Raw genomic sequence first — 101,172 nt, 5'->3', positions numbered from 1 at the left:
TCCCAGCACAGCAGACCCCACCGACCGGCGGTAACGCTACAAATCCATACGATCACATAGCGACATCACAGGCATATGCTCGCGGAACGCACTCTCAGGCGCGAGCCTGCCCAAAACGCGACCATCGAGAGAAGCAGAAACCATGGCCGTCGCACTCATCACCGGAAGCTCACGCGGCATCGGCCGCGCCATCGCCCGCAGGCTCGCCTCCGACGGCTTCGACATCGTCATCAACTACCGCGACGACGCCCAGGCCGCGGCCGAAGTCGTCGCACACATCGAAGAAACAGCGGGCCGCAGCGCCGTCGCCGTCCATGCTGACGTGAGCGACCCCCACGAACTGCGCAAGCTCTTCCAGGTGACCGAGGAACGCTTCGGTGGCCTCGACGCCTTCGTCGGTAATGCGGCGACCGTCCGGTACGCCGCCGTGGCCCGCATCAATCGCCAACGAGGTGGAGTTCGAGTACGGCGTCTTCCCTGCAGATGGCGGCCAAGCGGGCCACGTTCGCCAGGACGTCATGTTCGCCGGCGGTCTCTGCCAGCCCAGCGAGGTAGTCCAGCTCTGCGAGAAACTGCGGCATCTCCTCACTGGTCAGGATCAGATCGCCATATGGATCTACGCGCTCCAGCATGGACACCCTGCTGCGCCCGCGTGCCCGCTCCACCAAGCGCACAAAAACGTCGTCCCTGTCACCCACGACAGGGCCGGCCGGAACGACGGCGATGTCCGTAGATGGCTGAGGTGAAGCCTGATCATCCCGCCCGCCATCGACCCGGGACAAGCCGAGCAGACCAGGGCCACGGGTACCAGATCGTTCGTCCGCCGGGCGCTCCATCTGACACCCGTGGCCCTGGCCCGCTTCCCCTTCGGGCGGGTCGACGGCAGACGGGATGATCAGGACGGGGGATGTGCGCGTCGCGCGAAAGTGCCGAGGTGGCGTGCGTGATCGTCGTGCCATTAGCGTGCCATTTAGGGCGGTCGGCAGCGGTCAATCACGGTCACTCGCGGATTGTCCTCCGCCCAGGTGGCGGTCCTCGCTCCGCTCGGGCTGCCCCGCCGTTGCGCGCCTCTGGCGCGCGAGGGCGCAGGGTACGTCTGCGCCTCGGAGCAACCAAAGCGGCTGTCCCGTCGTTCCCGACCCCGCCCTACCACCTGAAGATCAACTCTGCGGCGATCACGACGTCGATGACGCCGCACCATTCGGCGAAGGACCGGGCCACCACCTTGTCCCGCCGGAGGTGGACGAAGTCCCAGACGCCATGGAAGAACCAGCCGGCCGCCACCAGGTAACGGCCCAGATCCGGATGCACGGCCAGCCCGATCAGCCCGAGCGCACCGAAGGCGAGCATCCCCAGCGCCTGCACCCGGAACGTCCCGGACCGGAACACATGCCCGTCCACGACGCTCCAGAGCAGGACGATCAGCGCGACGGCGGAGAACACGGCGGCCGGTTCGATCACGTCCAGCCCGCGCAGCGCGACGACGCCGGCCAGCCCGACCACGAGCAGCGGCCACGTCGCCCGGCGCGCTTCCAGCTTGGCGACCACCAGGTACAGCAACGGCAGGAGCACGAGGATCGACGCGAACGACGCCACCGCCTCGTCCGACTCGGTGCCGCCGAAGGTCACCGCGGACAGTGCCAGCGCCAGCGCCGTGGGCCAGCGGTCGAGCAGCCGGCGGACCCGGTGCCGGCGTCCATGGGGCACGCTCGCCATGGAGGCCTCCTGGTGGGGTGATGGGGTGACGAATGACGGATCGGGGTGCGCGGGCGGGCCGTCCATGCGGTTCCTCCCTACGGGGGCCGGGTATCTACCGCGCTCAGCCTGGCCGCTGGAGGCAGCGGCCAGTAGTGCCGAAACCGCAGGCGTGCGCGTGGCTTTGTCACTCGATCTCGTGACAACTGTCATGAATTGACCGCGGCGGAAATCGCGACCGGCCCGCGGCGCGGCGTGCTGTCACAATGACTGCGTGCGCGACCACGGGACCGACGGCGGGACGGCGGCACTCCGGAGCTTCCGCCGCTACACCTGGTGGAGCCTCACCGGCAGCACCGCGTTCTTCTTGGTCGCCGTGGCCGGCGCGGGGCTCCTGGCCTCCGGTGTACCGGTCTGGGCCAGAGGTGCGGGCGCCGCCGCGCTGGCCGTGACAGCCGTGTGCTGCGCGGTGCTGCTGCACCGCCGGCTGGCGTTCGACCCCGCCGCCGCACCCGGCGAGAGCCCCGGCCGCCCACTCCTGGCGTGGATTGCCGCGGGTGCCGCCGGTACGGCCACGCTCGGCGGCGTTCTGCTGGCCGTACGGGACGACGCGCTGTGGGCGCTGGCCCCGGCGATGACGGTGTCGGTCGTCGCGACGTTCCTGCCGCGGCCGCGCCGGTGGGCGCTGATCGCCGTGGCGATGGCCGCCGCGGCCGTGCCGGGCGCGGTCGCGGGAGGCGACGACCCGGTGCGCGCGGTGCTGTTCCCGCCGGGACTGGTCGCGTTCAGCGCCTGGGTCACGCTCGGCTCGTTGTGGGCGTGGGACATCGCGGAACGGCTGAACGCGGCGCGGCGCCTCGACGGGGAGCTGGCCGTCACCCGGGAACGGCTGCGGTTCGCCGCCGACCTGCACGACATCCAGGGCCACCATCTCCAGGTGATCGCGCGCAAGAGCGAACTGGCCGCGCGGCTGGCGGCGGCCGACCCGCCCCGCGCGACCGCGGAGATGCTGGAGGTGCAGCGGCTCGCCACCAACGCGCTCTCGGACACGCGGGCCGTCGTGCAGGGCTACCGCCGTACGACGCTGGAGGCGGAGCTGGCCAACGCGGGCCGGGTGCTCGCCGCGGCCGACATCCGGGTCCAGATGAACGTCGAGCCCGCCGCGGCCACCGGGCCGCTCCCCGACGCCTGCCGGCACCTGCTCGGGCTGGTCGTGCGTGAGGCCACCACCAACGTGCTGCGCCACAGCCGGGCGCGCGCCGCCGAGGTCGACTACCGCCTCACCAACGGCCTGGCCCGGTTGCGGGTACGCAACGACGGCGCGACCAGCCCGCCCGGCTCGGGGGCGGGCACCGGGCTGCGCACCCTGGCCGACCGGCTGCGGGCCGCCGGAGGCGAGCTGACCTGGGAGCACGAACACGAAAACTTCGTCGTGGCCGCCTGCCTGCCGGTCGACGCGAGCGCGGAGGCGCGATGATCCGGCTGCTGATCGCCGACGACGAGGACCTGCTGCGCAGCGCCCTGGCCGCGCTGCTGGCGCTGGAACCCGACCTCACCGTGGTGGCCGAGGCCGCCACGTCCACCGACGCGGTACGGCTGGCCCGCGAGCACCGCCCCGACATCGCCGTGCTCGACCTGGAGATGCCGCCGGCCGACGGGTTGGATGCCGCCGCACGGATCATGGCCGCGCTGCCCGGTGTCCGTATCGTGCTGGTCACCCGGCACGCGCGGCCGGGGGTGCTGCGCCGCGCCCTGGCGGCCGGCGTCAGCGGGTTCGTGCCCAAGACCACGCCGGCGTCCCGGCTCGCCGAGATCATCCGCGATGTCGCCGCGGGCCGGCGATACATCGACACCGACATCGCCGCATCCGCCCTGACGGAAGGCCCCTGCCCGCTCACCGACCGGGAACTCGACGTGCTGCGTGCCTGCCGTACGGGGGCGTCGGTCGTCGAGATCGCCACCCAGGTGCACCTTGCGCCCGGCACGGTGCGCAACTACCTGTCGGCGGCCATGGCCAAACTGGGCGTCGGCTCCCGTCACGCCGCCGCCCGCCGCGCCTGGGAGGAAGGCTGGATCTGATCCGCGGAACGAGCCGCCACATCGTCATGGCGCTCTGTTGAACGCCTGGCCCGCCGCCCGCCAGATACCGCCGTCATTCGACCGGCAGCTCTGGACGCCCGTTCCGTCCGCTTGGATTCAGACCCAGCAGATCCTCATGCAGCCCTACAAGGGTTCGGCCGGTCGGTACCAGATCGTCTCCGGCGACCTCGACCAGAAGCCAGCTTGGGAGCTGCTCCTGGAGCGTCTCCGGCACATCGTCCTCGGCGAGATCAGGCTCATCAAGGCGATACAGCACCCCGAAGACGGTCTCGAAGGCGACCCATCGAACCAACGCGGGGCGGCCGAATCATTCCGGTTCTGACAATCGCTGCCGAGCTATCCTCCAGGGCCTTGGTTCCTGCGCGTCATCGCATTCGGCATCTTCTTCGTACCAGCCCGTCCCTGAGAGCCACGTCTCCAACCAGTCGGTCAGACTCTCGGCGTCGACGTACCACGCGCTGTGCCAGTCAGCGCAGATGCCGTTCGGCTCGAAGAGCAACACGGTGCCCTCAGGACTGCGACAGTCCACGGCGGCGTACATGCCGCATCCCCAATCCAGGATCGGCAGAACCTCTGCCGGCCAGGATGCCTCACCGGACCTCCGCGTCGCACGTTCCTCGCGATAGTCGCTTACCGCGGTACGCCCATCGCCTGTGAGCGGCAAGAGGTGATAGTCGGGGCCGAAACCGCCGTTGGCCACTTCACCGTAGAGCCGCGCCAGCACCGGAGGGAGTTTGAAGCCCAGAATGCGCTCCGCATTTTCGACTTCCTCCGCTGTCGCGGGGGGAGCAGCCGTTCCGTGGTCGCGTCTGCCTTCACGAGCACTCGCCGTAAAAGGTCATCGATCCCGGTCATGGAGATGATCCTGCCAGGCCTATCTGATCGAGAACTCCCGTCTTGGGCCGACGGCTTGGGAGGAGGATGGAGTCCAGGCCGGTTCGCAAGCAGGAGCCGCCCTTCGCGATGGGACGCTTTCGCGCACGAAGCTCAGCTGCTGCTTCCAGTCGAGCCGAGTCGCTTTCGTCAGGCAGGCTCGGGAATGATCCGCTCGCCGAACGCCGCCTCCGTGACAGGTGCCCACTCCCGCCACACACGAAGCCGCTCGGCGTAGATGTCCTCGATCTCGGGAAGTGTGTGCCCGAGGACGATCCGCCGGGGAGGATTCTCGGCGTCGGCGATCGTGAGGATCGCGTCCGCGGTCGCTGCCGGGTCGCCGAGGATCCACTCCTTGGCGGTAGCTTCGTGGACGCCGGCGTAATCGGGGTGACGGTCGGTGGTTCGCATGCTCGTACTGGCGCCGAAATCCGTGGCATAGGGGCCCGGCTCGACCGCGGTCACGTGGACGCCGAACGAGGCGACCTCCTGGGCGAGCGATTCGGACAGGCCCTCCACCGCCCACTTGGAGGCGTGGTATCCGCCGATCCCGGGATAGGCGCGTACGCCGCCCTCGCTCGTGACCTGCATGATCCGGCCGGAACGCTGGGCCCGGAGCACGGGCAGGACCGCCTGAGTGACCCAGACGGTGCCGAAGAAGTTCGTCTCCATCTGGGCGCGCAGCTCGGCCTCGGTGAGTTCCTCGACCATGCCGAAAAGTCCGTAGCCGGCGTTGTTGACGACGACGTCGAGACCTCCGAACCGTTCGACGGCTCGCTCGACTGAGTCGAACACCGCCTTCCGGTCGGTGACGTCGAGTGGCAGCGGCAGGACGGCGTCCCCGAACCGACGTGCGAGCGGCTCCAGTGTGGTGATGTCCCGGGCTGTGGCCGCGACCCGGTCACCTCGGTTCAGTGCGGCTTCCGTCCACAGGCGGCCGAAGCCCCGAGAGGCGCCGGTGATAAACCAGATCTTGGACATCAGGATCGTTCCCTTCCAGAGGCGTTCGCTCTTGGTTCCAGCATCCCGATGCCCAAGGCATTCCACAAACGAGTCTTTCGCATATTAGACATGCGGAGTACGCATGGATTAGGTTGCTCGCATGGCGGAGTTCACCGTTCCCGCGCTGCGCGTCGTGCACGCCGTCGTCGGAACCGGATCCTTCACCGCGGCGGCCGACCTCCTCGGATACACCCAGTCGGCGATCTCCCGGCAGGTGGCGGCCGCGGAGGCGGCTGCCGGGATGCCCCTGTTCGTACGTATGGCCCGTGGAGTGGCGGCCACCCGGGCCGGCGAGGCGGTCGCGCGCCGGGCGGTTGTCGTGCTGGCCGAGCTCGACGCGATGAACCGTGATCTGGCCCTGCTCTCCGACACGCTCGCCGAACAGGTGAGGCTCGGGGCCTTTCCGACCGCGACCTGGTCGCTCATCCCGCGTACGGTGGCCGCGCTCGCCGGCGAGCACCCCGCGCTGGCCGTGGAGCTGCACGAGGCCTCCAGCCCGGCGCTCCTGCGTCAGGTGCGGGCCGGCGGAGTCGACGTCGCCGTGATCGCCGTCGGCCAGGGGCTGCCCGAGTACGACCTGCACGACCTGAGAACCGAGCGCCTGACGGACAGCGGCATGGGCGTCGTCGCCGTACCACTGGGGCACCGCCTGGCCGGACGGTCGCGCGTCACGGTGGACGACGTGGCCGGCGAGCCCTGGATCGTCGGCGCGGGTTTGCGGGGCGATCCGCAGTTCGGCGCGTGGCCGACGTTGCCGCAGCCCCGGATCGCCCACCGGATCCGCGACTGGAACGCCAGGCTCGGCTTCGTCGCCGCCGGACTCGGCATCACCACCGTTGCCCGGATGGCCGTTCCCGGCCTGCCTGCCGGGATCGCCATCGTCGAGGTCGACGACCCCGCGTGGTCCGGGCGCACCACCCTGACCGTGACCAGGCCCGAACCGTCGCAAGGACAGCGAGTCGTCGCCGCGGCTCTGCGCGCCGCGGCCACCGGCGATGGATGAGTCCATGGAACTGGACCAGGCCGCCAACGCGGCACGCGCCGCCAAGGCAGCCGGACTCAAGCACGTCATCTGGTCGACGTTGGAGGACACCCGCCCGCACTTCACGATCCTCGGCAGCGAGCCACCCACCATCGGCGACGGCTACAAGGTCCCGCACCCGGACGCCAAGAACGAGGCGAACGCCTACTTCACCGCCCTGGGCGTACCCACGACATTCCTGAAAACCTCGTTCTTCTACGAGATGTTCATCCACGCCGGCCTGAGCCCGCGCCGCGGCCCGGACGGCGCGGCGACCCTCACCCTGCCGATGGGCGACAGCGTCATGGCCCTGGTCGCCGCCGAGGACATCGGCCGCACGGCCTACGGCATCTTCCAGGCAGGAGCCCGCTTCATCAACCGCACCATCGGCCTGGCCGGCACCCACGCCACCGGCAGGCAGCTGGCCGCCCTCTTCACCAAGGTCCTCGGGGAACCGGTCGCCTACCGCCCGATGACCCACGACCAGCTACGCGCCGCCGGCTTCCCGGACGCCGAAGAGCTGGGAAACATGTTCCAATTCTTCACCGATGCAGCAGCCACGTTCGTCGGCAACCGCGACCTCAACCTGATCCGCACCCTCAACCCCGCCTCCAGCCTCTCGAAGACTGGCTACTCAAGCACCGCGCCCAATTGCAATCCGCCCTCTGAACCTGAACCGACCCGGGGTACGGTTGACCGAAGGCAAAAGCGGGCATACGGGGCAGTCTCGACCACAACGCCGTCACGCACGACCAGTCCAACGGTGGCGCGGTCAGTGGACCACCAGATGAGCCCATCCTTCAGATCGTCATCCACGACCGGACTGTAGCGACGGCGAACGACAATCTCGGGCAAGGATCGTTCTGTACACCCGCGCGCGCCCCCACCAGACGCGATGCCACCACCTACCACGCATTTACGCATTTCCAAGATCCAGTAGACCTCTTGAGCATCTTCACCTGCGGGTCCTACCGTCATGGCCATGCGACAAATCGATGACCCGGACCTGCTCAAAGTCTTGGCCAACGGGTTTCGGATGAAACTCTTCAGCCTCCTTTTCCAGATCGGCCCCGTCACGGTGAGCGAGCTCGCCAGACAGATGGACGCCGACCCCGGCCAGGTGAGCTATCACCTGCGGCAGCTGCAGAAACATGGCTTCATCGAAGACGTCCCGGAACTCGCCCGGGACAGCCGGGAACGCTGGGTGCGTGCGGCCATGGTCGGCTGGATATTGACGAGAGACTTCGAAGACCCAGAGGCCAAAGCCGCAATGCAAGCATGGACGTCACAATGGGTGATCGACCAGTTCGAGCGGCTGCGCGATTTCGAACGCACTCGCACGACCCTCCCCGAGGAATGGCGCAACGCGGCCTTCGGCGGCAGCCACCACCTGAGACTCACCAAGGACGAACTCGCGCAACTCGCCGACCAACTCTGTGCCGTCTTGCAGCCATGGCGAGAGCTGACCAGATCGCGCGTCGAATCGAGCGAAGCGCCGCCGGGCACTCGCCCGATCTTCACCTTCTACCACGTCTTCCCCGAAGAACCCTGAGGACCTTCCCATGTACGCCATGCATGAGGAGTTGGCCCGCGCCCGCCTCACCGAGCAACGAGCCGAAGCCGCACGCTTACGCATGATCCCGCCGCACTCACGCCGACCAGTTCTCCTACGCCTCCGCGGCCGTTTCGCGCTCACCCTCCGCCGCCTCGCCGACCACCTCGAACCCGCCTGACGACAATTCATACGGTTATCCGCCGACGCAGACTCCAGGTCACGTTCCGCACTTCACGGACCCGCACCTTCGTCCGCGGACTCACCCCCCACGAGGCGCTGGCCCGCCTCGGCATTGAGGTGTTCGACGGAGATGACGAGGAAGGCGATTTCGAGGAAGGCCTCATCTGCGCCCGCCCCGCCGAGGGCGGAACCATTCTGAGCGAATGGAACGGCTTCGCCGGCACGCTACCCGAGGTGCTGCGGTCCTTATCCGCGGGGACGGTCACGGCCAGTGTCTTCGTCAACGTGAACTTGGTCGCATCCTTCGACCATTACGCCGGCGGTCGCGAAGTCCTGTCTTTCGATCCACTGTACGGCGGCAATGAAGACGGCCTCCCACAGGACTACCTGGCCGACCGGATCGAACTCGGCTTGACCGGCGACAAGACAGACGGCGGCCTCCCCGCTGCACTCCTACTCGCCGAACGCATCACCCAGGTCCGACCAAACGCCTCAAGCACCGCAGTAGCCGCCCACGCCGTCCTCGAATACTGACCCACCTCGCTGTCACCCGCCAAAGTCCGGGCACACCAACCCCGCAACCCCAGAAGATGCACCCGCCACGGACCGGGCCCTCAAGCCATGAACCGATGACTCCCGAAACGTAGGAGGCCGCTGAACCCGAGGAGGCCGGCCGCCCGGACCCCAGACCCGGCTCACAACTTAGCTTCCAACCAATGCCGCATAGGGCGAAGCCTCTGGCCTTCGCCGAAGAAGGCCAGGGCTTGCGTGTTGAAATCCCACACATCGGTGATCAGGCTTGTGCAGCCGGCCTCCAGACCTGCCACACGAACCGCCTCGACCAACACCGAACCCACCCGAGTACGAGCCACCTGCGGATTTACAGCGATGTGTTCGACGAATACGAAGCTCCGCGCATGCATGAGGGCATCAGCAGGGCGATCGTGGATGGTCGCGGTGATGTAGCCGACAGGAGTACCATCTCCCAATTCAGCGATGAAGGCGATGGCACCCTCACGCGCCAGAAATCCGGAGAAGATCGGCGTCAGCTCTTCAACAGCCGGAGCCGGCCGAAAGACGTCCGGCCTGGCAGCACCATGTAGCCCATGAACGAACTGGTTCAACTGAGCCAAGACCCCGGCGTCCTCACGTCCGGCAAGCCGGACCTGAGCCGACGGTGTCGTCATGGAAGGCATGATGCCCCAAGATCGGTCCCGAAGACCAAGAGTTTCTGGCCCGATGGGAACCGCGGTCACCCACTTCAGACACGCAGAAGCCCCGTGAATGATCTCACGGGGCTTCGTAGCTGGAGCCGCCTTGGGGATTCGAACCCCAGACCCCCTTCATTACGAGCAAAATCGAACGCATGATCTATCACTGGGAGTTGTCAGACGGGCCGTGTCGGACCGTCCGCCAGCGTCCACCTACGTCCGTGATCGCCATCCGTCGTTGTCACCCAGATAGACACCCAAAGATGTCAGGTCAATCGTGCGAAGCACGCAGGAGACGCGCGAAGCGCCTTCACGCTGTTGCGTTCGCCGCGCTCACCGGGAACGGGGGCAGGAGGGCTGCCTACCTCATCACGCCGGGCGACCAGGCGTATTCCCGACGTATTCCACGCTGCCGCCGACGCGTGCAACGATCACTCCGGTGAACCTCGGGCCGCCGGGATCACTCATGTCAGAAGCCTCGTCGGAGGCCGTATTCCATCCCCTGGCACCAGGCGCTCCGGCGGGCTGATCTCCGTCCGAGAGAAGGAAGAACGATGAACCCGCTCAAAACGGTCACCGTCGGCGTCGCTGTCGCGGTGGCGAGCGTCATTCTCGCGCAACCGGCCTTGGCGGCGAGTTTCCAACGGGATGTCGGAGACGGGATCGTCCGCTACGCCGACCCCGCCAACGAGCTGTGCGTCCGGGCCGATGACACCACAGGGACCGCCTGGGTGAAGGTGACCCTGACCCGCCCGGGTGTGATCGGAAAGCCCATCGTCATCAGAGACGACAACATCCGCCACCCCGGCGCCACCTGCGCAGTGCTCCCCGCCTTCGACAACGTCACCTACCGGGCCGTCCACGAGAGCTACTGGAGCGGGCGAGACACCGTCCTGCGCGGGACGTTCACCTTCCAGACCTGACCCTCAGACAGGGCCCCGCACCATCGATCGCCATTCTTCGTCGCGATCCGCCACGAGGCGATACCTCGCACATCTCCCCCCGCCGGCCACGCGGAAACGCTGAAGCGCACGCCCCAAGGCCAACCGAACCAACCGAAACATCTCTTGCTGGAGGACTGTTGAAGACACGCATGCTGGCCGCCGCGCTGGCAATCGCAGCATTGAGCGGGCTGCTGGTGGCAAGCCCGGCGCAGGCGGCCGACGGAGTGTCCTCCATCCGCATAGACCCCTCTCGCGGCGACGGTGGCGCGTCCGTCCGGACGACCGTCGACTTCGTCAGCCGGACGAAGGTCGTCTTTCGGAACACCACGGTGCGCGACCTCTGTCCCGGCGACAACATGCCGGTGCGGGCCCGGATCATATGGAGATACACCGACGGAACCAACGGGTACGGCGCCTGGAAGTCGGACACCAACGGCTGCGGCGACGACGGCACCAACTTCGGAACCAGCATCCGCACCGGCCGCAAGTCCATACAGCGGATCTTCCTGGAGGTGTCCTTCGTCACCCGATCAGGCCAGAGGCTTAACGCCTACAGCCAGTCCCGATACAACCAGTACACCTGAGCCGCTGACGCTCAGGCTTTCAGCTGGTCGGCGTACCAGGACTTGATGACGTTGCCGATGATGGCCAGGCGTTCGCCTTCCAGACCTGACGCTCAAACAGGGCCCCCGCACCCTCGATCGCCGTTCTTCGTCGCGATCCGCCACGAGGCGATACCTCGCACATCTCCCCCCGCCGGCCACGCGGAAGCGCTGAAGCGCACGCCCCACGGCCAACCGAAACATCTCTTGCTGGAGGACTGTTGAAGACACGCATGCTGGCCGCCGCGCTGGGAATAGCAGCATTGAGCGGGCTGCTGGTGCCAAGCCCGGCGCAGGCGGCCGACGAAGTGGCCTACGCCTACATACCCCCCATCCGCGAAGACATCGGTGGCGGGTCCGTCCGGGCGACCATCGGCTTCGCCAGCCAGAAGAAGATCGTCGTTCGGAACTTCACGGTGCGCGACATCTGTCCCGGCGACAACGCTCCGGTGAAGGCCCAGGTTGTCTGGGTTCACAGGGACGGAACCAGGGGGCGCAGCCACTGGAGGACGGACAGCAACGGCTGCGGCACCCACGGCACCAACTTCGGAACCATCACCCGCACCAGCCACAAGCGCATAAAGTATGCCTACCTATCGCTGCGTGTCTACGACCGAGAAGGCAGGATCGCGGGTGCCCAAATCAGCTACAAGGTAGACAACGGGTGGGACGGCCGCTGACGCTCAGGCTTTCAGCTGGTCGGCGTACCAGGACTTGCTGACGTTGCCGATGATGGCCAGGCGTTCGTCGAAGGGGATGAAGGCGGACTTCATCGCGTTGATGGCGAACTAGCGGAAGTGGGGCAGGCCGTAGCCGAAAGCGTCGGCGGGCAGGGCGAGTTCGCGGGTCATCGAGGTGCCGCTCATCAGGCGATTGCAGGTACTCGAAGGCGTCCAGGTGCCGGGTGGGCGGGTAGCCCGCCTCGGCGCCGGCGATGTCGAAGCCGGCCACCCCGGCGTCGCGGTCGGAGATCGCCAGCTCGGCGATCTCCATCGACCGGGCCCGGTGCCGTATCGCGGTCAGCTGCGACGTCCTGTGCGCCATGCTCCGCACCAACACCCCCTACCAACCACCCACGCTCCGCGCGGCTTGACCAACCCCATAGGGGCACCCCCGGACACCTCCACTCAACCGCCGACGTAGTGGAAGCCTGGCTTCGGGTGCATCAGGAAGTCGTGGTGTGAGATGTTCCATGCGTAGGCACCGGCCATGAGGAACTCCACCACATCGCCCGTCTTCAGGCCCACCGGCACGTGCCGCGCCATGGTGTCCTTCGGTGTGCAGAGCTGGCCGACAATCGTGGCCGGCTCCCCCGGCTCGTCAATGACCATGGGCTGGCTGTGCCCCTTGGTCGCCGGGGTCCTGATGTGGTGCGTCCCGCCCGCCACCACGGCGAACAGCTCTCCGTGGACGCGCTTCACGTCCATGACTCGCGTGACGTACCGCCCGCAATAGACAGAAATGGACCGGCCCGGCTCGATGCGCAGCGTCTCGCCGGGGCGTCGGAGAGCGGCCAAGCCAGCACCGTACGCCTCCCAGTCGAACCGTGACTCCGGGTCGGCGTAGGAAACGGCCATGCCGCCGCCGACGTTCACCTCCATGACGCCAATGCCACGGGCATGGTCGAGAATCGCGCCGGCCAACTCAAGCATGGCCGGCGCGTCCAAGCCGCTGGCCAGGTGGGCGTGAATACCGCGAAGCCGTACGGCGTCCTGGCCCGGCGACAGGCCCGGCTCGATCGCCGTCCCACCGGCGCACCCGCGCCCACTGACCTGCGAGACATCTTCAACGCGATCTTGTATCTGAACCGGACCGGCGTCGCCTGGGCCTACCTCCCGCACGACTTCCCACCCCACGGCGCCGTCTACTCCTCCTACGCCGCCTGGCGCGATGAGGGCATCTTCGCCCAGCTCAACTACGACCTCACGGGCCTGGCCCGTGCCAAGAAAGGACGCGACCCCGAACCCACCGCTGCCGTCATCGACACCCAGACGATCAAAACCTCCACCAACCCGCCGACCGCCACACAGGGCACGGACGCCGCGAAGAAGATCGTCGGACGCAAGCGGAGCGTAGCCACCGATGCCCTCGGCCTACTCCTCGCCGTGGTCGTCTGCGCCGCCTCCGCCTCGGAGAACCAGGCCGGCATCCAGGTCCTCGACCAGGCCAAGGCCGCCCACCCAGCTCTGGCTGTGACCTGGGTCGACACCGGTTCCAAGAACCAGTTCGCCGAACACGCCGCCACCCTCGGAGTCAACGCCGAGGTCGTCCATCGCGACCCCGAAACCCGTGGCTTCCACGTCCTCAAGCGACGCTGGGTGATCGCGCGAACCTTCGGCTGGCTCATGCTTCACCGCCGCCTCGCCCGCGACTACGAGACCCTGCCCGCCAGCTCCGAGGCCATGATCCAATAGCGATGATCGACAATGCCAGCAAGCGCATCACCGACGAATCCACCCCAACCTGGCGAGGAACGTACTAGGACGAACACCTACAAATCAAACGCCCTCTGAGAGCGCTGACGTGGGATCATGTAGACCTGGAAGGCGCCCCCAACGCTGAACCCGTCGTGCCGCCGTATGTAGCCGTGTGGCGGTCGGTCCGCACCGGAGGGGATACCAAGACCCGGAAGTCCCGGCGCACGCTCGCGCTTCCTCAGCGCTGTGTGGAAGCCCTCAGGGTGCAGAAGGCTCAGCAGGAGAAGGACAAGGAAGCAGCGGGCAAGCGGTGGGAGGAACACGGGCTCGTGTTCGCCTCCACCGTGGGCACGCCCCTCGACTCCCACAACGTACGGCGCGCCTTCCGAGTGGTCATCGCTAAAACCGACCTCGATCCCGACGAGTGGACGCCCCGAGAGCTGCGGCACAGCTTCGTGTCCCTGCTCTCAGACCAGGGCATCCCACTGGAGGAGATTTCCCGGCTGGTCGGTCACAGCAGTACGGCGGTTACCGAACTGGTCTACCGCAAGCAGATCCGTCCGTTCTACAGGATGGTGCGGTGGCCATGGATCGGATCTTCAAGGCGTGAGATCGGAAGCTTAGTCACTCACTTAGACACTCAGAAGCCCCTCAAGATCCCTTGAGGGGCTTCTGACCTGGAGCCGCCTTGGGGATTCGAACCCCAGACCCCTTCATTACGAGTGAGAACATGATCGTCCAAGACCGTCCAAATGAGGCGCCGATGCCTGCCTGGACCAGGACGAGGCCGGGTCGCCGTCCATCAGCGTCCATGATCATCCAAAGCCGTTGTTAGCACCTCCGTTAGCAAGAGCGGACCGCACTCCCATCTAAGTGGCGAGCTCCGGAGCAGAGAGCCGCCGGGCTCAGAGATATCCGACCGACGGTGGTGTCGCACGCTCGGTCCGTGGTAGCCGTCGACGCTTGCGGCGGGCTGCGATCACTGAATCTTGGGCGTCGACGGCTACCACGGCTCGCGGGGGTCTGGGGGCGGTGGAGCCCCCAGGGCAATGACGGGAAGCATGGGCCCATGGCGGCTGATGTTGTGGTCAACGCCGTCAGGACCTTCCAATGGCCTCGCCTCCCGCGCCGGGGTGCGACCTCAAGTTGCGCATGTAGGTTATGTATGGAAATATTTCCAGGGTGAATCTCTATCCTCGTGATCTCGTGTTGAAGCTGCTCCACGAGTACGCCGCCGACCTGAGTATGGTTCGGGGGCTCATTGATCACGGCATTCAGGTCTGTGCCGCGAACTGGGAAGATCAGATCCCGCATCTCCGCGACCTGAACGGCGGGGTGCGGGCGGGCGACATTCGCTCGTCGGTCGCGGCGGGCTGGCAGCGAATCCCCCAGCCCGCGACCCGGCTGTCGCTGGAGGTCCGCTCCTATGTTGGCCTCCACTTCTACACGCAGGACGCCACGCGCCTGAGAGTCAAGACCCGGCCCCGCAACCCGAAGAACGGGCACCCCCTTGAGATCACCGAGCTGGACTTCGATGAGGACCTGTTCGGCACCAAGACCTTCGCCGGACCGTTCGAGTTCGCGATCCTCTACACGATCGACTTTGGGACCGCTTCGCTCGACACCGCGACCTTGGCTGCTGTTGACTTCGGGCGAGATGACAACGGGCCAGTGATCATCTACGCGGAAGAGGAGATCCCCGCCATCCCGGCATCTGGCAGTGGGAGCACTGGCGCTCCGACGCCACCTTCACCCCCCTCCCCGGGTCCCACAAGCACCGGCCACGTCGAAGATGACTTCGACGAGTACCTTGATGAGAAGGATTTCGGTCCCGATCCGGCCTGACAAACTGAGGGGCGTGCGCATACAGCGCACGCCCACACGGATACGGGGAGTAACATAGAATGACTGCCATGGTTTACGGAGATCGACTCCGCCAAGCGCGGACTCTAAGGCACGAGAAGCTCGGAGATATCGCGGCCGCACTAGAGTGCGTACCTTCCACGCTGTCCAAGTGGGAGCACAGCGAAAAGGTTGATCTTCCAACGGAACATCTGGACCTACTTTCAAAGCGGCTACGCTTTCCAGTCGATTTCTTTCTAAACGAGCCAACAGAGAAGCTCATGGACAGCGATCTCCTATTCAAGGCGCCCAAGAGTACTCTGAAGCGCGAAAAGGACTTCCTCAAGGAGTTCATGCGCTTCACGGCAGAGTTGATTGACTGGCTAGACAGTCGTAGACGATTGCCACCCGTGGCAATACGGCCAAACGTGACCGGCGTCGCCACGATAGCGGAAGCCGCAAGTTCAGCCAGAGAAAACCTTGGCCTAGAAAGAGGCCGACCCATCGACTATTTGACACATCCCATCGAACGCGCGGGAATTGTAGTCGTAGTTCGGCGTCGCCGCATCGATGAAATAGTTGACGATGATGGCCCTTCAATGCCCCTGGAGCGCCACGAAGGCTGTTCAACCTGGATCGGGGAGTTTCGCGAACGCCCTCTCATCCTGATGCGTTCGGTGAGCTCCTGGGAGAAGACCAGGTGGGTCCTAGGTCATGAACTGGGCCATCTGGTCCTTCACTCCAGCGGAATGCGCCTTACAGAAACGGCAGAAGAAGAAGCCAGCCAGTTCGCAAATGAACTGCTCGCACCAATAGAAGCCGTGTCAGAAGAGCTACCACGAGCGATTACTCTAACTACACTCGTCGAAACTAAGATGAGATGGGGGATCTCTCTTGCCGCACTTATTAGGCATCTTCACTACAATAAAGTAATCAGCGATCAGCGCAAACAAACACTCTACGCTCAGCTATACACGCGCCGAAATCCTGAAACAGGCCGATCTTACGGCGTCACAGAGCCAGGGTGGAATGATCGCCCCCTAGAAAGGCCGCGCCTGATAGCCGCATGGCTGAATCATACGATTGGAAGCGTTGTACCTGAGGCCATCTCTAATGCCGCAGGACTATGGCCATCAGATCTAATATCTGAAATCGTCACGGAACAGAGGGAAGCGCCTAGAAATACTCGCGCAAATCCAAAGATGGATAATCTTCCTTCTGAGCCAGGACGAGTAATTCCAATGCTCGCTCGAAACCGGGATGCCCATAGTAGGTCCAGGTAGCGACTATATTTCGTTCACTATGCGTCAGGGGAATCGGACGTGGATCGCGAGCAGTCTACAAGACCGAAACGCTGGCCTCACAGCGTAGAGGCGATGGATCGTGATGCAGCGTCGAGAGTGTTCGTTCGGTTGCCGCCGTTCCGCGAACACGCCAGTCTGCATGCATACCCACGTAGGCTGCTTGGGGCGATGTGATCAGTTGCTCACCCGTGTAACCGGAACGGTTGGGCTCTGTGCATCGTCGCCCCGCCTTCGCATTGTGCGGCGGGGTGGCCGGGCGGGACCGGCCCGAAGAGGCCGCATGCCCGCCCGGACCGCCCGGCCGCCCGCCGCCCATCGGGCGGCGGCTTGATGACGAGGAGAGAAGTTGCTTTCTGGTCTGTCCGTAGCTGTGTCTGCTGGGGTTTGAGCTACTTGCTGTGGGGCTGGGCCGTGGCCCAGATGCGGTTGAAGCTGGTGAGGTAGGTGCTGGCTGGCCCCTGGTCATCAGTGTGCACAAGGTGCATGACGGGGGCGTTGGCGGCGGGAGTCCCGTAGGCGTGGGTGTTAACCAAGAGCTGATCGTCTGCGCGGTAGAGCGAGTTGTAGAGCACTGTGCGATGGAGCCGGATCTCGACCCCAGGGGCGCCGATCGCTGTTCGGTACAGGGTGAGGGCGTTCTTGATCCGGGCTGCCATGACTTCGGCGCCGATGCCTTCGTCGGTTCCGCGTGCGGCGACTTCGGGGCTGTCGGGGTCGCCGAGGAGGATGCGGACGTTGACGCCGGCCGTGGCGCGCTGGTTGAGGATGTGCAGGGTGGCGTGGTCTTCGGCGAGGAACAGGGCGCTGTAGGCGAGGATGTCGATCTGCTTCGTGGCCTTGGTGAAGTGGCTGCGCCAGACGGTCTGCAGTACTTCCCAGCGGTGCGCGTAGATCGCTTGTACGCCGTCAGTGAGTGTCTGGTGTCGTGGGGTGGTGTCGGGCCAGAGGTCGGCTTCGTCGGTGTTGAGGAGGTCGGCGATGGCCCAGCGGTGGCGCGGGTAGGGGGTGCGGCCGTTGAGCCATCGGCTGACGGTTTTGGGGTCAACGGCCAGGGCTGCGGCGACGTCGGCGGTGTTGAGCCGGGCTGCGGATAGGGCGTAGCGGAGGTTGTTGTTCATGGCCCGCTTGCTCCTCTCGGGGAACGACCCTGTGCTGCGACGTTAACATCAGACGTCCCTAGACGTCCCCAAGTTACGGTGTTCTGGCCCTCGGGTGCGGGGCGAAGCTCAACGCACGGAAACCGCACGGACGTCGAGGAGGGCGAGGGTGCAGATGAGCCAGAGCATCAAGGAGCAGCAGCGGGCATACGCGCAGCGACTGCTAACCGCGCTGGGCGAGCAGCTCGGCGGGCGGGGCATCACGCACACACTGGTGGTCACCGAGGACGGACGGCCCGCGCTGGAGGTGACCGATGGCCGGGGCCGGGTGCGGCGGGTGTTCGTGCACCTGCCGTTCTGCTGGTTCTACTGGGGGGATGAGCAGGACGAGCGGGTGTCGTTCCTGGCGATGGCCGGCGCGGTGGACCGGATCGAGGAGGCCGCCCGGGACGGGTGGGCGGAGGGTGAGCAGGGGGACTTGCGGGTCGATCTGAACAAGATCCTCGATGCCTACCGCGGCTGAGCCGGTGGCGGCGCCGGGTGGGTGGCTGACCGGGGGGCGGGTCTACACCCAGGTCGCGAATCGGCTGCGGGAGCGGATCCGCTCGGGTGAGTTCGCCCCGGGTCAGGTGCTGCCCTCGGAGGCGGAGTTGTGCCGGGAGTTCGGGGTGGCCCGGAACACGGTGCGGCGGGGGCTGGCGATCCTGGAGGAGGAGGGGTTGCTGGTCACGGTCCCGTCCAAAGGCCGCGTGGTCGCTGGGCAGGAGGAGGTGGCCGTCCCGTACCGCTACCAGGTGATCGCCGCGTGGCTGCGCGAGCAGATCGAACGGGGTGAGTTGGCGTCGGGTGCCGCGCTGCCGAGTGAGGCCGAGCTCCGGCGGCAATTCGCGGCCTCGCGGAACACGGTGCGGCAGGCGTTGTCGGTCCTGGAGCGTGAGGACCTGGTCGTGGCCGAGCATGGGCGGGGACGCTTCGTCCGCGGATGAACCCGCCCTCGGGGAAGACGTCCCAGGACGTCTAGCCTTTCCGGCCCGTTCCGCCTTGGTGCTTTCCGGGCTTTCATGCCTATCGTGGGGCACGTGGGATATACCGAATGGGCATACGGGCTGGCCAAGAACCTGCTGGCGGCGGAGTTGCCCCGGCGGTGGGCGCACACGCAGGGCGTTGCCGAGCAGGCCGATTCCCTGACCGGGGTGCTCGGCGCGGACACCGACACGCTGATCGCCGCCTGTCTGCTGCATGACATCGGCTACGCCCCCGACCTCATCGATACCGGCATGCACCAGCTCGACGGCGCACGCTTCCTGCGGGATGTGGCCGGGGCGGATGACCGGTTGTGCCGTCTGGTGGCCTACCACTCGTGCGCGGACAACGAGGCCCGGCAGCGCGACCTGTTCGACGTGCTGGCCGACGAGTTCGACCAGGAGCGGCCGGACCTGGCGCGGGCGCTTACTTACTGCGACATGACCACCGGCCCGGATGGCCGGCATGTGGACGTGCGCGACCGGCTGGCCGAGATCCACTCCCGGTACGGTCCCGACCATGTGGTGAGCCGGTCGATCGCGGATGCCACGCCGTGCATCGTGGCCTCGGTGCGGTCGGTGCAGGCGGCGCTATCCGATGTGCGGCAGGCCGACGCCGGTTAGGTAGTGCTCGATCCGCATCCGCATCGACCGATCCATCGGCAACCCGGCGACCTCGTCCCTCGGTATCCAGCGGACTTCCCGGGACTCGTCGCTCGGGGTTGGCTCGCCCCGGAGGGGTCGGCCGGTCAGGACGATGGAGAACTCTTGGCGGGCTTCGCCGTCAGAGGTGTAGAGGATCACGTGGCGGGGGTCGCTGTAGGTGCCGACCAGGCCGGTGATCTCACAGGTGATGCCGGTCTCTTCCACTGTCTCCCGGATGGCCGCCGCTGGGATGGACTCCCCCAGGTCGATGGCGCCTCCGGGGACGGCCCAGTTGTCGTTGTCGGTGCGGCGGATCATCAGTATGTCCCCGGCCGGGTTGGTGACGATGACGTTCACGGACGGCACCAGGCTGTTCGGGGCGGGCGCGCCGGGGTCGTCGTAGAAGTCGATGCGCTTGGCCATCAGGATTCCACCGGGGCGGCGTCGGCCCAGACCCTTTCGAAGCTGTCGGCGTAGGTGGTGACCATCTCGCCGCCGGCCACCCGGCGCAGATGCAAGACGGGGGAGTTCGCGGCGCGGGTGCCGTACACGTGCATGTTGACGAGGTAGTCGTCGTCGGCCTGGTAGATCGAGTTGTACAGGATCGTCTGGTGCAGCCGTAGCTCGAAGTTCTCGTGCCCGAGAACCGGCCGATACAGCACCAGGGCCGTGCGGATCTGCGCGGCCATGCCCTCCCCGACGCCCTCGTCCACGCCGCGCTGCGCGACCTGGGCGCAGTCAGGGTCGCCGAGCAGGATGCGCACGCGTACGCCTGCCCGGGCTTTGTCGCCGAGCAGGCGCACCATCGCGGTGTCGTCGGCGAGGAACAGGCCGCTGTAGACCAGGACGCCGATCTGCTGGGACGCGGCGGTGAACAGACGTCCCCACGCGTCCCGGGGCACGGCCCATCGGTGCGGGTAGATCGTCAGGACTTCGCTCTCGGACGCGGCGACCACCTGTTCCCGGGACAGGGCCGCCGGCCACAGGTAGGTCTCGTCCACGCCGAGGTAGGAAGCCGTGGCAAAGCGGTGCTTTCGGTACGGCTCGCGGCTCTTGGTGATCCACCGTTCGACGGTCTTGGGGTCGACTTCGATCGCCTCGGCCAGATCCGCGATGCTCGCGCCCTTCTGCAACAGCGCCGCGCGTAGCCGTTCGTTCGCCATTTCACCTGCTCCCAAGGACGTCCGGGGACCTGGCCATCGTAGGCCGGACGTCTTGAACATGTCCCGTCGTGTAGTGATCTCGTCCTAACTCTGCGTCGCATTCTCGGTTACACAAGGCCACAACAGCCCGGCAACCGAAGGAGGAGATGCACTCATGACCCACATGATCACCATCCCCGGCGAGACCCCCTGCGAGTGCGGCAACGCCCTCACCCAGGGGCAGACCCGATGCGCCAAGTGCGTGGCGCGCAGCCGGTGGGCGCGTAAGGAGCGGGCCCGCAACCGGCGCAACCGGGGCTCGGAGATCCGGCGTCCCCGGCGCGGCCCGCGCTCGGCGGCGGCGATGGGGGTGAGCTGGACGTGAACTGGCTTCCCCTGATCATCGCCGCCCTGCTCAGCACCACGGTGCTGACCGGCTACGTCATGGTCCTGGTCGGCATCCGCCGAGAGGACAAGGCCCTGAACCTGCGCCGTCAGACCGGCGGCGCGTCGGCCGCGCTGGCCCGGAAGGTTACCGGCTGCTACGTCCGGGACGGCGTGACGTGGACGTAGACAACTGCTCCTCGACCTTCGCCAGCCGGACGGCGAGGTCCTGCACGGTGGCGCGCAGCTCGGCCAGGTCGGCCGGGTCGGGCTGCTCGTCGCCGGCGGGGCGCTGGTCGGCGTCGCGGACGAAGACGCCCTTGCCCTGCTGGCCGATCACCAAGCCCTCGTTGCGCAGGATGCCGACGGCCATCTTCACCACGCTCAACGAGGCGTCGTATCGCGCGGACAGCTGGGCGGTGGACGGGAGCGGGGTTCCGGGCGCGAGAGAGCCGCCGTGGATCTGCGCTCGGAGATCGTCGGCGATCTGGAGGTAGCCGGGCCGGCCGGTGTTCTGGACCATCGCTGTCCCATCACATCACGAAACAACGACCAAGCCAACCGAGAACACGTTGACAACCAAGCCAACTAGGTTAACTATGTTGGGTAACGACGAAAGAGGAGGTCACAGCCCATGCGTTCCGTCCCGATCCCTGTGGATGTCAGCAAGCTCGCCATCACCTGCGTCAAGGGCCCGCGCCCGCGCGTGCTCAACAAGGACACCGGCGAGATCAAGACCGACAAGAACGGCAACACCGTCTACGAGGTCACCGTCTCCGTCGAAGACGAGTTCGGCCGGATCGAACTCGTCAAGATCGGCATCACCGGCGAACCGCCCATAAAGACCGGCGACATCGTCAACGCCGTCGGCCTGCTCGGCTACGTCTGGGAGATCGCCGGACGGTGGGGCATCGCCTACCGCGCCTCGGCTCTCCTGCCCGTCAAGGAGGCCGCCGATGCGTGACGCGCTGCTGGTGCTCGCAGTCCTGGCCGCGTCGGCGGCCGGGCTGTGGGCCTGGCGCCGCTACCACTACCCATCCTTCTGGCTCGCCCTCGGCTTTCCCCTCGTGGCCCTGTCGGTCCGCGCCTCCTGGCGGCGGGTCGCCCTCGGCTGCGGCCTGACCAAGAAGCGGCAGCGCTTCTGGTTCACCACCGTCCCCGGCCTGGTCGCCTCGACCGGCGTAGTCCGCGTGCGGCGCAAGTGGCAGCGCATCGCCGTGGACACCAAACCGTTTATGTGGCTGCCCAAGCCCACCCGGCACGGCTGGCGCGTCACCCTGCACACCCTGGAAGGACAGGCCCCCGGCGACTACGCCGACGTCGCCGAACAACTCGCGCACTCCTGGGGCGTCCACGCCATACGCGTCTCCTCACCCGGACCGGGACGGGTCGTCCTCATGGCGACCATGCGCGACCCGCTCGTCCACGTCACACAGCTCCCGGCTTCGGATGAGCTGCTCAAGGTGACCGTGGGACGGCTGGAGACCGGCCAGCCATGGGTGATCGACTTCCGCACCGTGCCGCACTGGATCAACGCAGGAGCCACCCAATCCGGCAAATCCAACCTCGCCAACGCACTCATCATCGGCCTCGCCCCGCAACCGGTCGCGCTGGTCGGCTTCGACCTCAAGGGCGGGGTCGAGTTCACGCCGTACGAGCCTCGGCTGTCGGCGCTGGCCACCTCCCGCGCCGAGTCCGTCGGCCTGCTGGATGACCTGGTCGCGCTGATGACCGACCGGATGGGGCTGTGCCGCCAAGCCGGTGCCCGCAACATCTGGCAGCTCCCGCCCGCCCTCCGACCCGTCCCCGTCGTGGTCCTCGTCGATGAGCTGGCCGAGCTCTACCTGATGGCAGACAAGTCCGAGAAAGAAGAGATCGCCAAAACCTCAACGAACCTGCTCCGGGTCGCCCAGCTCGGCCGGGCGTTCGGCATCTACCTGTTCTGCTGCGGCCAACGGATCGGCTCCGACCTCGGCCCCGGCGTCACCGCCCTGCGCTCCCAGTGCTCGGGACGGATCTGCCACCGGGTCAACGACCCGGAGACCGCCACCATGACCCTGGGCGACCTCGACCCCGCCGCCCTCGTCTCGGCCCGCGCCATCGCCGCCGAGACACCCGGCGTGGCCATCGTCGCCGGCCAGGACGGCCAGTGGTATCGCGCCCGCTCCTTCTACGTCACCGAGCAGAGCGCCGAACACGCCGCCCACACCCACGCCCACCTCACCCCGGCCTGGGGCGAGATCACCGCCCACCTGCCCGAACCCATCACCGCCTGACCCACGAACGGAGGAACGATGCGACGCTTGGCCTGCCGACTGCTCGACACCGGCCCGGTCCTCATCCTGGCCGCCATCGCGGGTGCCGGATCGTTCACCCACATCCGCGACACCGCCAGCCAGCACGGCCAGACCGGCTGGATGTCCTGGGCCATCGCCGTCTGCATCGACCTGACCTGCGTCATGGCCGCCCGCGAACGCCAGCACGACAAGAAGACCGGCCGCACCCGGCCCGGCCGCCTCACCTGGCCCGTCCTCGTCCTGACCGGCGGCGTCATCCTGTCCCTGGCCGCTAACCTCGCCCAAGCCGACCCGACCGTCTGGGGCTGGATCACCGCCGCCACCCCGGCCGCCGCCTTCCTCATCGCCATCTCCATGCTCGAACGCCGCGCCGCCCATCCTGCGCCATCCGCTCCGGAGCCCGCTCCGGTCCTGGTCGAGTCCCCGGAACCGGAACTCGCCCCGAACCACGTCCAGGACGAGAACGAGCGGGAGGCCGACCTCGCACCCGCCCTCGTCGACTACGCCCGCCGCGTCGCCGACGACCACCACACCCGGCACGGCAAACCCATCACCGCCGACGCCCTACGTACTCACCTGGGCGTCTCCAGCCAACTCGCCACCGACCTGTTGCGCACCCTGCGCACCGCCTGAAAGGAGCACCACACCATGACCTGCGACCGCCGCACCGACCTCATCAACGGACTGCTCGACCTGGCCGCCTTCCTCGACGCCCACCCCGACGTGCCCGTCCCGTTCAGCGTCACCGTCCACCACTTCCCCGACCGCACCAGCGACACCGACCAATGCACCGAGATCGACCAGATCGCCGCCCTCGTCGGCTCTGACATCGACTACGAGGACTCCCCGTACGGCCACTACGCCACCTCGCGCATGTTCGGCCCGGTCGAATACCGCGCCGTCGCCATCCTGTCCGCCGCCCGCGCCCGCCACGACGCCTATGCCAGCTATCGCGGCTGTGTCCAGCCCGACCCGGCACCCATCGCCAGCAAGGAGGGTCAGCTCCGATGAACGAGGTCATCCACTACATCTGCTGCACCTGCCACGGCACCGGCATCGACTCCGACAACACCCGCTGCCGCGACTGCGAGGGCACCGGCATCGACAACCACGGCGCCTAACAGCGCGGCGCCCTCGGCCTGGCCGCACATCCGCCAAGACGACTGCCAGGTCGAGGGCCATCCCTTCACCCGAACGAGCGAAAGGAGACCACCATCATGCCCACAACCCATGCCACCGCGCACGCCAAAGCAGGCATGATCGCCCGACTCAACCACCCCGACTACGACCGCTGGGCAAGCCAGATCCGCGCCACCGGCGGCTGCCGCCAGCCCATCCACCTACGCGGCCGAGTCGACCACTACGACCAGGCCACCGGCCAGCTCCTGCACCGCTACACCACCCGCACCGAACCCGACGGCATCCTGCGCGTCCCCTGCAAGACCCGCCGCGCCTCCCGCTGCCCCGCCTGCGCCGAGACCTACCGCGCCGACACCTACCACCTCATCCGCGCCGGCCTCATCGGCGGCAAAGGCGTCCCGGAGACGGTCACCGCCCACCCGACCCTGTTCGTCACCCTCACCGCACCCAGCTTTGGAGCGGTCCACGCACGGCGTGAGAAGAACGGCAAGACCCTGCCCTGCCACACCCGCCGCGACACCCCGACCTGCCCGCACGGGCGTGTGATGGCCTGCACCGACCGCCACCACAAAGACGACCCCCGCCTCGGCGAACCACTCTGCCCGGACTGCTACGACTACACCGGCTCCGTCCTGTTCAACGCCCTCGCGCCGCTGCTGTGGAAGCGCTTCGCCGACTCCGTACGCCGCCACCTGGCCAAACTCGGCGGCCTGTTCCTCAAAGATCTCCGCTACCACCTGACGCTCTCCTTCGCCAAGGTCGCCGAATACCAGCGCCGTGGCGTCGTCCACTTCCACGCCGTCATCCGCCTGGACGGCCCCGGCGGCCCTGACGCACCCCCACCACCCTGGGCCACCGCCGACGTCCTAACCCACGCCATCCAACACGCCACCAAAGCCGTCTCCGCCAAAGCACCCGCCTACGCCGACCAGCCCGAACGGCCCCTGCGCTGGGGCAACCAGCTCGACATCCGCCCCATCACCCTGGACGGCGACCTCACCGACCAAGCCGTCGCCGGCTACATCGCCAAGTACGCCACCAAAGCCGCCGAATGCGTCGGCACCCTCGACCACCGCATCAACCCCCTCGACAACCTCGACGCCTACCACCTCCGCGACCACGCCCGCCGCCTCATCACCACCTGCATGGCTCTCGGCGCACAACCCGGCCTCGCCGAACTCCGCCTCACCCACTGGGCCCACATGCTCGGCTTCCGCGGCCACTTCTCCACCCGCTCCCGCCGCTACTCCACCACCCTCGGCCAACTCCGCGCCGCCCGCGAACACCACGCCCGCGACCACGACATCACCACCGGCCGCCTCCCCCTCTTCGATGAGGACACCGTCCTGGTCATCAGCCACTGGGAGTACGCAGGCAAGGGCCACTCCCTCGGAGACGCCCTCCTCGCCGCCGCCATCACCGGCACGCCACGACCCGAGATCCCAGAAGGCCGCCAATGACCCGGCTCCTTCTCACTGTCCCGGAAGCCGCCGAGGCGCTGGCCATCTCCCGCAGCAAGCTCTATCAACTGCTCGCCACCGGTGCGGTCGCCTCGATCCGCATCGACGGCTCCCGCCGCATCCCCGTCTCCGCCCTCACCGACTACATCACCCACCTGACCAGGAAGGAGGCCGTCCTATGACGAAGACCCTCGTCGGCACGCCGGACGAACAGCCGCGCAGGAAGAAGGCACCCAAGCTGCGCGACGGCGTCATGAAGCGCGGCACCACCTGGTCCTACGTCATCAGAGTCCGCGATCCGGAAACGGGCGAGAGCAAGCCGCGATGGGTGGGCGGCTTCGCTACCGAAGATGACGCAAAGGCCGCACGCGATGAGGCCCGCGTGAACGCCCGCCGTGGCGAGTATGTCGATCGGAACGAGATCACTGTCTCGGACTACCTCGACATGTGGATTGAAGATCACGCTATGGAGATCAAGCCTGGCACCCTAGAGGACTACCGCACCGGCATCCGCCTCTACATCAAGCCGTACATCGGCAAGATGCGCCTTCAGGCGATCCGCCCGTCCACGATCACCAAGCTCTACCGCGATCTCCTTACCAAGGGCAGCAAGGACGGCCGGCCACTCAAGGTCTCTACCGTCACCCACACCCATGCGATTCTCCGCCGGGCCTTCCGCGACGCCGTAGTGGTCCATGAGTACATCAGCAGTTCGCCCGTAGAGAAGGCCAAGCGTCCACGAGCGGACCTCGACAGCCCCGGCACAATCTGGACCGCCGCCCAGCTCCGCACGTTCCTCACCCTGGCCCGTACACACCGACTTCACGCCTTCTTCCATCTGGCCGCGTACACCGGCGCCCGTCGTGGCGAAATGCTCAACCTCCACTGGAAAGACATCGACCTCGACGGCAAGCGCATCACCATCAAGGGCTCCGTGGGCGTTGTGGAAGGCCAGCGCGTCGAGGGCACCACGAAGAGCGGTAGAACGCGCGTCGTGAGCATCGCCGATGCCACCGTGAACGTCCTACGCGAGCACCAGAAAGCCCAGGAGGCCGAGAAAGCCCGCGTCGGAGACTCCTGGAAGGGCACCGACGACAGCGTGTTCACGACTGCTTGGGGCGGCCCTATCTACCCCACCACCGTCACTGGCCTGCCACGCAAGCTCATCGAGGCCCACAACAAAACCGCTACAGACCCGCTACCAGTGATCCGCCTGCACGACCTGCGCCACGTCCACGCGACCCTGCTGCTCCTGGCCGGAGTCCCCGTACATGTCGTTGCAGCCCGCCTCGGTCACGCCGACCCTGCCATCACTCTCCGGGTCTACGCGCACGTGATTCGCTCCGCCGAAACTGCTGCGGCCGACATCTTTGCAGGAACTGTTACTGATGACGATCACGACTGAGATGTCCCGCCACCCTGTCCCTTCGGGAGACGAGCCTTGAACTGAGCGTACTTGGCATCAAGCTCAGCCTCTTGAGCAGGGAAGACATATACGCGATCAAGAATGGCCTCGGCAAGGGTCAGTGCGTCACGGACGTCCTGACCCTTAATTGCATGCCCGTCGTAGTGCGCACCACCGTTGAGGAAGTCTCGGAGGTGGTCCGCCCACTCCCAAAGGCGGCCATCAATCACACCAAGATCGCGCAACTCTCGGAGCTGTGCAGCAAGAGGGTTCTTCTTGCCCCCTGAAACACCGTTGCGTCGGCATACAGCTTCAAGGCCTCGCCTGACGGCGACAGCGGCCGCTTTCGACCATCCTGCTCGAAGATGCTCCTCGGCTTCCTCCAACTGCCCGCGGATGTCGACCGGGATGGCTGGGTGGAGTCTGCGGTTCTCTTCCTTGGGCCAGGCCAGCTCTGGATCACCCCACCTGGAGCCATCCGGCACCTGCATGGTTAGGAAGGGAGCGTCACACTCGGGACAGAGAAACAGCGTCACCTGATACGGTTCGCCATCTTCGTCCTGGTACCAGACGGAACGCTCCTCTGGAGCCGACACCGGCCTGGCACAACTCGGACACAGAGCCAAAAGAGATGACTGACCACCCATGGTCACCTCCACGGTGGGGAGCCGCCAAGAACCGAAGCGTTGCCTCGGCCTCGGCTGTTAGCAAAGGTGTTAGCAAAAGGCCCCCTGTGATCATCACAGAGGGCCTCTGAACTGGGAGCCGCCTTGGGGATTCGAACCCCAGACCCCTTCATTACGAGTGAAGTGCTCTGGCCGACTGAGCTAAGGCGGCATCTGCCGTGCAGCTTGAAAGAGTCTACAGGAGCCTGAGGGTTCTCGCTCCCACCGATCATCAGATGCCGGGACGGACCGTCCGTCCTCTCCGTGCCACCAGCGCCCCGCAACAACCGCCCATCTGCCACATCCTTCGAGAACGCGAACCCGACCAGCCAGCGCCACCAGGGAGCGCCACGCTCTGTCCGCCGCCCCGAACGGCCACCCTTACGCCTCACCCTTCGGGAACACGATCCCGAAGGGCGGGCGTCACCAGGGCCCGGCGTCAGGGGGCCTCCTCCGCCAAGCGCCATCGCCGTGCCAAGGCACCACTGACGTACGGACGAGGCCCCGCCCGTCAGACCGGTTCCCCGTCCCCGTACGTCGAGTCATAAGCCTTCCGCGGCCCGCAGACACTCGCCTTCGAACAGGCGCACCGCCGCCCCCCGTCGTTCAGCCGCACCACCACCGAGTCCGACGGCACGTTGTGCCCCACCACGGTGCCCGCGCCCTCCGGCGTCTCCACGCTCACGCCCACCCGCGGAGCCGAGGCTCGGAACTCCTGGTAGAGCGGGTGCTCGTACTTCAGGCAGCACATGAGCCGCCCGCACGCCCCCGCGATCCGGAGCGGGTTGACCGGGAGGTCCTGGTCTTTGGCCATGCGGACGGAGACCGGCTCGAAGTCCTTCAGGAACGTGGCGCAGCACAGGTCGCGGCCGCAGGGGCCGATGCCGCCCTGGAGGCGGGCCTCGTCTCTCGGGCCGATCTGGCGTAGCTCGACTCTGGCCCGTAGGTTGCGGGCCAGGTCACGGACCAGAGCGCGGAAATCGACCCGGTGGGGGGCCGAGAAGTAGACCGTGTAGACGTTGTCGGCGTCGAGATAGTCGATGCCGACGACCTTCATCGGCAGGCCGTGCCGTTTGATCAGGCGCTTGGACACGCTGCGGGCCTCGGCTCTGCGGCGTTTGTTGGATTCGTCGCGGGCCAGGTGTTCCTCGCCGGCCGGCCCCGCGCAGAGCGGGAGGCCGTCGACGTCTTCGCTGGTGTATTGGGGCGCCCACACGCACTCCGCCACCTCCGGGCCCGAGTCCGTCGGCACGAGCACCTTGTCGCCCACCTTCGGGCTGTGCTGGCCGGGATCGAGGTAGTAGAGCCTCCCGTAACGGGTGAAGCTCACAGCCATCATCATGCCCATGGACTCGAGCTCGCCTCCTGACGGCCTGGGGGATCGCTTACGGCCTTCGTTGCCACATTACGTGGGTCCATGCGCCGGTGGTCAGAGGTGGTGGCGAGGTTATTGGTCGGGTCAGCCGCCCCGGAGGGCGCTGCGTCGCGTCAGCCGCTCGCCGGGCAGATCGTGCTCTCCGGCAGGGTGACTCCGAACTCGTACTGCAGAGCGGATTTATCGGCCGGACACGGCAGGTACGTGGCCTGAGCCACCCCGGGCTGCTCCCGCAGCTCGGAGAGCACGTCCTGCCAGGATGAGTCCGGCTTCAGCCTGAGGCGGAAGGCTTGCGGCATGTCTTCCACTCTGGTCGCGTCGAGCAGGGTCTTGTTGCTCTTGTACGTCTTCCGGAAGTCCTCGTACGCCGCCTTCTCATCGATGTACTCATATTTCTCGACCTCGGGCATCTTCCCGATCAGCACCTCGAGCGCCTTCTTCTCGGCAGGTGTCGCCCCCTTCCCCGCCTTCGTGACCTTGAAGTCGCCGTTTTCGCCGTCCACGCGCACCGCACCGCACGTGGGCAGAGCCGTGCCCTTCTTGCACAGGAAGACGCTGATCGGCCACTTGCGCAGCTCCGCGGCCTGCGGCCAAGGCGGCCCGGAGGGATTGACGACCTCCTGGATGCCGGTCACCTGCCGGAGTCTGTCCTGCACCTCGCGCACGTCGGCGCCCTCGCTCAGCCGCAGGGTGAACGAGGCGGGCAGGTCGGTGATCTTCACCTCTTTCAGCACCGACCTGTTGTGAACGAAGTCCTTCTTGAGGCTCTCGTAGGCTGACGCCCTGCTCGTGTAGACCACGCTCTCCACTTGCGGAAGCGCTCTCAGCGTGGTCTCGATCTCCCGGATCCGGTCAGGTGGGACGTCGCCCGTGCCGCACCGCGCATGCTTCGACGACGCCGAGCAGAGGAAGGCCACCAGCTCGCTCTCCTTGCCCTGGGCGGCCGGCGGGTTCATCGCCGCCACGCTGCCCTGGTCGCCGCCGTCCACGCCGAACGCCGTGAACGCTGTGAAGGCCGCCGTGCACATGAGCACCACCACCGTCGCCGCGCTCACCATCCGCAGATCCACCCGGAACCACCGCCGCTCCGGCGGCCGCAACGGCCGCAGCGTGCCGGTGTCGACCGTCGCCCCGGCGTCGGCGAGGGCCTGCCGCAGTCGGTCTTCCACAGGGCTGTTCATGATTCCTCCCTAAGCACCCGCCCGAGGGCGGCCAGCCCTCGCGTGATCGTGGACCTCACCGTGCTGGCGTTGACCCGCATCGTCTCGGCGATCTCCTGGTCGGTGAGATCGAAGTAGTAGCGCAGCGTCAACGCCTCCCGCTGCCTGCGCGGCAGCCCGTGCAGCGCCAGCAGCACCTCCCGCCGCTCCTCGCCCAGCATCGCGGCGCTCTCCGCCGACCAGACGGGCGGCTCGTACGGCACCGCCCGTCTGAACACCGTCGCCCGCCTGCGCAGCACCGACCGGCAGCCGTTGAGCACCGCGGAGCGCACGTAGGCGAGCGCCCGGTCGGCGTCACGCAGCCGGGCCCGGCCCGCGTGAGTGCGCGCGAACGCCTCCTGCACGACGTCTTCGGCGGTGGCCTGATCACCGACCATGATGAGCGCCAGGCGCACGAGACCGACGTGTTGCTCGGCGAAGATCGCCGCCACATCGACCTGACGCGCGGTTCGAGCGTCCTGCTGGATGAGTAGTTCGGCTTCCACGTAACAGAGACGTCTGAGGGCCTCGTCTGCTGCTTGGGTCACCGGAGTATCTTGCGGCCGCCGCCACGGCTCTCAACCGCCCGCCGGCCGCCCTGTGGACAACTTCAGCGCAGCGAAAGCATCATCGCCTCGACGGCCATCTGCGGGTTGACGTTGGCCGCCAGCCGTTCCCTGCACTGCATGATCGCGTCGATCCGCCGCAGCGTCTCCTCAGGCGTCGAAGACCGGGCGAGCTGGTCGAGATCGAACCGGATGTCGTCATTCGCCAGCTCGACCCCGGCCGCCCCGAACTGCAGCGTCAGCACATCACGATAAAAGGCCACGAGCTCCAGTAGCGCCGAGTCGAGCGAGTCGCGCTTGATCCGGGTGGCCCGCGACTTCTGCCGGTCCTCCAGCTCCTTCAGCGCCCCGGCCCCGCCGCGCACGAGCCCTCGGTTGAGCCCCTTGCCGGTGGACCCCTCCCCGTACAGCTTGCGCAGCTCCGCCGTCTCGTTCTCGTTGAGCGCGGCCGTGGCGGCGGCGGCCTCCTCCTCGGCCGTCTTCACCAGCCGTTCGGCGGCGGAGACGCACTCGCCGACCCCGGTCAGCGTGCGCGGGATGCTCAGTACCGCCTCCCTGCGGCTCCTGACGCCCTCGTCGAGCGCCAGGGAGCGGGCTCTGGCGATGTGGCCCTGGGATGCCCTGGCGGCGAACCTGGCGGTCTCCCAGGGCACGCTGTCGCGGGTGGCCAGCACGTGGGCGACGGCCTCCGTCGCGGGGGTGGTGAGGTTGACGACGCGACACCGGGACCTGATGGTGATCATCAGGTCGTCGGGGGCGGGCGCGCAAAGCAGCCATACCGTACGGGGCGGCGGCTCCTCCACGGCCTTGAGCAGGGCGTTCGCGGCGGACTCCGTGGCCCGGTCGGCGTCCTCGAACAGGATGACCCGCCACCGCCCCTGCGTCGGCGCCCCGGCCGCGCGCAGGATCAGCTCCCTGGTCTGCTTGACGCTGTAGGACAGCCCCTGCGGGCGTACGGCTTCCAGGTCGGGATGCGAGCCGATGAACACCTGGTGGCACTGGTCGCAGTGGCCACAGCCGCCCTGGGGGCACATCAGGGACGCGGCGAAGGCGCGGGCGGCCTCTTCCCGGCCCGAGCCAGGCGGGCCGGTGAACAGCCACGCGTGCGTCATGCCGGCGCCCCGACCGCCCGCGACGACCTCACCGGCCGCCGCCGCGGCCCGCGACAGCACGGCCGCCGCCTGCTCCTGCCCTACGAGGTCATCGAAAACGGTCACGGGGTAAGGCTAGTCGCGGATGGCGGGCATCGTCCCCGTGATGTCTTCCGACTCCCTCGGCACCGGGTCGGGCAGGATCTCCCTGATCCGGTCCTGGATCCGGCGGGTGATCGCCTCCTGCGGCATCGTGCCGTCGATCACGAGGTAGCGCTCGGGCGCCGCCGCCGCGAGCGCCCTGAACTCCTTGCGCACCCGCTCGTGGAACTCCAGCGGCTCGGACTCGATCCGGTCGGCCGCCCCGCCCAGCCGGGCCAGCCCGACCTCGGGCGGCGTGTCGATGAGCACGGTCAGGTGCGGCACCAGCCCGCCGGTCGCCCAGGCGTTGATCTTGGAGACGTCGGCCGGGTCGAGCGAACGGCCCGCGCCCTGGTAGGCCAGCGACGAGTCCACGTAGCGGTCGGTGACCACCAGCGAGCCCCGGTAGAGGGCCGGCCTGATCACCTTCTCCACGTGCTCGGCCCGGTCGGCGGCGTACAGCAGCGCCTCGGCCCGCGCGGACAGCCCGCGCTCGGCCGCGTCGAGCAGGATCGCGCGCAGCCGCATGCCGACCTTGGTCGAGCCGGGCTCACGCGTCTGCACGACGTCGTAGCCCTGGTCGCGCAGCCAGATCGCGACCAGCCGCGACTGCGTGGTCTTGCCCGAGCCCTCGCCGCCCTCGAACGCCACGAACAGCCCGGGCACGTGCTCGGCCGACTCGGCAGGGAAGCGCTCGCCGCGCACCGCCGCGATGAGGTCGGCCGCCAGGGAGACGCCCTTCCTGTCGTCCATGTGCCGCAGGGCCAGGATGCCGACGCCCATCGCGAGCGCCCCGCCGACCACCAGCACCAGGTTGGTGCCGTCGAAGCGGTAGCTGAGCGTGCCGAACTCCAGCACGTGCAGGCCGAAGAGCGCGGCCAGCGGGTTGGCCAGGGACACCACCAGCAGCAGCGTCACCCGCGCCGTCGACTGCAGGAACGAGAACGTACGGCCGCGCAGCCCGTCTTCGACCTCCAGCCCGATCAGCGTGTAGCCGATGATCCAGGCGATGCCCGCGCACGCCCCCAGCACCACGGTCAGCATGACCACGATCACCAGGTTGTGCACCAGCGCGATGGCGAGCAGCACCAGCCCGGCGACGGTGATGGACAGCCCGAACAGCCGCCGCCTGGACAGCTCGCGCAGCAGCCGCAGCCCGAAGAACATGCCCAGTGCCATGCCGACGAAGACGGCGCCGAACACCACGCCGTAGGCCGCGTCGCCGCCGCCGAGGGTCGCCACGTAGACCTTGGCCACGCCGACGACCGCCCCGCCCGCGGCGAAAGCGCCCAGCATGCCGATGACCAGGCCGCGCACCATCCGGTTGCCACCGACGAAGCGCCAGCCCTCGACGACCTGCTTGAGCACCGAGGGCGTCGAGATCGTGCCGTCACGCCTGGGGATGTCGCGAAGCGTGAAGATGAGGAAGGCCGACACGAGATAGGCGCACGCGTTGACGATCAGCGCGAGCCCGGTGGCGTCGCGCCCCTCGACGAACGGCACCACTCCGCCGATCAGGTCGCCCGCCACCGACAGCGCGGCGAACAGCATCGCCGCGACCGGCGCGGTGCCGTACGTGACCAGCAGGTTGAGCTGGTTGGCCGACTCGAGCTGCGCCTTCGGCACCAGGTTGGGCACCGTCGCGTCCTTGGCCGGGACCCAGAACAGGTTGACGCACTCGACCAGGACAGTCGCGGCGATGACCCACTGGTAGCTGCCCACGAACGGGATCGACAGCACGATCGCGAACCTGGCCAGGTCGGCCGAGAACATCGTCAGCCGCCGGTCGAACCGGTCGGCGAAGACGCCGGCCAGCGGCCCGAGCAGCACGGCCGGCAACATCTTGGCGACGAACACGCCGCCGACGGCGAGCGACTGCACCCGGTAGTCGCCCTGGGTGAGGTTGGCCGCGAGGGCCGTCAGCGCCAGCAGGTTGAGCCAGTCGCCCAGACTGCACACCGACATGGCCGTCCACAGCCGTCGAAACGGCGCATTGGCCAGCACATGGGTCGAGCGGCTACGGCCAAGGGCAGTCATGATTTCAGCGTATCCAGGTGTCGACCGGAAGGGAGGGAACAAGACGAGCCGGATATTCCCGGCTGCTCGTGGCTGAGAGTATTACGTGATCGGGCTCGGGCGCAGGTTTCGCCACTCGAATAGGCCCCCGAAAACCTTCTCAATTCATAACTCCGGCCTCATGTCGCGCCTCTTCCACCAATGGCCGCCACTCGGCCCTGACGTCGTCGGGCAGAGCGAGCTCGTCCCACAGGTCGATCAGCAGCACGCCGTCGACGTGAGCGAGCAGCTCTCCGGGCTCGCCCTCGCACAGCAACGCCATGTAGGCCGCCCGGCGCTCGTCCCGGTCGGACAGATCGTAGTCGCGCCCGCCGACCCGCACGGACCCCAGCGCCGCCGCCACCGGCAGCCGGCCCAGCCGGGTGGGCACGTGGACGGTCCGCCCCTCGCCGGTCACCCGGGGCACGCACTCGACCTTGGCCTCCAGCACCAGCCGGAACCCGGCGGCGTCGAGGATGCGCCCCGCGGTCTCCAGCGTCGGCGACTTCCTGCCGTGCTCGTACGCCGACAGCGTCGTGCGCGAGGTGCCGCTCACGCTGGCCAGCGCCTTCTGGTTGAGGCTGGCCGCATGCCTGGCCTGCTTGAACAGCAGCCCGCCGCGTCTGGCCCAGAAGGCCACGTCCTGCCGCAGCGCTCGCTCCAACGGCGAGGAGACCATGACCACACCTCCGAAAGTATCCGCTCGGATACTGTACGCCATCATGGCATGGCGTGACCACCGGATTACAAAAGGTCAGCCGCGCAGTTCGAGAATCGTGATCTCGGGCGGCGCCCCGACGCGCACAGGCGGGCCCCAGAAGCCCGCTCCCCTGGTGACGTACACCTGCACCCCGTCCACGGTCGCCAGCCCAGACACGACCGGCTGCTGCAGCCCCACCACCAGGTTGAACGGCGCGATCTGCCCGCCGTGCGTGTGACCGGAGAGCTGCAGGTCGACGCCGTGCCGCGCGGCCTCCTTCACCTGGACCGGCTGGTGCGCCAGCAGCACCGTGGACCGGCCGGGCTCGCGCCCGCCGAGCGCCTTGGCGAAGTCGGGCGACTCACCGGCCGGGGCGCCCCCGATGTCGTTGACGCCGGCCAGGTCGAGCACGGCGCCCTGGTGCCTGATCTCCACCCGCTCGTTTCGCAAGGAGCGTACGCCGAGCTCGGCCAGCTCCTCGATCCACTCCCCCGGCCCCTCGGCCGTGAAGTACTCGTGGTTACCGGTAACGAAATAAGCGCCATATCGGGATTCGAGACTCTTGAGCGGCCGAGCCAGCGCCCCGAGCTGCGCCACCGACCCGTCCACCAGGTCACCCACGATCGCGACCACGTCGGCCTCGAGCCCGTTGATCATCCGGACGATCCGCTCGGTGTGCCCGATGCCCGTGAGCGGCCCGAGATGGATGTCGCTCACCACGGCGAACCGCAGGCCGGCGAGCCGCGAATCCAGCTTCGGCAGCGTGACCTTGACCGGCTCGATCACGGGATCGCCCAGGGCGCTGACCATCCCGTACCCGACCGTGCCCAGCGCGCCCACCCCGGCGACCGCGGCGGTGGCCCGGTCGAGGAAGAGCCGCCTGCTCATCGAAGACGCGACGGGAACGTCCACGGCGACGTCAGCGGGCACCCCGGCCCCAGCACCGCCCCCAGCACCCGCCCCGGCCGACACCGCGACAGGCGGCGCCGCCACACTCTGCGGCTCCCGCCGCCCCGCACGCCGTACGAGGGCCGCCACGACCGCCCGCGGCACCTCCAGCACGACGAGGATCACGACCAGGTAGAACATCACCGCCAGCCAGATGAACCCGGGCCAGAGCGCCCAGCCCTCCAGCCCCATCCTGCTGCCCACGAGCGTGGTCACGAGGATCGCGAACAGCGCGACGACGCTCCAGGTCAGCGCCTTACGCAGCCTCCCGGGACCGGTCGTGCGGCGCACCAGCCGAAACCACAGGTATGCGTGCGCGAGCAGCACCAAGGCCAAGAAGAACAGGACGAACACATGAACGATGCTACTTCCGGCGGCCGACATTCCGGCGGCCCCGGCCAGGCGGCCGCCGGAATGTGATCTACGACTTGGCCGCGGGCTTCTTGGCCGGAGCCTTCTTCGCCGGCGCCTTCCGCGTGGTCGTCTTCTTGGGTGCGGGCGCCCGCTCACGCCGTTCGGCCAGCAGCTCGGCCGCCCGCTCGATCGTGATGTCCTCGACCGTGTCGCCCTTACGCAGGGACGCGTTGGTCTCGCCGTCGGTCACGTAGGGCCCGAAGCGCCCCTCCTTGACCACGACCGGCTTCTTCGAGTTGGGGTCGTCGCCCAGCTCGCGCAGCGGCGCCGCGGCTGCCGCCCGGCCCCTGCCCCGCTGCTTGGGCTGCGCGAACAGCTCCTTCGCCTTGTCGATGGTGACCGTCAGCAGCTCGTCCTCGGAGGCCAGCGAGCGGGAGTCGGTGCCCTTCTTCAGGTAGGGGCCGAACTTCCCGTTGTGCGCCACGACCTCCTCGCCCTCCAGCTCGCCGACGACCCTCGGGATCGTCAGCAGCTTGAGCGCGTCGTCCAGCGTGATCGTGTCCAGCGACATCGTCTTGAACAGCGAGCTCGTACGCGGTTTGACCGCGTCCGCCTTCTTCGTCCGCCGCTTGGGCGCCTCTTCGTCGGCGGCCGGCTCGGGCAGGACCTCCGTCACATAAGGCCCGTAACGCCCGTCCTTGGCCACGATCATGTGACCCGTCACCGGGTCGGCGCCCAGTTGCCGATCACCCGTCGGCCGCGAGAACAGCTCCTCGGCCTTCTCCGCGGTCAGCTCGTCGGGCGTCATGTCCTCGGGCACGTTGACCCGCGCGCCGTCGCGGTCGAGGTAGGGGCCGTAACGTCCGACCCGCAGGACGATGTCGCTGCCCTTGACCGGGAACGAGCTGATCTCCTTGGCGTCGATGTCGCCGAGGTCGGTGACCATCTCCTTCAGGCCCTCGTCGCCGTCATCGCCGCTGCCGTAGTAGAAGCGCTGCAGCTCGGGAACGCGCTCCGCCCGGTCGTTGGCGATGTCGTCGAGCACCTTCTCCATGTCGGCGGTGAAGTCGTAGTCGACCAGGTTGCCGAAATGCTGCTCCAGCAGGTTGACCACGGCGAACGCCAGGAACGACGGCACCAGCGCCGTGCCCTTCTTGAACACGTAACCGCGGTCGAGGATGGTGCCGATGATCGAGGCGTACGTCGACGGCCGCCCGATCTCCCGATCTTCCAGCTCCTTGACCAGCGAGGCCTCGGTGTAGCGGGCCGGCGGCTTGGTCGAGTGGCCGGCCACGTCGAGGCGCGTCACGCTGAGCGCGTCGCCCTCCACCAGGTTCGGCAGCCGCTTCTCCGAGTCGTCGCGGTCGGTCGAGGGGTCGTCGGCGCCTTCGACGTACGCCTTCAGGAAGCCGTAGAACGTGATCGTCCGCCCGGACGCGCTGAACTCGACGTCCTCTCCGGCCGACGACCTGCCGCCCACCTTCACGGTGACCGACTCGCCGACCGCGTCCTTCATCTGGGAGGAGACGGTGCGCTGCCAGATCAGCTCGTACAGGCGGAACATGTCGCCCGACAGCCCGGTCTCGCCCGGCGTGCGGAACTCCTCGCCCGACGGCCGGATCGCCTCGTGTGCCTCCTGCGCGCTCTTCACCTTGCTGGAGTAGACGCGCGGTTTGTCCGGAACGTACGCGGCGCCGTACAGCTTGACGGCCTGCGACCGCGCCGCCGCGACCGCCGTCTCCGACAGCGTGATGCTGTCGGTACGCATGTAGGTGATGAAGCCGTTCTCGTAGAGCCGCTGCGCCACCTGCATCGTGTATTTCGCGGAGAAGCCCAGCTTCCTGCTGGCCTCCTGCTGCAGCGTGGTCGTCCGGAACGGCGCGTAGGGCTTGCGCGTGTACGGCTTGCGCTCGACCGACTTGACGGCGAACGACGCCCCCTGCAACCGGCCGGCCAGCTCGCCCGCGGCGGCCTCCGACAGGTGCAGCACGTCGGCGTTGCCCTTGAGCTGGCCGGTGCTGGCGAAGTCGCGCCCCTGCGCCACCCGCCTGCCGTCGACCCCGGTCAGCGTGCCGGTGAAGTCGCGCGGCCGCTCGTCGGCCTTGCCCGTGTCGAACAGCGCCTGAAGGTCCCAGTAGTGGGCGACCGTGAACGCTATGCGCTCCCGTTCGCGCTCCACCACCAGCCGCGTCGCCACCGACTGCACCCGGCCGGCGGACAGCTTGGGCTTGACCTTCTTCCACAGGACGGGGCTGACCTCGTAACCGTAGAGGCGGTCGAGGATGCGCCGGGTCTCCTGGGCGTCCACCAGGCGGAGGTTGAGGTCGCGCGGGTTGGCCACGGCGTCGCGGATCGCCTGCGGGGTGATCTCGTGGAACACCATGCGGTGCACGGGCACCTTGGGCTTGAGCACCTCGCGCAGGTGCCAGGCGATGGCCTCGCCCTCGCGGTCCTCGTCAGTGGCCAGATAGAGCTCGTCGGCGTCCTTGAGCAGCTGCCGCAGCTTGTTGACCTGCGACCTCTTGTCGGGGTTGACGACGTACAGCGGTTCGAACTCGTGCTCGACGTTCACTCCGAGACGCGCCCACGGCGCCCCCTTGTACTTCTCGGGGATGTCGTCGGCCTTCTCCGGCAGGTCGCGGATGTGACCGATGCTCGATTCGACGATGTAGCCGCGCCCGAGGTACCCCGCGATCGTCTTCGCCTTGGCGGGCGACTCGACGATCACCAGGCGTGTTCCGCCGGCGCTGCCGTTCTTGGCTGGCACGCTGCTTCCTACCTCGCTGTTCGCTTGCAAATCCCCCTGCCGGGAGTCGGCACAGATCTGAAAGGTAACCCGACTCGCGGAAATTTCCTTCCCCCGGGCTACCCACTAGCTTCCGGGTCCACCCGCAAGCACGCAGAATAAGGCCCATCGAGCGGCCTGGCGCCCTGACTCACCCTGGAGACTAATCGTTGTGCTCGACTACTCCTACATGGATATCTTCATTCCACGCGATCTCACTCGCGAAGCAGCACGTCAACTGCTGACCGAACACGCAGAGTACGGTCAGTGGGAGCTCGCGCGCGTCCGGGTCTACCCCGACGGCAGCCGACGCGTCCGCCTGCGGCGCAAGATCATGAAGGTACGCAGCACGCTTTGAACGCGAACATGGCTTTGCCCGCCCCGGGCCGCGCCCCCGGAACGGGCAAAGCGTCTACCGCCGCCTACTCACAGACTGTGAGCGGAAGCCGTCCTGTGTTACGTACTTCCTGATCCCTTACTTACGGCCGATCCGGAACCGGCGGGTGGCGCCGAAGAGCGTCGCCGAGGCGGCGAGCATGGCGCCGGCCAGCAGCGCGAGCAGGGAGCCCGAGTTCATCCCGGTCACGCCCGCGGGCTGCTCGGCGCTCATCAGGCCGAGCTGGGGCACCGGCAGGGCGCGGGTGGTGGAGTTGACGGCCCCGCCGATCGGGGTGGAGGCGACCAGGTCGGTGGCCGGGGCGAGCGGGGAGCTCGACCGGGGCGCGACCGAGCGGCCCTTGCTGTCGACCGGCGCGGAGACCGCGGTGCGCTTCGGCTTGGCCGGGGCGGCGGGCATGCCGGGCAGCTCGGGGAGCTGGGGCAGGCCGAACGTCCTGGCGGCGTCGTCGACGACGGGGAGCTGGTGGGTGACGCCGCCGACGCTCTCCAACTGCTTGGTCACGTCGGGGAGCTGCTTGGTCAGGTCGTTCGCGCCGCCGAGCCCCTGAGTGAGGCCGCCGACCTTGCCGCCGACCTCCTGCACCCCGCCGAGGACCGGCAGGGACGGCGTGATCGGCAGCATGCCGCCCTTGGCGCCCGACACCTTGCTGTTGAACCGGGCGAAGCGCTCGAACCCGTCGGGACGCTGGAAGCCGGGCCGGCCGACGTTCGAACCGCCGAGGCACCCGGCGGCGGCGTCGCCCAGGACGGCCGCGGCGTTGCCGCAGACGTTGATCGGCGCGCTGATCGGGGCCACGACCTGGTTGCCCGACAGCACCCCGCCGGCGCCGGACGTACGGTTGCCGCCGCCCCCGACCCCGTGGTGCGGCCAGACGCCCGCGCCACCCTTGCAGTGGGCCCGCGACGCGCCGAGCACGGCGGCCGCGTTGCCGCAGACGTTGATCGGGGCGGTGATCGGCGCGATCACCTGGTTGCCCGACAGCACGCCGCCCGCGCCGGACGTACGGTTGCCGCCGGCGCCCTTGCCGCCGTTCTTCACCACGGCTCCGCCCTTGCAGCCGGCGAACGCGTGGCCGAGCACGGCCACGGCGTTGCCGCAGACGTCGATCGGCGCGCTGATCGGCGCGACCGCCTGGTTGCCGCTCAGCACGCCCCCGGTGCCCAAGGTACGGTTGCCGCCCGCCCCTGAGCCGCCGCGGGTGTTGTGCACCTCGGCGCCGCCCTTGCACCCGGCGACCGCGTTGCCCACGGCGTTGCCACAGGCCTCGACCGGCAGGCTGATCGGGGCGATGACCTGGTTGCCGCTGCCGACCCCGAAGCGCCCGTCGGTGTCGTTGCCGGTGGAGCCGTGAGCGTGGTGGGGGGCGCGGTAGTGGTGGCCGGGCCCGCCGTTGTTGGTGACGGACGACCCGCCGGCGCAGCCGGAGAACGCCCGGCCGACCGCCGCGACCGAGTTGCCGCAGATGTTGATCGGCGCGCTGATCGGCGCGACGACCTGGTTGCCGCCCAGCACCGACCCCTTGCCCGAGGTACGGTTGCCGCCCGCCCCCACGCCGGTGTTGTGGACCGCCGATCCGCCCTTGCAGCCCGCCGTCGCGTCGCCGAAGATCGCCACCGCGTTGCCGCAGGCGTTGATCGGCGCGCTGATCGGCGCGGTGATCTGGTTGCCGCCGAGCACGCTGCCGTCGCCGGAGGTACGGTTGCCGCCGGCCCCGCCCTTGCCCTGGTTGCGAACGGTGGCCCCGCCCTTGCAGCCCGCGTCGGACTTGCCGATCAGCGAGACCGCGTTGCCGCAGGCGTTGATCGGGACGCTGATCGGCGCGTTGACCTGGTTACCGCCGCCGACGGACCCGTTGCCCGACGTCTCGTTGGGGATGCCGGGCCGGCCTGAGTTGACGACCTCGGCGCCACCCTGGGAGGTGGCCTCCGACTTGCCGACCGCGGCGATGGCGTTGCCGCTGATGTCGATCGGGATGGAGACCGGCAGGTCGACCTGGTTGCCGCCCGCGACGGACCCGTCGCCGGAGGTGTCGGCCAGGGCGGTGCCGCCGCCGAACGACATGACGGCCACGGCCAGGAGAGCCGCAGGGCTCGTTGCCTTCGCCCACGTACGCATGATGGATGCTCCTAGTGGTTTTGGGGGGATACCTGAACGGTTCGCGGGCAGCCCGAAGCCGTGCGAGGTATCGCGCACAGCGGAGACCTCGGATTCGCGAACCAGTCGAACGTGATGTCCTTCACCTGCGGGCGGAGGGGATTCATGCCACGCTCCGCCGCTCTGCCCTGATTCCGGCCTGCCGGCTCGACCTCTATTACGGTCGGCCACGTACCGGCCGGGCCCTCTCGAACTCGACCGCGGCCCTCGACGGGGGGATCAGCTGAATCGCACGAGGACCAGCCGAGGACCGGGCGGGAGAACAGACTGGGACCGGCCTGGGATCAGGCGGGGAATCAGTGCGGGTGAGTCAGCCAGGCGACTGAGTCGGGTGCCCCAGCCTGAGTGACTCAGCTTGAGTGCCCCAGCCTGAGTGACTCAGGCTGGTGACCCAGTCGGGTGACCCAGTCGGGTGACCCAGTCGGGTGACCCAGTCGGGTGACTCAGTCGGGTGAGAAGGAAGGGTCGTCCGCCGCTGTGCGGACGACGGGGGGAAGCAGGCGCGCCAGGGGGGCGCGCCCAGCCTGGAGCCGCGGGTCGAACCCTGACCGCGCGACATCCCCGGTCGCGGCCCCGAAGGGACCGCTGCCACCGCCGTTGGGCACCAGACCATTGGTGTCCAGGATCTCTCCGGCGGAAGAAGGTACAGGCAGGCCAGGATCCTGCTGGCTGTTGAGGCCGTCGACCGTACGTCCGGCCATGGCTTCGGCGTTCTCCGACGCCGAGGCGTGGCCGGGATCGAGGAGGGACTGCTGCGCGACCCCGGACAGAGCCGCTCTCGCCGCCGCTGTGGTGGCCGCTGCCGCTCCCGTCTCCGCACTCGCGTCCGCCGCCCTCCCTGTCGCCGCGGTGGAATCCGCGGCCGCCGGGGCGGCGGTGAACGTGCCGAACAGGACAGCGAGCAGCCAGCCGGTGGCCACCAGGGCGCCGACAGCGGCTGCCCGCACGACGACCCGACGAGCGCCGGCCGCGAACCGCGCCATCCGGTCAGCCCGATCGGTGGTCACGTCCTGCGCCGGGGTGATCACACGAGGGCGGCGGACAGCCAGGGCCTGAGCCCTCTGCCGCCACACCGCCTCACGCGCCACAATTCCTCCCGAGTATCCAGAACCGGCCTCACACCGTGAGGCCGGTCCGTGGACTCACCCCTCAACGTTCCGTAACCGTAGCAGCACTCAAGGTTGCCGCAAGAGCTTTTCACCCGAGACCCAGAATTTGGCCAACCACCCTCCCCCCAAACCCTCCCCAACCACCCCACCCACCCCCGTGCGCCCCCATGCCCACCCCATCGGAGCCTCTGCTTGAGCGGTCGAAGACCCGTCGCCGGCAAGGTCGCGATACTTGGTATGACGCACTGCTCAGAGTTTGCTAACCTTACGGAGCCGACGCGAGATGACGGTCCCGCGTGCAGGCACCAAGTCCGGGTGGCGGAATAGGCAGACGCGCTAGCTTGAGGTGCTAGTGCCCAGTGATGGGCATGGGGGTTCAAGTCCCCCCTCGGACACAGACTGATACCCCATAAGGTCCTGGTTGCTCGAAGCAGCGACCAGGACCTTTCGCTTTGCAGGCTCATAGACCAGCCGCAGGCCCATCCCCGCATAGAGCTTCGTCTTACGGGCAGGATCCGCGGCCCCCAGCACGCTCACGACGTCACCGAGACGGCGCAGGGTCGCCGCCAGCTCGTCACGGTTGAACCGCCTGCCGCGACCGGCCGGGAGGCGTCGCAGCGTCGTTTCCAGCTCGGCCTTCCGCTCTTGTTCCTCTCGGATCCATCCGGCCACGAGTGCGGGATCCGCACCAGCTTCCAGGACCGCCCGGTGTTGCGAGAGCTTCCGGTCGCAGTCAGCGATCTGCCGCCTCAGCACCTCGCGCTGGCGCAGTTCGGGTAGTTCCCTCTCTTGAGCGGCGATGAGCACGTCCAGCGTGTGATTGATATTGGCTGGCATGAAGAGACGACCCAACCACCGGTCAAGCTTGGGCACGATGTCACACTCACGCACGTAGACGTTGCGAGGGTGCTCGACCCGGTTCGCCAACGCATACTCCTCAGCGAACCGACACCGGTAGTACGCCATGTCATTGACCCAGTGGCCCTGCATCCGACGATCGCAGAGCCCGCAGAAGAGCAGCCCCCGCAGCTGGTAGGACTTCCGTGTCCGCCTCACGGTCTTGTCCGTCTGCCGGCCACCTCGTCTATGCAGCGTGCGTTGAGCTGCGTCGAAGTCCTCCCGACTCACGATCGGGGAACCTGTCAAACCCGGTGAGACGTCAGGCTACTTGCGCGCTTTGTGGTGAGGTGTCGGTCTCGGAGGCCGCGGGCGGCTGGTTGATCCACACCTTGGTCGGCAGTGCCGGTGGGTAGGGTCGCCGGCCGCGGAACCGTTCCGGATGCGCTTGGAAGGCCGCGTGGAGGGTGGCGATTCGGCGGTCCTGGATGTGTACGGCGGTGCCGTCGTGCACCGAGGCGGGTGTGTGCATCGCGATCCCGGAATGGCGGTGCTCGTGATTGAAGCTTTTTCATCCCCTGGCGGCGGGCTGCTGGTCACAGCATGATCGCGAGTCTGATGTTCGCCTGACGACGTAAGAAACCCCTGGTAGATGGATTGATCACCACAACCAGATCCATCACAACCAGGGGCTCCGGATGCTTTTCTATCGTGCCGCCGTCGATTTGTCGCGTTCAACGCTGAACTACGTCGCCGGGGTGATCCGCCGGCACCGTAAGGCGATCGGATCGGCCTGGCGGCTGCTCAACCCAGGGCAGCAGGCGCTGCTCGTGCTGGTCTACCTGCGCAAGGGCGAGACGTTCACCGAACTCGGAGCCGGTTTCGGGGTGTCGACGGCGACCGCATGGCGGTACGTGGAGGAGACGGTGGCACTGCTGTCGGCGCGCTCACCCAAGCTCGGCCAGGCGCTGCGCAAGGCAAAGCGGGACGGGCTGCACTACCTGGTGCTGGACGGCACGCTGATCCACATCGACCGGGTCAGGGCCGACCGGCCGTACTTCTCCGGCAAGCACCGCGTGCATGGGATGAACGTTCAGGTCATCGCCTCACCGGGCGGGACGATCCTGTGGACCTCCGGAGCGCTGCCCGGCAAAGCGCACGACCTGAGCGCCGCCCGCATCTGGGGCATCCTGCGCGCCTTGGAGCAGGCCGGCATCATCACCCTGGCCGACAAGGCGTATCAGGGAGCCGAAGGCCCGGTCCGCACCCCGTACAAGGGCAAGAACAAACCAGCATCCCAGAAGCAGGCCAACCGCGCCCACGCCAAGCTCCGCGGCCCCGGCGAACGCGCCAACGCCCAGCTGAAGAGCTGGAAGATCCTCCGCAAGCTACGCTGCAGCCCTTCCAAGGCCGGCCACCTCTGCAAGGCCATCGCCGTCCTTCAGAACCACCGCGTTGCCCAAGCCGCCTGAGGATGAAAAAGGGTCACTGATAGACGGAATATGCTCAACGTAGGATGACTGCGGGGACCGACCTTGTTACTCGAGTCGCTGTTCAAGTGCTTCAAGCAGCCGTCGTACTGGCAGGTTCAAAGGCCAACAAGTGTCATAGTGTGGTCTCCTGTCGGGGTACAGGTTCGGCTGATCCACTCGCTCCAGCGTTCCGGCCGGCCACTGGACTTCAAGTTCCGTCGTTTCCTGGAGGAACGCCATCTCAGTTACGTGATAGCCGTGCCCAAGAGCCAGTGGGTCTCTGCGGGCTGGGACGGGGAACGCACTGGAACCGTCATCGCGATCCGTGGCTGCATTTCGGAAAACGTTCGAGTTCCGGCATCCCTCAAGGCGTGTAGAGTGATGCTGGCGCAAGTGTTCCCGGCCAGAGGCCCTTCATGTGCCTCGAAGTCAGTCGTCGAATTCCCAGGCTCTGGAAATTCGTATGGCGCGGACTTCTGGGTGGTTCAATATTTCTACTAACGTCGGCTTGGAGAAGCCGTATGTGAGCAGGCCGTAGATACGCCCCTCCTGCGCCGACCGCTGCAACTGGTCGACATTCAGACCCAGTTGCATAAACCCAATTCGGTCTAGCCAAGTGATGCGGGACACCCAGCGGCGATACAATTCGACGCTAGAACGTTTCTTGCAATCAACCGCGTAAACCGCACACGCCCGCCAGTAGACGGGCTTCTTCATTCCTCCTGCCCGACCGGAGAGGAAAAGAAAGACTGCGTCGCTTTGGATTTCAAAAGATCCAGCGAAACCGTTAGTTAATTGCTGTTCGCTCAGAGGGGTTGTCAACTCAATAATCGCGTTCGCAAAAGCGTTCTCCGATAGGTCGTCCAATGCATTCTTAGCGCGAGCCTTTGCGGTCTCGTCGGCTCCGTTTCCACCGTTAAAAGATCTGAGCAGAGCCGTCATCTTCGTGTCGGGAAGCGGTGGCGTGTGGACGCGCCTTATCACGTTTACGGACACTTGACCAAGGATATCGTGTGGTGTTTGATCGTTTTTTCCGCTTCCGTAGGGAAGCGCTGCCATTGAAAATTCGGTTGAGATTGGATCAATTCTGGCATGCGAACTTTGTTCGATAAAATATTCAGGATATGCCGTTTGAACGGCACCCCTGTAAACCTCGCGAAATCGCTGAGGTTCGTCGGCGATGAAGTGGACTATCTCGGCGATAAGAATTGCTAGGACTATCGCCGTAATAGCGAATCGGGCGGGGCGTCTACGAATCATAGTGTATCCTCTCGGGGTTGAACATGATCGGGCGAGACGGCTGGAATAGAGTCATCCGGCCGTCTCGCCCGACCTTTGTCACGGATTATCACCCGCGAGCGCAGGCATTTTTGGTTGATTATCCGATTCTACTCAAACTGCGATCACGTATCACCCCCATCGGTTTCGTCGTAGTTGAGGGGCCATACAGTTTCGGCCCACCAGTACTTGGTTTGAATCGAGATGTTATGCGATACGATCTTGCAGTCTTTTGGCTTGGATGGGTTTGATTTACACTGCTCGTACAGGCTAAGCGTCCCTGTCGCTTGATGCTTAAGTCGATTGGCCTTGCCGCAGAAAAGATCATCGCAGGTCGTGGAGAACTTTACGGGCGCGATACGTATGCCTCGTACACCCGCTTCCGCGTTCGCGCTGAGAGACCCAGTTTGGCCGCTCTCGGATACGCTGGCACTCGGCGGCCAAGAAATGCCGGGCGCAAGAACGAGGCTAGAGATTGTCACAGAGGTTTTGATCTCTAGGCGGAGATTGTTGAGCACGAACTTGTCCACTTTGCTCTTGCCGAACGATCCCGTCGGCTTGACATTCGTGTACGCGCTCCACTCGCTCGCCTTGAGCGGTGACGAAGCGAACCCATTGTAGGCCCAGATCAGGACAGCCCCGGCCTCGAATACTATCCCCTTGGTGGAGTAGTCCCACCCGAAGAGCTCGGATCTGCATCCCCCGTTGGCGCATTTCTTGAGGGCATTCCAAGCTTTCGTGCCGGTAGGCCCCCCGCTCCCTGCGGCGCCTCCTAAGTCTTGGCACACCTCGTGCTGGGTCCCGTCGGGATCGACAAATCCGGAACACGGGTCGTAGCCGTCTGTGCCGTCCTGGTATCTCGGTAACGGAGCCTGAATCTCGGTCACGTTGCCGCATCGGTCGAACACGTGTATCGAGATGGTCGACTCGATCGGTTGAACAACGCCTCGTGTGCTGGGACCCGACCGGCTCTCGGGGTCATCTGGCGAGGTTTGCGTCCAGGTTCGCTCGACGGAGGCGACAACGTGAACCGATCCGTTCGGCCCAGGGTGGACCACGACATTGTCGAGCGTGACGCGGGAGTCGCTGCGCGTTTCCCCGGTCTGCTTCATGCTCGCGTCATACTGCACCAGCGCAGCGTTGAAGAGCGACAGCTTGGCTGTGCTCGGAGCATCATAGGTCACACCCGGCGCATCCCAAATGGTCTCGGCTCGACCCTCCAGCACAGCGTCCTGCGCCTCGTAATACGCCTTGACGCGGTTGATTTACTCCTGCGCTCCAGATTCACCAGCGGCCTTTCCTTGTGGTGGTTCGCCGTCCAAGAATGGAATGCACGCCTGGTTGCCGTCATTTGCCGGTGGAGGCACAGCCTTCGGAGTGACGGTGACGGCCTCCCAAGCACTCTGGCCGTACGCGGTCTTGGCACGCACCTTAACCGTGTGGGTTTCCCCGTTCGACAGCCCCGTGATTGCCACGAACGGGACCTTGACGTCGAGTGTCTTCACCACGCCGCCAGCGCTATCGGCGACTTCGACATCGTAGCCATCCAGCATTGCCACGCTGCCATTAGATTCTGGCAGCCCCCAGCTGGCGACAGCGCTGGCGTCTCCCGCCTGCGCGCTGAGGTTGAGAACCTTGCTGGGTGGTCCGGTCAGTAGATAGGTGAGTTCAAGCGACGGTTGCGAAGAACTCTCCGAGGCTGCAAAGGTGATCACCTCGTCCGTGTTGGAGGTGAGCAGTAGCCACTGGTACTCAGTTCCGGCGACGTCCGCTTGGGGACTGCTCAGTGGCAACGTATGTGGCTTCGCTGTGGGATCCGCATCCGCCGCTAGATCTGAGCCTTTGGTCTGGCTGGTGACCGCACTCTTCAAGGGGGTCGCGGTGACAACCGCGTCTGCAGGGCAGGCCCCAGACGGGCATGTCGGTGTGCCGAGGTTCAGTTCTGCGGTGGTCACACCCGCACCGTTGGGCAGTTCCTCGAACTTGAAGGCGATGACAGCAGCGGTCTTGTCGGTTCCGGTGCCACCGATCCGCATGCTGGTCGAGTCGGTCGCTGTGCAAGGTGCTCCGCTGCAGGCGGTTGGGTCGGTCTTGGCCGTCTTGATGACGAAACCTTCCGTGCCAAGGGTTAGGTTTCGGACGTCCTCATCCAGATCAGGCGGGGGTGTTCCGGGGGTGGTGAAAGAGCTCGGTGCGGTCTTGGGGGTGCACACCTCCAAGCCTGCGTCATCCGAAACGGCTGCCGAGGTGGCTGATCCGCTTGCGCGGGTCGAAGTCGCGGTGCCGCCGAGGGCAGTGTTCATGTCGGCAATGATTTCGGCGGCGGTTTGGGGTCGGTTGTAGATGCGGACGTCGTCGATGATGCCTTTGAAGTAGTCGCCGTAGGCGGTGTTGCCGCCGATGTGGAGTTTTCCGGTGTCGGTGCTGATCGGGCTGCCTACGGGTTCCTCGCCGAAGAGGACACCGTTGCGGTACAGGCGGGCGGTGCTGCCGTTGTAGGTGACAGCGAGGTGAGTCCAGGTGTTCGCCGACAGGTTGCCGGTCGCGTCGACGGTTGCGATGGATTCGTCGTTGATGAGGAAGTTGCTCTGGGGTGGTCCTTCGGCGGCCGCGTACAGGTTGTAGGACATGTCATAGAAGAGGTTGTAGTCCTTGGCGATGACGGTGCGGTAGCCGGTGAGGCTGCTGGGGTTGACCCAGGCGGACAGGGTGAGCGCGCTGGTCTGCCGCAGGGAGGCGGAGTTGTTGACGGTGACCCAGTTGGAGGTGCCGTTGAAGGACAGGGCCTTGCCGTATTTGCCGTTGACCCAGGTGGTGCCGCTGGCGGTGCCGTTGTTCTTGCTGGTGGCGTCGGTGACGGCGGTGCCGGTGCCTTCGTTCATCCTGTAGGCCGCGACGAGCCCGGTGGGCAGCGGCGTCGGGGTTGGCGTGGGCGTAGGAGTGGGCGTAGGAGTGGGTGTCGGTGTGGGGGTTGGCGTGGGGTCGGGGTCCGGGTTCGTGCCGCCGTCTTGCGGGCCGGTGACGCAGGCGGTCATCTGCCATTTGTAGGTGGTGCCGGCCTGCACGGTGTTGGCCGGGATTTGGAAGGAGGCGCGCTGCCCGCCGTTGACGGTGCGGCTGCCGAGCGGTGCGGAGCCGACTGGGAGGCCCTGGTTGTCGTAGAGGTAGTACTTGGCGGTTACCTGCCCGCCGGAGGGGCGGTTGATCATGCCGGACAGGATCGGCTGGTTTGGATTTTCCATGTTGGTCTGGGTGTCGGAGGGCAGGACGGGGGCGTCGCTGGTGATGCGGTAGGCCGGGCTTTCGTTGCAGACCGGTGGGGTGACGCCGGTGCGGCAGGCTTTGACGACGAATTTGAAGCTGGCCGGGTTGTCCAGGGTGAAGACCTTGTCCAGGGCCTGGCCGGAGGGGATGTTGTTGTGGGTGGTGGTGGTCGGGACGCCGACCATGGTGCGGATGTCAGAGGCGCTCAGCACCCGCTGGTAGACGTGGATGTCGTCGAAGGCGCCGTCGAGGCCGTCGGTGTCGGGGTCGAGGCTGTCGGTGAAGCCCTCGCCGAGCTGGAAGGGGCCGCGGGCGTTCCAGCTGACGTTGACGTCGCGTTCGGCGGACAGTTCACCGTCGACGTAGAGGCGCATCTTGTGCGCGGAGGCGTCGTACTGGGTCGCCAGGTGGGTCCATTGTGCGACCTTGGCGAGGTTCTTGGACTGGGTCAGCACGTCCTGGTAGCGGTCCGGGTTGTCCTGGGTGGCCAGTGACAGCAGCCAGCGCTGGTCGTACTCGGGCGCGCTGCTGGTGGCGTAGTACAGGGAGAAGCCGGGGTTGTGGGTGCCCATCTGGGACCAGACGGCCTGGTCGCGGTTGCTGGTGTCCAGGCGGACCCAGCCGGCCACCGTCCAGCTCTGGTTGGTGTTGAGCACCGGGCCGCTGGTCGCGGCGTACGCCGTCCCTCCGGAGAGCTTGACCGCTTGGCCGAGTTGGCCGGGCTCGCAGGTGTAGGTGCCGGACAGGGTGGCGGCGCGGTTGTTGCCGGAGGAGTCGGTGAGGGTGGCGCCGGAGGTCTCGTCGAGCTTCCAGTGGGCTGCTTCACCGGTGGGCAGTTGCGGTGCGGGTGGTGCCGTGGTGGAGTCGTTGACGGTCACGGTGTAGTCCAGGGGCCGGGCTTCGGGCACGGCGGACTTGTAGGTGACCTTGACGTTGGTGCTGCGCGCGATGGCGTCGTTGCCGCTGATGGAGTCGATCGACTCGGCGGTCACGGTCGGGATCTCGGGGGGCAGGACCCAGTCCACGCTGAGCTTGGGCACGTTCTGGCCGAAGAACTGCGGCCAGAAGCTGTAGCCCTCGGCCGTGAAGAGTTCCATGGGCAGCTCTTGGCTGAGGCTGAGCGTGACGCCGTGGTTGGCCGTGCCGGTGGCCCACAGCCGGGTCATCGCGGTCAGGTCCCAGCTCCACACCGATCCCGCCGAGAGGGGCAGCGCGCAGGGGTTGACCAGGGCGCGTCCTTCGTCGGTGGTGTCGGGCTGGGTGTCCCACCAGGTGTCGTCGGCCACCCAGGGGGAGGTGATCCGCCGGGCGGCGACGCCCTGGAACTCATCGCACAGGGCCTCTTCCTTCAGCGTCAGCTGCATGGTGCCCTTGACGACCTGGCGTCCGGAGATCGGCGCGGTATCGAACTGCAGCAGGGTCCGGACGAGGGTTTCGTCGTCTGTGGAGGAGTACCGTTGGACTCTGCCCGGTGTTGCGGTCTGCCCGTTGGGAGACGTGACGCCGATTTCCTGGGTGATCCCAAGGGTGGTGGTCGGGTCCACGGTCACCGGGTACTGGGTGGCCGGTTCTGCCAGCCATTTCGGGTCAGGCTTGAGCACCAGCGTGGTGCCGTCGCTGCCGGTCTGCACTTCGGCTTCGACCGTGGCCTGCCGGCCGTGCTTCCTAGCGTCGGTGGTCGTGGTGGCCTGGTCGGCGGCGGCGTCCCACATGCGCGGGGCGGGCGCGGAGGCGACCTTCTTGCCCTTGGCGCCGGTCAGCGTGAGCATGCCGGACTTGGTCTCTTTGAGCTTGAGGCTCGGGGCGTGCACCGGCAGCCGGAACTCCACCGGCCCGGCGGGCCGCTCGCGCAGGACCACGTCGTGCCGGAAGCCGGTGGGCAGCGCGGTCACCACCAGGTCCGCGGACGGGCCGGCGGCACCCACATAGGTGGCCACATTGCCCTTGATCTGCGGCTTGGGAAGAGCGGTGGGCCAAGACAGGCCGAAGCTGTCGGAACGGCCGATCCGCATGGTGGCGAAGGGGCCGGCGCCGCCGGCTGATAATCGCAGGTGGGATTTGGCCAGGCGCGGCTTCAGGACGCCGTTCTCCTCGACCAGCGTGGTGTCGATCCACGCCCACGAGCCGTCGGCCTGCCGCATCTGCGCCGGTCCGGTGTAGGACTGGGTGGACAGATGCCCGTCCGGATACGCCCACGTACGCGAGGTCTCGGTGTAGGCGGCCTCGACCGCCACCGGCTTGTTCTGCCTGATGGCCTCCGCGACCGCCGCACGTAACGGCGCATCCGGATCCTCAGGGCGGGGGAAGGTGGTCACGGACGGCCCCGAGGGACTCTCGGCTGGTTCCGGACCGGCCTGTGCGGCGCCGGTTACGCCTGCGACCAGCAGCGATGCTGCCACCGTGAGCACCGTCGCCGTCGCTACGTGCCGGGCGGCCGGTCAGCCGCGTTTCGGTGTGCTGACTAACTCGTTCACTGACACCTTCAATCTGGTGTGAGTAGGAAACAGCAAACAAGCTTTACCTTTTTCCAAGATCACCCGGCAATATGCGAAAAATCACGATACGTGACCCCTCGAAAGACGTAACACCCATGCGCACAGGAACGATCTATATGGTCAAAAAGGGTGCTCAAATTGGTAATCGGCCTTGCCGAATACCAGCAATGACGTCGCCAACAGCCTCATGGAAAGGCAGCGAAGAGGCGTACGCTCGTCTTAGGCGGAAACAGCTGCCACCTCGCCACCGGTGATCACTTGGCAGCGACCTGGCGCTTGGAGCGTATGACCCGGCGCTCACCCTTTGCTGGAGATATACGCCCGGCAGTCGCAGCCTTTGACCTGCGGGATCTTACTTCCTTGGCGGCAGCTAGCGAGTGCAACGAGGCAACGCTGACCGGTTGTGGCAGACTCATTTATCATCTGCAAGACACAGCACACAAGATGATGAAACGACTGTCTATGCTTCGCGACTGACCGTGTCGACGACATCCGCGGGTGCCGCTGAACCGCAGATTTAAGCCGTCTATCTAGTCGCCACTCTCGTGGGTGAAGGCCCAGTCGCACATCAGCACGGAACAGTTGCGCGCTGTCACCGCGCCAGAGTGCAGCTTCGTGAGAACGGCCTTCGAACCATGGTGCTCGCGTTCTTTTCCCGGCGTATGAACCTATACGCACGAAGAGGCCGGCCTTATAGCAGCAGGCCGACCCCCTTCATTTCGCTACGGCTGCCGTTCGCCCAATGGTTATGGGCGTCGATGTCGAGATGGACCCACACCGTGTGTCCCGTTGCCGGGCTGCCGATCTGGGAGAGCTGCACGACGAGATCTCTGACGATCGCGACCCCGAACCCGCCCACCGTCAGCGTTCCGCTTGCTGGGCGGCGGTCGAGCAGCGGCCTGCCTGCTCCCCCGAGGTCACAGACCCCGAGGTAGGCCGGGCCCTTCTCCGGGTGATGCATCTCCACCCCGAACCAGCCTCCAGCGCGGCCGGAGCGGGTGTGCAGCAGGGCGTTGTCCTCCGCATCCGCCTCCCCGACGAGCCGCACCAGATCACCGACCTCCTCCATCATCGATCTGATCTCCTCGACATCACCAACCGGGCCAACGAGCTCAAGGCGTACGAGGCCATCAGCACTTTCCTGCACGGCCACCTGATCGGCACCAGCACCGACCATCCGGAGCCACTCCGCGTGGGATGACGGCTCAAGGAAGCAGCGGTGCCCATCCGTGCATCGGATGGGCACCGCGTTCAGACGTCGCCGTCCGTACCGCTGAGTGGTCGGCCTGATAGCAGCAGGCGGACCGTACTCATCCGGCTGCGGCGGTCGCCTGCTCGGCGTCCTTCACCTCCAGGTGAACCCAGACGGTGTGCCCGACCGCCGGACTTCCGACCTCGGCGAGCGTCAGGGCAAGATCTCCGACGATCATGAGCCCATACCCGCCCACTTTCGGCTGCCTTTTCGCCTGCTGCCGCTTGAATCGGGGCCTTCCTGCCCCTCCGAGGTCGCAGACGCCGAGGTAGGCCGGACCGTCCTCGGGAAGGTTGACCTCCACGCCGAACCAGCCCCCTGCCTGTCCTGATCGGGTGTGCGGCAGGGCGTTCGTCGCGAGTTCTGAGACGATGAGCGCCGCGTCGGCCTCGCGGCCCGTCCCGGTGAACAGCACCTCGACCATGAACCGAGCTCGCGCTACCTGATCATGTTCTCCGGGGAACACGCACTGCCACACCATCCGGTCTGGTGCGCGCATCCACTTCCATCGTTGCTGCGGTTGGGTCGCTTCGATCATTCGTGGGTTCTCCTGTGATTGGTGGTCGTCGCATCCGGGCGGGTGCGATCGGTTCCATCGGGGCTCGACTTCACGTCAGGGGTCAAGTCGTTAAGATCAGTACGTGGGTGAGTACGGTGCGAAGCCCGCGATCGAGGCGTCCCCGCGCCGCCGCCCGACCGAGTGCTTACCGAGCAGCATCTGCGGTCGAGGTGCTGTCGCGGGCATCCGGCAGGATCTGCCAGTCGTCGGCGTCCCGGCAGAATCCTCGGATCTCGGGGGTACTGAACAAGATCTCCCGCCGAATCTCCAGCTCGGTGTCTGGAGCCGACGCTGCCTCGGTGAGCCTCCGCACCTGCGCCACCTCGGAACCCGGGCCTACGCCCGTACAGGCTCCTTGGCGGTGACGCGAGCTCTCAGCGCCGCCAACTCGTGCTGCAGGCCATGCGATCCGGCGAGCATCAGGGCATGTACAGCGCTCACCTCCCGGGCGGAAGCCCAAAAACCCGAGGCGGGTGTCCGAAATGAAAGAACCTCGATCGAGTGGACCCGGAACGCCGCCGGGTCCAGGTAACGGATGCCCCCGGTTCCGCAGAGGTAGGTCGTCGCGCCGGTCAGCCAGGCGAGGTCCGCCAGCCGCTGTGAGCGTTCCCCTCGGGCGAGCAGATCGCTACTGTGCAGAATCCGTCCCGACCATCCGACCAGTTCCAGCAGCAGGCGTGTGGACAGCTCCGTCACCTCCGCCAGCCGGTCTGTGCGCTCGAATGCGGCCAGCACGGGTTCGAGCAGCCGCTTGAACGACGGCCAGTAGGTGCTGTGCCGGTAGTGATCAGCAAGAAGCTGAGCGACACGGCGTCGGCAGCGGACGGGATCCGCCAGACGCGCTCCGCGAATGGAGGTGGAGCGGCCGTGCGGTAGATGGGTGGCGATGGAGAGCCACTGCTGCTTCCGAGACTCGTCGAGTGAGGCGAGGCGCGCCCGGTGCTGGTAGTCCCTGCGGGCGAACTGCACGTCGTCCAGGACGATCCAGTAGTCGGCGGTGAACAGCTTGGCCAGGGTCGCCAGCCGGGGGAAGAGGTTGGGCTGGTGAACGGCGCACACCTCGCCGTACGGCAGGTCAGGGCGTGAGAAGCCTGCTGTCGAATCCGGCGCGGAGAAGAGCCTGGTAGGCGTCATGGACCTCTCCAGGGACGGGCTGCTCGATGGCGTAGCCGAGCTTGGGGTACTCGATCACGCGCTGGAGGTCGCCGACGAGCATGTCGATGACCAGCTTCGGATCGCCGATCGAGCCGACGTAGTCGTCCAGCTCCAGCGGCTCCGAGGCACACACCACCTCGACCTCCGGCCACACCTTGCGCGCCGTGGCGTACGCCCGGCGTTCCATGTACGGCTTGGAGATCAGCAGCACCGATCCCGGCTGAACGCTCGCGTCGGCGAGCACCTGGCGGGACAGGGCGATGTTCTGGCCGGTGTTGGTGGCGTTTGACTCCAGCAGGATCGCCTCGTCGGGCACACCGAGTTCGAGCGCGTGCTCGCGAAAGTGCACCGCCTCACCACGGGGGAAGCGGGCTGCGGTGGTGGGGCTGGTGGCGCCGGAGAAGACGAGCAGAGGGAACCAGCCGGCGCGGTACAACTCGGCCGCCGCACGCGCCACACCGAGGTCGTGGCTGCCCAGGCCGATGGCCACATCACACCGGCGCAGGTCGTGGTGCATCTGGTGGTAGTCCCAGATGGTGCGGGCGTGCCGCCACTGCTCGTCGGTGATGACCTGCTGCTTGACGCTCACTCGGTTGCTCCCTGGTCGCCGTGGCAGAGGGAGACGGATCTCCCCCTGGATGGTCCGCTGGATGCCCTCGATACTGCGCAGCTGGTGTGCGAGCCCATGTTGAGCGGCCTCGCGTGCGGCACGGTCGAGGATCACCAGCCCATCATCCACGGTGGCCCGGTCCGATAGCAGGATGTGCCCGTAAGCCGTCTCCAGTCGTACGCGCTGCATGGGCGCGTCGGTGACGGCGGTGGCGCGGGCGAGGTCGATCAGGCGGAGCGCCTCCGGGAGGTTGCCGGAGCCGCGGTGGGCCAAGGCGAGCTTCTGGTGCGCGACGGACCAGTCCTCCGGTTCGCCGAGGCTGTCGAACTCTCGGATGGCGGTCGTCATGAGGCGAGCGGCGTAGTCGTTCTGGTCGCTCTTGCTAAGGGTGGTGCCGACCCACAGCCGAGCTCGTGTCCGATCACGCGGGGAGAGGCGGTCGTCCACCGCCAGCGCCTCATACTCCTTGGCGGCCGCGTCCAACCGGCCCGACATCTCGGCGACGACGGCCAGCGACAGGTCGAGCTGGGCGATGCGCCGGGGGATGTCAAGCTGGCTGTAGATCGAGCGGGCGTTGAGGTAGCAGCGGCGAGCGGACAGAGGGCCGGCGACTGCGCCCTGGTCGCGCTGGAGGTCGCCGAGCAGTGTCGTGGAACGCGCGAACAGGTACAGGCCCTTGTCGTCCAGGGCGTGGGGGTCGTAGCGGCTGAGCCATCGGTTCAGGAGGTCGTTGGCGTAGGGGAAGCTCTGGCGGCTGAGGGCGACCACGGCCCTGTCCAGGTCGTCCGTCCAGGTCTCGTAGTCCCAGGCCCGTGGGCCCACGCGAGTGACTCGTAGCCCGTGGTCGGTGTTCTGGCCGAGCTCCAGGAGCAAGGTCTCAAAACGCAGGTGGATCGCCGAGTCCGTACGGGCGAGGGCGGTGTCCAGGATGGCCTGGGTGTCGGGGCGTGGCCGGGTGGCAGGGCCGAGCTGGTCCCACTTGGCCACGGTGCGGGCGGCCACGCCGAGGTGCTGGGCGAACACCCGCACGCTCATCCGCAGGGCAAGACGAAGCGCACGGGCTTCAAGGCCGGTCCACTCATGCACGGTCGTCATGTCGCTGCTCCCTTCCACGGCCATGGAAGCACGCAGAGACACCAAGGGACTACGGAAGTGCAACGGAAGTGCGACAGCGGGTCGTATCCAGCCGGGCCGGAGCTGGCCATGCTCGAAGAGCGGGCCAACGGACCCCGAGCACGGTAAGGACGGCGCCCTTGTGGACACTCACCGAACAACACGATGTGGACGGCCCGATCGTCTACGGGTACCTGCGGCTGCACCGCTCCACCCCCGAGTGGCAGGCAGCGCTGACGTTGGCCCTCACGCAATACTGCGACCAGCACGAACTGGAGCTCTGTGGCATGTTCACCGATCGGGGAACCGCATCGGCCGAGTCTCCGGCTTTCGCCGGGCTGCTGGACGTCCTGCTCCTGTCGAGGGCCTATGGAGTGGTTCTGCCCACCGCACACCACTTGGGCGGAAAGCACGTCGCCGCTCGGCGGCGGGCACGGCTCGACGAGATCGGGGCACGGCTGTTGTTCGTACGTGGTCCTCTCCGCCGGCTGGAGCATCCACGCCCAGAGACGATCGACGGCTACCAAGCTGACAGCCCCGACGAGCTGTGGCAGCTCATGAAGGGTGTGGCACCACCTGACTGGCAGGCACTTCCTGCGCTCCAGAGGGAGCCCAAGGGATGACACGGGAGGTGGCGGCCACACAAGCAGTTCAGCAGGAGGAGCCCGCGTTCGAGTGGGAGCCGTACACGCCGGGCAGCGTGCTTCGGGTCACGCATACCTCGTGCTGTGGCCTGTATGAATTCGCGTCTGGGGGCGGCACCTTCTTCGTGCTGCGCCACACCGGCGACGGTTATGAGGAGACCGGCCGGGGCCGCCACCGCAAGGCGTGAACATCTACATCGCCCTCGCCGAGGCGCACCGTGCCGAGCACGTGCGCCGCGGGGAACGGCCTGAGCCCGACACGTTCCTCCTGTGAGGCACGGGGACGGCGCGACCAACTCGCGTAGCAGCTACTGAACAACCACCATCGCCCAAGAAGAGGGGACCCACCCGTGACCACCGACAACGCCGCCCAGGACGACGTAGCGGTCCTGCGTGACGCCATGGTCGAGAAGATCGCGGCCCGATACCAGAGGCTGGGTCTGGACCTGCCGCCGGAGGTCGAGCGGGCACTACGCACAGTGCCCCGTCATCTGTTCACGGGCGACACGGACCTGCGCACCGCCTACGAGGACAACGCGATCGTCACCAAGCGCAACGAACGAGGCACCTCCATGAGCTCGGTGTCGGCGCCCTGGCTTCAGGCGATGATGCTGGGCCAGGCCGACCTCAAGTCCGGTGACCGGGTGCTGGAGGTCGGGTCGGGCGGTTACAACGCGGCATTGATCCGAGAGGTCATTGGACCGACAGGTTCGGTGACCACGATCGACATCGACCCTGAAGTCACCGACCGTGCCAAGCGGTTCCTGGCGAACGCGGGCTACGGCAACGTGGAGGTGCTCTGCGCGGACGCCGAGTTCGAGGTCGAGACAGACCGTGCGTTCGACGCGATCATCGTCACGGTCGGCTCGTGGGACGTGCCCCCGGCCTGGCCCGCTCAACTCGCCGAGGGCGGCCGGCTGGTCGTGCCGCTGCGTACCTGGGGCATGACCAGGTCCTGGGTGCTGGAGCGTCAGGGCAGCACCCTGGTGAGCCGCGATCATCAGGTGTGCGGCTTCGTCGCAATGCAGGGCGTGGGTGCGCACCAGGGAACTGCGACCCCGTTGCTCGACGCCAGCGCTGATCACGCGGTCGGCCTGTGGCAGGACGAGCAGAACACCGTCAGCGCGGAGGCGTTGGCCGGTGTCTTGGATCAGCCTCGCGTGGAGGTGTGGACCGGCATCACGGTGGACGCCGGAGCCCGCTACAGCGATCAGGATCTATGGCTGGCCACCAGCTTGCCCGGCTTCAGCCTGATCACCGCATCGCAGCAGGCTCTCGACGACGGCGTCGTGGTGCTGCCGTGGCGATACGGCACACCGGCGTTCGTGGACGGCCCTAATCTCGCCTACCGTCCCAAGCCCCGCCCCCTCGACGGTGACGTCTTCGAGTTCGGAGCCTTCGCCCACGGCCCGCAGGCTGAGCGAACTGCGCGGCGACTGGCCGACAAGATCGCCGCATGGGATTCGGCCGGACGGCCGAGCCCTCGCCTGTCGGTTCATCCGACGGGCACGCCGGACGCCGAGCTGCCTGACGGGCACGTCCTGGACAAGAAGCACACCCGTCTCGTGATCTCCTGGCCGCCGGCCAGGTAACCCCTCCATTCCTCATCGAAAGGATCGCCATGAACCCGAACGACTTCAAGCTCAACGTCCGCTTCCTGAAGGTCGAGCTCCAGAACGCCAGACCCGACAGCGAAGACTGCACCAGCGACGGCTGCGGCGAGACCCCCGGCAGCGCCGGCATCGCCAACTGCTGACCCCTTCCCGGTGTTCCGGCTGCTTCGCGCGGCCGGAACGCCACCCTCAACAGAGGAACGGCCAGATGCACCGCTTTCGAGCCGTGGACGCGGTCGTCATTCGCGTCGCCGCCTATCCGAAAGACTTGGTTCTGCCACCATGGCCTGACCTCACCGACGACGATGCCTGCGGCGCTGCCGCGTGGATCGGTGAGGTCTGGCCGATGCCGCGAGTACGCGAAGCCGTCACGCTCGCCAGCCCTGATCTGGCTCGCGTCCTCACCGCCATATGCGACGACGCGACCGCCTTTCGGCCGCGTCAGCTCCATCGCGCGGCCGAGGCCTTGATGCGCTATCTCCTGCGCTGGACCAGCCGCGCCACGCCGTTCGGTCTGTTCGCCGGAATCGCTCCCGCCGCCATGGCCCCCACCGCCTCGGTCGTGTTCGGTGACCGGCATACCGCCGTGCTCCGGCCGGATTCCCTGTGGCTCGCCAAGACGATCAGTGCGCTGGAGGAACAGCCGGCCCTGCTGCAGGTCCAGGCGAACAACCTGGGGTTCGCGCGAGGGCCCGACTGGGTGCTGCCCTTCCAGCTCGGCGCTGATGGCACAGTGTCGGAGGTGTCCGTACGCCACACGGCGGCGGTCCGCATGGCTCTGGAAGAAGCCGCCACCCCGATCGTCTTCGGTGATCTGCTGGCGAAGCTGGTCGCCGAGTCTCCCCAGGTGCCTGCCACGGCCATCGAAGGCATGCTCGCCGAGCTGGTGCGGCTGCGGATCCTGCTCACCAGCCTGCGGGCGCCGATGACCGTCACCGACCCCCTCGCCCACATCGCCGCCCAACTGGACGATCTGAAAACCGGCCCCGCCGTCCCGGACCCGGGGACACGAGTGGCGGTCAGCCTGCGGCTGGACTGCTCGATCAGCCTGCCTCCCGGCGTGATCGACGAGGTCGAGGCAGCAGCTGCGGCCCTGGTCCGGCTGGCTCCCAGGCGGCCCGCGTGGCAGGCGTACCACGCCGCGTTCGTCGAACGTTATGGCCCTGGAGCTCTGGTGAAAGTCCGGGAGCTCCTCAACCCCGATCGAGGACTCGGCTACCCCGCCGGGTTCCGCGGCTCACTCATCGCCCACGACCCCGCGCCGACCCGCAGAGACATCGCTTTGGCAGTCCTGGCCCAGGAAGCCGCCCTGGACGGAAACACCGAGCTGGTCCTCACCGAGGACATACTGGCCGAGCTGGAGACGGGCGGCGAGGCAGAAGCGGTCCCGCATACCGAGGTGCGAGTCAGCATCAGCGCTCCGACTCCATCCGCGTTGGACACCGGGGACTTCACCCTTACCGTGGTGTGCGCGTCACGGCACGCCGGCACCTCGGTAGGCCGATTCCTGCACCTTCTTCCCGCGTCGGACCAGAACCGGATCATCAAGGCGTACCGCCACCTCCCCACCAGCACGGACGGCGCAATGGCCGTGCAGTTGTCAGTCCCGCCGCTGCGAGCCCGCACCGACGGCCTGGCCCGCTCCGAGCAGATACTGCCGGTGCTGTCGTTGGGAGAACACCGTCACCCGACCGAGTCTGCGGTCGATCTCGACGACCTGGCGGTCACTGCCGACGCCCGTCACCTGATCCTGGTCTCGCTCACGCACGGCCGCGCCGTGGAGCCGTTGATGATGAACGCGATCAACCTGCGTCACGTCGCTCACCCGCTGGCCCGGTTCCTGTGCGAAGTCAGCACCGCGACCTCTACGCCCTGCACCACCTTCGCCTGGGGCCGCATCGCCGAGAAGTTCGCTTTCCTCCCGCGCGTCCGATACGGCCGTACGGTCCTGAGCCCGGCGCGGTGGACCCTCACCGCCACCGACCTGCCCGTCGGCCCTCGGGAGTGGGTCGAACGCTTCCGCACGCACCGCCAAGCACGCCATATCCCCGACGTGGTGCGATTCGGCGACGACGACGTCCTTATCCGGCTGGACCTGACCCAGGCCGCGCACCTGGCGCTGCTGCACCGCCACCTTCACCGCACCGGCGTGGCCCAGTTGATCGAGGACGGGAGCGACGACGCCTGGCTCAACGGGCGCCCTCACGAGATCGTCGTCCCTCTCGCATCCACCGCCCGACCCCGCCCCTTGCCGCGCCCCGTGCGGCGCGAGCGAATCCACCAGAGTCCCGGCCATCTGCCCGGCGACTCACCCTGGTTGTACGCACAACTGTTCGGCCACCCAGAACGACAAACCGACCTGCTCACGACCCACCTGCCGGACCTGCTCGCCAGCTGGGACCACGGCCCGCACGATGGCTGGTGGTTCATCCGGTACGACACTCCCGCACCACATCTGCGGGTCCGGCTGCCCTTGCACGACAGCGACCGGTACGGAGCCGCCGCCCGGTCGCTCGGACAGTGGGCACGCACCCTTCACCGCACCGGACTGCTCCGCGATCTCTGCCTTGACACCTACCGGCCCGAGACCGGCCGCTTCGGCACCGGCCCTGCTCTGGCCGCCGCCGAGGCCGTGTTCGCCGCCGACTCCGCGGTCGCGGTCGCCCAGCTAAGCACCTCGGCCAACGCTCAGGCCGCGACGGCGGCTGGTCTGGTCGACCTTGCCACGGAGTTCCTCGGCATGAACGGGTTGTCCTGGCTCGTCGAACACCTTGTCCACGGCGGCGCCCACGCGCTCGATCGCACCGTGGTGATGCAAGCCAGACACCCAGCAGCCCTTCCTCTCAGCCTGATCGAGCGGCGGCGTACGTCACTGGCCGCCTATCGGGCCCTGCTCAACGCCAGTGACGTGGACACCGTTCTGAGCGACCTCCTGCACCTACACCACGCCCGCATGATCGGAACCGATACCGCGTCGGAGGGGACATGTCTGCGCATTGCCCGAGCCCTCGCCGAGAGCTTGATCGCACGAGGCGAGGGGAACGGCCCGTCGACCTCCGCCAGCGGGCCTGCCACGAGGCCGACGCCATAGCCCAGCGGCTCCAGGCATCCCATCCCATCGGGCGGCCACCTCAGTCGCTCAGCGGCGGAGCCGCCGGGATCGCGCTTCTCCACATCGAACGCGCCAGCACGGGCCACGCCGGGTGGCAGGAGGCGCACGACTGGTTGAGAGCCGCAACCCGCGACGAACTCGCCGCTGGGAAGGGCGCCAGTCTTTATCACGGGGCGCCTGCTCTTGCCTTCGCCCTCCACCCCACTCCCCAGGCCTGCTACCAGCCCACGCAGGCCCTCCTGGACAAGGCCGTCGCCACTCTCACTCGCGACCGGCTTGCCGCCGCCTCCCGGCGGATGGAGCGCAGTGAGCGGCCTGTGTTGGCCGAATATGATCTGATCAGCGGCCTTACCGGTCTCGGCGCCCACCTGTGGCGGCATGCCCCCGGTGATGACCTGATCAAGGACGTGCTGACCTACCTCATCCGGCTCACCGAACCGATAGACGGTCTGCCGGGCTGGTGGACGTTGTCCTCAGCTCAGCGCACCGCAGCCGCTCCACCTGGTGGGCACGGCAACAACGGGATGGCCCACGGCATCGCCGGCCCCTTGGCACTGCTGGCGCTCACCGCCAGAGCCGGTCTGGTCATGCCAGGCCAGCTGAAGGCCATCGGCCGAATCTGCGCTTGGCTGGACGCCTGGCAACAAGATCACCTCGGTGCCCCCTGGTGGCCCGAAACCATTACCCTCGCGGAGTTCCAGCAGGGCCGCACCTTTCAACCTGGGCCACAACGTCCTTCCTGGTGCTACGGCACTCCCGGCCTGGCCCGCGCCCAGCAACTGGCAGCCCTCGCCACCGGCGACACCACCCGCAGGACCACCGCCGAATCCGCCCTGAACGGCTGCCTCAACGATCCGCACCAACTACGGCGGATCATCGACCAGAGCCTGTGCCACGGCACCGCGGGGTTGTTCATGACGGTGACCGCCTTCGCGACCGACGCGATCACACCACCCCATCTACCGATCTCCCGCGATGCGGAACTGCTGCTGAACGGCCCCGCCGCGACCAACACACCACCGGGATTCCTGACCGGACTCGCCGGCTACGGGCTCGCCCTCCACACCCTCGCCCACGACGCGGCACCCACCACCACCTGGGACACCTGCCTTCTACTCCGCTGAACGAACAAGACGGGCCAGCCGCCGCCCTCCAACTTCGACGGAAACACATGCCTTCCACACGCTCGCCCGTACCACCGAACAAGCTGGCCGAGGCCGTGCTCGCCGTCCTGGCCGGCACCCCCGCCAAAGTGGCCGCAGCCGCGATCAACACCCGCGCCGAGATCCTCAACGACGCCGTCGAGGCCTACCAAGCAGCCGGATACCAGGCTCTGGAGGCCCGCACGGCCGATCACGGCTGGTACAGCATCCGCACCCAGTTCGCCGGCTGGAACACCGCCGAGCAGGCCGCCGTAACCGACCTCGGCCCACGTCTGAACCACCTCCAAGAACGCAAGCTGATCGGCGAGTGGTGGTTCATCCGCAAGCACCCATGCTGGCGGCTCCGGCTACGCCCACTCAGCGGCCTCGTCCCCGAGGCGAAGGCGGCCGTCAACGCCGTGCTGAACGATCTGACCGTATCCGGGGTACTCACCCGCTGGTGGCCCGCCATCTACGAACCCGAAGACGCCTCGTTCGGCGGGCCGGTGGGGACCGAGATCGCCCACGCCCTGTTCAGCACCGACAGCCACCACATCCTCGCCTACCTGCGGCAGCCCTCACCGGACGTCAACCGCAAAGAGGTGTCGATTCTGCTCTGTGCCACCCTCCTGAGCGCCGCCGGACTGGACCGGTTCGAGCGTGGCAACCTATGGAACCGCGTTTCCGAGCTACGCCCTCTCCCCGCCAACACACCTCCCGATCGCCTGGAGGACTTGGTCGAGCGGATCCGCCCTCTGGTCGATTGCGATATCGGCTCGATCGCCCCAGACGGACCATGCGCCTTCGCCGTGCCCTGGGCGGCTGCCTTCCGTGACACCGGACAGCGCCTCGGCGAAGCCGCATCCTTCGGCCGTCTGGACCGAGGCATCCGCCACGTCATCACCCATCTGGTGATCTTCCACTGGAACCGTCTCGGCTTGCCCGCCACCACGCAGGGCATCCTCAGTCGCGCCGCCTCCAAGACGCTCCTCCCCACCGGGCGGTAGGGGCAGGTGCAGCGCCGTGTGATCGACAGAGAAACACCAAATCGTCGATGGTCCACATCTTCTACCTGCAAGTTGCGTCGCCCATTGCTGGGTAGGGCGAGGTGTGTCAGTCATACACACACAGGAGCCATCATGAGATACGAGGTCCTCGCGGAGGCGCTGAAGGTACGCGGCACGGTAACCAGCGATGACAAGCTCAGCGACGCCAAAATCGGCCCGCCAGAGATGACCATGGCGATACCCCGCCCGCGAGGAATCATGCTGACCTCTTCCAGCGCGCGCATCTCAGGAGGCTCCCTGGACGGGGGCTTCCTCGTCAGAACCACCGAGGAGCCCTTCGGCAGGGAAGGGTCCGGCGAACCCAGCGTCTACCTAACCGGCTACGACAATGCTGAAGACGCATTCCTCGACGTCCAACGCGTCATCGTCTCGACGGCCATCAGAGACGACATCATCGAGGCCATCTCCGGTTGGGGACCCGACGCCGTCGTCGTCCTTCCTGGAGCCTTCGGCGGCAGCGTGATCGTCCGTATCGACTCGCCCTATGGGGATCCATCGAACGCGGGGCTCTACCCCGTCGTAGATCTGGCCCCCGAAGACATTCAGAACACCGGCGACGCCTTCGCCGAAGCGATCGATCAACTGATCGCCGATCTCGCCGAACGAGCCGACACCTTCAGCAAGGCCGACCTGGAGGACAAAGCAGAGATCCTCCGCGCACTCGCCCTCCCCTGGCTTCGCAAGGAAGCCGCCCAACATCGCGCGATGACGGCCCGCCAGCATTTCCTGAACTCCGCCCACGCTTCCGCCGGCCTCATCGGCCCCAACCAGCTGATCACCATGGCCGAGCTTGCCAGGAATCTCTACACCGACCGCGGCAACCTCACTAGAGCCATCAACCGCGCTCTTCAAGACAAATGAGGGATCCCAGTGTCCGATGTGAGGTGGCTAGAAGATTCCGGACAGCCAGCTACATAAGCTGACAGCGGTCTGGAAGAGGTAGGTACGTGACGAGGCGTCGCAGGCAGTTCTCGCCGGAGTTCAAGGAAGAAGCCGTCCGCGGCACCGGGAGGCCAGGACGACCACGACGCCTTCGGCTTCCCTGAGCGGCGCCTGCTCCTCTACATGAGCGGCGTCTTCACCCACCTCGGCCAGCGCGCAAAGGCCCGGGCAGCCCAGCAGCGCACACTCGAACTCTACGGCGACGACCCGTGCATCGACCCTGCCCTGCTACACCTCGAGGAAGCGATCTGCCTCGCCCAGGGTCACTGCCTCGACGACGCCTGCCAGCTGGCCATCAGCGTATATCTCAGCGTCCCGGCCGGACACCGGACCCGTATCCTGGACGTCCGCGCCCATGACGTCATCGTCGCCATCCCCGCCCGCCTGCGCGCGACCCGACCAGCACGAGAGTTGAACGAAGTGCTGGCGCTGCCCCCGACCAAGGTGTGAGCCTGGCAAGCATGAATGGCGTCCCCGTCCACGGCGGCTTCACCGAAGACCAGCTGTCCGACCTGCTCCGACGCGCGTGCAAGACCGTCGGATTGCGCCGAACCCGACTGGTCCGGACTCCGACGGGGTTTCCACGTTCCACGCACACGAGATGCGGCCGGGGAGGGCGCCTCCCTAAACCCCGAGGCCAGCGGTGTTCACACGACCAGCCAAGGTCATCCGGTCGCCGCTTGCCGCCTCTTCCAGCGGCCAGGCCCTGCCACCCTGGTCATCATCCCGTCTGCCAAGGCTGAAGATCACGAGGCTTCATCAGGAGGTTCACTCGCGTTCACCCGTCCGGCCTTCCCCTTGCCCGGTCGTTCCCCCGGACGGAACAGGGGCCCTTGGGCGTCTTCCCCGAGCTCCGTACCCCCAGCACACAAGACCTGCGGGCGCACGTCGGGGCGAGGACCGATCTCGAACACTGATCGGGAACTACACACCCGGCATAACCGGCCTCCAATCTGCGTGTTCACTCGTCATGCGCGACCTCGTGTCGCACTCCCTGGATCTTCGTATGGCCGAACCCGGAGCCCTGCTTGCCGTAGCCGTAGGTGCGCCGCTGCATCGAGTCGATGTAGAAAGGCCAGCACCTCTTTGCCGGGCAGCACCGGGGTGCAGGTGGCCGGCGCGGCCGGCACCTGGCGGGCGACCTTGTCCAGCTGGCGAACGTTACCCAAGGTCAAGGCGCGCAGGAACGAGCCCAGCGTGGACGACGCGTTGGCCGCTGGCGGCGTGGGAGAATCGCACTTACGAGGTGCCCTTCTGAACTGGCTGATTGAAGCGCAGAGAACTCCAATCTTCCCGGGCCAGGCGGCGCCTCGCCACATTTCGCGGCATGCGCATCAGATTTCAAGCTGTGGATTCAGGCTGAAACAAGTATCGCCACCAGGCTAAAGATTGGGTGTACCTGACCGCGACCTCAGAGCCTGCTGCATCGCCATAGCGAACGCCCTCCCAAATCTTTTCACACGCCCTCAACACCACCCCGCGGGATATAGCCGCGACGCGGGTCGGGGTATCCATCCGGAAGAGCACTGTAGCTGGTGCATGATCTCACGAATGGTAACGGACTAAGCAGGAGAGCAAGAAAGGAAATGTTTACGTGCGAATAGGACTCTGGCGGTGACGATCACGCCAGGTCGGCAGACCCCAGTCAAAGCCGGACGTTAGTTGGGAGCCGGGCCACGCCGTAGGGGAAGCACTCAAGCCTTGGTAGCGTCGTCGAGAGACAATCGAGTTGGACGCGCTGCTGAAGTGAGCGAACGCGCACCACTGGCAGGCCAGTGGCACACGTTGGTTGCCGCTGGTGGTAGAACACCATCTTCGCGATGCCTATACGGAGCACCTCAGCACTGCCACAAGAAGCGCCCTTCCTCCTCGTCCGCGCTAAGAAAGCCGTAACCGATGCCTCCATCGCCGAAATTCACTTCGTACACGCCCTCCATTGAGGATTCAAGTTGGAAAAAGAACGACCATGGGCCTCCAGGCGGGTACTGCCGATGCTGCAGCCACACGGGCTCCCCCAAGAGATGGGATTCCCACCGTTCTAGCTCTGCTTGTTCAACCTCTTCCAGATCGATGAGAAGCTCGGGGCCGACCAAGGAGTCGCCGACGGCGACGGGAATCGTCTCGATGAAGCTCGGTACACGGCCGGGCTGGACGATGAGAGCATTCTCACCAGCATCAGGTTCGAAGGTCAGCTCACATTGGACGCCCATGAAGAGATAGGCCATGCGAAGCCGTTCGCCGGGCAACCTGAACTGACCGATGAAACCCATCGGCCGCTCATGCCGGTAGCAGAGCGGCCATTGCGGGGCCTCCAGCCAGACGGGATCCCCACCGAGCTTCGGCAAGAAGTCATCGATGGGCTCCCGCCCGGTGCTGAAGGTCATAGCGTACGCAAGCCCGTCGTTTTCGCCGATCATGGCAACATCATAGGCGAGACGGGGTCAGGTCAGTTCACGACTTTGACCGTAAACGCGTTATAGCGATTGGGCACATTTTTTCCATCTACGCTGGATCCTAGTATTCGATTTTGATTGAAGAAGCTAGGAAGCGCTCCTCCCACGCTTCGGTTGTGTGCCCGATCGACGTATCTGACGGCGAAGTTGCGCGCCTTGCCGCTAATCGACGATGATCCTTCGAGTGTTGTCGCGAAGGGATATTCGTCGCAGTCGAGCTCCTGCTTCTCCGGATTAACACCCGGCCATCTGGCGTAGCACCAACTTCCGGAGTCCTCCCGGTTGCTCAGGTTGATCTCCTTGCTGGCAGTGCGGTGGATCTCGGTGCCGCTGCTATATTCGCCGGGGATCACCTTTCTCCCGTCGTGCTTCGTCGGCCACGTGCTATCCGGTCTCTCGAAAGCGTCGTCGATCAGCGCCGTAGACTCGTTCTGAACTGCTGCGCCACCCTCATAGCCCCAGATCCGATGTACGACGTAGGAAGATTTCTTTCTGAAAACGCATCCGCCGTACCGCTTCGCCAGGTCCTCGGAGGTGTCGCATCGCACCGGCTCTTTGGCCATGTTGGTGGGCATGTTACCGGTCTTGCCTGGCGTCTCGAGACGCAGTTGCGGGGACAGTGTGCAGATCCCAAGATTGTGCGGACTAGAACTCGCCGCCTTATCGGAGAAGAACGACATAGTAACCTGCGGGACCGCTCGCCAATTCGCGATGGTGGCCCGCTTACCTGCGGGGTTATTCGCTTTACAGGCGCCTGCGGAAGGGGAGCCTGTACCTTGGACATTTGCGGTTATGGTGACATTGTTCTCCGTGAAGTACGGCTTGCCACCCAGCGCGATCAAGTCTTGGGTGATGCGCGGATAATCTATACGAGCCCAGGCGTAAATGGTACGACTGTCCACCCCGCTGTCCTTGTCGATTTCCGCGTAGGGCCCCGGCTTTTTATCGATCACCTTAGCGCCACCAGACAATGTCTTGCCCGCTACGCTGAATAGAAACTCGACCTGGCCGACGATTTCTTTCTTGTATACGCCGTTACGGTAGACCTTCTTTTCCAGTGCCGAGCCCAGGACGCGCATGCTGCACCAGCTGTACATGTTCTTGATCCAGCCATGCTTGCGCCTCAGGGCCCCGGACAGTCGAACATTGTCGGCGCACTCCTGGAAATTCACATGGTTGTACGGGAACTCGAGTTCGTCGTCGTCCGCTTTCGCCGTCGTGACCGATGCCGGAGCGGTGCCGGGTTCGCGGACGGTGAGGTCCTTCCACTCCGACCATGCGCCTGCTCGGTCGTTCGCCGTAACCCGCATCCGCCAGACGACCTTCCAGCCGTCGGCGAGTTTGCCCTCCGGCACTCGGAAACGTGCCGTGGTGCCCGTCGTCACGTCCGTCTTGGCCAACCAGATGAGCCCACTACCTTGAGCGGTCCGATCAGGGGCGTGCCTGACCTCGACCTCAACGCTGGACCGCTGCGGTACCGCGCCGACTATCCGCGCGTGCAACTGTGGGGTGGCGCTCGATGTGACAGTGGCGCCATTTGCGGTGGTGAAGGGTCGTGCCCAAGCGACACCGACAGACGGAAGCAGCCCCGCCTCTGCTGATTTGTCGGACGCTCGCTTGTTGGGGGCCGACCAATCACCTTCGAACGACCACGAATAAGGCGCCATCAGGTTGCCCGTCGCATCTCGTGCGCCGCTCACCTCCGCTTCGTACCACCAATCGAGCGGCTCTTCCGGGGTGAATGTGAGTACCGTCCGTGCCGCATTTATCCGTACCGTTCCAGCAACCGGCCGTTCCTCAAGGATGTCCGTGAGTGTGAACTCAGCGTCCGCAACCGGTTCGCTGAAGGTGACGCTCACCTGTTGATCAACAGGAACGCCTGTGGCCCCGTTCGAGGGATTTACCTCTACGACCGTGGGGGGCGTTGAGTCGGGTTCGGGATCGGGGGTGGGTGTCGGGTCGGAGCCCTCGGTATCCAGATAGGTGACCGTGAGGACCGGAGCGCGCTCCGCTCCGTCGACGGTCCTGGTGGACACGAAGCCGCGATCGTACGGAAGCGAGGTCGCGGACTCGTCCACCCCCCGCACCATCAGGCCGTATGCGGTCCCGCTAGAGGCCCAAGCCTGCACCGCCTGCGTAACCGGCCAGGTCCACAACACTCCGGACTCCGGATCTTCGTTGCACACCCCGGGTTCGCGGCTGACCACCGCATCGGTAGCGGCCGGTTGATTGCTCCATGTAAGTGCGCTTGGGTTCCAGGCACCAGTGATCCGGTGAGTCTGAAGGCCGGACCCGGCATCGCCGCAGCCGTACACCTCGGTGTTCCACATCTCCAGTTGAGCGCTGGTGATCTCCTTTCCGTTCAGAGCCGATGCGTCGAATGTCAGGTAGGTACGTTCGTAGATCATCAGACTGAAGTCACCGTAGGCACCGGTGTACAGCGTGTCATCAGTGAAGTCCTTGCCACCCATGCTGTCGATCCAGCCGTTAGCCTGAGCCGGCAACGAGATCGTCCGAGGGACCTGGGTCTCATGCCCTGAGGTGAATGACCACGTGAACGGAGCCGGCAACGCGTTACCCGCGTCGTCGACGACGCCGCTCACCTCGGCCGTGTAAACCGTCTCGGCCGACAATGCCGCAGCGGGCGTGAACGTGTACGTCGTCCTGCGCGAGTTCGCTGCGCTCACGCCCTGGACCTCCGCATTCGCAGCGTCCTTGAGCGTGATTCGTACCTCAGATACGGGCTCGCTGAAAGTCACGCTCACAGGGCTGGCGAGCGGAACGTCGATCGCCGCCTCTTGGGGTGTGGTGGAGCCGATGGCGGGTGGGATCGTGTCTGGTTCGGGGGCAAGTGCGAATAGCAGTTCGTCCATATACGTCACCGCATTCGCGGCCGGACCCGAACCAAGCGTCACCCTTAGTTGCGCGGTGGCTGCGTCCACCGGAGCCCGGTAGGAACGATTGCTACGCGACCAACCGCCTTGTCCCGGGGTGAGCCGGCTTGAACTGGTCGAAAGCAGCGTCCCTCCCGCGTTGAACCAGTCGATCCCGTACTCGATCTCAGCGGCGGCCTCGGGCTGGAGAAACCACCCCCTCAGCACGTATTCGGTGTCCGCTGTCACCTTTATGCCGCTTTCCGAACGGACCCGCACAGTTTCTGTTGCGCCATCGGATGACAGGACCGCCGAATAGTCGTGCTCGTGCGCCTCCGCCTGGGTTCGGGTGAGACTTCCGCCTTCAACGATCCAGGGCGCGAGTTCTGTCTCGAAGAAGGGGTTCGCGTTCAAAGACGACGGCCCAGGGGATGTCGGAGGCGGATCGTCCTCCTCCTCGACCGGCTCGATCTGGGAGCTGTCGACCTCGACGGGCAACTCCTCCGGGTCTTCGTCCGCGTACGACTCGTACTCTGCCAAGGAAATGGGCGAGGAGTCCGCTGGATTCGGCGTGAGCTCGATCTTGTTGGCCTCGACCTCCTCAACGGTTCGCGGCCCTCGCGTCGCACTACGGCGACACCTGGACGGATGGCCTGCTGCACCACTGGACAGAGGGCTGGCGGCCCGGCTCCTACGGCCTCGCCCAGGCACCGTTGGATTGGTTCGAAGATCTCCCACGCCTGTGTGCCGCGCTCTCGGCGGAGGGAGGCGCGTCCACCGCAGCCGCCCGCCGCATCATCGAAGTGTCATGGACGATGTTCGCGGGCCAGGTCACTCCAGCACTCGACGGGCCACTCACCTCCCGGCGGGAAGCATGGCTGACAGCCTTGGGGGCGCCGTGCTCCGGGATCATCGCGGCCGCGGCCGGGCTGGGATTGACGGGCGTTCTGAACAACGCCCACAAGCTCACGCGAACGGCCGCTGATCGGACGCACGCCCTGGCGATGGCGACGCTGCGTGCCGCTGGGACGCGCCGAGCGGGCTTCGACGAACTGGCCCTCAACTGTGCCGACCGAATCCGCGCATTACTGGCGCAGCCACAACGCGCGCCGGGCGACTTGTCGATCGAGCTGCCCACCGGATGCGCGTGCGAGCTGTGCGAGAGGCTCGGCGCGTTCCTCCGAGCCCCTGAGCGGCGTGGTGTCGACTGGCCGCTCGCGAAGGACAGGCGCAGGCACGTCCACGCCAGGATCGATGAGGCCGAGCTGCCTGTCCATCACGAGACCAGGCGGCAGGGCCGCCCGTACACCCTGGTACTGACCAAGTCAGAAGCCCTGTTCGAACGTGAGCGTCTCGCCCACGAGCGCCACCAAGCGGATCTGGCCTGGCTCACCGATGAGTGGAAGGTCTCCATCTGAACCGGCACGGATATCGTCAGGCCACATGAATGTGTGCACGGGAATGGGGATCGCGGCAGGCGACGGCCCGACCACCGTGTACGCGTTCATGCAGGCGATGGGGCTGATCAACGACCACGTCGAGGGGTGCGTTATCCGGGCCGAGGCTCACTCGGCCCACCAAGCGTTCGCCCGCCCCGGCTACCTCCCGAGATCAGCGGCAGGCCGGCTGCGGCACTGAAGCGCCTTCAAGTGCCACGAGGCTGTCCAGTAAGCGGCGCAGCATCATCGCTGAAGCCGACGACCGTGGTGGCCGTCTCCGGCGGCGAGTAATCGAAGGCCGACCCTGAGGCGCGTCGCCCGGTTGCACCGTGACGACGCCGGGCCTGAGCGGCACGGATCAGACTGCCGCCTGGTCCCGGGCCCACTTCTGGTCGGCCCAGGCCGGGTCCAGCGGGGTGTGCGCGAGGTGGTTGGTGTAGTTGGACAGGGTCTTCATGCCGACACCGAGCACGATGTCCAGCACGTGGCGGCGGGTGTGCCCGGCGGCCAGGAACGCCTCGATCTCGGCCTCTTCCACCCAGCCCCGCTGCGCCACCATCGCACGGGTCAGGCGGCGGACCGCCTCCAGCGCCTGGTTAGCGAGCGGCCGGCCCGCGCGCAGGGCCTCGACCACCTCGGCCGGCACCCGGGCACGCAGGGCCAGGGTGGAGTGCGCGGCCACGCAGTACTCGCAGCCGTTCTCGACGCTGGCCGTGATCAGCACCACCTGCTTGGCCGCCGCCGGGAGCGAGGACTTGCCGAACTGCTCGGCCAGCGCGTTGTAGCCGGCCAGCAGTTCCGGCGACTCGGCCATCACCCCGTTCAGCGTGGTCACGAACCCCATCCGCTTCTTGGCCGCCTCCAGCATCGGCCGGGCCGCCTCGGGGGCGTCACTCTCGTCGTAGGTACGGAAACCGCTCATCGTCTCTCCTCGGTGGTGGTGAAACCATCCAGTACGGCGCGCACGCCCGCCAGCAGAACGGCCGCCTCGGCGCCGGCACGTGAGCGCAGGTTGACCGCATAGGCCTGCAGGGTCAGCGCTTCAGCGGCATCCCCTAGCTTTAGGCCGGCCCGGAGCTGGCCTTTCGTCCGCGCCACTTCCAGCGCGGCGCGCATCGCCGCCCGCAGCGCGTCGTGGTGGCGGTCCAGAATCTCCCGGATCTCCGGCAGGCCACCGCTCGCCGTGGCGTGCGTGTTGGTGACCAGGCAGCCCCAGCGGGCGTGTTCGCCGCTGCACCGCGCCGCCACCAGCCGCTCGAAGAACGCGGCGATGGCCGGCACGCCCCGGGTGTCTCCGGCCAGAGCCTCGAACACCGGCCGCGACTGCCGCTCCAGATAGCGGCCGAGCGCGGCGGCCTGCAGCTGCGGTTTGCCACCGAAGGTCGCATACAGGCTGGAGCGGCTGAGCCCCGTCGCCTGGACGACGTCGGCGATGCCGGTGACCTCGGTCCCGCGCTGCCAGAACAGGCGTACGACCTGGTCGAGCGTGGTGTCGGGATCGAAGTGCTTGATGTCGGGCATCTCGCCACCTCCTATCTTGGAACGATTATTCCAAGATAGGAGGTGGCGAGATCAAGGGCAACCTTCTTCCCATCAACGAGCTCGATCGCCGCGGCGCGCCGTGCGCACCGCCAGCGCCGCCAGGACGAGCAGGATGAGCACGACCGCGATCGGCCCCGGACCGAGCCCACCCACCCAACCGGCGATGGTGGCCTGCACGGCGGTCGCCGCGCCCACGATCGGGTCGTCGGCATCGGCGCCCGCGAAGACGCGCAGCTCGTACCAGCCGTAATACAGGACGTACAGGCCGGCGAGGGTGAGCAGGGCGCCGCTGGCCCTGGACACATACGGCAGCAGCCGCCGCAACCGGGCCACGACGGCAGCACGGGCGAGCGCCACCGCCAGCGACAGGGCGGCGACGACCAGGCCCATGCCGAGCGCGTACGTGGCGAACGCCGCTACCCCGCCGACCAGCCCGCCGCCGGACAGCGCGGCGGAGGCGACCGCGAGGAACGGCCCGACCGTGCACGAAAGGGAGGCCAGCGCGTAGGACAGACCGTAGCCGTACAGCGACAGCGGCGAGGTGGTGGGGCGGCCGGTGGTCAGACCGGGCAGGCGCAGCAGCAGCTCACGGCCGGACAACAACCACAGGCCCAGCCCGACCAGCACCACCCCGATGACCAAGGTCGCCCATGGCAGATAGCCGCCCACCGATACCGCCAGCACGGTCACGACCAGCCCGAACAAGCCGAAGACGGTGACGAACCCGGCGGTCATCGCCGCCGACAGGAGCAACGCGCGGCGGATCGGACCCGCCCTGTCCTGGTCGTTGATCAGCAGCGTGAGGTAGGCGGGCAGCATGGCGAAGCCGCACGGGTTGAACGCGGCCACCATACCGGCGGACAGCGCCAGGGCCAGCGGCGCCTCGGCGACGCCCATTTCAACGGCGGACATGGGCGCGGCTACCGGCCGAGCAGCGTGCGAAGGTGCTCGTCCAGCTTGTCGCGGCCGAGCGGACCAGAGGCCTTCTGGGTGGAGCCGTCCGGCTCCATGAAAACAAACGTGGACTGCTCGCTGACGCCCAGCTTCGTCCACACCGCACCCTTGGCGTCCGACAGATGCACCAGATCGCCGGTCCCGGTGCGCTGGACGAACTCCTTCATCGCCGCCTCGGTGTCCAAGGAAGCGACTCCGACGAACGCGACGTCATCGTACTGGGCGGCGGCCGTCTTGACGGCGGGGGCCTCCGACAGGCACTTGGGACACCACGGCGCCCAGAACCAGAAGGCGATCGGCTTGCCCGCCAGACTCTCGCCCTGGAAGGTCTGCCCGTCCAGAGTGCGGGCGGAGAACCGCAGCGCGGCAGGCACCGCAGCCGTGCCCGCCGCCGGGGTCGTCTCCGCCGGAGAGGCCGGCGGAGACGACCCCGGCGCGGAGGTGACCGTGGTGGCCGTGGCCGCCGAAGGCCCGGTCTCATCCTGCCCTGCGGTGCCACACGCGGCGGCCAGCAGGACGAGCATCGCCATCGCGGCCGTGGTTCGCACGCTGCTCATACCGGTCACCCTAGAAGCGCTGTCCTGCGCCACTTCTTACAAGGCGATGACGGCGACGCTTTCACGAGTCTCAACGCTCTGGTACGACACCTTCGGACGCGCCGACGCGGCACGTCGCCCTCGATCGCCAACGGCGGGTGCAGCGCCGCGTCATCCATGGGACGGGGCGTCATTCACCCCGACGTGCGCGGAGAAGCGCCTGGCCGCCAAGGGCCCCTGCACTTCCACACCGAACCGGGCAACGACGTGCACCGCATCGTCCACGATCCCGTCTGCCCCCCGGCTCCCAATCCTGCCGACGGCACCGCCTTCCTCACAGGTTGGGCCGTCGGCCGGTTCATGCAGACGGGGAATCCGCATCCCCCGAACCCAGGAGCTGGTTTCCGACCCCGGCGTCGCCCGCAGAGCGGTCACGGCACGCGTGGAGTCGTAGACCCCCGCCATGTCGCGCAGCCTCTTGAAGGTTCTGAGGTCGAACCGGTGATCGGTGAGATTGTTGCCGGGGCGCCGGCGATGATGCCATCGAAGTCCTCAGGGAAGCGCTGGGCCCTCGCATCGATCATCTGCGTGAAAGGCCGACCGTGGCGGACGACATCACCAGGCTTGCCCGCTCCGTGATCTCTGCCGTCTCGAAAAGGCACAACCTCGATTCAGCCGGCATTGGGTGAACCTGGTTACTCCTGCGAGGTCAAGGCGCAAAGCCGTACTCCCACATCTTGACTGATTCGATGAATCTCTATTTAGATAGAAGTCTAATCAGCTCACTACGGAGGCTCCCATGAGCCAGCTCAATGAGGTGCAGGAAGAAGTGAGAGCCCGTTACGCCTCAGCCGCACGTGCCGTCACCGCCAACACATCCTCCGGCTGCTGTAGCAGCGGCTCCAGCTGCGATGTCGACGACAGTCAGGTCTTCGGCAGCGGCCTCTACGAGCCTGCCGAACGAGACGCCCTGCCCGGCGAAGCCGTCAGCGCCAGTCTCGGCTGCGGCAATCCCGTCGCCGTCGCCGACCTCCACGAGGGCGAAACCGTGCTCGACCTCGGCTCCGGCGGCGGGATCGACGTCCTGCTCTCCGCCCGACGCGTTGGTCTCGCGGGCAAGGCTTACGGCCTCGACATGACCGACGAGATGCTCGACCTGGCCAAGGCGAACGCAGCCAAGGCCGGGGCGACGAACGTCGAGTTCCTCAAGGGCACCATCGAGACGATCCCACTGCCTGACGCCACGGTCGACGTCATCATCTCCAACTGCGTGATCAACCTGTCCATCGACAAGCCGGCCGTCTTCGCCGAGACCTTCCGCGTCCTCAAGCCGGGTGGTCGCTTCGGCGTCTCTGACGTGGTCTCGGAAGACCACCTCACCTCGGCCGAACGTGCCGAGCGTGGCGACTACGCCGGCTGCATCGCGGGCGCGCTGTCCATGGCCGAGTATCGCGCGGGTCTGGCCGCCGCCGGCTTCACCGACATCGCCGTCACGCCTACGCATCAGGTCGCGGACGGCATGCACTCGGCGATCATCCGGGCAGCGAAGCCGCCCGCTGAGTGAAACGCCTGCTCGGCTTGATCGCTCCCGCCATACACTCTGGCCGGCGAGATCTTCGCCGGCTCGGGATGCCACGGAGCGTGCACGGGTACGCGAGATGGAACGTCGGATCGCGGAACTCGAGCAGGATAACGCCTTCTTGAAAACCTTCGGCTTCGCCGACCTGAAATCCTGGCGCGTCCTCACCAAGCTCCGCACGGACGCCACCCAGGCCACCACGCTGCTACGCGCCTGCTCGTCCTGACCAACAGCCAGATCACCCGGTGACAGATGCACCGCGGAGCCGGCGCAGGGCCCGGCGGGCGGCGAGGTCGGGGGCGAAGACGTCGGGGTCACCGGACGCTTCCGGGCCGTCCAGACTGCGCACCCGATCTCGATCCGCCGCGGCCCGACGAGCGCGCCGGACTCGCTATCGCAGGCGACCCACTTGTGCACGCCTTCGCTCTTGTCCGGGCCCATCGCGGCCGCGCACTCCTCGGGTCTCCTGGAGCGTCCCCCTGGCTCTTGCGCGAAACCGGGATCTCGATGCAGCCGGAACAGGGTCGGCGGCGCTGTCCGGACCGGCGGGACGAGACGCAGAGGCTCCGCGACACGCGTGCTGGACGGCTTCCCCAGCCTTGACGGAACCCCCTTCGTGAGGTTCCCTCCGGCTGGTGTACGCACTTCGAGGGGAGGCGCCCGGCGATGCCGTCGAACCTAGCGGGCGAGGTAGCCGCCGGCGGTGTCGAGGTCGTGGCCCACGACGGCGCTCGAGTCGTCCGAGGCGAGGAACATGACGACCCTGGCGATCTCCTCGGCGCTCACGATCCGCTTGATCGGGTAGTCCTGAGCGATCTGCTCGTACGTCAGCCCGAACGCCTCGGCCGCGCGCCGCAGCATGGGCGTGTCCACGGCGCCGGGTGCCAGCGCGTTCACCCGGATGCCGTCGGCCGCGTACTCCAGGCCCGCGACCTTCGTCAGCGACGCAACGGCGTGCTTGCTGGAGTTGTACGGCGCGATCGTGGCCCACCCGACCTCGGCCGACACCGACGCGGTGTTCACGATGGCGCCGCCGCCCCGCTCCAGCATCCTCGGGATCTCGTACTTCATGCCGAGGAAGACACCGGCGGCGTTGGTGCGCCACACGGCCTCCAGGTCGGCAAGCGTCTGCTCGTGCAGGCGGACCGCGCGGGGGCTCTCGATCCCGGCATTGTTGACGGCGATGTCAATCCGGCCGTGGCGGCGTACGCACGCCTCGACAAGGTCGCGCACCTGGTCCTCCTCGCGGACGTCGGCGCGCCGGAAGGTGGCCTTGCCACCCGTGGCCCGGATGCTCGCGGCGACCTGGCTTCCGAGCGTCTCGCGCCGGCCGCAGAAGAACACCGCCGCCCCCTCTGCCGCGAACGCGCGGGCGGTGGCCTCGCCGATGCCGGACGTGGCACCGGTGATCAGGACGACCTTGCCGGCGAACCGGTCCCGTGTCCGCTGGGCGGTGCCGGGCGTGGGTGCAGGAGTGGTGGCGGCCACGGCGGTGCCGGGCGCGAGGACGGTAGCGGCCACCGCGGTGGCGGCGAGGACGGTCCTTCTCGACAGCGCTGACTTGTGCGTGGTCATGCCGACAGGCAACCAGTCGGTGCGCGTCGCGGGCCAATACCTGTGCCCATACATTTCAGGCATGGACGTGGACACCCGGGTGCTGCGCTACTTCGTCACCGTTGCCGAGCGGCTGAGCTTCACGCAGGCGGCGAAGGAGCTGTTCGTCGCGCAGCCGTCGCTGTCCCGGCAGATCCGGCAACTGGAGGAGCGGCTCGGCGCCGATCTGTTCACCCGGCCCGAGGTCCGGCTCACCCCGGCCGGTGAGCAGTTGCTGACCGCGGCGCGCCGCCACCTCGCCGAGTGGCAGGAGACGACGAGGCTCGTACGGACCACTGCCGCGGCCGACCGCAACGTGCTGCGGGTCGGGTTCGTCGTCGCGGGCGGCGGCCCGCTCGCCCGGCGGGCCCGGACGGCTCTCACCACCTGCCATCCGGAGGCGACCGTCGAGCCGAAACGGTTCGAGTGGGCGGGTGAGACGCAGGCGCTGCGGGACGGGCAGGTGGACGTGGCCTTCGTGTGGCTGCCCGCCGACCTGATCGGGCTGTGCAGCGAGGTGGTCGCTACGGAGCCCAGATGCGTGGCGGTGGCCGCCACCCATCCGCTGGCCGAGCGGGAGTCAGTGGGCATAGCCGATCTGCGCGACGAGCCGATCGGGTGGACCCGGGTGGCGCCGGCCGAGTGGGTCGACTGGTGGGCGGTGAACCCCCGACCCGACGGGTCCGCGCCGGTGTGGGGGCCCAAGAACGACAACGTCGACGAGATGCTGGAGCACGTGGCCACGGGTGCGGCGGTGTGCATCGGCGTCCGCTCGATGGCCGAGTACTACGCGCACCCAGAGCTGAAGTGGCTGCCGATCACGGACATCGAGCCGCTCCGGATCGCGCTGGCCTGGCCCCCCGGCACGATCAACCCGCTGGTGGGCGAATTCGTCCGGATCGTACGCGAGGTGGCCACGGGCTGACCGATGCTCACCGGCACGGGGCTCGGCGAGTCATCAAGAGGCCGGCCGCATCGCCCGTGGACAAGCTCACCCCGGCAGATCATCTTCCAAGGGCCCGACTACCGGAACCCTCGTGTTTCGCAGTTTTGCAAAATCGATGTGCGTATCAGCGATGGCCGGTTTCAGGAGGTCTTCGCTGGTATGCCGGGCGGTAGTGGGTGCGAGGGAGGAGCATCGGCGGTGTCTGTAACACCCTGGTTCAAGGTGATCCGCCGATGCTCCCCGATGGCACGTCACCCTCGCTGGGCGCTGCTGGCGGCCCCCCGTGGCCGCAGGCGGGGGCGGGTGGTGTGGGGAACAAGGAGCGGAAGTTGTGGACCATCGGGTTCGGGTCGCCGGTGCGCCAGACCAGGTCCAGGGTGACGACCCGGGTCGGCGGCAACAGCGGCCGGAAAGCCACGTCGCCCCGCCGCAGCCGGGCCACCGACTCCGGCACGATGGACACGCCGATCCCCGCCGCCACCAGCCCGACGATGGTCTGCATCTGCACGGCCTCCTGCACGATCCTGGGCTCGAACCCGGCCGCCCTGGCCACGGCGATGATCCGGTCGAACAACGCGGACCCGTACCGCCTCGGGAACATCACGAACGGCTCGCCGGCCAGCGCCGCCGGCGGGATCGACGTGCTCGTGGCGTGCGGATGGCCGGCGGGCAGCGCGGCGAGCAGCAACTCGCGCGCCACGGTCCTGGTGGTCAGCACCTCGGCGGCGGGCCCCGCGAGCGGCGCGTGCAGGAGGCCGACGTCGAGCAGGCCCTGGCTCAGTTCCTCGGCCTGCTGGGCGGTAGGCAGCTCGCGCAGCTCCACCTGGACGCCCGGGTAGCGGGCGCGGAAGCGGCGCAGCACCCGCGGCAGGGTGAGGTTGGTCGCCGACCCGACGAACCCGATCACGAGCCGCCCCGCTTCTCCCCTGCCGACCCGCCTGGCCGATTCGGCGGCAAGCGCGGAGTGGGCCAGGCACGTGCGGGCCTCGGCGACGAACGCCTCGCCCGCGGGCGTGAGGCGCACCTGCCTGGTCGTGCGCTCGAACAGCCGCACGCCCAGCTCCTCCTCCAGCTTGCCGATCTGCTGGCTGAACGGCGGCTGCCGCACGCCCTCCCGTAGCGCGGCCCGGCCGAAGTTGAGCTCCTCGGCGAGAGCGACCGCGTAGCGCAGCTGCTGAAGATTCATATGCCATCGATATTAATCAACACGTATTTGCCTCTGGATCCGGCGTAAACGGAATCGGTGGCGAGGGTGGCGGTTATGAAGTCGATGATTGTCGGGCTCGCCCTCCTCAGCACGTTGCACCACGGCTGGGAGGACTTCAGGACCGAGCAGCCGCTGTACGTGTCTGGCACGGTGAGCGAGATCAGGTGGGGCAACCCGCACCCGGAGGTGCGACTGCGCGTGGCCGCCCCGGTGCGGTTGCCGTCCGGGCTCGCCAGGCGGTCCATCCCAGCCGAGCTGGAGGAGCTCGGCGGACGGGAGGTGCTGCGGCGCACCCAGGCGTTCGACGGGCGGGACGACGAGGTGGTGCTGATCCTCGCACCGGTGGAGCGACTGATGGCCTGGGGAATGCCGGACCGGGTGAAAGAGGGCGAGCGGCTGGAGGCGGTGGGGTACATCCATCGCGAGCATACGGAAGAGTTCCGGCCGGAGCTGCTGATCAGGCAGGACAGGCGGGCGATCAGGCAGCGCTCGGTCCCCCTCCCGGAGAACCCGCCCCCGGCCTCGCCCGGCTCCGAGACCGGACCCGCCGACGCCGCCCCCGCCGCCGCCCCCGCCGCCGGGTCCGCCGGCAGCACCGGCGCGGGGCCGCTGCCGTGGCTCGTCGGGGGCGGCCTCCTAGTCGGCGGCTGCACAGTCGTCGCGGTATTGGTGAGGAGGAGACGGGGTGGAGACGCTCACGTGGCTTGAGAGCACCTGGCTGGCGGAGTTCGTCAGGGAGACGCCGTGGGTGTACTCCTCGCTGGAGATCGTCCACCTCCTGGGGCTGGCGCTGCTGGTCGGCCCGGCCACCCTGTTCGACCTGCGACTGCTCGGCGCGGGGCAGGGCGCGATCTCGGTGTCGGCCGCGGCGCGGCACCTGCTGCCGGTGGCCCGCACCGGGTTCGCCGCCGCTGCGGCGTCCGGGGCGGCGATGTTCGCGGGCGGCGCCAGGGAGATCGCGGGCACCGGCGCCGCGCCGGTCAAGCTGGCCCTGCTCGGCGTCGCCGGGTTGAACGTGGCCCTGTTCCACCTCGGCGTCTATCGCCGTGTGGGCGCGTGGAACGGCGACCGCCGCGCACCGGCAGCGGCCAGGGCGGCGGGCGCCGTCTCGCTGGTCACGTGGACAGGGGTGCTCGCCTGCGGACGGCTGATCGCCTACACCTGACCCGTCATCCCGTCCCGGCCCCTGGCCAGGCCCACCAGCAGTGCTGCTCAGTAGCAGCAGTGCGGGCAAGGGCAGCAGGCACCGGATGACGGCGTACACCGTGGACAAGATCACGAAACCTGATCCCAGCCGACCCGAACCAGCCGCTCGGCGCCCTCGCCTCTTCCGTCCCACCGGACGAGGGCCTCTGCCCTGAAAGACTCCCCCCACAGGGCATCCCCGCCCACCACATCACCGAGCGGTTGGGCATGCCCGCTGTGCCGGGCGGGCCGCAACTCGTCTGGGGTGCCGACCGAACCACGAATGACCACGATCTGCCGGGGCGGGCGGTGGCACACAGATGCCCACGCGCGGCATCGCGCGGACGCCCGGCTTGCCGGCCGTCCCCGCGCGCGTTCATGCCGCCCTCGCCAGGACGGAAACGCTGAGGAAACGGCCGATGGCGCATGACTGGTCCTTTCGGCGAGGAAAGGATTCCATTCGTGAACCGTGCGACCGCGACCGGCGTGGCGCTGGGCGCTCTGCTGACGAGTTCCCTGGCCGGGACGGCGCCCGCCGTGGCCGAGACCCAGGACAGGCCGGCCCTCATCGTGTGGCAACAGTGCCCGGCGTACTCCGACGACGAGTTGCGCTCACGAGGGCTGAAAGAGAAGCAGTTCGCGACGTTCAGGCAGTTGCTCGGCCGCGCGGAGTGCGGCGCCCTGAGTGTTCCCCAGGACTACGCCGACCCCGGCGGCACACAGATCACCATCGCCCTGACCAGGCTCAAGGCCACCGACCAGAAGCGCAGGATCGGGAGCCTGGCGTTCAACCCGGGCGGGCCGGGCGGCAGCGGCTACCTGATGCCGATCGAGCTCGTCACGAAGGGCGTACCGCTGGACGAACGCCATGACCTGATCGGGTTCGACCCAAGGGGCGTCGGCCACAGCACCAAGACGGCCTGCGCCCTGAGCCCGGGCGAGCGCCAGATCGGACCGGTCACCGAGGAGCAGGCCAGAAGGGCCTACGACGAGACGGTCGCCAGGAACCAGGCGTGCGCCCGCTCGAGCCCCGCCTTCCTGAGGCAGCTCACCGCCGCGAACGCGGCCCGTGACCTCGACCGGCTCCGCGCCGCGCTCGGCGAGCCGAAGATCAGCTTCTACGGCATCTCCTGGGGGACCTGGCTCGGGGCCGTCCTGCGCAGCCTGTACGGCGACAAGGTGCACCGAATGTGGCTCGACAGCGTGGCGCCGCCCGATCGCGGCCGGGACCACGCTGCCGAGTTGCGCGCCGTGGCGAGCGACCGCGTCTTCCGGCGGATGACCGCCTGGATCGCCGAGCGCGACGACACCTACGGGCTGGGCACGTCCCGCGAGCAGGTGGTGTCGGCGCTGACGGCGATGCGGAAGTCGCTCGACGCCGAGCCGCTGACCTTCACCGACCCCGGCCTCACCGTGGATGGGGGCCAACTAGCCGAGGCCGCGGGCCGCTCCAGCGTGAGCTGGCCCGACGTCGCGCAGGCGTTCCAGGAATTGGCGGACGCGAAGGGGCCGACGGCGCCGCCGGCCGTCAGGAAGGTGTTCGGCGGCGGCTCGCGCAGCGACGGGTCCGACAGGACGGCGAACCTGGCCTACGTCTGCAACGAGGACTCGGGCTCGCGGGCTTTCGAGCCGGCGTGGAAGGCGTATCAGCAGCGCGTGCAGCGCTACCCGGTGACCGGCCGATCCAGCGCCTACGTGCCGACGTGCGCGGGCTGGCCGCCAGTGGTGGACGAGACCTCTGTCAAGCGCGGGGGCGGCTCGCTGATGTTGTCGGGCCACCGGTACGAGACCCTGGCGCCGTATGAGGGGACGCTGGACATGCACGAGACCATCGGCGGAACCCTGGTGACCATCGACGACGACGTGCACGGCTCCGCGGCCCGGGTGCCCGGCTGCATCACCAAGATCGTCGACTACTTCGAGACCGGGCGGCGTACCAGCACCTGCCCAGGCTCGCCGCTCCCCTCCTGACGGGAACGGACGAAGATAGGGCCCGGCGCCATCCGCCGATGGGGCCGGGCCCTGTTTCACCGTGTCCGGTGCCACAACTCGCTCGTAGCGCTGGCCTGCCGTTTCGCATGTCGTCAAGCGGCTCTGCCATGCTCACGGATCAGACCGCGAACGGCGCAGGGGAATCCAAGCAGTTCAAGCCGCATGTGATCCGGTCATTGTCCATGGCCAGCGGAGGGGGCACATGTGCGACACCGCCCGCGCTGGTGAAGCGCCGTTCCGTGCCCCCGCACTTGCTACGCGGCCATGAGCACCTTCTCCACCTCGGCTGCCGCTGCTGGAGCCCCGCCCGCTGCCGCCATTTCGTCCCGCATCCAGCTCAGCCGCTCGCGTACGTGCCGGTCGGTGGCCACCTGTTCCACCGCCTCCCACAGCGCGGAGCCGCTGAGCCCGCTGGCCGGCAGCGCCTGGCCCAAGCCCAGCTCGGCTATGCGGTCGGCGTTGGCCCGCTGCTCGGCCATCTGGGGCGCCGCCACCATCGGCACCCCGAAGTGCAGGCTCTCCATTGTGCTGCCCATCCCGGCGTGGGTGACGAACGCGCGTGCGTGACGCAACACGGCCAGCTGCGGCGCGTTGCCATGCACCTCCACGTTGGGCGGGATCGGGCCGAGCTCGCCTGGGTCCACGCCGCCGACGGCCAGCACGACGTGCCACGGCCGGCCCTCGGCCCCGCGCAGCACCGCACGGTAGAAGTCGGGCCGGTCGTTGTACGCGGTGCCCAGGGAGACCAGCGCCACCGGCAGGTCGCCGCCGGGCGGCTCCCACTGGCCCTGGTAGGCCCGCTCGGTCAGGCCCGGCCCCACGAACGCGTAGCCGTCGCCGAACGTCTCGCCCGCGTACTGGAATGCCCGCGGCAACAGCACCAGCCTGACCGCGGCCCGGTCGCCGCGCATGAACGCCTGCACGTCGCCGAGCCCCTCCTCACGCAGGAGACGGCCGAGCCGCATGGCCATGCGCAGGAAGCCGAAACTCAGGGGATTGAAGGTCGTGTACTGCCGGTGCATCGACCAGTGGTCGTTGCTCACCAGGTTCGGCCAGGTCTCGACGGAGGGGACCTGCCAGCGGGCGGCCAGGATCCGCCCCCACCAGCACAGCGGGCCGTCGTGCACGACCAGGTCGGGTCGCTCGCCACTGCCGAGTTGGGCCAGCGCCGACCTGGTCTCGTCCAGCAGCAGGCCCATCGCCCTGATCAGCTCCTTGCCGTGCATCTGCGGCACCGCGCCCTGGTCGAGCGCGTCCCAGGACGAGGTCCAGGGGACGATCTCGGCGCCGGTCTCCGCCACGCGCTCGGCGTTCGCCTCGGTGGTGGCGTACGTGACGCGGTGGCCGCGCTGGACGAGCTCGGCGGCCAGCCCCAGCGTGGGGTTGACGTGGCCTGCTCCGTTGGGGGCGAAGAACGCTACGGTTGCCATACCGCTGTATTATAATACATCGGTATGGAAAAGGAGGTATATGCCGAAGAGGGTCGATCACGACGAGCGTCGTAGGCACATCGCAGAGGCGGTGCTGCGGATCGCCGGCCGCGACGGGCTCAACGGTGCCAGGCTGCGTGACGTCGCCGTCGAGGCGGGCATGTCGCTCGGCTCCGTGCAGCACTACTTCGCGAGCAAGGACGAGATGCTCCGCTACGTGGTGCACTACCTCGGCGCGCACATCACCGAGCGGATCGTGGCGGGGATGTGCGCGCCCGACGTGGCGTCCGCGTCACCGGTGCGTTCGTTCCTGTTGTCGATGGCCTCGGAGATGCTGCCGCTGGACGACCGTCGCCGGGCCGAGCGCCGCGCGGGGCAGGCGTTCACCGCCCTGGCCGTCGGCGTGCCCGAGCCGACAGAGGACCTGGGGGATGGCGACCGACGGCTGCACGAGCGGGTCGCCGAGCTGATCGACCAGGGACAGCGGGACGGCGAGTTGCGCGCTGGGCTAAACCCCCGACTCGAGTCCGTCGTGCTGCTCGCCATGATCGAAGGGCTCGGCTCCGACCTGCTCCTGAGCGTACGCGACCCCGAGGAGGCCCTCGCCGCCGTCCGCTACCACCTGGACCGGCTGACCCCCGACTGAGTTCCTTACTGCGCTACCAGAATCCGGTGACCTCCGCGCAGGGCACGCCACGCGAGTTCAGCGATGAGGCGGTCGTCGCGACGCGATGAAGGTCCTCTCGAAGGGCAGGGTGAGGACGCCGTGCCTGGCCGGCAGGCGGCAGAATCTCTCGCTCATCACCGACAGTTCGCCAAGCCGGCACCTGCCAGGTCGCGATCGGCCCCCCACGACCGGATCCAAGCCCGCTACGCCTTCTACATGTGAATGGTGTCGGGCTCGGAGAACCGGCGCAAGCCAGGACAGGTGCAGGACCCGGGTCAGGCCGAGCACCGTGGCGAGCCGGTCCAGGGTGCTGGGCCCGGCGGCGGGGCGAGGCGGCCCTGCCGTGCACACTAGGCGAGGCCGTCAAGCCTGGTGAAGGCGTCTTCGACCAGCTCCGGAAGCTGGGCCGGGTCCTCGGCGATCTGCATCGCCGTGTAGAGGCAGGCCAGCGACACCTGCGTGGCCAGCGTCGCGACCGTGCGGGTGGCATCGTGCTCGGTCAGGACGTCGATGATCGCGACGGCCTCCTGCTGCTGTTTCAGTAGGAGGCGCGCCATCAGTTCGGGGTGGCGACGCAGCAGCCTGGCGTGCACGGCGGACCGGACCGGCGCGGTCGTCCACCCAGTCAGACCTTCGCGGGTGGCGGCGCGGATGGCGCCGAGCGCTGTGCTCAGCGAGTCGCCGATCGGCGCGCGCCGTTCGGCCTCCTGCCTCAGCGTGCCGATCAGGGCCGCGATGGTCCGCTCGTCGTCGGCGAACACGACCTCCTGCTTGTCGCCGAAGTAGCGGAAGAACGTCGTGCGCCCGACCTCCGCCCGCTCCGCGATCTCCGTCACCGTGACGTCGTCGAACCCGCGCTCGCCGAACAACTCGTAGGCGGCGGTGATGATCGCGTTGCGAGCCTTTTGCCGCTTGCGCTCTTGGAGTGACTCGGCCGACATGAAAACAGTCTATCCCGATGGAACTCGATACAGTATGGTACTGAGTACTGATCGGTATCGAGTTCAGGAGAAAACCGCTGAAGATCGGCCTGCTGGGCGCGGCCTTTCCCGTACGGCGGTCACCACGGGCGATCCCGTGCTCAAAGAGGTGCAGGACGCCGTCATCACGATGAGTCCGCTCGACGACATCTACCGGGCGGCCAGGCGGCCGCCCGGAGGCAATGGAGGTTGACACATGAAAGAGCGATCACGAGGCGACGGGGTGTCGCGCCGCGGCTTCCTGCTGACCTCGACCGCGGTGGCGGCGAGCGCCGCCACCGCGGCGCATTCCCGGCCGGCCATGGCAGCGCGCGCTGCCGGGAGCGCTTGGGGCGCCGTGGAGGTCTCGCTGGAGGTGAACGGGGCGGCGCACACACTCAAGCTCGACGCGCGCACCACGTTGCTGGACGCGCTGCGCGAGCGGCTTGATCTCACCGGCACCAAGAAGGGCTGCGACCGCGGGCAGTGCGGTGCCTGCACCGTGCACGTCGGCGGCCGCCGGGTTCTGTCGTGCCTGACACTCGCGGCCGGCCTCGTCGGCAAGGTCGTGACCACCGTCGAGGGACTGGCGGACGGGGAGCGACTGCATCCGGTGCAGCAGGCGTTCGTGGAGTGCGATGGGTTGCAGTGCGGGTTCTGCACGCCGGGACAGGTGATGTCCGCCGTCGCCTTGATCGAGGAGGGGCACGCGGGGTCGGAGGACGAGATCCGCGAGTACATGTCCGGAAATATCTGTCGTTGCGGCGCTTATGGGCAGATCGTGCAAGCGGTGCGGATGGCGAGAGAGGGAGAGTGATGCGGCCGTACACATATGCCACCGCGAGCAGCGTGCACGAGGCGCTGGAGCAGGCCCGCGACGGATCCGTGTACCTGGCGGGCGGGACAACGCTGGTGGACCTGATGAAGCTGGAGGTCGTCGCCCCCGCGCACGTCGTGGACATCACGGCCGTGCCACTACGCGGCATCCGGGCCGAGGCCGGGAGCCTGTTCATCGGGGCCATGGAGCGCATGGCCGACGTGGCCGGGCACGAGCTGGTGGCAGGCCCGTACCCGGTGCTGGCCGAGGCCCTGCTGCGGAGTGCCTCGCCGCAGATCAGGAACATGGCCACCATCGGCGGCAATCTCCTGCAGCGCACCCGCTGCGGCTACTTCCGCGACCCGGCCACCCCGTGCAACAAGCGCTCGCCCGGCTCCGGCTGTCCGGCCGTCGAGGGGCACAACCGCGCGCACGCCATCCTCGGCACCAGCGACGCATGCGTCGCGACCCATCCCAGCGACCTGGCCGTCGCGCTCACCGCGCTCGACGCCCGCCTGTCGCTGCGCGGCCCCGCCGGAACGCGCACGCTGCGGCTGGCCGACTTCTATCGCCTGCCCGGCGGCACGCCGCACCTGGAGAACGGGTTACGGCCGCGCGAACTGATCACCGGGGTGACGGTGCCCGCGCTGCCGTGGGCGCGCACGTCCACGTACGTGAAGGTGCGTGATCGGCAGTCGTACGAGTTCGCGCTCGTCTCCGCAGCCGTGGCCGTGCACGTGATGGGCGGCGTGATCCGTGACGCCCGCGTCGCGGCGGGCGGCGTCGGCACTCGGCCGTGGCGGCTGCCCGTCGTCGAACGGGCGTTGAAGGGCAGGCCGATGCGGCTGGAGACGTTCGAGGCCGCGGTGGCCCAAGCGGCCGACGGGGCCCGGCCACTGGCTGGCAATGCCTTCAAGCCGGCGCTGCTGCGCCGCACCATCGTCCGCGCACTCGTCCACCTGGCAGGCTGACCATGGCACAACCCGCGATGAACCGGATCGACGCCCGCGCCAAGGTCACCGGCGCGGCCAAGTACGCCGCCGACCACAGCCTGCCCGGGATGGCCTACGGGCACATGGTGACCAGTACGGTCGGCAAGGGCCGGGTGAGCTCGATGAACCTGGGCGCGGCTCGCGCCGCCGGTGGCGTGATCGAGATCTATACCCCTGACAACCGGCCGGCGTTCCATGGCACGCTGCCGCCGCCCATGAACGTCTTCGCCGAGACCCGCCATCCCCTCGCCGACCGCGAGATCCACTACTACGGCCAGGTCGTGGCGCTGGTCGTGGCCGAGAGCATCGAGCAGGCCCGCGATGCTGCGGAGCTGGTCAAGGTGACGTACGAGGCGCAGGCCCCGAACTCCGACTTCGGCCAGGCCAAGCAGCATCCCGCGGAACCGCCCGTCCTCCCGGGGCTACCACTCGGGAAACTGATCGAAAAGCCCCACCGCGTCGACATACAGGCCGCGCTGGCCGCGAGCGAGGTCAGGGTGGAGGAGACCTATGACGTCCCGCCCCGGCACCACATGATGATGGAGCCGCACGCGGCCGTGGCCGCCTGGCAGGACGGCAAGCTGACGATCTTCAGCGGCACCCAGGGGCCGGCAGCGCACGCGCTGGAACTGGCCACCGTGCTCGGCGTCCAGCCCACCGACGTGCACGTCGTGAGCCCGTATGTGGGTGGCGGCTTCGGCGGCAAGGCGTTCACCTGGGCCCCCACCCTGCTGGCCGCGGCCTCCGCCCGCGCGCTCGGCCGTCCCATCAAGATCGTGACCAGCCGCGAGCAGCTCTTCACCGTGACTGGCCATCGGCCGGCTTCGTCGCAGACGTTCGGCCTCGGCGCGAACAGGGACGGGCGGCTCAACGCCATCAAGCACCACACGATCAGCCAGAGCATCGTGGAGGACCCCGGCTACCGCACCACCCAGAAGTACTACGCCACGCCGAACGCCTACATCAAACTGGAGATCACTCCTGGCATGAACCTGCCCACCGCCACCATCATGCGCGCTCCCGGCGACGAAGCCGGCAGCTTCGCTCTGGAGAGCGCCATGGACGAACTGGCCATGCGCCTCGGCATGGACCCCATCGAGCTGCGCATGAAGAACTACCTGGAAGGCACCCTGGTCGAAGGGACGCCGTTCTCCAGCAAGCATCTCGAAGAGTGCTATCGCGTCGGCGCCGAACGGTTCGGCTGGTCGCGCCGCCGCGCCCGGCCAGGCGCGGTCACCGACGGCGACTGGCTGATCGGCATGGGCATGTCCACCGCCATCCTGGATTCGGGACGGGCCCCCACCACAGTGCGCGTAACCTTCCGCCCGAACGGCACCGCCACCGTGGCCTGCGCCACCTCCGACGCGGGCACCGGAATGTGGACGATCATGGCCATGGTCGCGGCCCGCGCCCTGGAGGTGCCCGCCGACCGGATCAAGCCCACGCTCGGCGACTCCCAACTGCCCGTCGCGGGCGGCAGCGACATGTACGGCGCGGTCGGCTCCGCCGCCACCGCGACCGTAACGCCCGCGATCCTCGTCGCGGCCCAGGAAGCGATCGACGCGCTGGTCGAGCACGCCCGCACGGCCGGCGGCTCACCGTTGCGCGGAATGGGTGACATACGGTACGACAAGGGTCGCCTCCTCGGGGAGGGAACGTCGGCCGAGTTCGGCGAGTTGCTCACCCTGACCAGGACCGCCGAGGTCGGCGCCCAGGGAACCACCTCGGAGCCGGACCGCAGCCACGCCTACGCCTCGTACGCCGCACACTTCTGCGAGGTCAAGGTCAACCGGTGGACTGGGGAGCCGCGCCTGTCCCGCTTCACCACCGTGGTGGACGCGGGCGCCATCCTCAACGCCACGACCGCACGCAACCAGATCACCGGCGGCGTGCTGTTCGGGCTCGCAGCGGCGATGTTCGAAGAGGGCAAGGTCGAAGGCGCCACCGGCCGTATCTCCAACGCCAACCTCGCCGACTACCTGCTCCCCGTCAACGCCGACACCGCAGAGATCGACGTTCACTTCCTCGACTACCCCGACACTGGGCTCAGTCCGACAGGTGCGCGCGGAATCGGCGAACTCGGCACGGTTGGAGCAGCTGCCGCCTTCGCCAACGCCGTCTACAACGCCACCGGCAAACGTGTTCGGAGCCTGCCCATCACAGCCGACAAATTGCTCACCTGACCGGGATCAAGCGGAGGAGAAAGGGAACCTCGACGATGTCGGCTGTGATGAGCCGACGTAGGAGTGCCGATTCGATCGCTTCCGTGTTTGGCCGAGTCCGGCGCTGGCTGCAGCTTGTGGTCCGGACCACACCATTGGCCAGGACGACGGTGGTGGCTTCTGCGAGCGAAGGGCCAGGGTCAGGGGCGCGTGTCCGGGTGGAGGGCTCGGGCGCACAGCGTGAGCGCTTCCGTGAGTGTCGCGCGGTCCGGGTCGTCGATCTCGGCGAGCATGGCGGCTTCGATGCTGTCGAGGGAGCGGTCGCATCGCCGGAGAGTGCTCAAACCTTTCGGGGTAAGGCGGGTGCGCAGAGCGCGGCCGCCGCAGGGATGCGGATCGCGGCGGATCAGGCCGCGTTGTTCGAGACCGCGGATGACCAGGTTCATCGCCTGCGGAGTGACGAAGGCGATGCGGGCCAGATCGGCCGAGGATGGGGCGTCGCGCAGGCGCAGTTCGCTGAGCGCCATGTATCCGGTGGTCGTCATGCTGTGCCGGGCGAGCGCTTCATCCAGGCAGGCGCGGATGCGGCGTTCCAGCCGGAACACCAGGTAGCTCACATGGGGCGGCGGTGCGTCCGGCGCAGCGGCGGCGGGGACACCCGGATCGGTCACCAGGAGACGATATCGCGCCCCGTCAGGACAGGGCTCCCATGTAAGTTTCCCACCTCGTTATCAAGGACCTTGATAGCAAGGTACTTGATAACCAGGGGAAACGGCTTACTGCCAGGTGAACTGGCGGGCATGCGCACCAAGCATGCATTGACGGTGGATCGTCGCCCTTTTATTTTCCAGCGACCGACGTCAATAGGCGGCGGACCGATCCGCGGCGCGCCGCGGACATGGAGAGGAGGAGCGCGAATGAGACGATTGACCACGGTGCTGGCCGGTGCCTGCGCCGCAGCGCTCTTTGCCGTCATGACCGTTGTACTCGGATCGCCGGCCGTCGCCGCCACCCTGGTGGAGGTGACCAGCTTCGGCAACAACCCGGGCAACATGCGGATGCACGTCTATGTGCCGGACTCGCGCCCGGCCTCGCCGGCGATCGTGGTCGCGATGCATGGCTGCGGTGGCTCCGGTCCCGGCTTCTACCAGGGCAGTGAGTTCGCCTCGCTGGCGGATCGATATGGCTTCATCGTCATCTACCCGACCGCCACCCAGTCGGCAGGGTTCGGCAACTGCTTCGACACCTGGTCGGACGCGGCCAAGCAGCGCGGCGGCGGCAGCGATCCGGTCTCGATCACCTCGATGATCGACCATGTCGAGCGGAACTACCAGGGAGACCCGAACCGGGTCTACGCCACTGGAAGCTCGTCCGGCGGCATGATGACCCAGCACATGCTCGCCGTCCACCCGGACGTGTTCAAGGCAGGGGCCTCCTTCATGGGTGTGCCCTTCAACTGCTTCGCCGGCGCCTCCGACTACCCGCCCGGAAGCAGCAGGTGCACCGGCGGAAGCATGGACCGAACACCCCAGCAGTGGGGCGATGCGGTCCGCCAGGCGTACCCGGGATATTCCGGCCCCCGCCCGCGCATGCAGCTGTGGCACGGCACCAGCGACACCCTCGTGCCCTACTCGCTGCTGCGAGAGTCGATCGAGCAGTGGACCAACGTGTTCGGGCTGAGCCAGACCCCGACCGGCACCGACACCCCGCGGGCAGGCTGGAACCGCAGCCGGTACGCCAATCCGTCCGGCACCGTGCAGGTGGAGGCGTACAGCATCCAGGGCGCCGGGCATGCTCTTCCGCAGAGCGGTATGGCCCTCTACGCCATCGAGTTCTTCGGCTTGACCACCAGTCCGACCGACACCACACCGCCGACCATGCCAGGAACGCCGGTCGCGTCCAACGTGACCGCCGCCGGTGCCACGCTGACCTGGACCGCGTCCACCGACCAGGGCGGCTCCGGCTTGGCAGGGTACGACGTCTACCGGGAGCAGGGCGCCACCGACCCGCAGCTCGGCCAGTCCACCACCACCTCGATCACCCTGACCGGGCTGAGTGCCAACACCCAATACCAGGTGTACGTACGGGCGCGTGACGGTGCGGGCAACCTGTCGGGCAACTCAGCGCCGGCCACCTTCACCACGGCCGCCACCGGAGGCGACACCATGCCGCCGACCGCCCCGGCCGGGCTCACCGCCTCGGGCACGACCGCAACCGGCACCAGCCTGACCTGGACGGCCTCCACTGACGACACCGGTGTGACCGGCTATGAGATCCTGCGCGCTCCCGGCGCGATGGGCGGCACGTTCACCCAGGTCGGCACCTCGGACACGACCTCGTTCACCGACACGGGCCTGTCTGCGGACACCACATACCGCTACCAGGTCCGGGCGCGCGATGCCGCCGGCAACGTCTCACCGGTCTCCAGCACCGTCCAGATCACCACTCAGGGAGGTACGACCGGTGCCTGCTCGGCCGCCCCGACCGTGCAGTCCCAGTGGGGGAACGGGTATGTGATCCAGCCGCTGACCATCACCAACACCGGCACCTCGACGATCACCGGCTGGACCGTCACCTTCACCCTGCCCGCCGGGCACACCCTGACCGGCTCGTGGAACGCCACCATCACCACCAGCGGGCAGACCGTCACGGTCAGAAGCGTCAGCCACAACGGCACGCTCGCGCCGGGAGCCGGCACCACCAGCTTCGGCTTCCAAGCGAGCAGGCCCAACGGCGACACCGCCCTGCCGTCCGGCTACACCTGCGCCTGACCGACAGCTTCACGCGGTATGGAGAACGTCATCAACGATGACCGGCTGAGTGAGCTTGCCGAGAGACCGGACGTCCTCACCCGCCGGGACCTCGGCGAGGCCGGAACGCCTGGTGTGAACCCGTCGCCTTCGGCACTCGCAGGCGGCCGTCCCGTTCGCCCCTGGCCGTGACGTTCGTTGTGCATGCCCCGGTCGTTCAACTGGGCGATGTCAGGTCACACTACGTGAATCCGGCATGTCAGGCCAGGAACATCAGCAGGCCATGTGCTTCCAGTGGCGCTCAGCCCTCGGACACGCACGCTGCTACACGTTGGGCCTCGCTTCGACTGTGACAACCCTCTGCAAGGGGTCATAGACGAGGCGGAGGCCCATCTGTTTGTAGAGGTCGTTCCTATCGGCCGGGTCAGCACCCCTGGGGAACTCGGCCATTGTGGGGATCATCTCTTTGATCTCCTTCTCTGTGATCTCACGCTTTCTGTTGATCGCCCGCATGCGACCGTCTGCCTGCACCCGCTCGGCTCGGGTTTCCGCCATTCACTTGCCCACCTCCCGCGGGTCGCCGCCCGCGTCCAAGGTCGCCCGGTAACGGACCATCCGCTGATCGCAGTCGTCGATCGTCTTGCGGGCGGCCTCGATGGCAACGCGGTCGAGTTCGTTGTTCTGGGCGGCCAGGAGAGCCTGGACGGTCTGTTCGAGAGCGGCCGGGTCGAAGATCTGGCCGAGCCAGGGGTCCAGTTCGGCAAGGATGTGATCCTCGCGGACATAGACGGTGCGAGGATGCTCGATCTTGTTGGCCAAGGCATACTCGACGGGGAACTTGCACCGATAGTGGGCGCGGCCGTTGTTCCACGTTCCTTCCATACGCCGCTGGCACACACCGCAGTGCAGCAGGTGCCGTAGAACATACGGGCGCGGTGTGCTGCGCGGCTTACGACGCGTTGCCGGACGGTTCGCAGCTTTCTTCCCCGGCTGGAGCACGCCTTGCAGGCGACGAATCGGAGTTGAAGTCACCGAATATGACCTCTGACCGCGTTGTCGTAGTCGGGGCCGGCGTCTCGGGCCTGACCACCGCCGTCGTCCTGGCCGAAGCCGGCCACAACGTGCACGTCATCACCGCCGAGCTTCCGGGGGTCACGTCGCTGGCCGCGGGCGCGATGTGGGGTCCTTACCTGGTCGAGCCCAGCCTGCAGCCACCATCGTCAACTGCGCAGGACTGTCGGCTCGCTCGCTCGCCGACGATCCTGGTGTGCGTGCCATCCGCGGACAGCAGGTGGTGGTGACCAACCCCGGCCTGACGGAGTTCTTCTCAGAAGACACCGGCATGTCGCCCGATCTGTTGTGCATCTACCCTCACGGCGACATCGTCGTCCTCGGCGGTACCGCCATCGACGGCGACGAATCTCTGGACGTCGATCAGCAGGCCGCCGAAGCGATCCTCGCCCGTTGCCGTGCGGTCGAACCGCGGCTCGCGCAAGTCCGCGTTCTCGACCATCGCGTTGGGCTACGGCCCACGTGTGATTACGTCCGCGTTGATGAGGATCCAGATCGCAAGTTGCTCCACAATTACGGACACGGCGGAGCAGGGGTTACTCTCTCCTGGGGCTGCGCGTATCAGATCCAGAGCATGATCGGCTGATCTTAGCGAGGGTTATCTGGACTGCTTCAACGGGCACGATCTACGCGAATTAATCGTTAAGAAGCCAGTCCGCATCCATGCACCTCGTGTCGACTGCCCAATAGGCGCCCTCCATGACGAGAAGCTGTATAGCGAGGCCGCGCAGTAGAGAGGCTTCCGACGGAGCCGAGTGAGCACCGCACGCGGAACCCATACGAGGTTCTTCAGAGGCGCTAGCTGAAGTCTGTCGGAGAGTGGAGTGCACGGCGGGGCATTTCGGTGAGAGAGCCGACATCTACGGTAGGTCTGCGAGTGTCAACCTTCGCCGCCTTCAAGACCGATCAGGGGCCGCCAGAGGGTGCCCGGCTGGCTGGAGCTGCGGAAGGAGGAGGGGACGCAGTGCACTCAGCGGTGCTGGAGCACGAGGTCGGCGGCGGCCCGGCTGCTCTCCACGGTCCCCTCGTAGAGGGCGGGAGAGAAGCCGGCCGAGCGGCCGAAATGCGGTGCCTCGGCCAGCGTCACGAAGTAGCGCAGCTGACGTAGTTCCATGCCCGCCGCCCCTCCCTGAACCCGGGATCAACGCGATCACAGACATGGCAGCGCGAGGACTGGGCAAGAGGTGGGCGATCTGGTCACTCCCGCCGAGAGGTCTCGCCGCCCTTACCCCGCCCGCGCCTGGCTGGTGATCGCCGGTGGTGATAGGCCTGGCTCAAATCGGTGATTTCCGCTCCGGCGAGCCTGCTGGATGATGCAGATCACTGCATGTACGACACCACTCACGCTGGCACCCTCACAACGTGTTCATGCCGCCTCAAGCCCGCGGCTCTCTTGTCTCGCACTCCGTCGTAGGAGTTTGGAGCCCGGCATGAACGCCCCGGACACCACCGATTCCCCCGCAACCGAGATCACAGCCATGATCGCGCCCACCCCGATCATCGATGCCAGCCGGCTCGTGCGCATCGTCCCGCTCGCCGACCGTCCGGGCCTGCGGATCGCGGGCGAGCTCGACCACGCCACCCTGCCCGCCCTGGCTCGGGCGCTGGCCTCGATGGCGCGTGGCGGCGCCGGCTTCTGCGTCGATCTGAGCGACCTGGCGTTCATCGACACCGGCTGCCTGCGCGCCCTCGTCAGCGCCGCCGCCGCACTCCACGACGGCGGCCGTGACCAGGTACTGACCCTGCGCTCGGTGCCCCCACAGATGCGACGCCTGCTCAAGCTCACCGGCTGGCACCAAACGCCCGGTCTTCACCTCCAGGCATCGGCGCGGCCCGGCTGACCCCACGCCTTGCCCAGCTCACTCATGGGTCCACCGGCGAGGCGGTGCGCGAACGCTCGCTGCGCGCCTTGCGGGGCAGTCCCAGGCCCGGCGCGGGAGATGCGCTTCTCCGCGAAATCCAGCGGCAGGAGCCCATCGACACCGGCCCTCCGGCCCAGATGCCTGGGCGGCGAAAGCAGTCTGCTGGAGATGCGGGAAACCCCTACGAACAGCACGAAAGGAACTGATCATGGCCACCACCAAAGGGCAGCAGCCCGCCCCCGTCATGAACGCCCCGCACGCAGGGACGGCGCACCGGCCCGCCGACTACGTCTGGGCCGCCGCACGGATCAGCATCGGCTGGATCTTCCTGTGGGCCTTCCTCGACAAGACCTTCGGCTGGGGACTGGCCACACCGGCCGGCAAAGCCTGGATCTCCGGCGGGAGCCCGACCACCGGCTTCCTCAAGGGGACCGGCGAGAACGCGCTCGGCGCCTTCTTCTCCAGTCTGGCCGGACAGCCCTGGATCGACTGGCTGTTCATGCTCGGCCTGCTCGGCATCGGAGTCGCTCTGCTCCTGGGCGCGGGCCTGCGGATCGCCGCGGCCACCGGCGCCGTGCTGCTGGTCTTCATGTGGGCCGCCGAACTGCCGCTGGCCAACAACCCGTTCATGGACGAACACCTCATCTACGCCCTCGTCCTGGTCGGCCTGGCCCTGGCAGATGCCGGCGACACCCTCGGCATCGGGAGAATGTGGGGCCGTACCGCACTGGTGCGCTCCTACCCAGTGCTGAAGTAGCCGCCGACGGCGATGCCCACCCTCGCGGGTGGGTGTCGCCGCGACGCGCACAGATCAAACGGATCAGGAGCGTCTCCACGGTGTCCCCGGACGGCACCAAGTGGTTCGCCGGCCCCCGAACAGTTCGGCGTCACCGGCGCCGCCCCCGGCACGCTGTCCCGACCTGTACGGCGTCATCACCGGTGGTGGCCGGGTTCTGCTCGCGGTTGCGGATCCGAAGCTGGTGGGTGCGGCCTGCCCGGTGCGGGATATCGCGGAGCTGACCCACGGGCAGGTGATTGAGGTTGTATGCGGCCATCTAAAACTCCAGGTCGGCGGACAGGACATGTCCGGCTGGTGAGACCCGGCCATCGGGGCCTTCAGAGCCCGCCCGACATGGCGATCACGGCTGATGACGGGGTTGAAGGGGATCAGTCGGCGCACCTTGTGCCGGCTACCGCCCCGCGAGCCGACGGACCCTGTCAGCCCGCGTTCCTCGTGGCGCTGACCCTGCGTACGCTCATCGATTCCAGTGATAACCGGCCACGTCATTGCTCGTTTCGCCGTCATGGCGCCAGGGAGGAAGCTGGGAGTCCAAGCCGCTTGAGCGCGGTGAATATCCTCCTGCACAGAGGTCAGGCCGACGGGCAGACGGATCGTTGTCCAGCCCTGGGCGATGGTCGAGCAGGTGGTGAAGGGAATCACGATGAGTCTCGGCAGGAAGATCAGGGACAAGGCGCAGGCCGTCAAAGGCTGGGTCAGGCAGCGTTTGGGCCGCGCCACCGGTAACCAGCGCCAGCAGGCCGCGGGCAGAAACGATCGGGTCATAGGCAATCTGAGGCAGGCGGGCGGGAAGGTTAAGGACGCCTTCAAACGCTGATTTTCCTCGGCGAATGATCACAGACGCCGGAGCTCAACCAGTTCGTCATCGCTCTGTGCCGCTCGGCCGGGTTCGCTCCCCCATCTACGGGGGCACCGTCGAGAGCCCCTCGGGACGCCGACCTCCTCCTGCGTCGCTGTGTGTACTGCGTACTCTCCTCTTGAAGATCCGCAGTGGACCAGTCGGGATCAGCGATGCGCCGTCGGCCCACGTCCCAACTTCTGCCTTCGCACCGTCCTATCCGGCCCGCACGAAGGCATGACATCTGCAGGAGGCAGGCATGTCCATCATGACCATGGTCTGTGTGGTCGTCGCAGTGGCAGTGGTCCTGGGGCTGGCCACCGGCTACGCCCTGCTGCGCCAGAGGCGGCAGGGCCTTCGCCGGCGCTTCGGCTCCGAATACGAACACACCCTGAACGAACCGGACAGTCGCGGAGAGGCCGAGCGGGAGCTACGCGCCCAGGAGAAGCGCTTCGCCACGCTCGACGTCACCCCGCTCACACCCGCCTCCCGGCAGGCCTACGCCGGTCAATGGACCAAGCTCCAGGAGCGGTTCGTGGACGCCCCCGGTCCCGCCGTCACCGAGGCCGACGAACTGATGACAGCCGCCATGGCCGAGCGCGGATATCCCACCGAAGGCTTCAAGCAGCAGCTGGCGAATCCGTCGGCGGTGCACAGCCGTACCCTGCGGCACTACCGCCAGGCTCACGACATCAGCAGGCGCGTCGCTCCGGGCGAAGCCTCCCCCGAGGACCTCCGGCAGGCCATGGTGCACTACCGCATCCTGTTTGAGGAACTCCTCGACGACGATGGCGAGCACCACCCTCAACCGGCCGAGGTTCCCCACGAGCGACCGGCACTTGCCGACGACTCCCTGCAGAGGTGACTCGACATGGACATTCGCAACGACCCCGAACGTAGCGATGAGCGACTCGACGAATTCGCGGGCACGCCCGCCGCTCGGGCCCGTACCCTCTGACACACACACGTCGGCGCCGACGCCCGCGCGACGCGGTGCAACGCGCCGACTCCCTCCTTGGCGAAGTGATGGCCTCGGTTCAGCATCGGCGGTGGCCCCTACCATTGAACGGCCCCTATTCGGGCTGCCGCCGTGACGGCCCGGTTACGGAGATGTCCGGCGAGCCGCAGCAGTGGCCCGATCAGCAGATAGGCGCCCACTGCGAGGCCGTAGGCGAGGTAGATCCACTGGCCCGTGGTCAGGAGCTTGGCGCCCGCCACGAACGGATACCACAGCGCGCTGAACTCCGGCGTGTAGAAGCAGATCGGAGCCTCATACTGGCCGGCTCCATCAGGCCAGCACACTTGGGGAACGTCGACATCTCCGAATACCGCGCCGTTGAGCCCAGCCCAGATCGACAGCCCGAGCGCCAAGACTGTGACGAGGTCGGCCACGACCGACCCACCCGGCCGGTAACACCGTACGGCCAGAGCGAACGCCGCAGGCACCGCCGCGAACAGCAGATATCGCGGCCCCCAGAACGATGAACCGCTCCATGACCAGTACATCGCATACAGCAACAGCAGACCGAGCACAAATGCCAGCCACAGATCGTAGAGCTGCCGTCCGGCGGGTAGATGGCTCAGCCGCTGCCGTACGGGCAGGAACAACCCGGGAGCGAAGAACAGCAGGCCTTTGCCGAAGGAGAAGACCAGCGACAGCAACCCGAAGAAGATCGGATAGCTGAAGCCCGGCAGACCCGAGTACGGCATGATCGTGCGGTTCCCGCGGTCCTCTGCCTCATAGCCGGTCGTGAACGGACTGCCGCGGCGCAACCACGCCTCTATCATCACCAGCCCGACCGCCGCACACACCGCCAGCAGCCAGCGCAGTCGCCGGACGTCCCAGACCCATCTAACGGTCATCAACGCCATCGCGGGCAGGGCAGCGGGCGTGCTGGCGACCCCGATGACGACCGTGAGCCATCCGGGCAAAGCCCTGCCTACGACCAGTGCGACCGTCCCGGTCAGAACGAGCATCGCGGTGAACAGCTCACCGTTGTACCCCAACTGATGGTGGGCGAACATCGACGCGAAGACCAGCAACAGGATGAACCGCCGCAGGAGCGGCCGGGGCAGCTGGTTCCGCAGAGCGAACCAGACGAACGCCACTCCCCCCATGAGCAGGAGAGGGTTGTAGCGCAGCGTCCACCACGCCGGCGAGCCGAACAGGTTCCCGATCAGCCAGAGCGGTGCGGAGAGCAGCGGCCCGACCATCGAGTACTTCCCGTCCGGTACGGTCCCCTGCGTGAGCAGGGCCGTCAGTTGGAAGTAGCGGACCGAGCCGTCACCCCAGTCCAGCCGGGGCAGCAGGAAGAGCATCCCGGCGAACCCTGCGATGATCAGGCCTGTCTCGACCCGTGCGGCCACGCGATGGTCGTCCTCAGAAGGCACGTGGACCTTAGGGCGCTCTAGGACTCTGATGCTCACATTCCAAGACCATGACGGATTGCCGCCCAAGAGAATGCCAAAGACACGGTCTTGCATCCTCACGAGCAACCGGTCTTACCCGATGCGCGGGTGACGGTCGGCGTAGGCGCGGTTTCGGGCACCAGGCCAGATGACGAGGCGGCCGACCTCTGATTCAAGATCTGAAGGTCGGCCGCCTCATGAGTCGCCAGATGGTCAGCGGGACGGAATCGTCAGCCGGTCACCCGCAGGTTCTTCCTGACCAGTTTAGGAGCCGGGGCCAGGGCAAGCCTCTGAGCGCCGGCCGAACGGTATTTGACGTCCTCGAAGCAGGGCTTCTCGTTGCAGGGCTCATGGATGACGGCCTCCCTGTCGCAGCCCTCACGGTACCCATGGTGGATCGAGGTCTCGGAGTAGCACATGCCCTTGCCGCAGGTCTCGCGGTACCCATGGTGGATGGAGGTCTCGGAGTAGCACATGTCCTTGCCGCAGGCCTCACCGTGCCCGTGGTCGACAGAGGACTCCGGGTAGCATGGCGCCTTCTGGCAGGGCTCGTGGTGTCCGTGATCATAGAAGCATGGCTTCATCGGCTTGATCGGCTTCGGCTTCTTGGTGACCGTCGGAGTGACCGTCGGAGTGACCGTCGGAGTGACCGTCGGAGTGACCGTCGGAGTGACCGTCGGAG

99 protein-coding genes, 2 tRNA genes and 4 pseudogenes are annotated in these 101,172 nt (G+C 67.4%); 58 read left to right on the top strand and 47 right to left on the bottom strand.

Annotation, left to right across the window (positions count from 1 at the left end; all coding sequences use genetic code 11):
• Positions 1–142: 142 nt before the first annotated feature.
• Positions 143–385 (top strand): annotated as a pseudogene (locus tag AB0C27_RS10165) (SDR family NAD(P)-dependent oxidoreductase); the annotation flags it as partial.
• 52 nt (positions 386–437) lie between these two features.
• Here AB0C27_RS10165 and AB0C27_RS10160 read toward each other — a convergent pair.
• Entirely contained in the window at positions 438–632 is a 195-nt protein-coding gene (locus AB0C27_RS10160; RefSeq protein ID WP_357840719.1) for a hypothetical protein, read from the bottom strand.
• Positions 633–1,146: 514 nt separating this feature from the next.
• Positions 1,147–1,782: a hypothetical protein gene (locus tag AB0C27_RS10155; RefSeq protein WP_357840620.1), complete on the bottom strand. Its 636-nt coding sequence runs from the start codon at positions 1,780–1,782 to the stop codon at positions 1,147–1,149.
• 187 nt (positions 1,783–1,969) lie between these two features.
• On the opposite strand from AB0C27_RS10155, the gene AB0C27_RS10150 reads away from it, so the two are divergent.
• From AB0C27_RS10150 to AB0C27_RS10140, 3 genes are read left to right on the top strand one after another with little or no spacing between them, the layout of a single operon-like run.
• Complete coding sequence (locus AB0C27_RS10150; protein WP_357840617.1) at positions 1,970–3,172, top strand: histidine kinase; 1,203 nt, start codon at positions 1,970–1,972, stop codon at positions 3,170–3,172.
• A complete protein-coding gene (locus AB0C27_RS10145) occupies positions 3,169–3,774 on the top strand; it encodes a response regulator transcription factor (protein ID WP_357840614.1) in 606 nt (201 codons plus the stop codon). The genes AB0C27_RS10150 and AB0C27_RS10145 overlap by 4 nt, the downstream gene beginning before the upstream one ends.
• A gap of 37 nt (positions 3,775–3,811) precedes the next feature.
• A complete protein-coding gene (locus tag AB0C27_RS10140) occupies positions 3,812–4,117 on the top strand; it encodes a hypothetical protein (protein WP_357840611.1) in 306 nt (101 codons plus the stop codon).
• Here the strand turns inward: AB0C27_RS10140 and AB0C27_RS10135 are convergent.
• On the bottom strand, positions 4,103–4,519 hold the full coding sequence (locus AB0C27_RS10135; RefSeq protein WP_357840608.1) for an SMI1/KNR4 family protein: 417 nt from the start codon (positions 4,517–4,519) through the stop codon (positions 4,103–4,105). The genes AB0C27_RS10140 and AB0C27_RS10135 overlap by 15 nt on opposite strands.
• A 299-nt stretch (positions 4,520–4,818) precedes the next feature.
• Entirely contained in the window at positions 4,819–5,649 is an 831-nt protein-coding gene (locus AB0C27_RS10130; RefSeq protein ID WP_357840605.1) for an SDR family NAD(P)-dependent oxidoreductase, read from the bottom strand.
• Between the two features lie 121 nt (positions 5,650–5,770).
• On the opposite strand from AB0C27_RS10130, the gene AB0C27_RS10125 reads away from it, so the two are divergent.
• From AB0C27_RS10125 to AB0C27_RS10110, 4 genes are all read left to right on the top strand, one after another.
• Entirely contained in the window at positions 5,771–6,673 is a 903-nt protein-coding gene (locus AB0C27_RS10125; protein ID WP_357840603.1) for a LysR family transcriptional regulator, read from the top strand.
• Between the two features lie 4 nt (positions 6,674–6,677).
• A complete protein-coding gene (locus tag AB0C27_RS10120) occupies positions 6,678–7,520 on the top strand; it encodes an NmrA family NAD(P)-binding protein (RefSeq protein WP_357840601.1) in 843 nt (280 codons plus the stop codon).
• A 153-nt stretch (positions 7,521–7,673) separates the two neighbouring features.
• On the top strand, positions 7,674–8,243 hold the full coding sequence (locus tag AB0C27_RS10115; RefSeq protein WP_357840598.1) for a helix-turn-helix domain-containing protein: 570 nt from the start codon (positions 7,674–7,676) through the stop codon (positions 8,241–8,243).
• A gap of 177 nt (positions 8,244–8,420) precedes the next feature.
• Entirely contained in the window at positions 8,421–8,960 is a 540-nt protein-coding gene (locus AB0C27_RS10110; RefSeq protein WP_357840711.1) for a DUF6461 domain-containing protein, read from the top strand.
• A 161-nt stretch (positions 8,961–9,121) separates the two neighbouring features.
• On the opposite strand, the gene AB0C27_RS10105 is transcribed toward AB0C27_RS10110, so the two are convergent.
• Positions 9,122–9,613: a GNAT family N-acetyltransferase gene (locus tag AB0C27_RS10105; protein WP_357840595.1), complete on the bottom strand. Its 492-nt coding sequence runs from the start codon at positions 9,611–9,613 to the stop codon at positions 9,122–9,124.
• Positions 9,614–10,191: 578 nt separating this feature from the next.
• Between AB0C27_RS10105 and AB0C27_RS10100 the strand changes: the two genes are divergently transcribed.
• From AB0C27_RS10100 to AB0C27_RS10090, 3 genes are all read left to right on the top strand, one after another.
• Positions 10,192–10,560, top strand: a complete 369-nt coding sequence (locus tag AB0C27_RS10100) for a hypothetical protein (RefSeq protein ID WP_357840592.1) — start codon at positions 10,192–10,194, stop codon at positions 10,558–10,560.
• 158 nt (positions 10,561–10,718) lie between these two features.
• Positions 10,719–11,165: a hypothetical protein gene (locus AB0C27_RS10095; protein WP_357840589.1), complete on the top strand. Its 447-nt coding sequence runs from the start codon at positions 10,719–10,721 to the stop codon at positions 11,163–11,165.
• A 239-nt stretch (positions 11,166–11,404) separates the two neighbouring features.
• Positions 11,405–11,863 (top strand): hypothetical protein, encoded by a 459-nt coding sequence (locus AB0C27_RS10090; RefSeq protein ID WP_357840586.1) that lies wholly within the window; start codon positions 11,405–11,407, stop codon positions 11,861–11,863.
• Positions 11,864–11,866: 3 nt separating this feature from the next.
• Here AB0C27_RS10090 and AB0C27_RS10085 read toward each other — a convergent pair.
• Both AB0C27_RS10085 and AB0C27_RS10080 read right to left on the bottom strand, forming a co-directional pair.
• Positions 11,867–12,224: pseudogene (locus AB0C27_RS10085) on the bottom strand (hypothetical protein); the annotation flags it as partial.
• 86 nt (positions 12,225–12,310) lie between these two features.
• Positions 12,311–12,784: a hypothetical protein gene (locus AB0C27_RS10080; RefSeq protein WP_357840582.1), complete on the bottom strand. Its 474-nt coding sequence runs from the start codon at positions 12,782–12,784 to the stop codon at positions 12,311–12,313.
• 108 nt (positions 12,785–12,892) lie between these two features.
• On the opposite strand from AB0C27_RS10080, the pseudogene AB0C27_RS10075 reads away from it, so the two are divergent.
• The 4 genes and pseudogenes from AB0C27_RS10075 to AB0C27_RS10060 form a co-directional block, all read left to right on the top strand.
• Positions 12,893–13,665: pseudogene (locus AB0C27_RS10075) on the top strand (IS5 family transposase); the annotation flags it as partial.
• A gap of 87 nt (positions 13,666–13,752) precedes the next feature.
• Positions 13,753–14,265, top strand: coding sequence for a tyrosine-type recombinase/integrase (locus AB0C27_RS10070; protein ID WP_357840579.1), 513 nt, complete (start codon positions 13,753–13,755; stop codon positions 14,263–14,265).
• A 541-nt stretch (positions 14,266–14,806) separates the two neighbouring features.
• The gene (locus AB0C27_RS10065; protein ID WP_357840577.1) at positions 14,807–15,445 is read left to right on the top strand and encodes a hypothetical protein; all 639 of its coding nucleotides are present in this window, start codon (positions 14,807–14,809) and stop codon (positions 15,443–15,445) included.
• A 68-nt stretch (positions 15,446–15,513) separates the two neighbouring features.
• Positions 15,514–16,725, top strand: coding sequence for an ImmA/IrrE family metallo-endopeptidase (locus AB0C27_RS10060; protein WP_357840574.1), 1,212 nt, complete (start codon positions 15,514–15,516; stop codon positions 16,723–16,725).
• Between the two features lie 410 nt (positions 16,726–17,135).
• On the opposite strand, the gene AB0C27_RS10055 is transcribed toward AB0C27_RS10060, so the two are convergent.
• Positions 17,136–17,864 carry an XRE family transcriptional regulator gene (locus AB0C27_RS10055; RefSeq protein WP_357840571.1) on the bottom strand — a complete coding sequence of 243 codons (729 nt, stop codon included), beginning with the start codon at positions 17,862–17,864 and terminating at the stop codon, positions 17,136–17,138.
• Positions 17,865–18,018: 154 nt separating this feature from the next.
• Here AB0C27_RS10055 and AB0C27_RS10050 point away from each other — a divergent pair, with 154 nt between their 5' ends.
• The 3 genes from AB0C27_RS10050 (at position 18,019) to AB0C27_RS10040 (ending at position 19,489) form a co-directional block, all read left to right on the top strand.
• Positions 18,019–18,366: a hypothetical protein gene (locus AB0C27_RS10050; RefSeq protein WP_357840568.1), complete on the top strand. Its 348-nt coding sequence runs from the start codon at positions 18,019–18,021 to the stop codon at positions 18,364–18,366.
• Entirely contained in the window at positions 18,350–18,829 is a 480-nt protein-coding gene (locus AB0C27_RS10045; protein ID WP_357840565.1) for a GntR family transcriptional regulator, read from the top strand. The genes AB0C27_RS10050 and AB0C27_RS10045 overlap by 17 nt, the downstream gene beginning before the upstream one ends.
• Positions 18,830–18,904: 75 nt before the next feature.
• Complete coding sequence (locus tag AB0C27_RS10040; protein WP_357840562.1) at positions 18,905–19,489, top strand: HD domain-containing protein; 585 nt, start codon at positions 18,905–18,907, stop codon at positions 19,487–19,489.
• Here the strand turns inward: AB0C27_RS10040 and AB0C27_RS10035 are convergent.
• Both AB0C27_RS10035 and AB0C27_RS10030 read right to left on the bottom strand, forming a co-directional pair.
• Positions 19,457–19,933 carry an NUDIX domain-containing protein gene (locus AB0C27_RS10035; RefSeq protein WP_357840560.1) on the bottom strand — a complete coding sequence of 159 codons (477 nt, stop codon included), beginning with the start codon at positions 19,931–19,933 and terminating at the stop codon, positions 19,457–19,459. The two genes, AB0C27_RS10040 and AB0C27_RS10035, sit on opposite strands and share 33 nt — an antisense overlap.
• Positions 19,933–20,673, bottom strand: a complete 741-nt coding sequence (locus AB0C27_RS10030) for a DUF5919 domain-containing protein (protein ID WP_357840557.1) — start codon at positions 20,671–20,673, stop codon at positions 19,933–19,935. Before AB0C27_RS10030 ends, AB0C27_RS10035 begins: the two co-directional genes overlap by 1 nt.
• A 154-nt stretch (positions 20,674–20,827) precedes the next feature.
• On the opposite strand from AB0C27_RS10030, the gene AB0C27_RS10025 reads away from it, so the two are divergent.
• Positions 20,828–21,037: a hypothetical protein gene (locus tag AB0C27_RS10025; protein ID WP_357840554.1), complete on the top strand. Its 210-nt coding sequence runs from the start codon at positions 20,828–20,830 to the stop codon at positions 21,035–21,037.
• Positions 21,034–21,225, top strand: coding sequence for a hypothetical protein (locus AB0C27_RS10020; protein WP_357840551.1), 192 nt, complete (start codon positions 21,034–21,036; stop codon positions 21,223–21,225). Before AB0C27_RS10025 ends, AB0C27_RS10020 begins: the two co-directional genes overlap by 4 nt.
• Here the strand turns inward: AB0C27_RS10020 and AB0C27_RS10015 are convergent.
• The gene (locus AB0C27_RS10015) at positions 21,185–21,559 is read right to left on the bottom strand and encodes a winged helix-turn-helix domain-containing protein (RefSeq protein WP_357840549.1); all 375 of its coding nucleotides are present in this window, start codon (positions 21,557–21,559) and stop codon (positions 21,185–21,187) included. The two genes, AB0C27_RS10020 and AB0C27_RS10015, sit on opposite strands and share 41 nt — an antisense overlap.
• A 111-nt stretch (positions 21,560–21,670) precedes the next feature.
• Here AB0C27_RS10015 and AB0C27_RS10010 point away from each other — a divergent pair, with 111 nt between their 5' ends.
• The 7 genes from AB0C27_RS10010 (at position 21,671) to AB0C27_RS09980 (ending at position 27,338) form a co-directional block, all read left to right on the top strand.
• Positions 21,671–22,000, top strand: a complete 330-nt coding sequence (locus AB0C27_RS10010; protein ID WP_357840546.1) for a hypothetical protein — start codon at positions 21,671–21,673, stop codon at positions 21,998–22,000.
• Positions 21,993–23,312, top strand: a complete 1,320-nt coding sequence (locus tag AB0C27_RS10005; protein ID WP_357840543.1) for an FtsK/SpoIIIE domain-containing protein — start codon at positions 21,993–21,995, stop codon at positions 23,310–23,312. The genes AB0C27_RS10010 and AB0C27_RS10005 overlap by 8 nt, the downstream gene beginning before the upstream one ends.
• A gap of 18 nt (positions 23,313–23,330) precedes the next feature.
• Positions 23,331–23,966, top strand: coding sequence for a DUF2637 domain-containing protein (locus AB0C27_RS10000; protein ID WP_357840541.1), 636 nt, complete (start codon positions 23,331–23,333; stop codon positions 23,964–23,966).
• A gap of 15 nt (positions 23,967–23,981) precedes the next feature.
• A complete protein-coding gene (locus AB0C27_RS09995; RefSeq protein WP_357840538.1) occupies positions 23,982–24,344 on the top strand; it encodes a hypothetical protein in 363 nt (120 codons plus the stop codon).
• Positions 24,345–24,550: 206 nt separating this feature from the next.
• Complete coding sequence (locus tag AB0C27_RS09990) at positions 24,551–25,933, top strand: replication initiator (protein WP_357840535.1); 1,383 nt, start codon at positions 24,551–24,553, stop codon at positions 25,931–25,933.
• Entirely contained in the window at positions 25,930–26,115 is a 186-nt protein-coding gene (locus tag AB0C27_RS09985) for a helix-turn-helix domain-containing protein (protein ID WP_357840532.1), read from the top strand. Before AB0C27_RS09990 ends, AB0C27_RS09985 begins: the two co-directional genes overlap by 4 nt.
• Entirely contained in the window at positions 26,112–27,338 is a 1,227-nt protein-coding gene (locus AB0C27_RS09980; RefSeq protein ID WP_357840529.1) for a tyrosine-type recombinase/integrase, read from the top strand. The genes AB0C27_RS09985 and AB0C27_RS09980 overlap by 4 nt, the downstream gene beginning before the upstream one ends.
• Here AB0C27_RS09980 and AB0C27_RS09975 read toward each other — a convergent pair.
• The 10 genes from AB0C27_RS09975 to topA form a co-directional block, all read right to left on the bottom strand.
• Positions 27,329–27,874, bottom strand: coding sequence for a DUF4145 domain-containing protein (locus AB0C27_RS09975; protein WP_357840526.1), 546 nt, complete (start codon positions 27,872–27,874; stop codon positions 27,329–27,331). The genes AB0C27_RS09980 and AB0C27_RS09975 overlap by 10 nt on opposite strands.
• Positions 27,875–28,101: 227 nt before the next feature.
• A tRNA-Thr gene (locus AB0C27_RS09970) sits at positions 28,102–28,175 on the bottom strand.
• A 339-nt stretch (positions 28,176–28,514) separates the two neighbouring features.
• Positions 28,515–29,345 (bottom strand): regulatory iron-sulfur-containing complex subunit RicT, encoded by an 831-nt coding sequence (gene ricT, locus AB0C27_RS09965; protein ID WP_357840523.1) that lies wholly within the window; start codon positions 29,343–29,345, stop codon positions 28,515–28,517.
• Positions 29,346–29,491: 146 nt separating this feature from the next.
• Positions 29,492–30,559, bottom strand: coding sequence for a permease-like cell division protein FtsX (locus tag AB0C27_RS09960; RefSeq protein WP_357840520.1), 1,068 nt, complete (start codon positions 30,557–30,559; stop codon positions 29,492–29,494).
• A complete protein-coding gene (locus tag AB0C27_RS09955; RefSeq protein ID WP_357840517.1) occupies positions 30,556–31,125 on the bottom strand; it encodes a sigma-70 family RNA polymerase sigma factor in 570 nt (189 codons plus the stop codon). The genes AB0C27_RS09960 and AB0C27_RS09955 overlap by 4 nt, the downstream gene beginning before the upstream one ends.
• Before the next feature lie 62 nt (positions 31,126–31,187).
• Positions 31,188–32,360 carry a DNA polymerase III subunit delta' gene (locus AB0C27_RS09950; protein ID WP_357840514.1) on the bottom strand — a complete coding sequence of 391 codons (1,173 nt, stop codon included), beginning with the start codon at positions 32,358–32,360 and terminating at the stop codon, positions 31,188–31,190.
• A 9-nt stretch (positions 32,361–32,369) separates the two neighbouring features.
• Entirely contained in the window at positions 32,370–34,412 is a 2,043-nt protein-coding gene (gene tmk / locus AB0C27_RS09945; RefSeq protein WP_357840511.1) for a dTMP kinase, read from the bottom strand.
• A 139-nt stretch (positions 34,413–34,551) separates the two neighbouring features.
• Positions 34,552–35,109 carry a helix-turn-helix transcriptional regulator gene (locus AB0C27_RS09940; RefSeq protein WP_357840509.1) on the bottom strand — a complete coding sequence of 186 codons (558 nt, stop codon included), beginning with the start codon at positions 35,107–35,109 and terminating at the stop codon, positions 34,552–34,554.
• 75 nt (positions 35,110–35,184) lie between these two features.
• Positions 35,185–36,432, bottom strand: coding sequence for a metallophosphoesterase (locus AB0C27_RS09935; RefSeq protein WP_357840506.1), 1,248 nt, complete (start codon positions 36,430–36,432; stop codon positions 35,185–35,187).
• 67 nt (positions 36,433–36,499) lie between these two features.
• Positions 36,500–39,199 (bottom strand): type I DNA topoisomerase, encoded by a 2,700-nt coding sequence (topA, locus tag AB0C27_RS09930; RefSeq protein WP_357840503.1) that lies wholly within the window; start codon positions 39,197–39,199, stop codon positions 36,500–36,502.
• Positions 39,200–39,389: 190 nt separating this feature from the next.
• On the opposite strand from topA, the gene AB0C27_RS09925 reads away from it, so the two are divergent.
• The gene (locus AB0C27_RS09925) at positions 39,390–39,575 is read left to right on the top strand and encodes a DUF5703 family protein (protein WP_106243331.1); all 186 of its coding nucleotides are present in this window, start codon (positions 39,390–39,392) and stop codon (positions 39,573–39,575) included.
• Positions 39,576–39,692: 117 nt separating this feature from the next.
• Here the strand turns inward: AB0C27_RS09925 and AB0C27_RS09920 are convergent, their stop codons facing one another.
• Positions 39,693–41,732: a chaplin family protein gene (locus tag AB0C27_RS09920; RefSeq protein WP_357840500.1), complete on the bottom strand. Its 2,040-nt coding sequence runs from the start codon at positions 41,730–41,732 to the stop codon at positions 39,693–39,695.
• A gap of 482 nt (positions 41,733–42,214) precedes the next feature.
• Positions 42,215–42,859 carry a hypothetical protein gene (locus AB0C27_RS09915; protein WP_357840497.1) on the bottom strand — a complete coding sequence of 215 codons (645 nt, stop codon included), beginning with the start codon at positions 42,857–42,859 and terminating at the stop codon, positions 42,215–42,217.
• Positions 42,860–43,189: 330 nt separating this feature from the next.
• Between AB0C27_RS09915 and AB0C27_RS09910 the strand changes: the two genes are divergently transcribed.
• Positions 43,190–43,275, top strand: a tRNA-Leu gene (locus tag AB0C27_RS09910).
• Between the two features lie 544 nt (positions 43,276–43,819).
• On the opposite strand, the pseudogene AB0C27_RS09905 reads toward AB0C27_RS09910, so the two are convergent.
• A pseudogene (locus AB0C27_RS09905) lies at positions 43,820–43,936 on the bottom strand (recombinase zinc beta ribbon domain-containing protein); the annotation flags it as partial.
• A 479-nt stretch (positions 43,937–44,415) separates the two neighbouring features.
• Here AB0C27_RS09905 and AB0C27_RS09900 point away from each other — a divergent pair.
• On the top strand, positions 44,416–45,189 hold the full coding sequence (locus AB0C27_RS09900; protein ID WP_357840494.1) for a transposase family protein: 774 nt from the start codon (positions 44,416–44,418) through the stop codon (positions 45,187–45,189).
• 429 nt (positions 45,190–45,618) lie between these two features.
• On the opposite strand, the gene AB0C27_RS09895 is transcribed toward AB0C27_RS09900, so the two are convergent.
• The 7 genes from AB0C27_RS09895 to AB0C27_RS09865 form a co-directional block, all read right to left on the bottom strand.
• Positions 45,619–46,449 (bottom strand): hypothetical protein, encoded by an 831-nt coding sequence (locus AB0C27_RS09895; RefSeq protein ID WP_357840491.1) that lies wholly within the window; start codon positions 46,447–46,449, stop codon positions 45,619–45,621.
• A gap of 143 nt (positions 46,450–46,592) precedes the next feature.
• Positions 46,593–47,579 carry a hypothetical protein gene (locus AB0C27_RS09890; protein ID WP_357840488.1) on the bottom strand — a complete coding sequence of 329 codons (987 nt, stop codon included), beginning with the start codon at positions 47,577–47,579 and terminating at the stop codon, positions 46,593–46,595.
• A 153-nt stretch (positions 47,580–47,732) separates the two neighbouring features.
• Positions 47,733–52,130, bottom strand: a complete 4,398-nt coding sequence (locus AB0C27_RS09885; RefSeq protein ID WP_357840485.1) for a LamG-like jellyroll fold domain-containing protein — start codon at positions 52,128–52,130, stop codon at positions 47,733–47,735.
• 787 nt (positions 52,131–52,917) lie between these two features.
• On the bottom strand, positions 52,918–53,379 hold the full coding sequence (locus AB0C27_RS09880; RefSeq protein WP_357840482.1) for a hypothetical protein: 462 nt from the start codon (positions 53,377–53,379) through the stop codon (positions 52,918–52,920).
• Between the two features lie 157 nt (positions 53,380–53,536).
• Positions 53,537–53,902 carry a hypothetical protein gene (locus AB0C27_RS09875; protein WP_357840480.1) on the bottom strand — a complete coding sequence of 122 codons (366 nt, stop codon included), beginning with the start codon at positions 53,900–53,902 and terminating at the stop codon, positions 53,537–53,539.
• Positions 53,903–54,373: 471 nt separating this feature from the next.
• Positions 54,374–55,096: a WbqC family protein gene (locus tag AB0C27_RS09870; protein ID WP_357840477.1), complete on the bottom strand. Its 723-nt coding sequence runs from the start codon at positions 55,094–55,096 to the stop codon at positions 54,374–54,376.
• A 16-nt stretch (positions 55,097–55,112) separates the two neighbouring features.
• Positions 55,113–56,897: an ElyC/SanA/YdcF family protein gene (locus tag AB0C27_RS09865; protein WP_357840475.1), complete on the bottom strand. Its 1,785-nt coding sequence runs from the start codon at positions 56,895–56,897 to the stop codon at positions 55,113–55,115.
• A gap of 158 nt (positions 56,898–57,055) precedes the next feature.
• Between AB0C27_RS09865 and AB0C27_RS09860 the strand changes: the two genes are divergently transcribed.
• The 9 genes from AB0C27_RS09860 (at position 57,056) to AB0C27_RS09820 (ending at position 65,885) form a co-directional block, all read left to right on the top strand.
• Positions 57,056–57,538: a hypothetical protein gene (locus AB0C27_RS09860; protein ID WP_357840472.1), complete on the top strand. Its 483-nt coding sequence runs from the start codon at positions 57,056–57,058 to the stop codon at positions 57,536–57,538.
• Positions 57,535–57,747, top strand: coding sequence for a hypothetical protein (locus AB0C27_RS09855; RefSeq protein ID WP_357840469.1), 213 nt, complete (start codon positions 57,535–57,537; stop codon positions 57,745–57,747). Before AB0C27_RS09860 ends, AB0C27_RS09855 begins: the two co-directional genes overlap by 4 nt.
• A gap of 162 nt (positions 57,748–57,909) precedes the next feature.
• Complete coding sequence (fxlM, locus tag AB0C27_RS09850; RefSeq protein WP_357840466.1) at positions 57,910–59,151, top strand: methyltransferase, FxLD system; 1,242 nt, start codon at positions 57,910–57,912, stop codon at positions 59,149–59,151.
• Between the two features lie 29 nt (positions 59,152–59,180).
• Positions 59,181–59,315, top strand: a complete 135-nt coding sequence (locus tag AB0C27_RS09845) for a hypothetical protein (RefSeq protein WP_357840463.1) — start codon at positions 59,181–59,183, stop codon at positions 59,313–59,315.
• Positions 59,316–59,518: 203 nt separating this feature from the next.
• Positions 59,519–62,263, top strand: a complete 2,745-nt coding sequence (locus tag AB0C27_RS09840; protein ID WP_357840708.1) for a lantibiotic dehydratase — start codon at positions 59,519–59,521, stop codon at positions 62,261–62,263.
• Complete coding sequence (locus tag AB0C27_RS09835) at positions 62,158–63,408, top strand: lanthionine synthetase C family protein (RefSeq protein ID WP_357840460.1); 1,251 nt, start codon at positions 62,158–62,160, stop codon at positions 63,406–63,408. Before AB0C27_RS09840 ends, AB0C27_RS09835 begins: the two co-directional genes overlap by 106 nt.
• 47 nt (positions 63,409–63,455) lie before the next feature.
• A complete protein-coding gene (locus tag AB0C27_RS09830) occupies positions 63,456–64,433 on the top strand; it encodes a thiopeptide-type bacteriocin biosynthesis protein (protein ID WP_357840457.1) in 978 nt (325 codons plus the stop codon).
• A gap of 132 nt (positions 64,434–64,565) precedes the next feature.
• Positions 64,566–65,354: a hypothetical protein gene (locus AB0C27_RS09825; RefSeq protein WP_357840455.1), complete on the top strand. Its 789-nt coding sequence runs from the start codon at positions 64,566–64,568 to the stop codon at positions 65,352–65,354.
• A 204-nt stretch (positions 65,355–65,558) separates the two neighbouring features.
• Positions 65,559–65,885, top strand: a complete 327-nt coding sequence (locus tag AB0C27_RS09820) for a hypothetical protein (RefSeq protein WP_357840452.1) — start codon at positions 65,559–65,561, stop codon at positions 65,883–65,885.
• Positions 65,886–67,273: 1,388 nt separating this feature from the next.
• Here AB0C27_RS09820 and AB0C27_RS09815 read toward each other — a convergent pair.
• Both AB0C27_RS09815 and AB0C27_RS09810 read right to left on the bottom strand, forming a co-directional pair.
• Positions 67,274–67,852 (bottom strand): hypothetical protein, encoded by a 579-nt coding sequence (locus AB0C27_RS09815; RefSeq protein WP_357840449.1) that lies wholly within the window; start codon positions 67,850–67,852, stop codon positions 67,274–67,276.
• 29 nt (positions 67,853–67,881) lie between these two features.
• Positions 67,882–71,301 (bottom strand): Ig-like domain-containing protein, encoded by a 3,420-nt coding sequence (locus tag AB0C27_RS09810; protein WP_357840446.1) that lies wholly within the window; start codon positions 71,299–71,301, stop codon positions 67,882–67,884.
• Between the two features lie 173 nt (positions 71,302–71,474).
• On the opposite strand from AB0C27_RS09810, the gene AB0C27_RS09805 reads away from it, so the two are divergent.
• Entirely contained in the window at positions 71,475–72,179 is a 705-nt protein-coding gene (locus tag AB0C27_RS09805) for a hypothetical protein (protein WP_357840443.1), read from the top strand.
• Positions 72,180–72,204: 25 nt separating this feature from the next.
• Positions 72,205–72,399 (top strand): DNA-3-methyladenine glycosylase I, encoded by a 195-nt coding sequence (locus AB0C27_RS09800; RefSeq protein WP_357840440.1) that lies wholly within the window; start codon positions 72,205–72,207, stop codon positions 72,397–72,399.
• A gap of 159 nt (positions 72,400–72,558) precedes the next feature.
• On the opposite strand, the gene AB0C27_RS09795 is transcribed toward AB0C27_RS09800, so the two are convergent.
• The 4 genes from AB0C27_RS09795 to AB0C27_RS09780 all read right to left on the bottom strand — a co-directional run bounded on the left by AB0C27_RS09795 (position 72,559) and on the right by AB0C27_RS09780 (position 75,253).
• Positions 72,559–73,122 carry a carboxymuconolactone decarboxylase family protein gene (locus AB0C27_RS09795; protein WP_357840438.1) on the bottom strand — a complete coding sequence of 188 codons (564 nt, stop codon included), beginning with the start codon at positions 73,120–73,122 and terminating at the stop codon, positions 72,559–72,561.
• Complete coding sequence (locus tag AB0C27_RS09790) at positions 73,119–73,721, bottom strand: helix-turn-helix domain-containing protein (protein WP_357840436.1); 603 nt, start codon at positions 73,719–73,721, stop codon at positions 73,119–73,121. Before AB0C27_RS09790 ends, AB0C27_RS09795 begins: the two co-directional genes overlap by 4 nt.
• 72 nt (positions 73,722–73,793) lie before the next feature.
• On the bottom strand, positions 73,794–74,654 hold the full coding sequence (locus AB0C27_RS09785; protein ID WP_357840435.1) for a cytochrome c biogenesis protein CcdA: 861 nt from the start codon (positions 74,652–74,654) through the stop codon (positions 73,794–73,796).
• Positions 74,655–74,662: 8 nt separating this feature from the next.
• Complete coding sequence (locus AB0C27_RS09780) at positions 74,663–75,253, bottom strand: redoxin domain-containing protein (protein ID WP_357840432.1); 591 nt, start codon at positions 75,251–75,253, stop codon at positions 74,663–74,665.
• Positions 75,254–76,031: 778 nt separating this feature from the next.
• On the opposite strand from AB0C27_RS09780, the gene arsM reads away from it, so the two are divergent.
• Together arsM and AB0C27_RS09770 are read left to right on the top strand one after the other, a co-directional pair.
• Positions 76,032–76,796 (top strand): arsenite methyltransferase, encoded by a 765-nt coding sequence (arsM, locus tag AB0C27_RS09775; protein WP_357840429.1) that lies wholly within the window; start codon positions 76,032–76,034, stop codon positions 76,794–76,796.
• Between the two features lie 94 nt (positions 76,797–76,890).
• A complete protein-coding gene (locus AB0C27_RS09770) occupies positions 76,891–77,037 on the top strand; it encodes a hypothetical protein (RefSeq protein WP_357840426.1) in 147 nt (48 codons plus the stop codon).
• 452 nt (positions 77,038–77,489) lie between these two features.
• On the opposite strand, the gene AB0C27_RS09765 is transcribed toward AB0C27_RS09770, so the two are convergent.
• Positions 77,490–78,386: an SDR family oxidoreductase gene (locus tag AB0C27_RS09765; RefSeq protein ID WP_357840423.1), complete on the bottom strand. Its 897-nt coding sequence runs from the start codon at positions 78,384–78,386 to the stop codon at positions 77,490–77,492.
• A gap of 61 nt (positions 78,387–78,447) precedes the next feature.
• Between AB0C27_RS09765 and AB0C27_RS09760 the strand changes: the two genes are divergently transcribed.
• Positions 78,448–79,329, top strand: a complete 882-nt coding sequence (locus AB0C27_RS09760; protein ID WP_357840420.1) for a LysR family transcriptional regulator — start codon at positions 78,448–78,450, stop codon at positions 79,327–79,329.
• A 238-nt stretch (positions 79,330–79,567) separates the two neighbouring features.
• Here AB0C27_RS09760 and AB0C27_RS09755 read toward each other — a convergent pair whose 3' ends face one another.
• Complete coding sequence (locus tag AB0C27_RS09755) at positions 79,568–80,536, bottom strand: LysR family transcriptional regulator (RefSeq protein WP_357840417.1); 969 nt, start codon at positions 80,534–80,536, stop codon at positions 79,568–79,570.
• A gap of 75 nt (positions 80,537–80,611) precedes the next feature.
• Between AB0C27_RS09755 and AB0C27_RS09750 the strand changes: the two genes are divergently transcribed.
• The 3 genes from AB0C27_RS09750 (at position 80,612) to AB0C27_RS09740 (ending at position 83,713) form a co-directional block, all read left to right on the top strand.
• The gene (locus AB0C27_RS09750) at positions 80,612–81,265 is read left to right on the top strand and encodes a hypothetical protein (RefSeq protein WP_357840414.1); all 654 of its coding nucleotides are present in this window, start codon (positions 80,612–80,614) and stop codon (positions 81,263–81,265) included.
• Positions 81,243–81,722, top strand: a complete 480-nt coding sequence (locus tag AB0C27_RS09745) for a hypothetical protein (RefSeq protein WP_357840411.1) — start codon at positions 81,243–81,245, stop codon at positions 81,720–81,722. The genes AB0C27_RS09750 and AB0C27_RS09745 overlap by 23 nt, the downstream gene beginning before the upstream one ends.
• A 482-nt stretch (positions 81,723–82,204) precedes the next feature.
• Positions 82,205–83,713, top strand: coding sequence for an alpha/beta fold hydrolase (locus tag AB0C27_RS09740; RefSeq protein ID WP_357840409.1), 1,509 nt, complete (start codon positions 82,205–82,207; stop codon positions 83,711–83,713).
• Between the two features lie 275 nt (positions 83,714–83,988).
• On the opposite strand, the gene AB0C27_RS09735 is transcribed toward AB0C27_RS09740, so the two are convergent.
• Positions 83,989–85,164 (bottom strand): macrolide family glycosyltransferase, encoded by a 1,176-nt coding sequence (locus AB0C27_RS09735; protein WP_357840406.1) that lies wholly within the window; start codon positions 85,162–85,164, stop codon positions 83,989–83,991.
• A 40-nt stretch (positions 85,165–85,204) separates the two neighbouring features.
• On the opposite strand from AB0C27_RS09735, the gene AB0C27_RS09730 reads away from it, so the two are divergent.
• Entirely contained in the window at positions 85,205–85,810 is a 606-nt protein-coding gene (locus AB0C27_RS09730) for a TetR/AcrR family transcriptional regulator (protein ID WP_357840403.1), read from the top strand.
• Between the two features lie 371 nt (positions 85,811–86,181).
• Here AB0C27_RS09730 and AB0C27_RS09725 read toward each other — a convergent pair whose 3' ends face one another.
• A complete protein-coding gene (locus tag AB0C27_RS09725; RefSeq protein ID WP_357840400.1) occupies positions 86,182–86,772 on the bottom strand; it encodes a TetR family transcriptional regulator in 591 nt (196 codons plus the stop codon).
• 340 nt (positions 86,773–87,112) lie between these two features.
• Between AB0C27_RS09725 and AB0C27_RS09720 the strand changes: the two genes are divergently transcribed.
• The 3 genes from AB0C27_RS09720 to AB0C27_RS09710 are packed head-to-tail and all read left to right on the top strand — an operon-like array spanning position 87,113 to position 90,782.
• Positions 87,113–87,607: a (2Fe-2S)-binding protein gene (locus AB0C27_RS09720; protein WP_357840705.1), complete on the top strand. Its 495-nt coding sequence runs from the start codon at positions 87,113–87,115 to the stop codon at positions 87,605–87,607.
• Positions 87,607–88,578 carry a xanthine dehydrogenase family protein subunit M gene (locus AB0C27_RS09715; protein WP_357840397.1) on the top strand — a complete coding sequence of 324 codons (972 nt, stop codon included), beginning with the start codon at positions 87,607–87,609 and terminating at the stop codon, positions 88,576–88,578. The genes AB0C27_RS09720 and AB0C27_RS09715 overlap by 1 nt, the downstream gene beginning before the upstream one ends.
• Before the next feature lie 2 nt (positions 88,579–88,580).
• Entirely contained in the window at positions 88,581–90,782 is a 2,202-nt protein-coding gene (locus AB0C27_RS09710; RefSeq protein WP_357840394.1) for a xanthine dehydrogenase family protein molybdopterin-binding subunit, read from the top strand.
• Positions 90,783–90,961: 179 nt separating this feature from the next.
• Here the strand turns inward: AB0C27_RS09710 and AB0C27_RS09705 are convergent, their stop codons facing one another.
• A complete protein-coding gene (locus tag AB0C27_RS09705) occupies positions 90,962–91,432 on the bottom strand; it encodes a MarR family transcriptional regulator (protein ID WP_357840391.1) in 471 nt (156 codons plus the stop codon).
• Positions 91,433–91,678: 246 nt separating this feature from the next.
• On the opposite strand from AB0C27_RS09705, the gene AB0C27_RS09700 reads away from it, so the two are divergent.
• Complete coding sequence (locus tag AB0C27_RS09700; RefSeq protein ID WP_357840389.1) at positions 91,679–93,532, top strand: PHB depolymerase family esterase; 1,854 nt, start codon at positions 91,679–91,681, stop codon at positions 93,530–93,532.
• A gap of 303 nt (positions 93,533–93,835) precedes the next feature.
• On the opposite strand, the gene AB0C27_RS09695 is transcribed toward AB0C27_RS09700, so the two are convergent.
• The gene (locus AB0C27_RS09695) at positions 93,836–94,024 is read right to left on the bottom strand and encodes a hypothetical protein (RefSeq protein WP_357840386.1); all 189 of its coding nucleotides are present in this window, start codon (positions 94,022–94,024) and stop codon (positions 93,836–93,838) included.
• 42 nt (positions 94,025–94,066) lie between these two features.
• Positions 94,067–94,510, bottom strand: a complete 444-nt coding sequence (locus tag AB0C27_RS09690) for a zinc ribbon domain-containing protein (RefSeq protein ID WP_357840703.1) — start codon at positions 94,508–94,510, stop codon at positions 94,067–94,069.
• Between the two features lie 38 nt (positions 94,511–94,548).
• Between AB0C27_RS09690 and AB0C27_RS09685 the strand changes: the two genes are divergently transcribed.
• A complete protein-coding gene (locus AB0C27_RS09685; protein ID WP_357840383.1) occupies positions 94,549–94,812 on the top strand; it encodes an FAD-dependent oxidoreductase in 264 nt (87 codons plus the stop codon).
• Positions 94,728–95,168 carry an FAD-dependent oxidoreductase gene (locus AB0C27_RS09680; protein ID WP_357840701.1) on the top strand — a complete coding sequence of 147 codons (441 nt, stop codon included), beginning with the start codon at positions 94,728–94,730 and terminating at the stop codon, positions 95,166–95,168. The genes AB0C27_RS09685 and AB0C27_RS09680 overlap by 85 nt, the downstream gene beginning before the upstream one ends.
• Before the next feature lie 384 nt (positions 95,169–95,552).
• Here the strand turns inward: AB0C27_RS09680 and AB0C27_RS09675 are convergent, their stop codons facing one another.
• A complete protein-coding gene (locus AB0C27_RS09675) occupies positions 95,553–95,696 on the bottom strand; it encodes a hypothetical protein (protein ID WP_357840380.1) in 144 nt (47 codons plus the stop codon).
• A 316-nt stretch (positions 95,697–96,012) separates the two neighbouring features.
• Between AB0C27_RS09675 and AB0C27_RS09670 the strand changes: the two genes are divergently transcribed.
• The 4 genes from AB0C27_RS09670 (at position 96,013) to AB0C27_RS09655 (ending at position 98,946) form a co-directional block, all read left to right on the top strand.
• On the top strand, positions 96,013–96,423 hold the full coding sequence (locus tag AB0C27_RS09670; protein ID WP_357840377.1) for an STAS domain-containing protein: 411 nt from the start codon (positions 96,013–96,015) through the stop codon (positions 96,421–96,423).
• A gap of 265 nt (positions 96,424–96,688) precedes the next feature.
• On the top strand, positions 96,689–97,201 hold the full coding sequence (locus AB0C27_RS09665) for a hypothetical protein (protein ID WP_357840698.1): 513 nt from the start codon (positions 96,689–96,691) through the stop codon (positions 97,199–97,201).
• Positions 97,202–97,856: 655 nt separating this feature from the next.
• Positions 97,857–98,060: a CsbD family protein gene (locus AB0C27_RS09660; protein ID WP_357840374.1), complete on the top strand. Its 204-nt coding sequence runs from the start codon at positions 97,857–97,859 to the stop codon at positions 98,058–98,060.
• 280 nt (positions 98,061–98,340) lie between these two features.
• Positions 98,341–98,946, top strand: coding sequence for a hypothetical protein (locus tag AB0C27_RS09655; RefSeq protein WP_357840371.1), 606 nt, complete (start codon positions 98,341–98,343; stop codon positions 98,944–98,946).
• Between the two features lie 191 nt (positions 98,947–99,137).
• Here the strand turns inward: AB0C27_RS09655 and AB0C27_RS09650 are convergent, their stop codons facing one another.
• The gene (locus tag AB0C27_RS09650; protein ID WP_357840368.1) at positions 99,138–100,448 is read right to left on the bottom strand and encodes a hypothetical protein; all 1,311 of its coding nucleotides are present in this window, start codon (positions 100,446–100,448) and stop codon (positions 99,138–99,140) included.
• 272 nt (positions 100,449–100,720) lie between these two features.
• Positions 100,721–101,172: hypothetical protein (locus AB0C27_RS09645; protein ID WP_357840365.1), on the bottom strand; the 452-nt coding region annotated here is incomplete at its 5' end.

Origin of the sequence: Nonomuraea sp. NPDC048882 (genome assembly GCF_040649755.1) — a bacterium.
GTDB lineage: Bacteria > Actinomycetota > Actinomycetes > Streptosporangiales > Streptosporangiaceae > Nonomuraea > Nonomuraea maheshkhaliensis.
This window is presented reverse-complemented; position numbering and strand designations above follow the sequence as displayed.

Bases quoted from the DNA above. Each gene is read 5' to 3' on its own strand.
- AB0C27_RS10160 (WP_357840719.1), bottom strand. From the start codon at position 632: ATGCTGGAGCGCGTAGATCCATATGGCGATCTGATCCTGACCAGTGAG.
- AB0C27_RS10005 (WP_357840543.1), top strand. From the start codon at position 21,993: ATGCGTGACGCGCTGCTGGTGCTCGCAGTCCTGGCCGCGTCGGCGGCC.
- AB0C27_RS09940 (WP_357840509.1), bottom strand. From the start codon at position 35,109: ATGGTCTCCTCGCCGTTGGAGCGAGCGCTGCGGCAGGACGTGGCCTTC.
- AB0C27_RS10155 (WP_357840620.1), bottom strand. From the start codon at position 1,782: ATGGACGGCCCGCCCGCGCACCCCGATCCGTCATTCGTCACCCCATCA.
- AB0C27_RS09720 (WP_357840705.1), top strand. From the start codon at position 87,113: ATGGCAGCGCGCGCTGCCGGGAGCGCTTGGGGCGCCGTGGAGGTCTCG.
- AB0C27_RS09675 (WP_357840380.1), bottom strand. From the start codon at position 95,696: ATGGAACTACGTCAGCTGCGCTACTTCGTGACGCTGGCCGAGGCACCG.
- AB0C27_RS09685 (WP_357840383.1), top strand. From the start codon at position 94,549: ATGACCTCTGACCGCGTTGTCGTAGTCGGGGCCGGCGTCTCGGGCCTG.
- AB0C27_RS09765 (WP_357840423.1), bottom strand. From the start codon at position 78,386: ATGACCACGCACAAGTCAGCGCTGTCGAGAAGGACCGTCCTCGCCGCC.
- AB0C27_RS09835 (WP_357840460.1), top strand. From the start codon at position 62,158: ATGTCTGCGCATTGCCCGAGCCCTCGCCGAGAGCTTGATCGCACGAGG.
- AB0C27_RS09780 (WP_357840432.1), bottom strand. From the start codon at position 75,253: ATGAGCAGCGTGCGAACCACGGCCGCGATGGCGATGCTCGTCCTGCTG.
- AB0C27_RS10030 (WP_357840557.1), bottom strand. From the start codon at position 20,673: ATGGCGAACGAACGGCTACGCGCGGCGCTGTTGCAGAAGGGCGCGAGC.
- AB0C27_RS10040 (WP_357840562.1), top strand. From the start codon at position 18,905: ATGCCTATCGTGGGGCACGTGGGATATACCGAATGGGCATACGGGCTG.
- AB0C27_RS09865 (WP_357840475.1), bottom strand. From the start codon at position 56,897: ATGACGACCGTGCATGAGTGGACCGGCCTTGAAGCCCGTGCGCTTCGT.
- AB0C27_RS09795 (WP_357840438.1), bottom strand. From the start codon at position 73,122: ATGAGCGGTTTCCGTACCTACGACGAGAGTGACGCCCCCGAGGCGGCC.
- AB0C27_RS10105 (WP_357840595.1), bottom strand. From the start codon at position 9,613: ATGACGACACCGTCGGCTCAGGTCCGGCTTGCCGGACGTGAGGACGCC.
- AB0C27_RS09890 (WP_357840488.1), bottom strand. From the start codon at position 47,579: ATGAAGCAGACCGGGGAAACGCGCAGCGACTCCCGCGTCACGCTCGAC.
- AB0C27_RS09730 (WP_357840403.1), top strand. From the start codon at position 85,205: ATGCCGAAGAGGGTCGATCACGACGAGCGTCGTAGGCACATCGCAGAG.
- AB0C27_RS10060 (WP_357840574.1), top strand. From the start codon at position 15,514: ATGGTTTACGGAGATCGACTCCGCCAAGCGCGGACTCTAAGGCACGAG.
- AB0C27_RS09755 (WP_357840417.1), bottom strand. From the start codon at position 80,536: ATGAATCTTCAGCAGCTGCGCTACGCGGTCGCTCTCGCCGAGGAGCTC.
- AB0C27_RS10000 (WP_357840541.1), top strand. From the start codon at position 23,331: ATGCGACGCTTGGCCTGCCGACTGCTCGACACCGGCCCGGTCCTCATC.
- AB0C27_RS09995 (WP_357840538.1), top strand. From the start codon at position 23,982: ATGACCTGCGACCGCCGCACCGACCTCATCAACGGACTGCTCGACCTG.
- AB0C27_RS09840 (WP_357840708.1), top strand. From the start codon at position 59,519: ATGCCGCGAGTACGCGAAGCCGTCACGCTCGCCAGCCCTGATCTGGCT.
- AB0C27_RS09670 (WP_357840377.1), top strand. From the start codon at position 96,013: ATGAACGCCCCGGACACCACCGATTCCCCCGCAACCGAGATCACAGCC.
- ricT (WP_357840523.1), bottom strand. From the start codon at position 29,345: ATGATGATGGCTGTGAGCTTCACCCGTTACGGGAGGCTCTACTACCTC.
- arsM (WP_357840429.1), top strand. From the start codon at position 76,032: ATGAGCCAGCTCAATGAGGTGCAGGAAGAAGTGAGAGCCCGTTACGCC.
- AB0C27_RS10025 (WP_357840554.1), top strand. From the start codon at position 20,828: ATGACCCACATGATCACCATCCCCGGCGAGACCCCCTGCGAGTGCGGC.
- AB0C27_RS09960 (WP_357840520.1), bottom strand. From the start codon at position 30,559: ATGAACAGCCCTGTGGAAGACCGACTGCGGCAGGCCCTCGCCGACGCC.
- AB0C27_RS09725 (WP_357840400.1), bottom strand. From the start codon at position 86,772: ATGTCGGCCGAGTCACTCCAAGAGCGCAAGCGGCAAAAGGCTCGCAAC.
- AB0C27_RS10015 (WP_357840549.1), bottom strand. From the start codon at position 21,559: ATGGTCCAGAACACCGGCCGGCCCGGCTACCTCCAGATCGCCGACGAT.
- AB0C27_RS09875 (WP_357840480.1), bottom strand. From the start codon at position 53,902: ATGGTCGAGGTGCTGTTCACCGGGACGGGCCGCGAGGCCGACGCGGCG.
- AB0C27_RS09735 (WP_357840406.1), bottom strand. From the start codon at position 85,164: ATGGCAACCGTAGCGTTCTTCGCCCCCAACGGAGCAGGCCACGTCAAC.
- AB0C27_RS09790 (WP_357840436.1), bottom strand. From the start codon at position 73,721: ATGCCCGACATCAAGCACTTCGATCCCGACACCACGCTCGACCAGGTC.
- AB0C27_RS09985 (WP_357840532.1), top strand. From the start codon at position 25,930: ATGACCCGGCTCCTTCTCACTGTCCCGGAAGCCGCCGAGGCGCTGGCC.
- AB0C27_RS09700 (WP_357840389.1), top strand. From the start codon at position 91,679: ATGAGACGATTGACCACGGTGCTGGCCGGTGCCTGCGCCGCAGCGCTC.
- AB0C27_RS10145 (WP_357840614.1), top strand. From the start codon at position 3,169: ATGATCCGGCTGCTGATCGCCGACGACGAGGACCTGCTGCGCAGCGCC.
- AB0C27_RS09665 (WP_357840698.1), top strand. From the start codon at position 96,689: ATGAACGCCCCGCACGCAGGGACGGCGCACCGGCCCGCCGACTACGTC.
- AB0C27_RS09980 (WP_357840529.1), top strand. From the start codon at position 26,112: ATGACGAAGACCCTCGTCGGCACGCCGGACGAACAGCCGCGCAGGAAG.
- AB0C27_RS09785 (WP_357840435.1), bottom strand. From the start codon at position 74,654: ATGTCCGCCGTTGAAATGGGCGTCGCCGAGGCGCCGCTGGCCCTGGCG.
- AB0C27_RS10125 (WP_357840603.1), top strand. From the start codon at position 5,771: ATGGCGGAGTTCACCGTTCCCGCGCTGCGCGTCGTGCACGCCGTCGTC.
- AB0C27_RS09760 (WP_357840420.1), top strand. From the start codon at position 78,448: ATGGACGTGGACACCCGGGTGCTGCGCTACTTCGTCACCGTTGCCGAG.
- AB0C27_RS10130 (WP_357840605.1), bottom strand. From the start codon at position 5,649: ATGTCCAAGATCTGGTTTATCACCGGCGCCTCTCGGGGCTTCGGCCGC.
- AB0C27_RS09825 (WP_357840455.1), top strand. From the start codon at position 64,566: ATGAGATACGAGGTCCTCGCGGAGGCGCTGAAGGTACGCGGCACGGTA.
- AB0C27_RS09855 (WP_357840469.1), top strand. From the start codon at position 57,535: ATGACACGGGAGGTGGCGGCCACACAAGCAGTTCAGCAGGAGGAGCCC.
- AB0C27_RS09900 (WP_357840494.1), top strand. From the start codon at position 44,416: ATGCTTTTCTATCGTGCCGCCGTCGATTTGTCGCGTTCAACGCTGAAC.
- AB0C27_RS09750 (WP_357840414.1), top strand. From the start codon at position 80,612: ATGAAGTCGATGATTGTCGGGCTCGCCCTCCTCAGCACGTTGCACCAC.
- AB0C27_RS09830 (WP_357840457.1), top strand. From the start codon at position 63,456: ATGCCTTCCACACGCTCGCCCGTACCACCGAACAAGCTGGCCGAGGCC.
- AB0C27_RS09990 (WP_357840535.1), top strand. From the start codon at position 24,551: ATGCCCACAACCCATGCCACCGCGCACGCCAAAGCAGGCATGATCGCC.
- AB0C27_RS09715 (WP_357840397.1), top strand. From the start codon at position 87,607: ATGCGGCCGTACACATATGCCACCGCGAGCAGCGTGCACGAGGCGCTG.
- AB0C27_RS09820 (WP_357840452.1), top strand. From the start codon at position 65,559: ATGAGCGGCGTCTTCACCCACCTCGGCCAGCGCGCAAAGGCCCGGGCA.
- AB0C27_RS10035 (WP_357840560.1), bottom strand. From the start codon at position 19,933: ATGGCCAAGCGCATCGACTTCTACGACGACCCCGGCGCGCCCGCCCCG.
- AB0C27_RS09895 (WP_357840491.1), bottom strand. From the start codon at position 46,449: ATGATTCGTAGACGCCCCGCCCGATTCGCTATTACGGCGATAGTCCTA.
- AB0C27_RS09660 (WP_357840374.1), top strand. From the start codon at position 97,857: ATGGTCGAGCAGGTGGTGAAGGGAATCACGATGAGTCTCGGCAGGAAG.
- AB0C27_RS09845 (WP_357840463.1), top strand. From the start codon at position 59,181: ATGAACCCGAACGACTTCAAGCTCAACGTCCGCTTCCTGAAGGTCGAG.
- AB0C27_RS10080 (WP_357840582.1), bottom strand. From the start codon at position 12,784: ATGGAGGTGAACGTCGGCGGCGGCATGGCCGTTTCCTACGCCGACCCG.
- AB0C27_RS09815 (WP_357840449.1), bottom strand. From the start codon at position 67,852: ATGATCGGCGAAAACGACGGGCTTGCGTACGCTATGACCTTCAGCACC.
- AB0C27_RS10115 (WP_357840598.1), top strand. From the start codon at position 7,674: ATGCGACAAATCGATGACCCGGACCTGCTCAAAGTCTTGGCCAACGGG.
- AB0C27_RS09695 (WP_357840386.1), bottom strand. From the start codon at position 94,024: ATGCGGGCGATCAACAGAAAGCGTGAGATCACAGAGAAGGAGATCAAA.
- AB0C27_RS10010 (WP_357840546.1), top strand. From the start codon at position 21,671: ATGCGTTCCGTCCCGATCCCTGTGGATGTCAGCAAGCTCGCCATCACC.
- AB0C27_RS09770 (WP_357840426.1), top strand. From the start codon at position 76,891: ATGGAACGTCGGATCGCGGAACTCGAGCAGGATAACGCCTTCTTGAAA.
- AB0C27_RS10120 (WP_357840601.1), top strand. From the start codon at position 6,678: ATGGAACTGGACCAGGCCGCCAACGCGGCACGCGCCGCCAAGGCAGCC.
- AB0C27_RS10100 (WP_357840592.1), top strand. From the start codon at position 10,192: ATGAACCCGCTCAAAACGGTCACCGTCGGCGTCGCTGTCGCGGTGGCG.
- AB0C27_RS09800 (WP_357840440.1), top strand. From the start codon at position 72,205: ATGAATGTGTGCACGGGAATGGGGATCGCGGCAGGCGACGGCCCGACC.
- AB0C27_RS09920 (WP_357840500.1), bottom strand. From the start codon at position 41,732: ATGCGTACGTGGGCGAAGGCAACGAGCCCTGCGGCTCTCCTGGCCGTG.
- AB0C27_RS10045 (WP_357840565.1), top strand. From the start codon at position 18,350: ATGCCTACCGCGGCTGAGCCGGTGGCGGCGCCGGGTGGGTGGCTGACC.
- AB0C27_RS10055 (WP_357840571.1), bottom strand. From the start codon at position 17,864: ATGAACAACAACCTCCGCTACGCCCTATCCGCAGCCCGGCTCAACACC.
- AB0C27_RS09655 (WP_357840371.1), top strand. From the start codon at position 98,341: ATGTCCATCATGACCATGGTCTGTGTGGTCGTCGCAGTGGCAGTGGTC.
- AB0C27_RS10050 (WP_357840568.1), top strand. From the start codon at position 18,019: ATGAGCCAGAGCATCAAGGAGCAGCAGCGGGCATACGCGCAGCGACTG.
- AB0C27_RS09710 (WP_357840394.1), top strand. From the start codon at position 88,581: ATGGCACAACCCGCGATGAACCGGATCGACGCCCGCGCCAAGGTCACC.
- tmk (WP_357840511.1), bottom strand. From the start codon at position 34,412: ATGACTGCCCTTGGCCGTAGCCGCTCGACCCATGTGCTGGCCAATGCG.